Raw genomic sequence first — 115,343 nt, 5'->3', positions numbered from 1 at the left:
TCTGAAATGATTCCAAAAAGGTCCATCTGCAGCCTCCTTTCAATCCTTTCCCTTATTATAAAGGCCTCTACCTTTATTTGAAAGCTGATGACATTATATTCCTTTTTAGAAAAAGGTTTGAAATAGGCTGTTTGAGGTTATTTAACGAACTAAAAAGAGAAAAGGAAGTGCACCTATGTTTACTGGGGGAATTGCTTTCACTTTAATATCCTGCGCCTTTTTTATGGCGATCGTTGCCTGGATTTCGTATGTGAAAACGAAAGGGGCAGTCAGCGATTCTACAGGATATTTCCTGGCAGGGAGGGGACTGACAGGGGGCTTCATCGCCGGATCGCTGCTGCTGACAAATCTGTCGGCCGAGCAGCTGATCGGCCTGAATGGACAGGCCTACCGGACCAATTTGAGCAATATGGCCTGGGAAGTTACCGCTGCTTTCGCTATTATTTTCATGGCTGTTTATCTGCTGCCAAAGTATTTGGGCGGAAACTTTACCACGCTGCCTGAATTTTTAAGCAAGCGTTTTGATGAAGGGGTAAGGCGCTATACTGTTATCCTGTTCATGCTTGGCTATATTCTTGTTACCATCCCATCCATGCTGTATTCGGGTGCACTGGCTGTCCTCCAGCTGTTTGATGTGCCGTCCCTTTTAGGTATTACATATGAATCTTCTGTTTGGCTTGTCATTTGGATCATCGGCATCATCGGCGCCATTTACGCCATTTTCGGCGGACTGAAGGCTGTTGCCGTTTCTGATACATTAAACGGAATCGGCCTCCTGATCATCGGTATCCTGATTCCGGTTCTTGGCTTTTTCGCCCTTGGCGACGGCAATTTCTTCAGCGGCCTGAAGACCATTGCCACTGATCATCCTGAAAAATTGAACAGCATTGGCACAAAAGAAGACTCTGTCCCATTCGGCACCATTTTTACCGGGATGATCTTTGCCAATCTCTTCTACTGGGCATCCAATCAGTATGTTATCCAGCGTACACTGGGTGCGAAAAATCTGGCGGAAGGCCAAAAGGGCGTTATGATTTCAGGCTTTTACAAGCTGCTTGTCCCTGTTTTCATGATGATTCCCGGCGTCATTGCTTTTCATCTTTACGGCAATTCACTGAAATCAGTCGACCTTGCCTATCCAACCCTGATATCAGATGTGATGCCAGGCTATCTGTCCGGATTTTTCCTTGCGGTCCTGCTGGGAGCCGTGTTCAGCTCCTTCAATTCGCTGCTGAACAGCGCCGCTACCCTTTTTGCATTAGATATATACAAGCCAAGGATCAATCCAAATGTGAGTGATGAAAAGCTGATCAGCATCAGCAAATGGTTCGGGACTGTTCTCGCCATCGTCTCTTTATTCATCTCTCCGATGCTGATGAACGCATCTGACGGACTTTGGGACCTGATTCGCCGGTTTACCGGATTTTTCAATATCCCGATTATCGCGATTGTACTTGTGGGTATTTTCTCGAAATATATCCCGGCATTGGCTCCGAAAGTGGTCATCATTTTCCATGTGATTGCTTATTATATGCTCGTATGGGGCACTGACCATCTGTTTGGCTATTCGGTTCCGATCCACTTTATCCATATCTACGCGATCCTGTTTGCTGTCGAGATCCTGATGATGGTCATTATCGGTAAAATAAAACCGCGGGCCACTGCCTATCATTTCCGTGCAGATGCCCAGGTGAATATGGTTCCGTGGAAGGGCGTTATCCCGGTTTCCATCATTCTTCTCTCGCTCGTTGCTTTTACGTATATCGTCTTTTCAAAAATCGGCCTTGCTTATGAAGCTGCTGTCGTTTCCCCAGCCTTCTGGCCTGCCACAGTCGCCATCTTTATCATTGCCGCTATCTTCATCTATCTGTCCATGAAATTCTGGCACAGAAAATATGCTTCCTATCTGGAAGGCCAGAACACAGAAGGTGCCACGCAGGTCAAAAGATCAGGTTCAGGCTTGAACCCGCTGATTGTCAATGCCAAGCAGAGTACGGTAAAAGAGTAGGAAACGCAGCTTATATATCAAGCAAAAAGACCCGCTTTATGGAGAGCGGGTCTTTTGTTTATTGGACAGCCTCTGGTTCCTGCAGCAACCCCAATTTATATTTTTCCAATCATATTCGGGTCGCTGATCATTCCCTGCTGGCCCGGCATCCAGTTGGCAGGTGTGCCTTTGCCTGTCTGTTTTGCATATTGGAGGGCTTGAAGGATGCGGACATGCTCATGGAGATTGCGGCCGATATTGCCGGGATAAATCAGTTTGGCCTGGATGATCTGCTCCGGGTTCAGGAACACAGATGCCCGGAATGATGCGCCTGAGTTTTCATCAAGAACGCGGTATGCCTTGCTGATGCTGTGGGTCCGGTCGCTCAGGAGCGGGAAGGTCACATGCTTCAGGGAAGGCGATGTTTCTTTGAACACTTTATGCGAATACACGCTGTCCGTGCTGATGGCAAGGACTTCCACATTCATGTTCTTTACATAAGGGTAAATAGCGGCGACCGCCGCCAATTCTGTCGGTCAGACAAAGGTGAAGTCGCTGGGGTAAAAAAACAGCAGCACCCACTGGCCCTTGAAATCCTGCAGGCTGACCTTCTGGATTCCCTGATCAATGACGGCATCCGCTGTGAACAGCGGGGCAGGATCCCCTTTTGAAGCTGTAAAAGGCATAGGCTGTCTGGCCAGCTCCTCCGCCTGGAACGCTTCCCGCATACGCATCGCTCCTTTCTAATGTGCTATATATCATTATAGATATGCACTTCCTGCAAAAGCTGAACAAGTTTTGCGCACATATCCGGCGGCCGGGGCGGGAAAGCTACGGAAAGAACCGATTTCGACCTATGAAAGGAGACGATTTGCTTATGTCACGAGGAGAACATTTTAACCATAAACGCAAAGGGCATCCCGGAAAATTCCCTGAGGGGACGCTAGTGGAAAGGCACTCTAAGGACGCGATTGAGGATGAAGAATTCATCGTCGTCCAGGAAGCCTTCAAAAACCGGGTCGAAGAAGAAGATTAAGCATAAGGGGAGGCGGTCCTCCCCTTATTTCATATTTCCTTCCTTCAGCCAGGCCGCACAATTTTCAATATCCTTTGAGAAAACCCTGTCTTTTGTAATCGATGGGACGATTTCCCTTGCTTTTTCGTAAATTTTTCTTGTTTTAGGGGCCATTTTTTCAACACCCCTGAACTCGGCTGCCTGCATCGCGCAGATCAGCTCGATCGCCAGCACCCGGGTCGCATTCTGGATGATCTGCCACGCATGGCGGGATCCAATCGTTCCCATGCTCACATGATCCTCCTGGTTGGCAGAGGACGGGATAGAATCTACACTCGCCGGATGTGCCAGCGTCTTATTTTCCGAAACCAGCGACGCCGCACTATATTGCATGATCATCGCACCTGACTGCAGGCCAGGCTCCGGACTTAAGAAAGCAGGCAGGTCGCTGAGCTGCGGATTGACGAGCCGCTCGATTCTTCTTTCCGAAATATTGGCCAGCTCTGCAACAGCAATTTTCATAAAATCCATTGCAAACGCAATCGGCTGCCCATGAAAATTCCCGCCGGAAATAACCTTTTCCCCCTCATCAAAAATCAGCGGATTATCGGTCGCTGCATTCATTTCAATCTCCAATTTTTCTTTTACATAATCGAGCGCCTGCCAGCTTGCGCCGTGAACCTGGGGAATGCACCTGAGAGAATAGGCATCCTGGACGCGGAGCTCCCCCTGAACGGTCGTCAGCCTGCTTCCGGCCAGATAATCCCTCATCCTTGCTGCTGTATCGATCTGCTGCTGATAGCCGCGGGCCTGATGGATTCTTTCATCAAATGCATCTGTGATGCCGTTCAGGCCCTCCATCGTCATTGCCGCGATCATCTCACTCTGAAAAGCCAGCTGCTCGGCTTCGAGATAAGCGACCGCCCCCATACTGGTCATCGCCTGGGTGCCGTTGATAAGGGCAAGCCCCTCCTTCGCCTCCAGATGGAACGGCGGGAGTCCGGCAGATAGGATGGCCTCTGATGAAGGCATCCTCTTTCCTTTGTAAAAAACCTCCCCCTCACCGATCAGAGCAAGAGCCAGATGGGACAATGGAGCAAGATCCCCGCTTGCCCCAAGCGATCCCTGCTGCGGAATGACAGGATGGATTTCTTCATTTAAGAAAGTGAGCAGCCTTTCAACCAGCTCCGGCCTTACACCTGAAAATCCTTTCAAAAGCGCATTTGCCCTCAGCAGCAGCATCGCCCGTGAAACAGATTCAGGAAAAGGCTCCCCCACCCCGCATGCATGGGAACGGATCAGATTCAGCTGAAGCGCCTTTACATCCTTTTGATTTATGAGCACATCGCTGAACTTCCCAAAGCCGGTATTGATGCCATAAATGACCCTTTCTTCCTCAACAATCTTCCGGACCGCCTCATGGCTTTCGTTCACCCGCTCCATGCTCCCGGCTGATGCTGCCGCCTGTTCTTTTTCAAAAACAATTACCTTTACCTGTTTCAATGTCAATGTACTGCCTGTCAATTCAATCATGATTTTTCCCCCTCAGCATATTAGCGAAATAAAGAAGAGGCTGCATTCAAACCGGGGTTTGAAATACAGCCTCTTTCGAAAAATTTATAAGTTGATGTGTTTTCTTCTTCATTGCGCATCATCCAATATGATTTATTTATTCTATTCTTCATTGTATGAATAGAATTTTTATGGTGTCAACAGATTTTTACCATATTTTAACATGTTAGATTGGCAGACGATTAGCATGGTAGCGGGGTGAAGTTTTTTGGCAGCGGGCTGTTTTGTGGCTTTTCGGGTGGATGAATGATGGAGTTGGTAGATTATCCGCTCAATCGATCAAATTAATCGCTAATTCGGTAGATTAATGCTCTCAATCGGTAGAATCGTTAGCTAGTTCGGTAGATTCCGCTCTCATCTCATTAAAATAGCCGTAATGAAGGCACTCCACTCACAAAATTACCGCGAACCCTGGCAGCTCCCGCTCTCCAACTGGTTAAAAACCACGAATTTGCAGCGGATTTCGCGGAGTTGGTAGATTATCCGCTCAATTGATCAAATTAATCGCTAATTCGTAGATTAATGCTTTCAATCGGTAGAATCGTTAGCTAGTTCGGTAGATTCCGCTCTCATCTCATTAAAATAGCCGCAACGGAGGCACTCCACTCACAAAAATACCGCGAGCCTGTCAGCTCCCGCTCTCCAACTGGTTAAAAACCACGAATTTGCAGCCGATTTCGCGGAGTTGGTAGATTATCCGCTCAATTGGTTAAATCAATCGCTAATTCGGTAGATTAATGCTCTCAATCGGTAGAATCGTTAGCTAGTTCGGTAGATTCCGCTCTCATCTCATTAAAATAGACGCAATGGAGGCACCCCACTCACAAAAATATCGCGAACCTGGCAGCTCCCGCTCTCCAACTGATTAAAAACCACGAATTTGCAGCCGATTTCGCGGAGTTGGTAGATTATCCGCTCAATTGATTAAATTAATCGCTAATTCGGTAGATTAATGCTCTCAATCGGTAGAATAATTCGCTAACTCGGTAGATTCCCCGCCTCCCAGAGCTCTCTCCCTTCATCCGCACACCTCATTAACCACATTACCGGATCATCCTCCGCCTCGAAAGCTCCGCCCAATCAAAAAAACCGCTTCTCAGCGGTTTTTTCAGTCTAAATCCCTCTTATTTTTCCCTTTTACAAAGATATAGGCCAGATAGGCTATATACATGGGTGCTGCAATATAGATCAGGTAGGGAAATTGGCCGTATGTCCCTTTGTAGATCAGATACAGAAGGCAGCCAAGAAAGATAGTGACGATGGTTCCGTATTTTGGAAGCGGGACTTCCTTCAGGCTTGGGATCCTGATTTTTGAGACCATTAGAAAGCATAATGCTGTAAAAATAACGGTCGTGACGATATTCGGGATTTTGTCCCCGAACAGCGTAAGGAGTGCCATGATACCTCCTGCGGCTGTGATCGGGACGCCGACGAAATAATTCATGGACGATTTTGGGGAACTGATATTGAACCTGGCCAGCCTGAATGCTCCGAAGAGCGGGAAAAGGCCGGCGATGGCAAGGCCAAGAAGGTCGAATTGATAGAAATATGTATAATACACTAAAAAGGACGGCGCCACTCCGAAAGTGACGATGTCTGCGAGCGAGTCGAGCTCTTTTCCGAGCGCGCTGTCAGCCTTCAGCATCCGGGCAAGCCTGCCGTCCATGCTGTCGAGCATCATTCCGATCAGAATGAGGATCGCCGCATTTTTGAATTGGCCGTTCGCTGCAAACCCTATAGAGAGGAAACCGCAGTACAGGTTTCCCTGAGTGACCAGATTGGGGATAGATTTCGTAAATCGTAATCGCACAGGCTTCCATCACACTCCAGCAACATATTATGTACGCCGGTGCCGGGCACTTGTTTCGTGCCTGGCACCCGCAGCCGTTACAGCCATTATACCACTTCAATGCGGCAGGGAAGAAAAAAACTGGGGCAAAAGTTTGTCTTTCCCTTTACCCGCAGTCCTGAACGGCTAACCTCAAGCCGTTTGCAACTGGTCTATAACTGGTATAGGTGCCTGTCACCTGCCACTCCCTCTCTCCACCATCTCAAAAAATCCCGGCACTTCCTCCAGTTTGTTATCACGGAGCTTGCGGAGGACGGCTTCGCGCAGCTCCTGCTCGAGGTCTTCCCGGTTTTCCTTGCCTGTCTGGTATAAGGATTTTTTGATTTTAGGCTCGATGGCCTTCATGATTTCCTCTATTTCCTGCTGTGACAAATTCATGCTTTCACCCTTTGTCTTTTTCGATCTGTGCGATGCTTCGGGAAATGTCCTCCATTTTCATTTTCAGCTGTTCGAACCGGTTTTCATAGCGGTGCAGCAAATACATGGTGATGGCAATAGGGAATCCGAAATTGCCGATGATCTGCAAAAGATTCAGCTGTTCAAACATTGTATTTCCTCCTTATGGTTTCAATCGCTTTATTTTTGGTCTTTGATACTGCCTGCGGGCTGATGCCGAGCAATCTCGCTGTTTCGGCATCAGGGAGGCTGCGGACAAATGCGTAAAAGAGAATTTCCTGCTGCCTTCGTGTCAGTTCTTTGATGATTCTGGCGAGCCGGGGATCGGCTGTGTAATCTTCCAGCCTTCCGGAGGGGATTTCCATGAAAGGCCGGAGCGCTGTCTCATCTTCGAGGAGCTGTGTCAGCGGTTCTGCGCCGCTCTCTGCTTCTGCTGCAGGACGATCCAGTGTGAGCTGATACCTGGCGCGCAATTCCCGCGCCTTCATGTCGAACTTCCTTGACTCATAATAAATGGTCTTATTTAGATAAGAAACGAAGCGGACATGCCTGAAGTACCTTTTAAAGGCTGCTTCGAGCCGGGCTTTATTTTTCTCATGGGGATCATCCAGATATTCTTCATACAGCTTTTGATGCTCTTCCTGCCTCAAAAATTCACGAACCACCAAACTTGGCTCCCTGCCTTCCATTTTGCCACCTCCGTCTTTAGAACGTATGTTCTGTTTTTGGGTTAAAAAAATGAGAACAAGCTTGCCTGTTCTATTTTATAAAGTATAAAAATCAGGAAAAAAAACAACCTGTCCTGCATTATTTTAACATCGCTGCCCCTTTTTTATAAGGGTCTTTGGTGCCAGGCACTGATATTTAATGTATATCCTTTTTATCGGGTTCCCATTCCGTTTGTCCATTACAATTTTTCCTGCGTTTCCGTTATACTTATAGAGGAAGCACAGATTTGAAAGGAGCTTTACATGAAATCACTCGTACTTGCGGAAAAACCGAGCGTGGCCCGGGAGATTGCCCGTGTACTCGGCTGTACGCAGACACATAAATCTTATATAGAAGGAAATAAATACATTGTCACTTGGGCCCTCGGCCATCTGGTTGAGCTGAAAATGCCTGAGAATTATGATACGAAATTCAAGCATTGGAATCTGGAAGACCTGCCGATCATTCCTGACCGGATGGGGCTGAAGGTGATGAAGCAGACGAGCCACCAGTTCCGCGCCATCGATACGCTTTCCAAGCGGAAAGACATTAATGAAATCATCATCGCTACCGATGCCGGGCGTGAAGGTGAGCTGGTTGCCCGCTGGATTCTCGAAAAAATTTATTGGAAAAAGCCGGTCAAGCGCTTGTGGATTTCCTCTGTCACAGACCGTGCGATTAAAGAAGGCTTCCAAAGCCTGAAGCCCGGGGACCAGTTCCTCGCCCTTTACGATTCAGCGGTATGCCGCGCCGAAGCCGACTGGCTGATCGGCTTGAATGTGACACGCGCGCTGACCACGAAATACAATGACCCGCTTTCTGCCGGGCGTGTGCAGACACCGACGCTTGCCCTGATCATGGAAAGGGAGAAAATGATCCAATCCTTCACCCCGAAGGAATACTGGACGATTTCCGCCCAGGTCGGACCGTTTAAAGCAGATTGGGAAAAGAACGGCGAAAAAAGGACTTTTTCCAAAGATACTGCAGAAGAGATCGTTGCAAAGACGAACTCAGCAAAAGCGATGATCCAGTCCATCAGCCGCAAGGAAAAAAGCGAGCAGCAGCCGCTTCCTTATGACCTGACTGAGCTTCAGCGGGATGCCAATAAGCGCTTCGGTTTTTCGGCGAAAAAGACATCCAATGTCCTGCAGCGATTGTATGAGCAATACAAGCTCGTCACCTATCCAAGGACAGATTCCCGCTACCTGACAAAGGATATGGAAGCAACGATGCTGGACCGCCTCCATGGAATCGCGTCAGGCTACAGGGATGAAGTGAAGCCGCTCCTGGCCAAAAAAGGAAAGGTCCTTGCCAAGCGCGTGTTCAACAATGAAAAGGTGACCGATCACCATGCCATCATCCCGACCGAGGAGCGCCTTCACCTGAGCGACCTGGACAGTGATGAGAAAAAGCTGTACGACATCATTGTGCGCCGCTTCCTGGCCCTTTTCCATGAGCCGTACAAATATGAAACCATTCAAGCTTCCTTTGATCTGAACGGCGAAATCTTTTCAACAAGAGAAACCGCCGTCATTGAAGAAGGCTTCCGGCAGGTGACAGGCAAGGGAGAAGAAAAGGAATTGAAGCTGAATCTTTCTTCCCTCTCAAAAGGCCAGACGCTGACGGTAAAATCAGTTTCTTCCGAACAAAAACAGACTGAGCCGCCTGGTCGTTATACGGAGGCCGATATTTTATCCCAAATGGAAAAATACAGCCTCGGGACACCGGCAACAAGGGCAGAAATCATCGAACGCCTGCTTACGACCGAAGCAGTTGAACGCCAGAACGGCGGACGCCTCCACCCTACAGGGAAGGGCAAGCAGCTGATGGACCTTGTGAACGAAGACCTGAAGTCACCTGAACTGACAGCCAAATGGGAGCAGGAGCTTGAAGCGATCGCCCGCGGTAAAGCGAGCCCGAAGGAATTCTTGAAAAAAATCCGCCAGCAGACACAGCAGCTGGTATCTGAAATTAAGACAAGCGATAAATCGTACAGAGCCCATAATCTGACCGGCTCAAAATGCCCTGAATGCGGCTCCTTCCTGAAAGAGCGCAATACGAAAGACGGAAAAGTGCTCGTCTGCTCTGACATGGAATGCAGCTACCGGAAGCGCAAAGATCCGAAGCTCTCCAACCGCCGCTGCCCGCAGTGCCATAAAAAAATGGAGATCCACAACGGCAAGGCCGGCACCTACTTCCAATGCCGCCCGTGCAATGTGGTGGAAAAGGCGCAGGATAAAAAGAAAGCTGTCAACAAGCGGGAAGAACGCAAGCTTGTGCAGAAATACAGCAAAAACGAAGAATCCTTCGGAACCAGCCTCGGCGATCTGCTGAAAGCGGCCATGAAGGACGAAGATTGATAACAGGACCCCGGCCGGCAGCGGCTGGGGTCTTTTTATGGGCTGAAGGCTGCCGGCAGCATGTAATTCTCCCTTTTCCCCGGAACAGGCAGTTTTGGCGTCACATAAGAATTTATCATGCGCCTCCGAAGCTTTCGGAAGAAGGTTCCGAGGGTTTTTCAAATAAGCCGGCAGGTTCCGAATAGGGTTCCGAATGCTTCGGAAGGCTTTTGCCCGAAAGGCCATTCGTTCGGAGGGAGGCTGCGAAACTTTCGGAAGGCTTTTGCCCGAAAGGCCATTCGTTCGGAGGGAGGCTGCGAAACTTTCGGAAGGCTCCATAGAACTAGAGAGAGTGCCTGGCACCTTAAAAAGACACTTTCCCTCTATTTGTCCATTTGCCGTGCCTGACATACTCCTTCGCACCATATGTTGCCTGATAAAACTTTGTTATCTCTCCCCTCTCCTTCCCGTTCACACTTTTAACGAATAATTCCATCTCTTCGTCCATAGTCATCTACTAATTATGGAAGGAGTGATGAGATGCTGACAAAACTGGCAGACCGATTTTCGAGGCTGGTAGAAAGGTATTTGCCGGATGCTTTTGTCATTGCTGTGCTGATGACTTTAGCTGTTTTTGCTGCAGGTTTCCTGATGAAGCCGCAGGAGCCGATGGAGCTTGTTAAGTCTTTTGGAGATGGGTTCTGGGTGTATCTGGCGTTTACGATGCAGATGGTACTGCTGCTCATGACGGGAATGGCGCTTGCTTCGGTGCCTTTTGTACAGAGACTGCTTGCGGCACTTTCTTCAAAGGCGCAAACAGCAGGCCAGGCTTATATTCTGACTTTCCTTGTGTCTGCGGCTGCTTATTATGTGAACTGGGGACTGGCGGTTGTTGTAGGTGCCATTATGGCGAGGGAAGTCGGCAGGCGAAACCAGAATGCCCATTTTCCTTTGCTAGTTGCGGCTGCCTATGCGCCGACCGTACTGTATACAGCCGGCCTGTCCAGCTCTATCGGGCTGACTGTAGCGACGAAGGGCCACTTTCTTGAAGATTTGACTGGTGTAATCCCCACGTCAGAAACTATTTTCCACCCTGGCACCATCGCGATTTTTCTCGTGCTGCTGGCAACGATTCCGCTCTTCATTTATTTCATGGCCCCTAAGGAAGGGATTCTACCTTATAAGCCGGCAGACGAGGCAAAGACTGAAAAAAGTGCGATAGCTCCTGAAGAAAGCACCCCTGCTTCCTCTCTTGAAAAAACAAGAATATTAGGAAGTCTGATTGGAATCATCGGGCTCGGATATCTGGTTTATGAGTTTTGGAATGGCCGGGACATCGACTTGAATCTTATCAATATTGCCTTTTTATCGCTCGGGCTCCTTTTCCACGGCTCCCTTGCCAGTTATGCTGCTGCCTTCAAGGATGCGGCGGGGGCGATATCGCCCATCATCCTGCAGTTCCCATTTTATGCAGGCATCATTAGCATGCTCGGCAGCTCCGGCATTGCAGAATCCATGATTAACGGGATGGCTTCCATCGCGGGCAAAGATACCTTTGACATTTTCACCTACTGGTCAGCAGGCCTTGTGAATATTCTTGCCCCTTCAGGCGGAGGGCAATGGGCGCTTCAGGGTCCACTGCAGGTTCCGGCAGGCCTCCAGCTCGGAGTTGATCCCGCAGTCACTGCAATGGCTGTCGGCTGGGGAGATGCCTGGACTAATCTGATCCAGCCTTTCTGGGCACTTCCGATCCTGAGCGTAGTCGGCCTGCATATCCGTCATATTATGGGCTATTGCATCCTCCTCGCCATCTGGGTTGGAGCTGTTACAACCATCATGATGTTCTTTGTCTATTAAGATCTTCACCCTCTCTTCAAAAGAAAATACAGCACTCATGCACCTGTCATTTTTTTCAAAAAGGTAGTATGATAGCGATAGTGACCAGAGAAGTGAGGATTTCAGCATGAGAATCAGAGATTGGGATTTTAATCTGAAGGTGCGCCTGTTCGGCGAATCTTTGATGAATATTACGTTTTGGATGTTTTTTCCGTTTTTGACGATTTATTTTGCGGAGGCGTTCGGCAAGGATAAGGCCGGCCTCCTGCTTATTTTATCGCAGGTGTTTTCTGTATTGGCAAACCTGATGGGCGGCTATTGCGCCGACCGTTTCGGCAGGAAGACGATGATGGTGCTGTCGGCCTTCGGGCAGGGGATCTGCTTTATCCTGTTTGCCATTGCCAGCTCCCCTTCCATCGCATCCTATTGGCTTGGCTTTATCTGCTTCACCTTTGTCGGAGTGTTCGGCGCCTTCTACTGGCCGGCAAGCCAGGCGATGGTGGCCGATGTGGTCGAGGAAAAGCACCGCAGCGATGTGTTTGCGATCTTTTATACTTCCATCAATATCGCGGTGGTTGTCGGGCCGATCCTTGGGGCTCTCTTTTATGTGCAGTACCGCTCACAGCTCCTCTTGATCGCGGGCATTGTCTGCATCCTGCTCGCCCTGATCCTCGCGAAATGGACGCGCGAAACAGTACCAGAGAATACAGCTGTCGCAGGGGAAAATGATAAATGGTACAGCTTCCTTGGTGCCCAGGTGAAGGATTACGGCATCATTTTCAGGGACAGGACCTTCCTGCTTTTTATCATCGCAGGCGTCCTTGCTGCCCAGACATTCATGCAGCTGGACCTGCTGATTCCTGTTTATACAAAAGAGGCCGTCGACAACCAGTCCCTCTTCAGCATCGGCAGCTGGTCGTTCACTGTCCACGGCGAGCAGGCCTTTGGCGTCCTGCTCTCGGAAAATGGATTCCTGGTGGCATTGTTCACTGTCGCTGTCACTAGATATGTAGCCAGATTCAAAGAGCGGAATGTATTTGTCACCTCTTCCCTTTTCTACGCTGCCAGCATCATTATGTTCGGGCAGACGCAGTGGATTTGGGGCCTGATCATTGCCATGGCCGTCTTTACTTTAGGAGAGCTGATGGCGGTCGGGCTTCAGCAGAGCTTTGTGTCGCGCATCGCCCCGGAGCATATGAGGGGCCAGTATTTTGCAGCAGCCAGCCTGCGTTTTACCGTCGGGAAGACGATCGCTCCCATATCGATTCCACTGACCGTCTGGATCGGCTATGACTGGACTTTTGCTATACTCGCGGTGCTTGCAGTCATAAGCGCATTTCTTTATTGGCTCATGTTTGCATTATATGAAAAGCAGGAAAAGCACCCTGCCAGACAAAACTCGATTTAAGGCCGGCGATAAGCCGGCTTTTTCATTTTTAAAATAGCCTGATGGGATGGATCCCGGTGCCCCCATGGCCGGTGCCTATTAGAAGCCTTGCGTTTTTCCCCGTAAAAAAGGAATCAGGCCAAACTGTTTCTTTTTCCCGCAGAAACCGATAAAATGTAGAGGAAGATTCTGAAAAAGGAGATACATAATATGAGCCAATTCCAGCAAAATCTCGAAAAATATGCCGAGCTGGCAGTCAAGGTCGGCGTCAATGTCCAGGAGGGCCAGACGCTTGTAATCAATGCAGCACTTGATGCAGCAGAGTTTGTACGCCTTGCCGTGAAAAAAGCCTATGAAACAGGAGCAGCCAATGTGGTGGTCAACTGGTCTGATGATACAGTGACACGCCTGAAGTATGATCTGGCTCCTGAGGAATCTTTTACAGAGTATCCTGAATTCCGCGCCAAGGAAATGGAAGATCTCGCAGAGAAGGGCGCTGCGTTCATGTCAATCGTATCTGCAAGCCCTGACCTGCTCAAAGGGGTCAAATCCGAGCGTATCGCCAATTTCCAAAAAGCAGCCGGAAAAGCGCTGAGCAAATACCGCCGCTACGCACAGTCTGACAAGGTAAGCTGGACGGTCATCGCTGTCCCATCTGAAGGCTGGGCAGACAAAGTATTCGCAGACGAGCCTAAGGAAAGCCGCGTGGAAAAGCTTTGGGATGCCATTTTTAAAGCAACGCGCGCAGACCTTGAAGATCCTGTGCAGGCATGGAAGGATCATGACGCTTCCCTGCATGAAAAAGTCGATTACCTGAACAGCAAAGGCTTCAAAAAACTGCATTATACAGCGCCAGGCACTGATTTGACCATTGAGCTTCCTGAGAAGCATCTGTGGGTCGGGGCAGGCAGCGTCAATGAAAAAGGCCACGAGTTCATGGCAAACATGCCGACTGAGGAAGTCTTTACCGTTCCGCTTAAAACCGGTGTCAACGGGCATGTTTCCAGCACAAAGCCACTCAGCTATGGCGGCAATATCATTGATAACTTCACGATTACCTTTGAAAACGGGCGCATTGTGGATGTGAAGGCTGAAGAAGGCGAAGAGATCCTGAAGCAGCTTGTTGAGACAGATGAAGGCTCCCATTATCTTGGAGAAGTGGCCCTTGTACCGTTCAACTCACCGATCTCACAGTCCAATCTGCTTTTCTACAACACTTTGTTTGATGAAAATGCCTCTAATCACCTGGCAATCGGAAGTGCTTATGCATTCTGCATCGAGGGCGGCAAAAAAATGTCCTCTGAAGAGCTTGCTGAAAATGGCCTGAACGAAAGCCTTACACATGTCGACTTCATGATCGGCTCAGCCGAAATGGATATTGACGGCATCAAGGGAGACGGGCAGTCAGAGCCAGTTTTCCGCAAAGGCGACTGGGCATTTTAATATATATAACAAAAGGAAGCTGCGGGCCATTTAGGCCTGCAGCTTTTTATGTTAGCTCTATTCGCATATATCGCTGCGATCTTGCCATCCTTATAAGACGTGAGAAAAAGTATTCTTTCTGAAGAGGTTTTTCCTAAAGAGCGCACCTTTCCGGACCCGAATGAGTTGAAAAATAAGCGGAGAAATTCCCCCTATTTTTAAAAACACTCTAAAAATAGCTCAAATAGACGGAGAAATTCCCCTTATCGTTTTAAAAAACAGGAAAATGGGCTGCTTCGCTCCGCTTAACCGGAAATTCTCCGCTTATTTACACCCACTTTTGCCATATTCAGCAGCGTAACCGGAAAATCTCCGCTTATTTTAAGACTCAAATTAAAATACCATACTAAAAAATAACCTTGATGTTTAAAAGATCCGTTCTCGAACTATGGCCAACAGTGGCCAGTTTAACTGTTCCATTCAACAGGCCATGCACCCGCGGGATTTTTTCTGCATCCTTTAAAGCTTCCTCAGCTGAACAGACTTTATTTTTCCTGACTGGTCTGCATACACATCAATATTGTATTTTCCGGCAGCATAGATCGCCAGTACCTCTTTTCCTCTTCTGCTCTCCCTGAACGGCTCGCCGAACATTTTCTTGATGTCTGCAAGTGTTGACTGCAGGCGGATTCCGGGAATTGAAACGATCGCTACCTCTTGTGTGGCTTCATCATAAAAATACGTTACTTCCGGATATTTCAGGTACGCATATTTGCCTTTTTTCCCTGCTTCAATAGAAGGGGGGCTCGCCTTTTTGACATCATTGATATTCGTGCCGATCGGATATTGGCTTCCGGTCAGTATGCCTTGGGAGGCTTTATCGATTATGCCCTTTTCAAGCTGAATATTGTAGAACGGATGATAGTTTTCTTCGGCTGCACTCCAGATTTCAAACCATTTTTCCCCTTCGCCCAGGCCGTCTTTCATGTCAGAATCGTCGTAGGCCGTCTCGCTGACCTGTTTGATCTCCAGCTTTTGCTTGTCGAATGCCCATGTTGAAAAAAACAATCCCTCATTGTCATCAATGGACTGGACTGTCTGGATGTATTCCTGTTTGATTGCCTTGATTTCAGGTCCGAGTATGGATTGGATTCCATCACCGGAACCGGACTGGACAACTTTCAGCTCTCCATGCTGGATGCTGTACAGCTCTGCCGAGAACCGGCTGTCCCCCTCAGGCTGGACGATGGCAAGCAGGGTCTTATCACCAAGCTTAAGCGGATACGCCCCTTTTACTTCTTCATTGAAAACAAGCGGCAGGGATGAAAGAATATCCTGCTTAAAGGCAGACTTTGCCCCTTTTTTGGCCATATAGACTGAATAATTCCCTTCATGCACCGTGTCCTGCTTATCTCCTAAAACGCCTGCTTGTTCAAGCTTGATGGTTGTTTCATTTTCCGCATAAAGATAGATTTCATAAGCCAGGCCTTCATCGGCCGCTTCAATGCGGTAAAGGGACTTTTCCTTAAGCCATGAAGTATCCTTTTTATCCTTGCCTTCTGTCTGGATCGTCAGGATAGCAGTGTCATCTTTCTGTTTCTCTGTTTTGTGCGAAATTTCTTCTGCCAGTGATGTGTGGATCTGATTGCTGCACGCGGCGGTTAACATTGACAGCACCATTAGCATTGCATATATATATTTATTCATTTTATCTCCCACTCATTTAAGCTTGTTTTTGATGCCGGCTGACGCTTTTTCCCTGTCATGGCCGGTCACATCTCTAAAGTTTAACAAAGACATTTATATTCTACAAATCTGTTTTAACTGGTTTTTAAACAGTTTGTAATCTAATTGTAACATAAAATGAGAAACTTTTTTAACCCCTTCTTTTACAGGCAGGTATTTCCATCTTCTTTCTTTTTAAAGACTATCTACATCATTCGTTAGGCAGGAAGATTTTATGGGGGCCGTACTTAATTTTTTCCGTCTTCTTGAATATTGCATTAGCCCCTCTTTTATGGGACGATGTAGGTAATTATGGTGCCGGAGGAGAAGTAGATGATCCATTTGAACATTATAGTTTCCGGAAAGGTGCAGGGAGTGGGGTTCCGCTTTTTCGCACAGAGAAAAGCTGTTCAATACGGCATCAATGGCTGGGTGCGCAACCGGGATGACGGTTCTGTGGAGATCCGGGCAATGGGAGACAAAAAGCAGCTGGATTCTTTTATGAGGGATTTGAAGAGAGGGAACCCTTTCTCGGCGATCGATCAGATGCAAGTGGATGAACTGGATGGCCAGGGCGAGCAGTCTTCTTCCTTTAAGATAAAATATTAGTACATAACAAAAGACGGGACCAGCATAAGCTGTCCCGTCTTTTTTCAGGCTGTCTGCCCCATATCTTTCTGTGCTGTCCCGGCCGTCAGCATGCTGATGAGCATGTAAGCGGCAAAAGACAGGATGATCGGCATGATGACTGTGTTCATGCCAAAGGCGTTCGGATAGTATGTATAAAAAAGGATATACGAGACTACCCCGGTGATCATGGAGCTAATGGCTCCATGCTTATTTCCCCTGCTCCAGTAAAGGCCGAGGACGACCGGCCAAATGAAGGCGGCCTCAAGCCCTCCAAAGGAAAACAGGTTGAGCCAGATGATCAGATCCGGCGGACTGAGCGCCATCAGGCAGACCAGGATCCCAAGGACCGCTGTAACGGTGAGGCTCAGCTTCTTAACTCTCCCTTCACTTGCATCAGGCTTGATATAATTCAGATACACATCCTTCACGACAGCCGAGCTGACGAGGAGGAGCAGAGAATCGACAGTCGACATGATCGCTGCCATCGGAGCGGCCAATACCACCCCTGCCAGCCACGGTGGCAGGACCTCCATGGCAATGAGCGGCATCACCTTGTCCCCCACCTCGATACCAGGCAGGATCGGACGGGCGAACACGCCGATCAGATGCATGCCAAGCATGATGAAGCCGACCACAAAGGTCCCGATGATGATCGCCCTGTGCATGGCCCGGGAGTTTTTGTAGCTCATCGCCCTGACTGTCACCTGCGGCAGGCCGACCACCCCGACGCCGACAAGAATCCAAAAGGAAGAAACATAGAGCGGGGACAAGCCCCCGTCAAATCCGTATGGCGAAACAAGCCCCGGATTTTCCGTCCTTAAATCTGTGATGATATTTCCAATCCCGCCGCCGGCAATAATGACCGCAATCAGAAGGATCAGGGTCCCCGCAAACATGATGACCCCCTGGACCGCATCTGTCACAGCCACGGCCCTGAAGCCGCCGATGATGACATACACAAGGACCGATGCCGCAAAAATAAACAGGGCAGTCCCATAGGAAAGGCCTGTCAGCGATTCGATCAGGCGGGCGCCGCCGACCCACTGAGCTGCCATGGAAGCGAACAGGAAGATGATGATGCTGAGTGCTGAGAGCAGCACGACCCACTTGCTCTGATATCTTTCTTTTAAAAAGTCGATCAGTGTGACAGCCTTATATTGCCTGGCGACAATCGCAAATTTTTTCCCGAGCACCATCAGCACAAAATAGCCTGTCACAAGCTGGGACATCGCAAGCAGCACCCAGCCGAGCCCCTGGGTGTAGGCGACACCGGGTCCGCCGATGAAGCTGCTGGCGCTTCCGTAAGTGGCAATCATCGTCATGGCGAGGATGAATCCGCCCAGCTCCCTTCCGCCGAGGAAGTATTCCTGCAGAAAAGAATCACTTTTTCGGACATGCCTGCTCGCCCAGAAGCCTACCAGAAAAATCGCCACCAGGAACACAAGAAGCGGGATGATGACACTGATATTCATTCCGCCTTCCCCCCTTCTTCACTGTCATCGAAAGGAACTTCTTTAAACAGAAACTTCACGGCTGCCCAAACAAGGACAAACACAACCGCAAATCCTGCCACACAGCTATAGAAAAACCACGCTGGCAGCCCCATGATATATGTATACTCTTCAACAGGCCCTGATCCCATCCCGTAAGCAAAGCCAAACCACCATAAAAAATTAAAAAGGACAAGACCGATCCCGATCCAGGCTTCCCTCTTCGCCACCTTAAAACGGGGATCCTTCCCCCCGGCTTTATTATCCAAGTCCTTTCCCCCCCTATACCATTTATCCTTCACTGAAAAATTAAGAATTATTTCCACCTTGATTGTAAACCAAAAACACCGAACCAGAAACAAAAACTTGGTTTACGTGCCAGGCACCGCCGGTGGACACTTTTGCCTCATTTGTCTTTTTGCGGTGCCAGGTACCCTCGGTGGACACTTTGGCCACATCTGTCCTTTTATGGTACCTGGCACCAATAAATGGCACCATCAGACGGCAGCATCAAAAAACAGCCCCCGGCAAGAGGCTGTTTTCATGACGCAGATTCTGCTGTCAGCCTGCCAGCTCGGCAGGCTGCTTTTTTTCTTTCCTGGCCATGCCGACCAGCAGGTAAACCAGCGGTGTATCAATCAGCGCGACAAGGAATTTAAAGACATATTGTGTTCCGATCATCGCAAGGAGCGCCCCTGCCGGCATGGTGCCGTAAAAAGCGATCAGAATGAACACAGAAGTATCGATCAGCTGGCTTGAGACTGTGGACAGATTATTGCGGATCCACAATTTCCTGCTGCCATGCTTTTCCTTCAGCTTATGGAAGACGTACACATCCAGGTTTTGGCTGACCAAGTAAGATATAAGGCTTGCAATGGTGATGCGGAAGCTTCCGTTTAAGATCGTTTCAAATTCTGCCTGTGCCCCGAAGAAGGGCGCTGAAGGCAAATGGATCGCTGCAAAAATGAAAAATGCTGACAGGAGCTGTGTTACAAATCCGGCCAGCACGGTCTTCCTGGCAGCTTCTTTTCCATAAACTTCACCGATGATATCAGTGATCGGATACGTAAAAACATAAACAATCACAGCCGCCGGCAGCACAGCCCAGGATCCCAGGCTGAACAGTTTGACGGCAAGAATGTTAGATAATATGAGCAGGCCGGCAAATGCGGCATTCAAATATAATAGCAAGATGTATGTCTCCTTTTAGCGGTTATCAATGGTTTCAGGATACAGATCATGGTTCATCATCCTGTACTCTGCCATCTTTTCATATTTTGTCCCCGGCTTTCCGTAATTTGTATACGGATCGATGGAAATGCCGCCGCGCGGAGTGAATTTGCCCCATACTTCGATATAGCGCGGATCCATGAGCTCAATCAGATCATTCATGATGATGTTCATGCAGTCTTCATGAAAGTCGCCATGGTTGCGGAAGCTGAACAGATACAGCTTCAGTGACTTGCTCTCCACCATTCTCTGATCAGGGATGTAGCTGATATAAATGGTCGCAAAATCCGGCTGACCTGTTTTCGGGCACAGGCTTGTGAACTCAGGGCAGTTGAATTTAACAAAATAATCGCGGTTCGGGTGCTTATTATCAAAAGCCTCCAGGATGGACGGCGAGTATTCAAACAAATATTGTGTCCCCTGATTGCCAAGCAAAGTAACATCCTTCAATTCTTCATCTTTTCTTCCAGACATAGAAAAAAGCCTCCTCATATGGTACTGCGCATACAAGAGAGGCTCCTCGATATATAAAAATCAGCCCGAAAAAAATAAAAACCATATCCCCGCGGATATGGCTGATCAATTTTATCAGAACCATAGTTTTTTATAGAGGGTTTGTTGCTATGAACCTCTCCTGCATGATGCAGGAATGTCGTATATTTTTTTGTCCTCTGTAACTATAGTGAAAAAGCCGGATTCTGTCAATACCATGCGCCGAGGCTTCTCACACCTTAACAACCGGCCCTTTTGGAAGTATAATAACTTTTATCGCTATACAACTTGGATAATAACGAAAGGAATGACTTGTATGCTGAAGGAATTCAAGAAATTTGCCATCAAAGGCAATGTGGTCGATCTGGCAGTCGGTGTCATCATCGGCGGAGCCTTTGGAAAAATCGTCACTTCGCTCGTCAATGATATTGTCATGCCATTTCTCGGACTGCTCACCGGAGGGGTTGATTTTTCCGAGCGGTCTGTAAAAATCGAGGACGCTACCATCAAATATGGTGCATTCATCCAATCTATCATTGATTTTGTCATCATCGCCTTTTCCATCTTCCTCTTTGTCAGGTTCATCAACAGGCTGAAGAGCAGACATGAACAGGAGAAGCATGTAGAGGAAGCACCGACCATTGATGCGAAGGAAGAACTGCTGAAAGAGATCCGTGATCTATTAAAAGAAGAAAAAATGAATTGAAACCTTATGCAATTTTTTGCGTATAAAAGGTAAACAATTCATATGAGGTGAAACATATGTATGCACAAACTGCCAACACCGGCTATCTTCCATCTGTTTTAAGAGCCTTTGCCCTGTCACTGGCATTTGCCTTTCTCGGGACGATGGCTGGCGTCTATATTCCCCCGGCGCTGTTTCTGCCGCTCGTCATCCTTGAGCTGGCCATGCTGATCGGAGCGTTCTTCTTAAGAAAGAAAAAAGCGATTTCCTACACTTTTCTGTACAGCTTCACCTTTATTTCGGGGATTACAACCTACCCGATCATTGCGCATTATATTGCGACAGCAGGTGCTAATACCGTCCTGATGGCCGTCGGAACGACAGCTGTTGTATTTGGCGGACTTGCTTTTTATGCAACCACAACCAAGCGTGACCTTTCATTTCTCGGCGGTATGCTGATGGCTGCCCTGCTGGCTCTGATCTGCATCTCCATTTTTCATATGATCTGGCCGTTAAACTCCGCAGCATTGCTCGCTTTTTCCTTTATCGGCGTGCTTGTCTTCAGCGGCTATGTCCTGTTTGACTTTAACCGCATGAAGCAGTACGGAGTAAGCGCTGAGGAAGTGCCGCTCATGGCGCTGAATCTGTATCTTGATTTTATCAATCTGTTTATCAATATTCTTAGGATCTTCGGTATTCTGGCCAGTGATGACTAAGAAAATAGTGCGCCTTGATTCTGTAAATGAATCGGGCGCTTTTTTCCGGCAGAGAGTCCCAAAGTACGGCAGATTCGGAAACTTTGGCATTTTCCTTCAAGCACATTGCCCGATCCCCTTTTTTTGCCCATTGCCCCCTCTTCCGTTATGATAGAGCTAAATCTATTAAATTTGTTCTGAAAGAGGGATGGGTATGGATTACAAATTGGAGATCCCCGGTTCGCAGGATACAGTCACTTTGGGTGAAGCAATCAGCGGGCAGGATACGATGCTCGTTTTTGTCCGCCACCTTGGCTGACCAGTCTGCAGAGAATATCTCGCGCAGTTGCGTGAGCGCATAGCAGAAATTGAAAATAAAAAGTTTCACGTGAAAATAGTGGCGCCTTCCAAAGGGGCGTTCATTGAACAGTTCCTGGAGCATTTCGGACCTTTTCCGTTTCCGATCTACGGCGATCCGTCCAGGGCAGCCTATAAAGGAATGGGACATCAGACAATGCCGAAGTGGAAGCTTCTTGCAAAGGCCGGGTTTGGATTTGTCACCGGCCAAGTGAAAGGCTTTATCCCGGATGAAGAAAAACAGAAGCAATTTGTGATGAAATCGATGAAGACGCAGGATGTATATATCCAGGGCGGTACATGGCTTTATTCATCAAATGGCGAGCTGCTCTGGAAGCATATTGATTCTTCACCGGAAAACCATGCCAGCATTGATGAGGTTTTAGCGGTCATTGACAGGCGGGGCTGAGAGCTGCAAAATTAACGTGCCTCCACATTCGGAACGGGTTTTCTGGTGAGGTACAAAACGTTAAATCGCAGACTAATCACACAGCAAATTCCACACACAAATCACAGTATATTTGCAGTCAAAAAAGGCTTAGAGTATTTCCGGCTCTAAGCCTTTTTTGTAGTAACTTGTTACACTAAAGCACCCGTTTGTTTAAGTGCACTTATTCACAAATTCAGCTTTAATTTAGGAAGGTGCCTATTTCTAAATTAGGTTGTATATTTTTTCAAGTTAGATTCACCCTAAGAAAAAAAGGGTGTGAAACCTTGAGAAGAATCAATACTTCAATTCTGATTTTAACATTACTTCTAACATCGATTCCCATTAATGCATTTGCTGTATCTCCTGACAAGCTGCCGGTAAAGGTCACGTCCGAGCAATGGAGCTTGGAGATAGGAAAACCAGATAGCCCTGTTTCAAATAATAACAAATCAAGAGATACTAATCTCTATAATCGTTACAGGATGGATTTAAAGAACATTGGTAATAAAAACATCAAGTTAATTAGGATTGAAGCCTTTAGAGATGATCCAAAGCTTAAATCAGATATAGAATTATTTACTATCGAAAGCGATAAACTTTTAACGCCCACTTTTCATCACAACAATTTTCCTTTATTAAATGGAGCTAAATTAAAAGTAATCGTTACTTGGACCGTAGACCAAAACGGAGATTCTGAACGGAAATATCAGGATCGTTTTATCTTTGATAATTAATCCATGTGAGAGGAGATAATCCTCTCTTTTTTATGTGATCTTTGGTGTCCAATGCCTCTGGAAGTTGTATTCTCTTGCACAAACCTGCCCCTTTTGTAATATAAGAACAGCTGCTAATTCGGCAGTTGTTCTGGAACATATATGCCGTTAGTGTGAGATTTCAACTTAGTTTTTATCTCTTATTTCTTGCAGTATTTCTATTATACGATTGTTTTATTCTTCAATAGATTTTAACCTTTTTTCAATAGTGCTTGAAGAGAAAAAAACTATTAATACAATAGCTATTCCAAATATTAAATCCACTTCTACTCCCCCGTCTAAATCATGTTTATCTATGTATTTTTCCTGAATGCTGCATACGTTTCAAATAACTTTAAGTTATGCTTGTTCAACACACCTGCCCCGTTTGTTCAATAAGGTTTAGCAATAAAGTACGGAAACCTAATCCTCCCTGGATCTACGCCCCCACCAAATACCAATTAGTTATATTATTCAAGTACTAAAACTACAATAAGTTAAAATTTATAGTACCAAAAAATCCAATTTCATTTGCTGTTGGAAAGTTAGAATAAAGCATAGTATCAACTGCACCTATTACAAAGTGATTTTTGGCGTAAAAATGGCACGCTGAAACATTAATGTCTTGTGTTTCAAGCACTAGACCACTAAAGTTATTCTCCTTTGCCCACTCAATAGCTTTATTTAATAAAGCAGTTCCAACACCTTTTTTTCTATAATTTGTTGCAACAGCAATGTCCTCAATTAGTGCAAAACCATTCCAATTAGAACGAATCTTAATCCGACCGATGCAGTCGTTTTCATCATAATAGAAATATACAATTTTCCCCTGTTCTTCAATATAACTGATATCAATCTCATCATCTTCATATATCTTGAAATAAGGTTCAGAGAATATCTCCTCTGTATTTTTCCAAACATTGTTTTCAAATGTAGGTATAATTCTCCCCGAAACAACGAAACATTCGTTAGGTTTATTAAAATCCTCCATATTAAATTGAGTCATTTCAATTATCATAGCCATCTCCTTCAAAACGAGATTATATGGAATACAACTTGTATTATAGCCTTCTATTTACTTCGTCCTTTTTCAACTAAACTGCCCCGTTAGTACAAAAAAACGCTAATCCTTATTAGATTAACGCACCCTTCTGGTGAATAAATAACTTGGGACTGTTTGTTGTAATAACGCTAACCATTAATTTAGAATCAAGAATTTAATCTTCTTCTTTTTTTATATAAGAGCACGATTGCAGTAGCAAATAATAAAACAGAAATCAATAAAGTTGTTCCTGAGGCAATAGGTGTTAAAAAACTTATAATCAGAAGTATTATTCCTAATACAAATAGACCAACCACCATTAAAATTGCTCCTTCCTTCTCTAGCTTTTACTATATTTTAACTTTAACATTAATAACCGTACTTGTGGGAGGAAGTGGAAACAATAAAATTGAACTAAACTGCACCGTTAGTACATAAGCACCCTTTTCTTTAAGAAGGTACTAAACCGAATAATCCCAGGATAGAATACAACGTAAATCCGACTCCGAAGAAGATAATGATAAACCTTATCTTCCAAGGTAATTTAGGAGGAGGGAAAAATGCTATAGTACCAACTGCTAAGAATAACATCCCTATAATTAAAATGATTAAGAATTCCAATATATTCACTCCACTACACAATATTATATCTATACAAGGTTACCACTCCAAAACGTATCGTTATTAAAATAAGAGGATAAAAAATCACCAAATTTTATCGACTTTTTTATTTCCTCCAGGATTATTTGATTTTGCACCTGGCCTCACTTAACCATTAACTGTCTTTTCATTCTCACTAAAGAAACCTGCTTTAGATGGCATTAATATTGTCGTAAAAAGAACTAATGCAAGTGATGTCCCCACCAGGGCAAATGTTATACAAACTGTTTGTAGAGAGAACCATTCAGAGAAAAAGCCTAAAATAAGTGTAAACCCAATTTGAATACTTCCTTGCAACATATCAGCAATACTTCCGAACCTTCCCATTATATTTACGGGTACATTATTTTGGAAAAAAGTCGCATAACCAGCATTGGCGAATGCCATAAAGAAACCTAAAAACATAAAGGCAGCCGTTGCTGTTCCAAAACTAAATGACGAATAAAATAATAAATAACCTATCGATGTTAAGAACATCCCGGCCCCTAAATAAATTTTTAATTGTACTTTCTTCGCTACCAGTGCAGACACAAATGCTCCAGCTAATGCACCAATACCAGTTATACTTACAATAAGACCATAATCACGATCTGATAAATGAAGTTGTTTCTTTATAAATGTCACTTCTTGTGAGTCTAATGCAAATCCGATTAACATTGCTCCCTGAAATAATAAGTAAACTAATACAAAAAATTTAGCTTTCACAACAAACTTTCTAACTGCTTTCCAGTCTTCCAAAAGAGTTTGCCAGCGTATTGGATCTCTTACATTATCCAAATTCTCATCTACATTAGGAAGCAGATAAATGAAGAATGCACAAACGATAAAAGTAATAGCATTGATAATGATACACAAGTCTGTGCCTACATACATAATCAGGATTCCTGCAATTGCTGGACCTAACAGAAAAGCACCTGAACTAGTCATGCTCATAATTGAATTGAATCTCTTTCGACTTTCGGATGGGACTAATTTCGTTATATATATAGATGAGCTCGGCCCGAAGAATGCTCCTACCATATTAGCCAACAATAAAACCAAATAGATAACCCATAATGTCTCAATGAAAGGAATAAAAAGCACCAATGCCCCTCTAACAATATCAATAAGAATCATCAATTTTCTTTTGTTTACCCGATCAATAACACTACCAGACCAGGTGTTTGTAACCAAGATAGCGATAGGTCTAATAATAAATAGCCCTGCAACTGCTGCTGCAGATCCAGTTAAATTCAGAATTGAAATATTCAGTGCTATTAAGTACATCCAGTTGCCTAAATATGAGACTCCAATTCCTGATACCAAAAGGATTGGATTCTTCCATACTCCCATATACTCACCCTTTCTCTTTATGCAATAAATATACCATATATTGTAAGATGGTAAATTTTTATTTAGAACTTTCTGACACTTTATTTAAACATTGCTCTTATGTAGTAAAGTAATATTTTTCTTTTTTCACTAACCTGCCCCGTTAGCTAATTAGGAATTCAACAAAAAAGGCCGCCAATCCTTCTTGGATCACGCACCCGTTAGTGAAAGTATTATTTGTGTGGTAAAGGTTTTTCAGGGCGATTAGGGCAGCATGTACAATAAGGGTCACTGCATTTGGATTCAGTCCAGTTATTACATTGAGGGCAAAAATAAGCATCAAAATCTTCATAGTATACTAAATTAAATTTGCAATCAGAACAGCTTTGGTTTTTGTCAATATGACCAGAAAATTTAAAATCATTAATTATTACCTTGTCATCATCTTTCACTTCAATTTTCATAAATTAGCCCCCATCTTTTATTAAAGCACTTCTTGATTCAATTCAGCCCCTTAGTGAAACATCAATTGCTTATTTTTTCTTCATCCTAAAGAATAATAGTCCGATCCCAGCAAATAAGACCATACAAAGTATCCAACAACCAATGGGTCAAAATGGACAACCACTAATTGGCTATCTACTCCAACTTCTTTAAAATTCTTACTCGGCATTTATTTCCCACCTTTGAAACTTATATTTGATATATCGGAATTTCTATCCGTCTTATTGAGCTAACCTGCCCATTTTATCAAATAAGAAAAACTGCCTGGTGTAGCAGCTGATCTGGAACATAAGCACCCTTTACTTTAAGAACACTGAAATTAAATATCACTTTTATCAAGGTCAATTTCGTACTCTTTTGGAATGTAATTTAACATTTTTATTGTACTATTGATTCTATTATCATTAGTTATTACAGTGAATCCAACTTCATGTATATCAATGAATGTTGCTACCTTTTTCCAATCAAGATTAGGGAACTCTGTTGGATGAATCCATTCCACATTTGGCCATAAATCACCATAATGGATGCCATTACCTTGAAACAAAAACGAGCCAACCCCATTACAAGCAGACCACTCACAATATCCCATTATTAGTTTTAATTGAGCATTTGTTTCTACTTTGAGAGTCATCCATTCACTTTTTTTATTTATTTGATATTCAATATTAAGCAGTTTCATTTGTCCTACTTCCTCATCATCTATGAACATCATTGGTAAAACCAAGTATAAAGGAAATTTAAGTGTAGCTTTTATGAAATTGTTAGTAAAACCTTCAAAATCTCTTAACATAACTCCAATACTTAACACTGTGAAATCTTTCTTATTAAACTTAATCGAGTTAATCAGGCTTATATGACTATTTTGAATGAAGACTGACATTTATAATCACTTCCTATTGTTAACATCTTTCATAATAGAACTGTTAGTATTCAATAATCCTGCCCCGTTTATGGAATAAGAAAAGCTGCCTGCTTCTGGAACCTGATCATAAGCACCCTTTTATGGAATAAGAAAGCCGCCCAGATTTGCAGAGTTCTTAATGAATTTCTTCAATGACACTTTTTTTCGTGCTGTTCCCAATTTTGTTTGTGTATTCTCACAAGATGAGTTCATTGAAATGTACTAAATACATAAATTTTTCACTTCTGTACAACATAAATTTATGACAAAGGAGGAGAACGAGTATGTTCCCAAACTATAAAGGAAAGCTACTTTCAATTATCTGGATGGGTGTTGGAGCTGCATTACTATCTAGTTTGTTTAGTGCAATCCTTATAAAAATCGCAGTTGATACGAACAGACAAATTAAAAAACTCTCCCAATCCTAAAGTTAAAATTATCTAAAGCGCGAGGTAAGAATCAATGACACTCAAATTTGAAAAGAACATTTTAAGGATCTTCTTGATTTTTGGACTGTTTATGTTCGTTAAGCTTATATTGAAACCTCCTACAAAGGACTGGATGTTAATTTTCTTCTTTAAAGGATTTATCTCTTCAATTCTTGATAAATTAGCCGTCACAAAAGGAAAAATCATATATCCAGTAAATTTATTTAAATGGTTCGATATAAGCTTCATCTTTGATTATCTACTTTTCCCAATAGCATGTGTTTATTACAACCAAGTTAGTAAGACTTCAAATATGATTGGTATAATTACTAAATGCTTTTATTTCAGTATTCCAATGACACTATTTGAATATTTTTTTGAAACTCGTACCAGTCTAATTAAGTTCAAAAAAGGCTGGAATATCTACATAAGCTTTATAACACTGACAGCTACCTTCCTGATCTCAAGAATTTACATTATGTTGGTTCGAAAAGCAAATAATACTGAAATTCCAAGTAACTCTAATCATCAGTAAATAGTTTCAGCTGATCCCAGGTATCCAAATAGAATACCTTTTGTGTCGCTTTTTGAGTCTACTACACATTGGCAGCATTTCTTATTCCACAATACTGCCCCTTTTATGAAATAAGAAAAGCTGCCGGGTTTGGAAACTGATCTGAAACATAAGCACCCAATAGTTTAAGTACAATTTTTCACAATGAATAGATAATTAGTCTTTTATCCTAACCATTGTTTATTGTAAGCTATTATTCCAATTATCGCTCCAACTCCTGAACCAAAAAGTCCACCAGCTATTGCCCATACTACTTTTGAGACTTTTTGATTTTTATTACTTAATTCCACTATCAATTCCTCCCCATTTAGAATGACTTATTTATTTTACGAGATGTGCATATATATTTACGGAAAATCAAGGGGTGAGTTTCAAAAAAATGGTATTTTCTATTTTACTAACCTGCCCCGTTAGCTCGATAAGGACTTCAACAAAAAAGGCGGTTAATCCTTCCCGAATTAACTCACCCTTTCGTTAAACTTATTGTTCTTCAACATTAACAACAACATTCCCAAACAATTTATCATCGAAATAGGCTTCTAATCTCCATAATCCTTGGCTTGGCAGCATCATTGAGGATGGAAGATGATGATCTGCTCCAGTATTAGGAACAAGATTATTACTGGCTGGTAACTGGAAGACTGTTATTTCCTCACCTGTTTCTTTGCTGATTCCCATTACTTTAAATGGTTTAGTTAGAACTTTCTCCTCTCCCCAAAAATGCCACATATATTTTTGTGACTGACCTGCAATAAAAGGGCCATACTCTCCAAATCCTAGTTTACCGTTATCTCCGATACGAAAAACAAATTCCCCTTTTTGTCCATCGTCTGTAATAATAACTTCTCTAACTAATGTTGCACTTTCTTCCCAGTTATCTTCTTTGATTGTTTGTTTTGTATTCGAGCATCCAATTAGCAACAAACCCAGAAATAAAACGATTAGTTTTTTCAAACAGACCTCCTCCAAGTAGTTGTCTTTATTAATATATTTATGCATAGTATCCTAAATTCCTTCTTGAGCTAACCTGCCCCTTTTGTAAAATTAGAAAGGCCGCCTGAATCAGGGGGTAGTACCTTTACAGTGGACTTATTCACAAAGTACTAACTGACATTAGTTAAACTCATATCAATGAATTCTGTTATTAAAGTATAGGTGTGTGATTATATTTTACGTTCTGAAAATCTCAAAAACCGCTTAGGAGTTAAACTTTCGATTACTACAGCTTCATCTTCAAAAGTATACAAAACGTTATTGGCTAGGTCTAAAAATACCTTAAAGACATCCTCTTTCTCTTCATAATATATTCCACTAATTTCTATGGTGTTGTAAGTAGTAAAATTAGAAGCGATTTTTACTTTGTTATCTAAACAAAGGAAATGGCGTTCTTGAATTGGTATTTTTACTATCTGTGAACTATCTATGCTTGGGTAAACGGTTAAATTATCTTCAGGCGTCGCAAAAACAAGGAAACGAACATTATTCTCTGATACATTTTTATAATCGTGAATTACGTTTGACCACCCTGTAACCAATTCCCCTGCTTTTACTGTAATACATTCGTCCAAGTCTATGTAATAACTTAGGGAACCCTGAAGAACATAAGCACTATCTTCTCCTTGCGGGTGAATATGAGGAGGTATCTCTTCATTATTTTTTGAAAGGTTGAAGTAAAGGATCCTGGTATTTTTATCTTTACTTTCACATATTTTTGTTACTATTCCATCATACTTTTTCTCATCTCTATTAAGCTCCAATATATGCAACATAATCCCTCCTGTGATTTTTGAAATAGAAGGAAAGCTTTCCTTTTGGAACATATATTCAATAAAAAGAACGTCAACCCTTCTTGGATTAACGCTCTTAAAGAAGAATACTAATAAGCCAATCTCTTCAGCAGAAAATATTGTTGAAATTCTTTTACAGGGTGTTCTTCAACTATCCCAACCACTTCATAACCAAACTTTTGATAAAACTTTGGTGCTTGGAAACTAAAAGTATCTAGTTGAATTAATCTGCATTTATTAGTTATAGCAATTTCCTCGATGCTTTGTAATAACTTCTCTCCATAACCTTTACCCCTTAGAGTTTCATCCACCCATAAGAAATCTATATGTAGATGGTACCAAAATATTGTCCCTGTTATCCCGCCCAAAATATTGTCTTTTTCATCTCTAAGTATAAAACTTACTTTTTTCACTGGATGTTTTACTTTATCAGGAATATTTCTCAGATTATGCTCGATTACTTTCTTTCTTATATATTCACTATCCTGTTGGCTCCACTGCTGCACTATCTTCATGCTTTCCCCTCCCCCCAACTTAGCAATTAAAAAAGACTATCCAGTATATGCCAATGACTTCGAACCATCATAATTATTGATTAAGAGATAATTCTTATATTATACATTTGTTATACTCTGCAGCTAGCTCTTCTTTCACTTACCTGCCCCGTTTGTTATATAAGAAAAAACTGCCTGGTTTGGCAGCTGATCTTTAACATAAGCACCCTATTGTTTAAGTGCATTTCTTCACATACTATAAGAAAACACCAAAAAGCACCTAGAAAAATTCCAGGTGCTAATTTATAAGCTCCAAAGCTTTACTTATATACTTATCTTCACCACTTAATACATCTTCTATTGTTTTGCTAATAGGATAGTTCGGCTCTATACCAATTAAATGATGCTGGCTCCCATCTTTTTTAACAGTCTTAAGTCCAGTAAACTGAAATAAAAGACCTCCAGGTAATGACACTTGATTAATATCTCCATTAACTCCTGCAGATGGTTGACCTATAAATTCAGCCAACTGATTATCTTCCATCATTCCTAAAAAGGATTCTGAAGCACTTAGAGCCGATGGGTCAACAAGAATATACTTTTTCCCTTCTAAATAGGTTTTGTTAGGTTCTATTTTCCAACTGACATCATCAAAAGTAATTCCCTCTTGGTTAGGGTAAATAGTAGTTGGGATTTTATATTTTGGTCCAGTTATCGTTTCTTTAGTTAAATACGAAATCAAGGTTACTGCATCTTGAATCCTCGTGATATACCCTCTAACATCAAAAATGATAGCCTTAGCGTTCATTAATTTATTCATATTTTGATCTAAATAGGTCTTAAAATCCCCTGTTAAATTTATATAATACACACCCTGTTCTAGTTCTTTGAACGGCGGCACCAAAGTTTTAGCCTTATTTGCATAAATAGCCTCCAGATTTAATTTCTCACCTTCTCTTTTGACAACAAGCTCTGCCACTTGATTTTCTTTACCTGAAATCATTGTTTCTAACGCTCGGTATTCTTGGTATTGATGAGAACCAGAAATAAATTTACATTCATTTTCAAAGAAGGTCTGAGCATCTACTCCATCAATCGATAATAGTTCATCACCTAACTTGACCGGGGCTTCTTCGTCTAGATTGGCTACGAAAAATCTATTATCAATACGTTCAATTTGAAAAGGCAGCCTCGAGAACCAACCATTATTTTTGTTTTGATTAATGATGTTTGCGTGGCCATCTTTCAAAAGCACTGTCGTTTCCTTCAGTACATTTGTTATTTCCTCATCCTCAGAACGCTTAAGCATTGCTTCAAGCTCATTTGACCAATTCAACTCAGATTCTAAATGGTAAGGATAAAAATGTTGAATGACGTTCCAATATACTGTAATGGCAGCCATCTTAACTTCCGAGTCTTCCACGTCGTTTATAGGAGTGTTATTTATAGCCTTCAACCTCTTTTGGAATTCCTTGCTTGTTTCTGAAGTTGCTCCTAACGTTTTGTTATGTTGATAGTACAAGGAAATAGGCATATGCAGGTACACATCTTCTGTAATTGGATATGTCTTTATTTCACCAGGAGGCGGCTTTTCTTCAAATAAAAGATTATTATTGTTCTTAGAGGTAATGTCTATAGGAGTAATGATGCGTTGACTTTTATAGGATCCTTGTTGTTTAGCATACGCTGTTCCTAATCCTGAATGTTGCCAGAAGACCATATTTAGTTCAGGTTCTTTTAAATTAATTTTATTATATGGAGCTTTCAAAGGGGATGGCTTATTTGAGATTTCTATTGTCGGTGCAATAGGGATAAATAACTCATTTAGGTTCTGAATTAAATCCTTATCATTTTTGGAGCTTTTTACTTTTTCTAATCCATATACAGCAAACTTATCCCAGTCCACTTTTTCATTTTCATCACTAGGGTGATAGAATCTTATGTATCCATAAATCTTAGCGAAGGACGAAGCATTATTTAACACTCTTTCTTCAGAAACTTCTTTAATAACTACTTCATTTTCGTTTTCCTTCTGAAGAAAAACGCTTCCTGCAATAAGAGCAACGATAGCTATTAACGCTATTATGCTGAATAGGCTTTTTTTATTCATTACTCCTCCTCATTTTGGTCCGGATAATTTTAAAGTTCGAGAGACATCTTAATAATCCTTCTTCAATAAACCTGCCCCGTTTGTGGATTAACAAATGAACATTATTTTATTTCCCACTTTATGTCGATATTCCCCTTCAAGTTATCACCTGTGACAATTAACATATATACACCTGCTTTTTCTGCATTAAACTGGATTGTATTCGTATCAATGCCTCTATATTCCTCAGACGTATCTTCTAGTTCTGTCACCCCCACATACTCACCATTCTCATCTAAAATATGATATCCATATCCACCTCCATTTAGTTGCTCAAATGATATATAAAACGTTACTACCTCTCCCTTATTTAAAAATATTGGAATCTCATTTTTCCCATTAAAACGCTCAAACTCTGGGGAAAAATTTGAATTTGTTTTCTCTTCAGTCCAACCTTCTTTAATAGTAAAATCAAACAATCTTATACAGAGCATTAAAGGGAAAACTAAAAGAAAAATCCATACTAATTGTTTTCTTTTCTTTAATAGGGAGGAGCCAAAGATATAGATAAATGCACATAATGCACCAACACTTCCAGCAATCACGGAAAACAAATTAACACCCATAATTAGAAAAAACACAAGAAATCCTGCTAAACAGTGCAATAGGACTCTCATATGGTATTTGATCTCTATCCATTTAAATGTTACTAAATCAATTAGCAATGTCGTCATTAGTGCATATCCGCATGTCAAACCCCAGATCTTAATATTTAATAAATTTTCGCTAAACTCATACAAATCAAATCCAGTTGCCAAAATGATATACAAACACATAACAAATACTAGTAAACCAAGGGCTGCTAGTTTATTCAGTATGTAATCCATTAGATTTTTATTAAACTTTATTCCTAAAATCATAAATCCCCCTAAATGTTTTCTCCAGATGGCATACATTATATATTAGCGGATATTACAATATTTAACACGTTAGATATAAAGAATGAGTCTCCAGACACTTAAAAATGATCTTAGATTAGTATGCCTACTGTTTATAACTCCTCAATATTTTGAACCAGTTGTTCATGGAAGAGTATAAACAGCAGTCTTCAACAATCCTGCTCCTTTTATAGAATAACAAAAAACCGCCTAATGTTAATGACAGCTTCATTAAGACACAGGCACTCGTTAGTTTCACAAACTAAATATCACTTTAAAATGGCAAATCACCAAGAAAAGAAGTGTTCTTTTTTGGTGATTGCTATTTATAACAAAGAGGTCTTATTAGTCTAGAAAAGTTGAGTTAGCAATCGAAACTAACATTTCTGGTGGTACTTTATTGGCAATCCTCTTTGAGACCCCGAACATGTATTGCCAATTATCCCTTTCAAAGACAAGCAATGTATGGTTCCTGTCAACAATGTAAATAGCTTCTTCTCCATTTTGAAGTCTGTATATTTTTTGACCACCTTTAGTCCTGAAGTTAATCTTATTCTTTAAAGGTCTTATATCAATATTAAAATGATTCTGACCCTGGTCTTCATTTATAAACTCTATTTCTAAGCCATCATTAATGCCGTATTGTTTGTCCTCATAAAACCTTCCAAAAATGTGGGTGAAAGGTATAGGCGGCAATCTTGTTGGCAGCTTTAAGTCTTCCTTGAAATGCTCTTCAAACTCCCTTACTGCCTCCTCAACCGGTTTATACCCGAGCTGAGGGTATACTTCTTCTAAAGGTTGAGGTTTGTCTTCCTGGGCAGCATATGCAGGAGCGGTGCTCAATCCAAGGGTTAAGGCACTTATAATACAAAGTAAATGAGATCTCATTTGTATCCCCCTTAATCAATTTAGGGATATCATGTCCAGGATTGCTGATTACATCCTTTTCAACATAAAATAATTGAAAGTCTTCATTTTTTACCGTTTGAGCTGCAAGAAAGATTAGATTTATTTACATGAAAATTTACTAAAACACACTTGCCCCTTTGGATTAATATGGAATCCCACAAAAAAAAAAGCGTCAGTCCTACTTAGACTAACGCTCTTGCTTATTTTGCTTTTAATGATTATTTCATTGAACGTGCAATCTCCACCATCTTCTCCATTGGTATCCTTGAACTATGTATTTCAATATCAGTTCCTTTTTGCGACCATTGAAGTAATCCTCCAGTAATAATTTCTCCTTTACGGTCAACTTCACCGTCATTACCCCATTTAGTTAATCTGCCTAAATGTCCATTTATCGATATTGTTTTGGCATTAGGGATATACTTTTTTGTTTGTTTAGCTATACTCTTCTTTTGAGTAATGCTAACCAACATTTTTTCATCATTTCTATCCATATAATGCAGACTAAAGCTGGTGAAATCGGTCTTTGTTCCCCAAGGGTAAGTTTTGATTTCTAGTGTCCAATCGTCTGGTACATATTCAGGTACAATGACATTAAAAGGAACGTGCTTTTTAATTTCGGAAATAGTCATACTGTTATGGTTATATTTGATTTCCTCTTTATGGGGTACTTCAAGGGCTTTAGTATGATTGGCAGCAGCAAGTATCATAAAGCAAAAAACGAATAATATTCCTAGTTGTCTTTTCATATATACACCTCAATGTAAGTCTGCCCTTACCAATGTTTCTTTATTTATGACTTCTTTTTAAGCTAACCTGCCCCGTTAGTCATATAAGAATAGCTGCCTAGTTTGGAGTTTGGCAGCTATTTGGAACATAAGCATCCGTTTGTTTAAGTTCATTGGTTCACAAACTTAGCTTTATTACAGGAATGCTGTCCCTTTTAAAACAAGAAATCTGCCTTGTTTTGCAGCTTGAATCTTTATCAGCAGAAACACACAGGCCTATTGGAAAAAGTGCTATACAAGGCCAGGCATCCACCAGCCGGAAACAAAAAGCTAAGAAAACTGCTATCCTTTTATTTAAAGTATGAACTCTAATTAAATATCTTTACTTCTTAAGATTCTTTCCACTCGTATTGAAATTTTTAGTTAAATTCTTGAAATAAATCCATTCCTCAGACGTCTATAAAACAAAAGAAAGGGGGAAAGTGATGGAACACCACAAAATTATTGAAGAGTGGTATTCACTTTATGCAGACGATATTTATAATTTCCTCATTTATTATACAAATAAAAATGAAGCAGAGGATATTCTACAGGATGTATTTATTAAAGCTTATAAGAACCTGGATTATTTCAAAGGAAATGCTAATCCCAAAACATGGTTGATAAAGATTGCAAGAAATTGTGCTATTGATCTTTCTAGACGAAGGAACCTGCTTAAATCAATATTCAGCAAGTCCATTTTTCGAAATTATCACAATACTCCCGAGGAGTTACTCATTATTAATGAAGATGTTGCTGAACTTTACAGGCAGATAAATAAACTTCCCGAAAAGTACAGAGAAATAATTATTTTTAGAGGCATAATTGAGCTAAGCGTAAACGAAACAGCTTTTATTACCGGTTGGACTGAACAAAATGTGAACCTTACATTTCATAGGGCCAAAAAGAAATTAAAGGATTCCTATTTAAAAGGGAGTGAACTCGGTGAATCAATTTGAGAAAGAATTTGGTCTTTCATCAAAGTTTCCAACCCACAAATTAAAAGAGAATAAATTAAAACAAATAATTAGTGAAGCATCTGAGGCAGCTGAACCAGACTTAAAGCAGCGACAGAATAAGTGGAGATCACGAACCACCACTACGCTTGCATATGCAGCTACTTTATTACTAACCTTTAGTCTAATCTTCGGATACCTTTCTTACGAAAGAGCCTCCCTTTTTAAAGATCAAAAAATTGAGAATGATATTAGTGTCAGCATTGAAAAGGTCAGAATTTTAATTGATAAAAACCGAAGTAATACGTCTGGTGTAGATTCACCTAATGAAGTTAATGAATTATTATCGAGGTACTTTAGTTCATATGCTCTAGCCGAAATGGTAGATGCTGTAGCTTTGTTAAAAGATAAAGATATAAAGTCAGAAGAAGCTTACAATAAACTTATTGCAGGGAAACCAGTAGAAATAACTATGACAAATATTATTAAAGCAGATGGGATATCAGTTGAAAAATTAAGCAATCAAGAAATTGCAGTTTTATGGTTTGATAAGATCCTTAATAAAAGCGTTAGTGTAAAATGTAAAATTGAAGATAAAAAGTGGATTATTACCCATATAAGCATATAAGAGTTACTTTATCCATTGCAATAAAGTGCAGAGCTTTACTAAAAAGTGAAGTAGTGCACTTTTTTTAGTGGAAATATTTAAATTAACCGCTTGTCACACCAACAGTCCCACTAGCTAATGGTGGTATATCATTATTCAAGTAGATTCCAAGCTAGAATCTCAATATCCTTTACTTCAACCTCTCCTAAGCTCAATATATGAGGAATAAAATGAAAGAGACCGAACTTGTTACCCTTCTCATTTTCTTTTTTATAATAATCCAAAGTATCAGTTGGAATTTCTTGAAGCTCTTGATAAGCTTGGATATTCAGAAACTCCATTTCTTCAGCAACAATCCCTGCCGAAGGACCTTTGTATCTCTCTTTAGAATAATAATAAATAGCATTTTTGTTATGGGCTAATAACTCAATAGGAATTTTATAAAAAGTTATATTTTCTTTTGTCTTAATTCCCAGATTAGAAAGAGCGTTAAAAACAAAGTAGGGATGTAAAGGTAAGAAATGAATCACATCATTCCACAGACAGTTTAACTTAGGTATCCTTCTTTGCAGTAGTTTACTTCTTTCTGGGTGATTCAAATACTTTTCAGTGTATTTTTCATACAAATCTGGATGAGTTATTTTTAATGAGTTTAGCGGTACAAGTTTGTCTCCAACCATCTGGTTAGGTACCATATGATAAATAAATCATTTCATCCCCTCCTTCATACAAAATAAATATTTTATTTCATTCCCTTATTTTCCTGCTACTTTTCTTGAACTAACCTGACCTGTTAGTCATTTACTGCACATTAGGCAGCTGCTCTGGAAGATTAGCCTCCGCTAGTTAAACAACGTATCTACTTTATAAAATTAACGTTTTAAAACTGATGAAAACTCATAAAAAGCATTTAATACATTATCACCTAGCGGATGAGCAAATTCTTGAGTTTTTAAAGGTAATACCCCTTCTTTTTCAAGTTGTTGCAGATACTTGTGAAATTCTGTATAAATAGCTTCAATATACTCTTTTAGCTTAAAGTGATATTTAAATACTCCATCTGGATAATGGCTTATATGTTCAATAAAAAGATTTGTACCATCACTGGAAAATATATAGTAATCAAGGTTTCCATGACAATCCATTTCTATCTCACTGAGCTCTCCTTTATATAAGGAAGAGAGAGTTGATAAAAAATGTGGGATTGCTACAAAACCTATACCTGATTTAAAACTAAATATCTGTGTATCGCTCGAAACGTCAAATTGAATATCTCCACCACTAAAACGGATATCAATAAAACATTTATAGTTAGAGTCCATAAAATCCACCTTCGTTGACTTTTTACTTAAAATTAACCTGCCCCATTAGCATAAGTAAATCTTTTCACAATCGCTGATATATTTCTAATATCACTTTAACATAAATATCCAGTAATCTTCGAAATTGCACATAATTCACTCACTAAATCACAAAAAAATTTCACACATCCTCCAATAATCATTATATACAGTGATTTGATTTGTGAATTGGGAAAAAGTGAATGACTTAAACTCTCAAATATATTGATATATCAATAAAAACGCACTATAGATTATATTGTGAATTCAAGTACGTTTTCCTATGTGTTTTATAATGTTTGCACCTCTGAAGTAAACCCGTTACCACACTTGGAGGGCGTTATTTTTTTTGCCCAAAAGCAAATTTTGTGCATGACCGAACAAAACGCTTTATTTGCCTCATAGTTGGCTGTATACTTAACACAAATTATCTGTGTTAATCGTCTGCATATTTTCAGTCTGGCAAAAATCAGGGGGCTTATCATGCAAGAGGCAATTATCGGCAGCATTCTTTCTGCCATGGCAACAGGGGCCGGTGCGATTCCGATCCTTTTTTTCAAAAGCGTTACACACAAGTGGCGGGATGTCTTATTGGCCTATACGGCAGGCATCATGATGGCGGCGTCCACCTTCAGTTTGATACCGCAGGCGCTTGAATCCTCCAATATGATTGTTCTGACCATCGGTCTCCTGCTGGGGACGTTTGTGCTGAACTTTCTGGAAAAGCATACACCGCATATCGACCTGGAGCATACCAAGCTGAATATGAAACTGGAGCAAAAGGCCGTGCTGATTGTCGCGGCCATCACACTCCATAATCTTCCCGAGGGTTTGTCGGTCGGTGTCAGCTATGCATCTGACGGCGGGGAGCTTGGTCCGCTGATCGCATTTGCCATCGGCCTGCAGAATGCGCCGGAAGGATTTCTGGTTGCTCTTTTTCTCGTCAATCAGAATATTTCCAGATGGAAGGCTTTGGGCGTTGCCACACTGACCGGGATGGTAGAAATCGTGACAGCCATTATCGGCTACTTCCTCTCCCGCAATATCGAGGGCCTTGTCCCTTATGGGCTGAGCTTTGCAGCCGGGGCGATGCTGTTCATCATCTACAAAGAATTAATACCGGAAAGCCATGGGGATGGAAACGAGCGGTTCTCTACCTATTCCTTCATCCTTGGCCTTGTGACCATGCTCGTTATGATCAACAGCTTCGGCGGTTAGATTGATTTCCAGCTATTTCCGGAGTTTAAATGTTTTAATCTTGTACACCCGGGTAAATGTATAATGCAAAGCCAATAACAAAACAGAAGGGACTGGTAAACGATGAAAAAGTTAACAGCGACTTCACCGTTAGGCATTGGCGATGCAAAAGGCACGGATTTTGCAAGGAGGACAAAAGGCACTACAGTATATAACCGATATACTTAGAACCGATTTCCCCCATGTAAGTTGAAGTGCTGAGAAAAAAGGCAGGCTGGATGGCCTGCCTTTTTTATTTTGTAAAAAACCACCATAAAAGCTGGCCTCCTTCCCGGAACGCCAGCTTTTTTTCATGACAATATATTACTTTTTCTCTGCCAGCCAAGCTGCAACATTGTCTGCTTCTTCGCCTTCAATCAGGTTTGCCGGCATTCCGCCGCCGCCTTCTTCAATCTTAGTGCGGATTTCTTCTTCGCTGTGTTCACTGCCTACATTCTCCAGGGCTGGTCCCGCTCCGCCGCTTAGATCTCCGCCATGGCAGGATGCGCAGCTCTGCTGGAAGGTTTCCTCTGCAGCTGCCGTATCTACCTCACCGCCGCCTCCATTGCTTTCGCCGCTGCTTTCTTCGTCACCGCCGCCGCAGGCTGCCAAGCTGAGTACAAGACCGGAAACAACCATCGCTCTTTTTAACATTCTATCTCCCTCTTTCTTTCTGCTGATTACATATAACAGTTCCACTTTGACTTTTAAGCTAAACCTGAATTTTCAAGGTGACATTCTCTGGCTTATAAACCCACAGGACTTCTTTTTCCAAAAATGTCATCACCATTCCAGTTTACTAGGACTAAAGTATCAATTCAGAAAAGAATCCTGCAATCTATGTTTAGCAGAAAAACAAGAGTGGAAGCTTGATAGAGTATTTTCTTTCCTATTTAATATATTTTTTTCAAGAAGGAGGCACAATTATGGCTGACCAATCGACTGGTTCAAAAATGTCGAGACGTAAATTCATACGCAATTCCAGCTATGTTGCAGGTGGATTGGTTGGTGGCGGGCTGCTCGGGGGACTGATCGGGTCCAGGATGAACGGTTCTGAACAGGCGTCCAGCTCCAACACAGAAGGACACAGCTCGTCCAATTCACATCAGCAGGCACCGCTTTATTTTACGAACCCGCAGAAATTCGAAGTGCTGCAGCAGGCAGTCGAGCGTATTTATCCACAGGACGAAACCGGTCCTGGCGCAATCGAACTCGGGGTACCTTTTTTCATCGACCATCAGCTGGCAGGTGCGTGGGGCAATAATGCACGAGAGTACATGCAGGGCCCATTTTTCCCAGGCTCCAATTTCCAGGGCTATCAATCTCCTCTTAAGAGGAATGAAATGTTTGATACCGGGATTGACCGGATTGAATCTTACAGCCAGGAGAAGTTCACGAAGGGCTTCGCCGATCTGGAAGGAGATCAGCAGGATGAGATTCTGAAAGATTTTGAGGCTGATAAAGTTAAAATCCGCGGCGTGTCTTCCAAAACCTTTTTCAATCAGCTCAGGGCCGCAACGATAGAGGGAGTCTATGCGGATCCGGCTTACAGCGGAAACATCGGCATGGAAGGCTGGAAGATGAAGGACTTCCCAGGGCATCAGATGAGCTACATAGACAAAATCGAATCAGACGAATTCATGGAAATCGAACCAAAAGCACTTCACGCTTATACAAACTAGATAGAAATCGGGGGATATCATGGCAAAAACTTTACCAAAGACAGATGTAGTGGTAGTCGGAGTAGGATGGGCAGGCGGCATCATTTCTGCCGAGCTCGCCAAGCAGGGCATGAAGGTTGTCGGGCTTGAACGCGGCAAGGAAAGGGGCGTCAAGGACTATTATGTTGTCCATGATGAGCTGCGCTACGCGATCCGCTACGAATTGATGCAGGATTTATCCAAAGAAACACTCACTTTCCGGAACACGGCAAAGGAACGGGCTTTGCCGATGCGCCAGCTTGGATCGTTCCTGCTTGGAGAGGGGCTCGGCGGCTCAGGTGTCCACTGGAATGGCCATACCTACCGGTTCCTGCCTTATGATTTCGAGATTAAATCCCAAACGGTAGCAAAGTATGGCGAGAGCAAAATCAAGGGCCTCCAGGTGCAGGATTGGGGCATTACCTATGATGAACTTGAACCGTATTACGACACTTTTGAAAAAACAGCCGGCATCGGCGGCGAGGAAAATCCGTTCGGCGGCAAAAGGTCCAATCCCTATCCAAACCCGCCAATGAAGGAAACACCTCTCACCAAGCGCTTTAAAGATGCGGCGAAAAACTTAGGCATGAAGCCATATCATATGCCTTCTGCCAACATGAGCCAGGCTTATGAAAATCAGTATGGCGCCAAAATGGCAGCCTGCCAGTATTGCGCTTTCTGCGAGCGCTTCGGCTGTGAATATGGCGCAAAAGCGGATCCGACAGTTTCAGTCATCCCTTATGCAAAGGATACAGGCAACTTCGAGCTCCGCACCTATTCCAATGTAACCGAGGTCCTTCATGACGGAACGAAGGCAACCGGAGTCAGATATGTGGATGTGCTGACAAAGGAAGAATTCATCCAGCCAGCAGACATCGTCGTCCTGACAAGCTATGTGATGAATAATGCACGCCTGCTGCTGTCATCCAACCTTGGCAGGCCTTATAATCCTGAAACCGGCCAGGGCGTCATCGGGAAAAATTACTGCTATCAGATCCTGCCGGGCTCAACCGGATTCTTTGATGAAGAGCAGTTCAATACATTCATGGGAGCAGGCGCACTCGGTGCCTCTGTCGATGATTATAACGGAGATAATTTTGACCATTCTGAAGTCGACTTTATCCATGGCGGCTCCATTTCCCTGAACCAGTCCGGGAAGCGGCCGATCCAGACAAACCCGGTGCCGCAGGATACGCCAAGATGGGGTAAAGAATTCAAGAAGCAGTCTGTTAAATATTATACACGCCACCTGAATATCGGGACCCAGGGTGCATCCATGCCGACACAGTACAATTATCTTGATCTTGATCCATCCTATAAAGATGCATTCGGCCTGCCGCTATTGAGGCTGACCTATGACTTCACCCAGCAGGACAAGAATCTGTATAACTATATCGGCAAAATCACCGACAATATCATGAAAGAAATGGGCGCAAACCTGGTCAATGACCGCAGCCCGCTTGAGCATTATGATATCGTCCCTTACCAGACCACACATAACACGGGCGGTGTCATCATGGGGGCTGAACCGGAAACATCAGCTGTGAACAATTATCTGCAGATGTGGGATGCAGAGAATGTATTTGTAGTCGGCGCATCCGCATTCGCCCATAATGGCGGCTACAACCCAACCGGCACTGTCGGCGCATTTGCCTACCGTGCAGCAGAAGGCATCATCAAATACAGCAAACAAGGCGGAGCCCTTGTATAAATCAAAGGAGTGAAAAGAAATGGGATTCACTAATATCGGCATTCCCGGCTTAATTATCATTCTCGTCATCACCCTGATCATCTTTGGTCCGAAAAAACTGCCTGAAATCGGTTCAGCCTTCGGGAAGACTTTATCCGAGTTCAAAAAATCAGCCAACAGCCTGATGAATGATGATGATGAAGAAGACACAGCAAAAAAAGCGGATCTGTCCAAGGACAAGAACCAGCAGATCTAAAAGCAGGGAGGGATTACAATGAAAACCGATGAGCAAACACTTGTTGAACATATAACCGATCTCAGGAAAGCAATCATCCGGTCACTGATCTTTTTCCTATCCTGCTTTATCTTATCGTTTGTGTTCATTAACAAGCTGCTCCCCCTCCTTTCCCAGGAATATAAGCTGGTCATGCTGGGGCCGCTGGATGTGGTGAGGCTGTACACCGGGATTGCCGGCTGCATCAGCCTCGGCCTCTCCCTCCCTTTCATCGCTTACCAGCTGTGGATCTTTGTGAAGCCGGCATTGACGGAAAAAGAAAGCAAAACCACCGTCATGTACCTCCCGGCCATCTTTTTAAGCTTCGCCGGAGGCATTGCATTCGGGTTTTACATCATCTTCCCGACCGTCTACCGGTTTCTGATCAATTTGGGCAATCATCATTTTGACATGATGATTACAGCGAGGGAATATTTTTCTTTCATGATGATGTCCACCATTCCATTCGGCTTCCTGTTCGAGGTGCCGCTGATGCTGATGTTCCTGACCACCATCAATATCGTCACACCAAAACAGTTAAGCTCCATGCGCAAGTATGCCTATCTCGTACTGGCAGTCGTTTCCGCCTTGATCACGCCGCCGGATCTGTTTTCGCAGATGATTGTCCTCATCCCGCTGATCGGATTATATGAAGTCGGCATCCTGCTGTCAAAGCTGTCATTCCGCAAGATTCTCAGGCAGGAAGCAGCACTGCAGGCAACAGAGGTTTAATGCCTGCTAGTTTAAAAGACGCCTGTGAGAGGTAATGAGAATCATAGACTTCATCATACGGAGGGATCAGGAATGTCCGAACAAAACCATATGGTAAATGAGCAGGGCGAACTTAATGAAAATAATATTGAGGACACTGTCAGCAGGATCTCAGAAGACAAGGCAGCGGATATCTTAAGCAGCTTTGACGAGTTCCGAGGCTATCTGGCGGAGCGGATCGAGCTTGGCAAGAAAATTGGTTTAAATGAAGAACAGCTTGCCGCTACAGCAAAAAAGATCGCAGAATATCTTGCACAGAATGTCGACCCGCAAAACCGCGAGGAAAAACTGCTGAAGGAATTATGGAAGGTTGGAAACGAGGAAGAAAAAGAGAAACTGTCACATCTGCTTTTGAAGTTTGCGGATGGGGCTGCTTGATAGACCAGGAAATTGATGGGACTGCTTAAGATTAGGATAATATTATGGATAGGGCTGTTGATTTCCGTTCCAGGCACTTCGCTTTCCGCGGGGCGGAGTTGAGCCTCCTCGGAGCAAGCTCCTGCGGGGTCTCAACTCTTCCGCTATCTCCCGCAGGAGTCTACATGCCTTGCACTGCAATCAACAGGTCTTTGAACTTTTTTTGCAAATTCCCATTACAAAAATTTACTTTTCAATACAAAAAGGAGATACGGAAGAATTCCGTACCTCCTTTTTCACGTTGCCTTAAATTAGTCTTTCTCCTTTAAGACGATAAAAAAGAGACAGTCTAAACTGCCCCTTCCTCCCCTTAATTAGGTTCCACATGAACATGGACATCATAAACCCCGTGATCCTTCATCAGCACTTTTTCCACATGTGTGGCGATATCATGCGCTTGCCTGATATCCAGGGTTGAATTGACCAGGATGACTACATCCAATACTTCATTATTGCCGTAATTCCTTCCCTTGATTGCTTTAATGCCCTTTACGCCGGACACCTTCAGGATTTCGTCGCTGTATTTGAGGAGCAAATTTTCATCAAATCCGTCGGAAAGGTCATGTGAGGCCTGTATGAATATATCCCAGGCAGTCTTGCAGATCAGCAGCCCGACAATGATGGCTGTTACGGTATCAAGCCAGGGCATTTTCAATTGCGAACCAAAGATACCGATGGCCGTACCGATACTCACCCAGGCATCGGATAGATTATCCTTCGCCGCAGCCATGACGGCTTTGCTTTTAATTTTATCAGCCAGCCGCTTATTATACCGGTAGACAAAATACATGGCTAGCGCTGAAAAGATGCCTGTATAGGCCGCGATGATATCAGGCGGCGTTTCCTTCCCCCCATCAAAAATGGAAGCTGCTCCTTCTATTAACACCTGCAGTCCGACAGCAGCCATGATGAACGAAGCAACCATGGAGGCGATCGTCTCGCTCTTCCAATGGCCATAGCCATGATTCTGGTCAGGCGGCCGCTGCGATATCTTCAGTCCGATCAATACTGCGATAGATGCGATAATATCCGTTGTATTATTTAAACCGTCTGCCTTCAGGGCAGCCGAGTCACTTATATATCCTACTGCGAGCTTAAGGACCGAAAGGCATATGTAAGCGATGATGCTTATGATGGCCCCGCGCTCCCCAAGCTTCAGATCCTTATACTTTTGTTCTTCCATCCCGGACCTCCTTTTTAGCACTTGACTATAATAGCAGGCAGGAATCGGGTGGGTCTAGAGCAATCTTATTGTGTCCCCTTAACTAATTAAGAAGCAAGCAAGTAAGTTGGCTGGAGGAAAATTAACTGCGTGCAGAAAAAAAGCCGCCCAGTATACTGGGAGCTCCAGAAAACACACAAAGCCTTGCAGCCGCCTTGTGTGAGGTTAGTGTCTCTATCCTAACATCATCTTTACAAAAACATCTCGGAATTTTTAGAGCAGCAGCTCCAATTCTCCTTTATTTCCAGTGAAGCCAGCTTTTCTGTAGAGCGGCTCGCCGTCCTGGGAAGCATGGAGCCAAACCCTCTTGACTCCCCTGGCCCTGCATTCATCCAAACATTCCTGCAAAAGCCTCTTCCCAATGCCAAGTCCGCGGAATTCCGGCAGTGTATACATGTTCAGAATATAAGCTTCCACTCCTTTAATGTTCCCCGGATAAGGAGGCCTTCGGAAAATAGCAATCCCGCTGGAGGCTGCCATTTTTCCATCTCTCTCCGCGAGATAAGAGATAAATTCCCCGTTAGCTAAAGCTACTTGAAGATAATCCCTTGTTGCCGCGGAAAGTATGTCTTCTTCTTTAGGCGATGCCAGCTCACCCAGCTCTTTTAAGAGAAGAATCCTTAAATTTAAGATACTCTCAATATGCTCAGTTGAAGCCTTTATGATAACTTCCAATTCAACCCCTCCGCTTAACCAGCTTCCTAAATTTATCTTAATAAAAAGACTCTGCCATCTTGATCATCTGGGTTCGGCTGACTTCGCCAGGCGTCAATAATGGTATATATGTAATTTGATAGTGGATGCCTTCATCCTCCCAGTACAGAATCCTTTTATCGCCATCATCTGGAATAAATAAGCCTTCCAGGTCTCCGATTCGGACCTCTTCCTGCTTTAACCCTTCCTGGTACTCAAATTCTTCTTTTTTAATGACCAGCTCCACGGTGTTTTTGTTTTTATTCATAAAAGTCATTTCCACCTGGCCAACACCGTCTGAATAGGTTTCCCATACTTTCATGTCAGGGAAAGGCATTCTTTCCGGCAGCTTGATTGCCATCGGCAGCTTATCCCTTTTTAGCTGCTTGGTTTCCTGTGTGTAGTCGTATTCATGCATATTTCCCCTTGCATACGTCCAGCCGCCGCCCGCTGCTGCCAATAAAATAACAACAAGAACTAAAATTCCCCGTTTATTCAAGCTCCTATTCTCTCCTTCAATATAGACTTTTCCTATATTCTACCATTTACTTTCATCCTTTTGCTCTAATCTCTGCAAAAAAAAGAAGCAGCTCTTCCAGCTGCTCCTTCGTGTGCCGGTCATCCCCTGTCCCGCTGCCACGGAAGGTCTGCACCATATTTATTTGCACACGCTTCGCTGTCTTTCCGGCGTTTTTTGCGGATTTCGAGTCGCTCCTTGGCTGATTCATGAAGGCTTTTCTCTTCTTCTGTTTCCGGGACAACCTGCGGCACTGCAGTCGGCTTGCCCTGATCATCTATTGCGACAAAAGTCAGGAATGAGACGGCGCAGACATTCCTCTCTCCTGTAATCAGATCTTCGGCAATGACCTTGACGAAGATTTCCATTGAAGATCTTCCTGTATAAGTGACGAAAGATTCCAGACAGACAGAATTGCTTTCATAGATCGGGTGGAGGAAATCAACAGAGTCAGTTGAAGCTGTCAGGACATTCATCCTGGCGTGGCGCATGGCCGAAATGGCTGCAACGTCATCAATATAGGCCATCAGCCTGCCGCCAAATAAAGTTCCATAATTATTTGTATCCGGCGGGAGCACAATGCTCGTTTTTACGACAAAAGACTCCCGGCAAAATTTTTTATTTTCCATGATAGTACCCCTTTGCAGAAATAAACTTATGTATCCATCTTATCAGATTCCCTCTTTAGCGGCCCGGGAATCCTTTTCTTAGCGTGAAGTTTTAATAAAAGCTGGCTGCTTTTTTATTAATATGGTTGAAAATTCCTTTGGGAATGCATATAATTTAATTAACCACTGTTCAATAAAATATATTCAGCAAAGGTGATCATCATGTCTCCAAGAAAATCTGCCCAGTCTGAGCTGACAAAAGAAGCGATCCTGGACGCCGCAAGAGAACTATTTGTATCACAAGGCTACAGCTCCGCCTCTATGAGGAAAGTGGCCCAGGCCCTGAACTGCAGCCATGGCGCCCTTTATTATCATTTTAAAAATAAAGCTGAGCTTTTCTACGGCATTGCGGAGCAGGGGTTCGGAAAATTAAATGCTCTGCTGAAGGAAATCATGGGCCGCACCGGGTTGTCCGATGAAGAAAAGCTGTTTGAGATCCTTCTCGGCTATATCCGTTTCGGATTGACCCATCAAAAGCATTATGAAGTGATGTTTCTGATCCGTGATGAAGAACTGGACTGCTATATGCAGGAAGCTCCCTATGAAAGCTACCGGCACTTTGCCGAAGCGGTTGCCGCCCTTCTTTCACAGCCGCCTGCAGCACAGCAAATCTGGTCCGCTTTTATCAGCCTGCACGGATTTGTCACCCACTTCAGCCGCTCAGAGGCTGAGTTTGAGGAAACACAAAATCTTGCCCGCACACATGCGCGCTTTATCATAGGCGGATTAGAGGCTGCAGCTAAATCATAAAAAAGAAATGGAATCCATTTCTTTTTTTAAAACGAATAATTGAACACCGGTCAATAAATTAAAGGGAGAGAATTATTATGAAAACTGCATTAGTATTAGGCGCTGCCGGCGGAATGGGCTATTCCCTCACGGAAGCGCTGCTTAACAAGGGCTTTCATGTCATTGCTGCTTCAAGATCGATTGAAAATCTGGAAAAACTGCGCAGGATTCCGGGGATGCTGCCTGATATCATCGCATGCGATGCCATGGACAGGGCTCAGGTAAAGAAGGCTGTTTCCCAGGCAGATCTTGTTTTTCACAGCATCAATATCCCTTATCAGGAATGGGGCAGCCTGTCTATCATCATGGCGAACATCCTCGAAGAATGCCGCATCCAGAACAAGCCTTTCATCTACACAGACAATATTTATGCTTACGGCAGGCAAGCATCCCCTGTCAATGAAAGTGCGGTTAAGAATCCGCATACAAAAAAAGGCAAAATCCGCCTGGAGCTGCTTGAACAGATCCGTGAGTCCGGTACGCGCTATATCATTGCCCACTTCCCTGACTTCTATGGCCCTGACACAAGCAATACCCTGCTTGACTACACACTGAAGCAGGCTATGTCCAAGAACAAGGCAGGCTTTCTCGGAAAAACTGATCTGGAACGGGAATTCATTTTTATTAAAGATGCAGCTGAAGCACTGGCAGAGCTTGCGCTGCATGAGGAAGCATACGGCGAAGACTGGAATATTCCGGGATCCGGCACCATTACGGGCAAGGAGATCGAAGCGGTATTGACCGGATACTTTGGCAGGCAGATCAAGCTGTGGCCCATTTCACGCTGGATGATCCAGTCCATCGGCCTCTTTGATCCCTTCATGAGAGAATACGCCGAAATGATGTATCTGAACGAAACGCCCGTTATTCTGGATGGCTCGAAATACGAAAGGCTGATTGCTCCTATTCCAAGGACCCCTTATAGCGAGGGCATAACCGCAGCACTGCGGCAGCTCGAGTCCCAGCCCGCTGCACGTTAATATGGAGATGGCTGCTCTTGGCTGGCAGACTATTGGTTTTGCAGGGTGAACTGAGGACTTCTTATGATAGATCATGAGATTTAGAGGGTTCGAGTGTGGATCTGAGGCTCTCTATTTTAGAAAATGTGATTCAGAAGGTTCTAGTCAAGCCAACTAAGACCCTCTATCCTACAAAATGTGATTCAGAGGGGGTCTAGTCGAGCGAACTAAGACCCTCTATCCTACAAAATGTGATTCAGAGGGTTCTAGTCAAGCGGACTATGACCCTCTATCCTACAAAATGTGATTCAGAGGGTTCTAGTCGAGCGGACTATGACCCTCTATCCTACAAAATGTGATTCAGAGGGTTCTAGTCAAGCCAACTATGACCCTCTATCCTACAAAATGTGATTCAGAGGGTTCTAGTCAAGCGGACTATGACCCTCTATCCTACAAAATGTGATTCAGAGGGTTCTAGTCGAGCGGACTATGACCCTCTATCCTCCGAAATGTGATTCAGAGGGTTCTAGTCACGCGAACTAAGACCCTCTATCCTACAAAATGTGATTCAGAGGGTTCTAGTCGAGCGGACTAAGACCCTCTATCCTCCAAAATGTAATTCAGAGGGTTCTAGTCAAGCCAACTAAGACCCTCTCCCCCCAAAAAGACATTCAGAGCCCCCAACCCTTCATCAAAGACCCTCCATTTCCCAAAAGAAATCACCAATAAAAAAAATCCCTCCAGGCAGACATTTTCCTGCTGTCTCCTGAAAGGGATTACACCTCCATCCAAAGGCGCATCTTATTTGAAAAACGAATTCTTTTTCCTGCCTTTAAGAATATCGCCCATCCAGCCTTTGCTGCGCAGTATCATATAGATGCCGATGGTGGAGACAATCATGAGGACGATGGCGAATAGATAACCCCATTTCCACTCCAGTTCCGGCATCAGCTTAAAGTTCATTCCCCAGATTGCACCGAGAGCGGTTATTGGTGTAAAGAGGGTTGTGAGCACGGTGAGTGTCTTCATGATCTCATTTCCCCTGTGGGCAGAAACGACTTCTTCGATACTGACTAGCGTTGAGATTTCCTGCTGGTATTCCCTGATCAGCATCAGGGCCCGGTCCGTCCTCATGGTGGTCCGCTGATATTGCCTTCCTTCTGCTGCAAAATCGCCAAATGCCTCTTCTGCCGCAATTTTCAGCTCCTGGAAAGGCACCGTCAGGTTTTTCCAGACAAGAAGTTCATGGCGGGATTCATAGATTTCCTCAAAGGTGCTGAGGCTGTTTCTTTGCTTGACCTTCCATAGAAGATCGTTCAGTTTTTTCTCATATCCATCTATCTTCGTTAAATTGGAGTCCAGTATCTGCCCCAAAAAGACAAAAAAACCTTCAATAGCGTTATCCGCAGCGTCCATCTGCTTCAGGAGCAAATCCTCACGGACAGATTCAATCGCATCAAATTTAAAATTCACGGTAATTAAGAATTCACGTGTTAGAAAGAAATGAAAAAAATTATAATCCTGCTGATCCTCCAGCGTCTGCTGATAAATCAGCGAGCCGCGGATATGCTCCCTGCCAGGGATCAGTGTATCCATCTGGAGGCAGTTCGTATCATTATCGCTCGACGAGTCCCTCCACTCCTTGATTGCTTTTTCAAAGTGTAACTCTTCCAAACTCTTCGATTCATCTATTGTATGAAAATTGTGCCAGGTCCATTTATTATCATTCAATTTATACTTCATGTTATCCCCCGCCTTTCTTTTCCTGTTTCCCTGTACTCCGGCTTCCTTAAACCAATTTAGCAAGGAAGCAGATAAAGGTTTTGCCAGTTCCTCCATATACTGCTGCCGCGGGCCAGGTTTGAGCAGGATTCAAAAGGGTACATATAAAGCAAGTCAAATCAAATCATTTTTTAAGGAGGAGCTTTTAACCATGAATACTCGTCCATTGAATTCTTATATCCTTGCCGGAGTCGGCATCAGCAGTATCCTTCTGCTGGCTTTGAAGAGCAGAAAGAGAATCCAGACATTCACTGTGAATGTGACAAACAAAGTACTTCCTTCCAAATCGAAAAATCATCGGGTGGTACCGGTTGAAAAAGGCGGGCATCCAGATCCATATGATGTCCAGGATAATAAAATGGTAGATGAAGGATCCATGTACGCTGTGAATTATTACAACGAGAAGGAACAGGCCTGAAGCGATTTTTATCCTTCAGGCTTATTTTTGTCCAAAGGGAATTAGGGGGATATTATGGCTTTTCTGTTTATTTTTTCGTATATCATCATTATTCTGGCAGTCATTGAAATCAGTGCCCTTCTGTTTATCTATACGGGGCTGGATAAGCAGATTGCCCGTTTTCAGGTTATTTCCATGATGACCGGAACCGGATTCACAACTGGAGAGTCCGAGCTGATCCTTGAGCATCCATTAAGGAGAAAAATCAGCGCCTTTCTGATTTTATTCGGTGCTTTTTCCCTTGCTGTCATCATCTCCACTATCAGCAGCATTCTGTCCGAAAATTTATACACAAAAGAGATAGGATATGTCGTCATCATTCTTTTTCTGATGATCCTGCTGCTGAAGCTGCCTTTTGTGCGGAATAAGCTGGTCAACTGGCTGAAGCATAACGCCGAAGAACATTATGACTTCACTGACCTTCCGATAAAAGATGTCCTGCTGACGGATGATGACGATTATATTTCAGAATATCCTGTTCTGGAGGATTCTCCGTTTGCAGGAAAGAAATTGAGTGAAATCATTGATCCAGAGAAGGATGATGTGGTTGTCCTGTATGTCAAGAGGGGCGAAATTACAATAAGGAAGGAATGCCTGTCCACTGAAATACAGGAGGGGGACGATATCTTTGTTTATGGAGACAAAGATACGATTAAAAAGATATTCGGAGAGGATACAGAGGGCAAGGAGGTCAAGAAGGAGGGCTGACATCTACTCGCCGCCCAGCCTGACTTTAAGCCTTTCTTTCCCTCTTTTCATTCTCGTTTTAACAGTGGACATCGGCGCACCTACTTCATCGCTGATTTCCATCAAGGTCCGGTTATGATAGTAGAACAGCAGAAGCGGATCCCGGTACATATCAGGCAACGAGCTTATCGTTTCCACCATTTCCTCACGGTGTGATTTATGGAGGAATTCCTCCTCGGGCTCCGGGCTTTTTTCTGCTTCCATGGAATATTTATAAGCTTCTTCTTCCCAGAATCTCTTTTCCTTTTTCTCTTTTCTCCAGAAATCCCTGCACTTATTGATGGCAATCCTGTACAGCCAGCTCCTGAATTTAGCTTCTTCCTTGAAGGCCGGAAAAGCGAGGAAGGCAGAGATCAGCACCTCCTGATAAAGGTCTTCTGCCTGCTCTTTGTGCCGGATCAGCGAATAAATATATTTATAGATAGAGAGTCCGTTTTCCTTGATCAGCTGGTCAAAACGGCTTTGGCCGTTTGTGTTTTCATGATATTGGGGCAGCATGCTTTCTTCTCCTTTCCCCATTTGCGTTTTCATTTAATAAACGCATAAAAGGAATGCCTCCCCTACAGTTTTGAAAAAAAAATTATGTCATTGACTCATGCCTGTACTTTTCCCCCAAGCGGCCGATTCCCTCCTTGCATACCCCATAGGGAAGCCATGAGCAGCCTTCACATAAATAATCCAGGTCATCCGGATGGACCTTGGCAGCTGTCAGGCTGAGCAGCAGATGCTTATCATACTCCCTGTTTTTCTCTATGCCAAGATGCTCAATCACCTTTGCATCCATGGACAGCACATGTGCATTTGATCCCTCGCTTGCCTCGCAAATCACCTTTCCCTTGTGCGGGCATGCCTGGCATGCGTGGTCGAAATCAGCCACTGCCTTGATGCGGAATTGCTTGCGGTCATTCCGGATATCCTCCACAATTTCTGCCATATTTTCCACAAATCCCGGGCTGTAGCCCATCCCCCGGAAACCATGTACACATAATAAATGGTGGCCTCTGAGCGTTCTATCCATAAGCTTCTCTCCCTTCCATCTATCAATTCTCCATTGTACTGGAAAATCCTTTTAGAGAATCCCCGGCCTGTCAGCCTTAAGGGTCCAGAAGGTGATGCCGATTCTTTTGCATATGGTCAGGTAATGCATAAATGTCAGAAGCATAATCCCTGTATTCATGCCGATGATAATTCCGTCCATCCCAAGCCTCCCGCCGAGAAAATACATGATCGAAAACGAAACGAGCGTGGACCAGACGGTATGGACAAAAGCATCCTTCATCAGACCGAGTCCGATCAGATAAGCCTGCATGGGAATGACAAAATAATGGAGCAGGAAATAAGGGCACAGCAGCATCAGATATACAGCGGCATCCGAGGAATGGAAAAACGTTTCTGTCAGTGGCTCCGCAAAGAAATAGATGGCAGCAGCTGCAGGAATGCCATAGATGGCCGTAATCAGCATCACCTGCTTCAGCAGCCCGATGAGCACATCCGTTTCGCTGCGTGCCTGGGCCTTGGACACTGCCGGAATCAGCATGATCAAAAACGAATGGGCGATAAAAGCAGGAAAAAAGCCGATGGCCATGGCGATTCCCGTCAGCATCCCAAATTGCCCGAGTGCCATTTCCTGGCTGAGGCCGGCCTGCACAAGCGCGGCTTTTATCAAAAAAGGCTGTATGGCATGTGTAATAGAATGGAATACACGCAAAGCAGTCGTCGGGATGGACACAGCCATCAGATTCTTCCTCACCGCCGCCCCCTTCAGGCTTTCCGAAGGGCGTCCATTCAGCTGATGATACTGAATAAAAAACACATGCAGCAGGTACAGGAAAATGACGATTTCACTGCCGATGAACGTACAGATGGCGACCAGCATCGCTGTTTCTGTATTAAAGTCAAAAAGCTGATACAGAAAAACAAGCAGCAGCAGCTGGACCAGCTTCCGCACCAGGCTGGTGTAAGCAATTTTCCCCATCTCGTTCTTACCCATAAAAAATCCGCGGGCAATCGATGAAAAAGAAATGATCGGGATCAGCAGGATGACCAGCCATCTGAGCAGCGGAGAGAAGTGCTGGAAAACCGGGACAAAAGGCAAAATGATGATCGCTGCAAGAAATAGCACAGCCGAAAAAACGATGGTCAGCCTGATGGCATGCCCCAGCATGCTCCGATGGTATTTTTCTTCTTTTTCCGCGACGAATTTGGAAACGGAAATAGGAAGCTCAAAGCTGGCAAGCAGCATCACAAGGAATATCGTCGGAAGAATCGACATATACATCCCAAGCCCCTGTTCGCCCAATTCCCGCGCCAGCACCATATTGACCAGAAATTCTATGCACTCCCCCAAAAAAGAGGCAATCACCAACACGAGTGTTCCCTTTAAAAACGAATTCATTGTTCAGATTCTCCTTGTCTCTCGATCTTTGGCCGGCAGCCATACTTTTAAAAGATATGAGACAAGTCTATGAATTATTATCCTCATGCAGGATTACGCTGGTGATTCCGCTTTTTAAAAGGAAGGAGCCTGCCTTCCCATTCGCATCAGTTATATCCTCCCATTTTTCGCATAAGATGAAATGACGAGTTTTATCCTGAAGGAGGTTAAAGGCTTGAACTATCAGAATGAAGTGCATTTCACCCCCATGAAAGCCTATAGTCCCTACCACAGCCCTTATGATCCGTGTCCGCCTTTGAAAATCAAATACTACAGCACACCGCCGCACTTATATATGCATTTTCAGCCGCCGAATCTTGAGCAATTCCCGCCCCACGAAGCCCTGATGAGGGGAACGCTCTGGAAGCCTCTCTATGATTATTATGATAATCCTTATAAGAAAGGAATCCATGGCCATGGCTAAACAGATGGGCAGTGATTATTACCAGCTGATGCATGAAATCCAGGCGGCTGATTTTGTACTTGTGGAGCTGACATTATATCTTGATACCCATCCCGGCGACGGGCAGGCTCTGCAGCAGTTCCAGCAGTTCTCCGACTATTCACGGAAACTGAAGAAGCGATACGAAAAAGAATTCGGGCCGCTCCTGCAATTCGGAGTCAGCAACAACCCCGGCGACACCTGGAAATGGAGCCAGGGCCCGTGGCCTTGGCAAGTATAAGGAGGATCTTTCATGTGGGTTTATGAAAAGAAGCTGCAATACCCGGTTAAAGTAAGCACATGCAATCCGACATTGGCAAAGTACTTAATCGAGCAGTACGGCGGAGCCGACGGTGAGCTCGCGGCTGCCCTCCGCTACTTGAATCAGCGCTACACCATTCCGGAAAAAGTCATCGGCCTCCTCACAGACATCGGAACAGAGGAATTTGCCCATCTTGAGATGATTGCTACTATGATTTACAAGCTGACTAAGGACGCCACCCCTGAACAGCTGAAGGAAGCTGGCCTTGGAGAGCACTATGTTAATCACGACAGTGCGCTCTTTTATCATAATGCCGCCGGTGTCCCGTGGACCGCCTCCTACATACAGGCGAAAGGGGACCCGATTGCCGACCTGTACGAGGATATCGCGGCAGAGGAAAAAGCACGGGCCACCTATCAATGGCTGATTGACATTTCTGATGACCCGGATATCAATGACAGCCTCCGCTTCCTGAGGGAAAGGGAAATCGTCCACAGCATGCGCTTCCGTGAAGCGGTGGAAATCCTGAAAGATGAACGTGATAAAAAGAAGATATTCTAATAGATCCAAAAATGAAGAAGCCGGATCCTCATCCGGCTTCTGTCTGTTAAGAAAGGCATTCTTCCAGTTTTCTATACAGTTCTTCTCTTCTTTGTTCAAGCTCTTCTTTCTCCCTGAACATATTTTGCAGAGCAGATAAATCCTTTTCAGCCCCCAGCCTGCTGTCCAGTGCAGAGATTTCCGCTTCAATCAGCATAATGTCTTTTTCCGTCTGCTCAGGATTCACACTGCTCACCTTTTGGTCTTCACGTCGCACTGCCGGCTTCTTTTTTGCGGGCTTTTCTTCTGTAGCGGCCGCCTGCTTTTTTTCTGCTCTCTTCCCTTTTGCCCAGTCATAGCTGCCAGCAAAGGTAAGCAGCTGCCGGTTTTCAATCCAGCCTATCCTGGTGAACAGCTTATTCAGGAAATAGCGGTCATGCGAGACTGCGAGAATGGTCCCTTTATAGTCCTGCAGCGCCTCCTCCAGGACCTCCCGGGATTCGATGTCAAGATGGTTTGTCGGCTCATCCAGAATCAGAAAGTTGATATCCTGGTACATAAGCTGGGCGAGGCGCAGGCGCATTTTTTCACCACCGCTCAATTTGGATACCCTGCGGAAAACCGCATGCCCATAGAACAGGAAGCCTGCCAGGATATTACGCGCCTCCCCTTCTGCCACAGAAACCTCATTCCGGAATGCTTCAAGGACGGTTTCATCTTCCGAGCCCGGCTGGATATGCTGCGAAAGATAGCCTATTTTCACATTGCTCCCAATCCGCACCTCGCCTGCATCTGCGGGCACCTCGCCGAGGATCATTTTCAAGAGTGTCGACTTGCCGCTGCCATTGCTGCCGACAATCGCTGTCCTTTCCTGAAACTGGATATGGAGGTCAGCATCTTCAAAAAGCGTCTGACTGCCAAAATGCTTGGAAGCCCCTTTCACCACCACTACATCCTTGCCGCTCCGCTGAGCAGAATCAAGTTCCATATTCATTTTCTTCCGGTTCAGGATGGGACGGTCCAGCTTTTCCATCCTTTCAAGCGCTCTTTCCATGCTTCTTGCCCTTTTGTGCAGCCCCTCATTCGGCGGGTTGGCCTGATTGGCCCATTCACGCAGGCGTTTGATGGCTTCCTTCATTTTCTTGATTTTCTTCTGCTGCTCTTCGTACTGCTGGAATTCCCTCAAAAGCCTTTCTTCTTTTTCTTTTACAAATCCGCTGTAGCCGGTCTGATAAGGAGTGAGCTCCCCATCTTCAAGATCAAAAATCCTGTTGGCGATTTCATCCAGGAAATAGCGGTCATGGGATACAACAATCACCGTTCCTGCGTATTCTTTTAAAAATAGCCCCAGCCACTCTACCGCATCGATATCCAGATGATTGGTCGGCTCATCAAGCAGGAGGAAATCCGGATTTTGCAGCAGTGTGAATCCTAGAGAAACTTTTGTTTTCTCCCCGCCGCTCAAGGACGAAAAGCTTTTGTTCAGCAAATCCTCAATTTTCAGGCCTGATGCCACCCTGGCCAGACCTGCCTCCATTTCATAGCCGCCGCCATGGGCAAATTGTTCCTGAAGCACACCATACTCTGCGATATACCGCTCCAGAATGCCTGCATCTTTTTCTTCAGCCATTGCCTGCTCGCATTCTTTCATCTTCCTTTCCATTGCTGTCAGCTCTTTGAAAGCCTGAAGCAGTACATCCCTGCCTGAAAAATGCTCGTGATATTCAGGGATCTGCGAGAGATAGCCAATCCTTGTGCCTTTTTTCCAATGGACCTGGCCTTTATCAGGTGTTTCAATGCCGGACAGCAGTTTGAATAAAGTTGTCTTGCCGCTGCCATTCCTCCCTACAAGGCCGACGCGGTCCCCTTCATGAATCTCAAAGGCCACTTCCTCAAAAATTATTGTCCCTGCGTACATTTTTGCTATATCATTTCCGCTGCATGCGATCATGTTCTTTTCCTCCAGATAATAAATATTTTTTTGCATAGTAAAAAGCCATGGGGAAAAATTCACCCATGGCCCTGTTTTTATGACAGACCCGTCCTGAGAGCAGGACGAAGCCAAAAAAAGGGGAGCATCCATAAGAAGCTCCCCTTTTGCCCGTTCATAAATAAGCGGATCAGAGATGTTTCTCACCGTTTTGTTTTCCATATGAAGCTGCTGAAAATGGACAGACTTGTCCCGTTGGCAGCAGCTTCATGAAAAATTGCACGGCAGATCGACAGGTATGACATCCAGTCTCCGCGCAGCAAAACAGCGTTATTCATCTCTTCTCCACCTCCCTTTATTATAGTTAGCTATATTCTAACGTTGTCAGAATAATTTTGCAAGCCTGTTTTTTAGAAGATACATTCCCCTGCGCAGCAGTAGCTGACCGGCCACACCCGGCTCCAGCATGATATTGAGAGCTTTTTCAATCTTTTGCATAAATCAGCGCTCTCTCCAGTGGTTATCTTCTCCCTCTTTGAGGAATAAGGTAAATAGGCAGCCCGTGCCTGGCACCCTGCCCTACCATATAGAGAGAGGAGACAATTAGATGCTTCGCGCCATACTTCATGCTATTTTTTATTTACTTGTTGTGGGAGTTAATATACTGGCAAATGCCCTTCCTTTAAACGGGCAGACAACCGGGGAAATCTCTGGCCGGCTCGATGTGCTGTTCACCCCTGCAGGCTATGTATTTTCAATATGGGGACTTATTTATCTGCTGCTGGGGATCTGGGTACTGAGGGAATTTCCAAAGGACCGGCGGAATCTTCCGCTTTACGAGAATACAAGCTTGTTCTTTATCCTCAGCTGCCTGCTGAACAGCGCGTGGATCTTTGCCTGGCATTATGAATTCTTCCTTGTATCAGTTCTGCTGCTGATTGGACTTCTGCTGGCTTTGATCTTTCTTTATGTCCGTCTGCAGGCTGCCAGCCCATCATTCTTCGACAGGCTGCCCTTCTCCGTTTATCTCGGCTGGGTCAGCGTCGCAGTGATTGCAAATATCAGCTATTATCTCGAGTATATCGGCTGGGACGGCTTCGGCCTGCCGGATGCCGCCTGGACGATCATCATGCTCTGCGTGGCTTCAGCCCTTGCCATCATATTCCGGATCAAAAACAGCGACCGCGTATATCCGCTTGTCTTCGTCTGGGCCTTCATCGGCATCGCCGTCCGAAACTGGGGTGAGCATGCTGCCGTATCTTATACAGCGCTGGGATTGGCAGCGGTTATCTTGGTTTTTGCAGTCATTCCTTTTAAGAGGGATTGATGAAAACTCCTGCCCGGTGGTGGGCAGGAGTTTTGTTTGGCTTATATATGAGGCCGCTGATTTCCGTTCCAGGCACTTCGCTTTCCGCGGGGCGGCGCTGAGCCTCCTCACGCTGGCGCGCTGCGGGGTCTCAGCCCTGCCGCTATCTCCCACAGGAGTCTGCGTGCCTTCCACTGCAATCATCGGGCTTTTATCACCTTTTCAGCAATACAACCTAGGCAGACAGAACTAATCTCCAATCAATTCGCCAGCGAATGCTTAAACGCATAAATCACAGCCTGCGTCCGGTCCTGGACCTGAAGCTTGCTGAGGATATTGCTTACATGTGTCTTCACTGTCTTTAAGGCAATAAAAAGCTCATCAGCAATTTCCTGGTTCGTCTTCCCTTCTGTCATCAGCAGCAGGATTTCCATCTCCCTTGCGGTGAGCTCTTCATGAGGAAGCACAGTCTGCTTCTGCCGCATCTTCACCATCATTTTTCCTGTGACCTCAGGCTCAAGCACCGATTGGCCATGGAAAGTCGCACGGACCGCATCGGCAATCTCGCTTGCCTTCGAGGTTTTCAGCATATAGCTGGATGCACCTGCTTCAAGGGCCGGATAGACCTTTTCATCATCCAGGAAGCTTGTGACGATAATCACCTTCGCTTCCGGCCACGCTTCAATGATTCCACGTGTCGCCTCGATTCCGTCCATTTCCTTCATCACCAGATCCATCAGGATGATATCCGGCCGGAGCTCAAGGGCCAGATCAATTGCTGTCCTGCCGTTATCCGCTTCCCCGATCACCTCGATATCTGGCTGGGCGGAAAGATAGGATGATACACCGATCCTTACCATTTCATGGTCATCAACAAATAATACTTTAATCACTCTCTTCACCCTCACTCTTCATCATTGGCACCTTCACTTCAAGGCGTGTTCCTTTATTCTTGAGGCTGATGATTTTCAGGGAGCCGCCGATCTCCACCGCACGCTCATACATATTTTGCATCCCATATGAACCTGCCTTCGTTTCCTCGACGTCAAATCCGATTCCGTCATCGGCAATCCGCATGATGATCAGCCCGTCCCGCTGGATCAGCAGCACTTCAAGCTGGGTCGACTTGGCATGGCGCAGCGTATTGGAGACAGATTCCTGGAGGATCCGGAACAGATGGTCCTCGACTCCTTTATCCATCAAAAACTCTTCAACCTTCCACTGGATTTTCATGGTGACTTTCTGGGAGAGCTCAAGCAGCAGCTCTTCTATGCCCTCCTGCAGTGTTTTTCCCTTCAGGGCGGCCGGACGCAAATGGAGGAGCAGGGCACGCATCTCGAGCTGGGATTGGTGGATCATCTCTTCGACCATCTTTAGCTGCTTTGTCTCCCTGTCTTCCTGGCTCCGTGTTTCATTGATGGCAGACATCAGCATGGAAGCCGCGAACAGCTGCTGGCTCACAGAGTCATGAAGCTCGCGCGCCAGCCGGTTGCGCTCCTGGGAAATGATTTCCTGGATCCGGCTTTCCAGATCCTCTGCCTTTTCGGTCGCAAGCTTTTGGGAAATCTTCGCCTGCTCTGAGATTTGCCGCTGAATTTTGCCTACCCTCATCCATAGGGGCTGAAGCTCTGAAGGGGTGTTATCATCATGTAGGCTGATGGCCCTGCCTTCCTCCAGCTGGTAAAGCCAGTCGTCAACCGTCTGGAGCTGTTTTTTCCTGTAGATGCCGGATACAAGCCCAGAGAGAATGCCGATTGCCGCACAGATGCTTGCTGCAAACAGGATAAAGGGAATATCCATAATCTCCCTTTCCCAAAGCCCGCTCCAATCGGCCAGCGGAAAGACGGTAAAATAGGAAACGCCAAGAAAGATGGCCACAAGGAGAGCAACCGATAGTCCCAATGCAATCTGCCGCTGGATTGTCTTCATACACGCTTCACCTCGATATCCCCGACAAGGAGCGAAGTAAAGATCTTAATCTTCTGCTCTGCTTCTTCATAGCCTGGTGTTTTAAACTGCAGTGTTTGATTGAACATCTGCGGCTCGCGCTTATCAAAAATACCGGCAGATCCGGCTATCACAGAATGATAGACATTCACTTCTAGATCATACGGAACAAGAATCTGGATATTGCCGATAAAATTGCGGATGAATATGACCGTCTCTCCTTTTGGGAGAACCGTATAGCTCAAATCGATGATCGTATCGCCGATGCCGGCCTGGATATTGATGTCGCTCCACTCGTATACATGCTCAGGCGTCTTCTGCCGCCCGAACAGAATGTTTTCAAAAAGCGGGCGCCCTTTGATGATTTCTTCACTCGGCTTTGAATCAAAAGGATCTGCTTCCTTGATGACTGGCCTTATGCGGTCGGCGTCCCGCTTGGACTGCGCATATTGGATGACAAAATGGATCAGGATGGCCAGCAGGAAAAATTTGAAGGTCATCATATTGAAGACACTGATGGCAAAAAAGGCAAGTCCTGCCCAAAAGAGGATTTTTCCGGAGCTGTGAGGAAGGCGTTTCCTGCCGAAATACACCATCCCAATCGAAACCAGAAGGGAGAAAATCAGCCCGTGATTAAAAAAAGATACCTCTAGAAAAAGGACAAGGGCACCAAGCAATAGAATCCAGCTGATATATTCGCTTTTAATTTTTTTAAGCATTGATATTTTCCTCCCTTCTTGATGACTGGCATATGATGTACGCGTTTCTATATTGTAAGCTGTTTCAGCATAATGGCGAAAAAAGGCGCAGGAACTCTACGCCTCTTTAGAATACCAGTTTGTTTTATGAAATAGAATGAGTTTCTTTCTTTTTCATATCTTTTTCAAGCTGGGCGATTTTTGAATCGATTGTGCTCTGATAGTAGGCATCGTTCACTTTCTGCTCAAGCCGGTCAAGATATGACTCGATATTTTCAAACCTGGATTCAGCTTTGCCTGATTGGGAGCTGCTGTCAATCACCTGGTCCATCTTGCGGTTAGCCCTGGTCACATTTTCCCTTCCCATCAGCTCAAGGCGGCGGATATGCATATCTTTAAGCTTATGCTTCATATCTTCATATTTTCTTTCCAGCTCAACCAGCTGCTGGGAAGCCTGCTCGAGGGCCTGCTTCAGCCTGACAGCCCGCTCTTCATATTGAAGCTGTTCCTGGACTGCAAATTGGGATAATTCTGTTTCCCCTGCCTCTGAAGCAACTTCTGCCTGACGCTTGCGCTTTTCAGCCAATTCAGCCGCTCCTTTATATTCTTTTGCAAATTCCTCTTTCAGAGAATATTGGCGTTCAAGGAGCTTGCGGACTTTCTCTGTTTCCTGCTCGCATTGGCGAAGGTACTGGTTCAGCAGTGAGACCGGGTTTTTCTGCTCTTTCTGGTCCATTGCCTCGTGCAGGTCTGCCATGATGGTATTTTTCAGTCTGGTAAATAAGTTTGCCATGATAATCTCCCTTTCGTTTTCAGATTAATATTGATTGATTTTTGACCATTCTTTTTCAAAGTTCGTGAATGGGTCCTGGTCTTCTTTTACAAAGGTTTTCTTGTCATTCCACTTTTTATAGATCACATAAAGGATGTAAGCAGCGGCAATTCCGAGGATGGCCGGAATATTGGAGGCAGCTGCGGTGAGGGCGAACACCCCGACGATGCCCCAGCCTATTTTTGCGCCTGTTGAATCAGCCTTCAGGAACTGCTTGAATACGAAGTATAGAATCAGCAATGAGATGGCCAGGCCGATCATCGGCCCCAAATTGGATAGAAGCACCAGCCCCGCGATTCCTCCTGCTAAAAGTAAGCCAAATTTTTTCATGTACGTTTCCTCCTTTCATGTTTCCATCTTACCTTTCCTGCCAAAACCCTATAACGAGCCTGAGCTTTATTTTCATATAGGACCTGGGGCTTAGAAGCTGGTCAGACTTTACGGAAGGCGCAAATATTGGCAGGGGAAAACCTGTTATTGTGCCGGCGGGAAGGGTAGATAAAGGAGGAATTATAATCAGGATAACCAGGGAGGACACCAATGTGTTTGGCTTTGATGATTTTGTAAAGTTTATGCAGGCATTTTTTATTGTTCTTCCTATTGTGACACTCATCCATGTGGCCGGACATGTCTTTTTCGCCGGAATCTTTGGGGGGAAGGGCCTTAAAGTCATTATCGGCTGCGGTAAAAGTTTATTTTCTTTCAAATACTTTGAGGTAAAGCGGTTCTACTTCTGGTATAGCGGCTGTGAATTCCAAAGCCTGAAGTACGAAAATAAAATCAGTCTCTCTTTCATATATCTTGGCGGAACCCTCTTTAACCTGATCAGTATCTTTCTTATCAATCACCTGATCGGCTCCGGCGTACTTGAAGCATCATTGCTTTGGTACCAATTTATCTATTTCTCTTTTTATTTTGTGTTCTTCGCTCTTTTCCCGATGGATTTCCCTGACGGCAATCCAAGTGACGGCAAAGCTTTTTACCGGATCATCAGAGACAAAAAGGTTGATTCTACTGATGATTGCCAATGGAAGGTTGAATGAACAAAAGCGCAAGCGCCTTGATCACCCCCGACAAGCACAAGACGAACCTCCCGGAAAGGCGTTCTTTGCCTTTTTGGGAGGTTTGGCTTGTGACCTCGAGGGGGTAGGCGCTGGAGCTGGACGTAGATCAAGAATTGATAATGATCCACAAGACTTACAATTTCTAAATTCCTAAACATTGATAAAGCCCCGGTTTTCAAACCAGGGCTTCACTTTTTTCTATATAATGGCTCAAGGCCAGGAGCGGCCATATAGAGCGGTAGCTGTGGTAATGAATATAAAAGAAATTGGCCATCCCCTGACCCATTGGATAATCGGCAGTCCAATCCTTACGCTTGCCTTCCCTCACCAGGAAGGCAGCCCCTTTCCTTGCTGGCGTGCTATCCGCCATGCCGGCAGCAGCAAGGGCATCAACGGCCCATGCGGTCTGGGTGAGGGTGCTTTCCTTCAGCGGGATATACTTTTTCTCCATATCGCTCCGGCAGGATTCTCCCCAGCCGCCATCTTCATTCTGGATGGACACCAGCCAGTCGATCCCTTTTTTCATGCTTTTATCCTCCAGAGTGACACCAACAGCCGCCATTCCGGTCACCGCCGCCCATGTTCCGTATATATAGCAGATTCCCCAGCGGCCATACCAGGATCCATTGGGTTCCTGATGCTTTCTGAGCCATTTGACCGCTTTTTTAATAGGCGGAAGGGAAGAATCCGAATAACCGGCCTTTCCAAGGAATTCAAGTGTCCTCCCTGTCAGGTCGGCAGTTGAGGGATCGGTCAGGATAAATTCTGCGCCCTGGATGGGAAGGAGATGCAGCAGCTTCTTATCGACATTCCTTTCAAACGCAGGCCATCCCCCGTCCCTGTTCTGCATTGACAGTGTCCAAAGAAGTCCTTTTTTCCATATTTCCTCATAATGCGCCTTTTCACGGGCAGGCTGGTGAAGGCTTCTCAGGGCAGCGGTTGTATCATCCACATCAGGATTGATTGTATTAAAACGCGAAAATCCCCAGCCGCCAGGCTCTGCCTTCGAATTATGGACAATCCAGTCCCCAAACCGGCGATGCTGCTGGCCCGCCAGATACTGATTGGCTTTTTGGATTGCATCCTCTTTCGGAGGGACGCCTGCTTCCTGAAGGGCATGGCTGATCAGCGCTGTATTCCAGACAGCAGCCGTCGTATATTGAATATGCGTACGGCCATCGGTTTTTACAGTCATCCGCTTCAAGCCGGCAACAGCATTTTTGATCGCGGGTTCCTCCGGGCCGCCTCCCAATGCCAGAAGAGCAAAAATCATATAAAATGTGCTGCTGAAATAATTATAAAGCGTCCCGTCCGGCTCTGTATGCGACTGCATATATTCCCTCGCTTTTTCTATCGACCATGCCCGGATCTGACGCGGAATGCCCACCAGCGCCTTAACCCCGGCGGCAAGAAAAGAAGTCAAACTCCTCCATTCCGCACTCCTCAGCTCCGGCCACGGATCATCATCGTCCCTGACGGACAAATCGCCAAGGTCCGGGCTCAAGGCCGTCTTTCTGCTGAATTTCTTATTGCCCAGAAGGATGACCGGAATCAGATTGGAGCGGCCAAAAACCGAAATATCGTACATATTGAGCGGAAAGCTTCCCGGCAGGAGGATCACTTCCATCGGGACCGGAAAAAGAAGGGGCCATGGATACTGCCCTGTCAAGGCAAGCATGATTTTCGTATACATCCCTGCCTTTTTCAGGCCCCCGCCTTTAGTAATAAACCTTCTTGCCCTCACCAGAGCAGGATGATTTTTCTCATAATACCCTGAGTAGAGGAGCGCATAATAGGCCTCAATCGTTAGTGAAAGGCTCCCTTCATGATGGTCATGGAAAAGCCGCCATGCCCCGTCCTTTCCCTGCCGGCTCAGGATTCCTTTTGCCAGCTCTTTGATCAGCTCTTCCTCATCCTCTTCCTCAAGCGTCCGCAAAAGGACAATCATATAAATATCGGTCATGCACCCTGTATCAAAAGGATGATTCCAGGAACCGTCCGGTGTCTGCTCACTTAAAAGCTGCTGCTTTAACCGTTCGATTTCGCTTTTCACCAGCTGCATGCAGCCCGCCCCCTTATTTCTATTCTTCATAAATATGTATTCAGGAGAAGCCTGTCAGATTCTGAAGCAGCTTATGGCCGATAGGCAATATCTTTCATGCCCCTGCATATAGTTCAGTGAGGACAACTATAAGAAAGGGGGAGGACATATGCTTCTTTCATGGATCATTACTGCCGGCTTTATCCTTTGCCTGGGGCTAGTTGGCGGCATGTTCATCCATTATCTGCGTGCCGCCATGCACACCCATGATTCTGTAACGGTCGATCCTGCGCCGGAGGAAAATAGTGAGGAAGTCCATTAAGAGGGCAGCTTGACATATGGTCCAGCGCCTGCGCCGGGCTGGATGATGCAAGTCTTTGGGGCTGCGAAATAGGCTGTAGGCTGGACTTTGCAGATTATCTTTTCATTTGATTAAAAAAGAAGGAAATTCGGTAGATTATTCCGCGAATTGATCGAAAAAATCTTTAAGCTGGTAAATTAACCGGCTCATCAATTAGAAAACGCCAGCCTGCCTTAAAAATCGGGCCGCCAATTCATGTAAATAACAAAAAAAGCCCAAGGACCTCCTCCCTGGGCTATTTTTACGCATATAAAAAAGAATTCACGACTGGCAGCCTGGACAATAAAAGGATTTCCGTGATGAAATTTCTTCCTTTACGATCCGTGAGCCGCAGCGGAGGCAGCTTTCTCCTTCTCTGTCATATACCATGCAGCGTTCATTATAGCCGCCGGTTATCAGATCGCCTTTAGAAAGCGGCTCATCCATATAGCCCCCGCTCTGGATCGCGTTTGCAAACACTGTTTTCATTGCCGGATATAGTCTGCTTTTCTCCATTTCGCTGAGCTCCTCGATTGTCCTCATCGGCAACAGCCCGGCCTGGTGGCAGATTTCATCTGAATAGCAGTTGCCGATTCCTGCAATGAAATGCTGATTTACCAGCGAAGTCTTAAGCATTCCCCGCTTTTTCTCCAATAACCGGGCAAATGAGGCTGCCGTAAATCCAGGATCCAGCGGCTCGGGTCCCAGCTCTTCAAATTCTTTCTCCAGCTCCTCTGAAGTCAGCAGGTGAAGATAGCCGAGCCGCAGGCCGATGAAGTACAGCTTCCTGCTGCCAAATGACAGGATCACCTGATTTGTCCTGTCAGGATTATCTTCGTCATTGCCTAGGTACATCCATCCTCCAAGCATCAGATGGAGGAGAAGATTTTTTCCGGAGCTGAGCCGGAAAATCAGATGCTTTGCACGCCTATCGATGCTAGTGATCGTGCTAGTCTGCACCTGCCTGATAAATTCTGCCGGCGGGACATTTATAGATTTTTCCCTGTTGATTTCGGCCTCTGTGATCACAAGCCCCGTCAGCTGACGGCCCAGCAGCTGGCGGTAGGTTTCCATTTCAGGTAGCTCGGGCATAAGAAGGCCCCCTTTCATATAACTAGTATGAAATGAATAGGGGATCTTCATGTACCCGTTCAGTCACCCAGCGCCAGGGCTAGGCTTTCACTTGCAGCGCCAACTAGAACTGCATTCCCGCGGTCATGGGCATATACCGCAAGCAGCAGGGCTGTATAGATGCTTTTGAATCTTGCGAGATTTCTTGCTTCAGGGCCAGGTTCTCCATATGCCCAAAAAAACTCTTCCCTGGCATCCGGCCGCAGATAGCTGTACGCAATAGAAAGGTCAATGCTGGGACTGCCGAGATGAACATCGCCCCAGTCAATTATTCCGCTGATTTCCCCTTCAGGATCGGCCAGGATATTTCTTATATGCAGATCGCCGTGCACAAGAACTGGATCACATTCCACTTTTATGGGCATGGCTTTTTTGATATAAGAAAAAAGGCTTTCTTCCTCCTTAAGGATTCCAGCCGCTTTCCCTTTTTCGGCGTACTCTTCCATTTTCACAAGCCTTGTTTCCATATCAAGCCTGTTGTATGTATCAAACGGGACGCCAAGTTCCTTAGCTTTTTCAATAGGAAAGGAGTGGTGCTGCTTCAGGAATTCAGCCAGCCTGCTGGCAGACTCTTTCCCGCCCGGGCCTGCTGGAGCTGATCCGCTGATCTTTCTGTAGCCGGAAAAAAACCACGGATAGCCTTTATCAGGTTTTCCGCTATATACCGGCACAGGATAAAGGATACCGGCAGAAATGCAGAGCTCAGGCAGAATCCGGCTTTCTGTCTTCAGCAGCTCTTCTGCTGCAGCTTTCCGCGGAAATCGGAATACATATTCATCATTGACTAAAAACACTCTGTTATCAAAGCCTTCCCCAAAATGCTCCACTTCAGCAGGCGCCAATTCAGGAAACTGGCTTAACAGGAGTTCCCTTGCCTCAAGGGGAGCAATAGACACTTCTCCATTCCATGGCTGATTCATAAACATCCCCTGCCTTTTTTCTTATTTATACTATTGGTCCCTCCTTTTTTCAACATAAGAAAAAGGCACCCATCACAGCGGGTGCCCTTTCTTTAGTACATTTTATTATTGTCAGCCTTCATTCTGTCTTTGACAACTTCCGGGTCATCTGAGACGGGCGACCTTGTCCCTTGAGGGGGAACATAGACGTTGTCGACCGGCATAACCGGTTCATTGTCCGGCATGCCAGCTTCACCAGGATTCATTTTCTGCTCACGCAGCTTGTCCGATCTGTCGTCTACGAACACCAGGATTTTGCCTTCCTTGATTTGGCCGCTGTAATGCTCGGCATCGTCTTCCGGAATCCCCATACCGACGAGGGCTCCTGTAAGCCCTCCAAGTCCGGCTCCGGCAGCTGCTCCTGTGAGTGCTCCTGCAAGCGGACCCGCTGCGAGCACCGGACCGATGCCCGGGATGGCGAGGGCTCCGGCACCTGCCAGCAGTCCTGCAAGTCCGCCGAGCGTACCTCCGGCAGCAGCTCCGGCAGCAAGGCCTTCTTCTGCTTTCGTCCCTGTCTGCTCTGTTACTGCTTCCACGTCATCATCGTTTTTCCCTACCACCGAAATATCCTTTGTGTCATAGCCTTGGGCCCTTAATTCCTCTACAGCTTCAATAGCTTCACTTTGTGTATCATAAACGCCTACTATATGCTTCTGTTCTTCTGCCATTATCTTTTGCCTCCTTAATAAGCTAAGATAAATAGACAAGCTTTTCAGGCGAGCCTATAGAGTGATTTTACCCGCAGGCGCATCCTGTAAACATTAGCTAGTTGGTCTCTGATAAGAATGATTTGGTTCTGATCCCTGACCTTCTCATTTTAATGAGAGCGGTCACCTCGACATCCGCCTCAGAAAAGTATTGGTCCCAATCGGCTTCTATCCCGTGGAAATGTTTATAATCCTTTCTTCTGACCACATCGCCGAATCCGAAAATATCTACTTTGTCTTCATTTTGCACTCTTTTAATAGTATCCGCAACGATTCTTTCAATGTGCTTTTCTGTCTTTTCTTCATAATCTTCATAAGTAGATACGGAGTCGACTGAATCAGCGCATTGGGTGCCCTCCAAATAACTCTCCCCTCTTATGTCTATCTTAACTTTCGCCTTGCCGTCCTCAATCCTTGCTTTCGTCTTTGTTGTTGTATTATAGATTCTGATGTCGATGTAGCGGTTTTCCCCGCAGCTTATTGTTAGGCTTGTACTCTTAATCTTGTCCTGTGTCCAGAGGTAATTCCGCGCTTCCTCAAGACTTAGAAAACCCTCCAGTCTGCCGCCTTCAAAAATTGCAAGCGAATCCAGCACAACCAGCGCATCCGGTGTTACTTTCTTCATATTATCAACACTCGATCCTTTATCCGGATCCCCTTTAATGGCCACAGCAGCCATGACCGGCTGGCGGCCGGGTGATGTCCAGGCACTGATCACATCATTCAGCCTCACGCCGGGGTCCCCTCCCCAGGTCTCTTCCATCGTGTCCAGCTGTGTATGGAGCTTAAGGGAAGTGGACTTCTGGAACTGGTACGTCACCTTCAGCACATCTTCGGCCCTTACCCCTCTTGAAATAACAATATTAAAATCATCCCGCATCTCCCTGTTGCGCTCAAGATAATCCAGAAACTCCAGCATCCCGTCCTCTGCCACTTCTTCACTGATGATCAAAGTCCTCATATGCGAATAGACAAGGTTTCGCGAAATGCCCTCACTCATCTGGTTCGTCAATTCGGACAGTGAATTCCCTTCCTTCCCATACACGATCGAAGGTGCATTCCCCCCGGCAGTCCGATTATTCAGCTCCGCAGCATTAATGCCTTCTACAGACAGGTAGTATTTATCATCTTTCCCCTTGTCCACAGCCATCCCGGTAATAACGGTAACTTCTGCCAGCTCCTTTTGATCCCAGCATCCAGTCAGCAGACAGCATAGTGCAATAACAAGCATGATCTTTTTCATTTCCCCTGGCCCCCATTCATCGGAGGCGGCGAAGGGGAGCCGGTCTTAGGCTGCTTCTCTTCTTTTTGCGGCTTTAGATAGCTGGGCCTTTTATTCATGCTCCAGAAAGGAAAGCGGAAGAACACATCCTTCTGGCTTTCAATGATAAACGGGGCTACCGGAGCCAGATATGGAACTCCAAAGGAACGGAGAGCGCTTAAGTGAGCCACCATCAGAACAAGCACAAGCAGGACACCATACAGGCCAAGGAAGGCAGCTGTGATGATCAGCAGAAATCTCAGCAGCCTCGAAGCATTGGCGAAGCTGTATGTGGGTGAAACAAAATTGGCAATGGCCGTGATGGCGACAATAATGACCATAATATTGGATATGATCCCCGCCTCGGCTGCAGCCTGGCCGATGACGAGCGCTCCGACGATCGATACAGTCTGCCCGACAGCACGCGGCATTCTGACGCCTGCCTCGCGCAGGATTTCAAAGGTGATTTCCATCAGCAGAACTTCAATCACGGCCGGGAACGGCACCCCTTCACGCTGTGCGATTACACTTAAAAGCAGCGTAGTCGGAAGCAGTTCATGGTGAAAGGTAAGAATACCGACATACAGGGAAGGCGTGATGAGTGCAATCATAAACGAAATATAGCGGATAAAACGGATGAATGTGCCCATCAGGAAGTTTTGGTAATAGTCTTCTGAAACGGAAAAAAAGTCGACCAGCACGGCAGGCACAAGCAGTACAAACGGCGTACCGTCAACAAGGATGGCCACCTTTCCCTCCAGCAGATTGGCCGCTACCGAATCAGGCCTCTCGGTGTTGAGGGCCAACGGAAAAAGAGTGGCCGTTTTATCTGCAATCAATTCCTCGATATTCCCTGACTCAAAGACTGCGCCAGTATTTATATTTTTCAAGCGCTTGCGGACCTCTTCAACAATCCCGCTGTCGGCAATGTCCTTCATATAACTGATAAAAACCGTCGTCCTTGTATCATTCCCGATGGTAAATTCCTCAAATTGCAGCTTGGGGTTCTTGATCCTCCTGCGGATAAGACTCACATTTACTGCCAGCGTTTCAACAAACCCATCCTTCGGCCCCCTGATGACGGTTTGGGTGCTTGGTTCTGTTATCGACCGGCTATCGGCAGTCGGAATAGGAATCGAGATGGCCATAGAGACGCCCTTACATGCCAGGATGATACTCCCAGAAAGCATAGAGTCAATCATTTGGGATACTGAATCCACCAGATTATAGCCTGCTCCCCCGAAATGTGCTTTGCCAAAACCCTTTACGTCATCAGCCGATTTCACCCTTAGATCTGGTGATTCAGCAGCCATTGAATGTATGACTTTTTTGAGCACATTGCTGTCGACCAACGTCTCCAGATAGAAAAGAAGGGCATCAGTCCCCCCAGTCTTGAGTTCTTCGATCTTTAAATCGGCAGAAGCGCCAAACCGGCTGGATAATTCCTCCTTTAGCTCCTCAAGCTCATAGCAGTCCAGGCTTGCACCGCTGGTTTCCTGTGGTCCTTGCTCTGGCTTCTCTTTGTCAGCAGCTCTTTTTATGCGTTTGAGTGATTTAAGGCGGTTCAACACTTCACCCCATTTTTTCCAAAACGCTTCCGGCTCCGTTTCTTCCATAGCAGTACGGCCAAAAGGACAGATGGAATGCCGAATTGCATTGGCATATGAACAAAATAAGGGACTATAACAAGCCCTTCCTTCAGATGGTCGGCAAAATTGACTGAGATCAGCACAGAAAACAGGGACACGACCGCAGACATCGGAAGGGCAAAGTATCGATAGGGCAGCCTGAAAATATACTCCAGCCCTTTCAAGGCTCCAAAAAGAAAAACCGATCCTTTTATGAGGATGCCAAGCATCATGATGAATACGACGAGTGCATCGATCCGCTCAATGAAATTGCCGATGGAAACCTGCCTAGCCGCACTGAGCATCGGAAAATTGGAACGGACCATCGCATCCGAACCAAGCGTCATGACCATCAGGACGGTTGCATGGGTCAGCAGCAGCCCGGCAATGGCTGTTCCCATTAAGGAAACTCTTTTCACATATTTAAATCGGGTTACTTTTCCCATGATAACTGTAAAGGCTATAAGCTCGCCAAACGGAAAGACAAACAGCGAAGGAAAAACAGCTTTGGCCACAGGTATAATGCCCTCGCCAAGGACCGGCTCGATCCGGCTGAATTCCAGGTTTCCGCTTGCCAGCAGGAAAATCGTCAGCAATAGCACGAACAGCACCACATATGGCGAAAAAATTTCAGAAGTCCGCCCAAGCACTTCAATGCCAAGGTAAAGGATATAGCCCATTGTCATGGCGATGGTAAAGGAAATCATTTCAATTGGCGTATTGGGAAGAATGGCAGACGCAATCAGCTCGCCAAAGTCCCTCACCACCCTGCTGGATATGTAGAGAAAATAAATGATATATAAGAATGCCACAGGAATCACGAGGTACCTCTTAAAGCAGTGCTCCATGATTTCATAGAGATTTTTTCCGGGAAGGCGGCTGATCAGGAAATAATAAAAGTACATGATAGCAAGCCCGAGTACTGTAGAAATGATCATCGCCATCCAGGCATCCTGCTCGGCACCCTTGCCGACCCCGATGATAATCGCACTGCCGAGAAGGAAATTGATGACCAGCGTCATCAGCTGGCTGAGCGAAATATTTTCTTCTAACATCAGCTTCCACTTCCCTTCGACTGTGCTTTTTCAGCTTTTTTGTTTTTATACAGCCTTATGTCGATAAACAGGCTGGAACCCAGGCCCAGAAAAAAGACAAATAATGCAATGACCCTTCCTGCCGCAATTTCGGCGTAAAAAATGTTAAGAGCTGCTTCATAAACTGTACTTTTAAAAACAAATAAATCAAAGAGAAGCGTCAGCACAAACAAGCTTGCGGAAACCAGTATAAACGAAAGAGTGACCATCATATCTTCCCATCCATTTTAAAGTTGCATTTCTAGTATTTAAGTTTGCTGCTTATTTTATCCAATAATTCCGCCCCTCCCACAACTCTTTTTCCTGCGATTATCTTCCGGTCCAAAAGGGTATGAAATTTACAGCAGCTATGCAGAAGAACGAATATGCCCCCCTTGGAAAGGAAAGATTATCTACTAGAAGAAAAACCTGAGGAGGAAAAATATGAACCATTCACAAATGCCGCAATATCCGGAGCCATACTGGAGGGAAACGCCGCTCTCATCCTATGAGGCGCTCAAGGAAAATATCGAGGCTGATGTGGCAATTGTCGGCGGAGGGATTACAGGAGTTACTGCGGCCTATCTTCTTGCTAAACAAGGCCTTAAGGTCGTGATTCTGGAGGCCGGGAACATACTGAACGGGACTACCGGCCATACGACCGCAAAGCTGACCGCCCAGCACGGAGTCATCTATGATGAGCTGATCAGCCACTTTGGTGAAGACAAAACGAAGCTTTATTATCAGGCGAATGCAGAAGCAATCACTTTTGTAAAAAACCTTGTCGAGGAAAAAAAGATCGACTGTGACTTCAGCATGGAGGACGCTTATATCTATGCGGTTTCCGACCAGGCTGCCGGCAAGGTGCAAAAGGAGTATGAAGCCTACCAGAAGCTTGGAATCGACAGCGGCTTTGCTGATAGCATCCCATTTAACATAGACATCAAAGGGGCAGCAGTCATGAAGGGGCAGGCACAATTTCACCCTTTGAAATTCCTGAAGGTGCTTCTTGAGGAATTTACAGCAGCAGGCGGCAAAGTGTATGAAAATACAACAGCTGTCGATATTGAGGAAGGACAGCCTGCCTCAGTTAAAACAAGGAATGGCCAAACCGTTACAGCCAAGCATGTAATTGTCGCCTCACACTTCCCATTCTATGATGGCAAGGGCTTTTATTTTGCGAGAATGGAGCCGGAAAGATCCTATATTGTCGCTGTGAAGACCCGTGAGGAATACCCGGGCGGGATGTACTACAGTGCCGATCAGCCGACACGCTCCCTGCGTTATACACCGGTAAATGGCGAGAAGCTGGTCCTTATCAGCGGTGACAGCCACAAAACCGGGCACGAATCGGATACTCTTAAGCATTATGAGGCTTTGGAGGAATTCGCAGAGGAGGTTATGGGCATAGAGGAGTATCCATACAGATGGTCTGCACAGGATTTAATCACATTGGATAAGATCCCATATGTTGGCCCAATCACTGAAAATGCCTCGAACATTTATGTTGCCACCGGCTACCGTAAATGGGGGATGACGAACGGAATTGCGGCTGCCCATTTGCTGAATGATTTTATTGCCAAAAAGGAAAGTCCTTATAAGGAAGTATTCACCCCTTCCCGATTTAAAGCCGATCCAAGCATCAAGGAATTCATTAAATTCAATACCGATGTTGCAGGCCAGCTGATTAAAGGGAAGCTCGAATATATCCCTGCCGAGCTCGATGATATTGAACCGGACCACGGTGCACCTGTCATCGTTAATGGCAAAAGGGCCGGGGCCTACCGGGATAAAGAAGGAGCCCTTCATATCGTCGACACCACCTGTACACATATGGGCTGCGAATGTGAATGGAATAATGGCGAACGGACCTGGGACTGCCCGTGCCACGGCTCGCGCTTTTCTTACACAGGAGAAGTTGTCGAAGGACCGGCAGAAATTCCGCTTAAAAAAATCCAAGGTGAATGATTTGGGAAGCTCCTGCGGCTGGCTGCTGCGGGAGCTTTTCATTTGAGCCGTTCGCCGTTCCAGCATGCAACAAAAAAGAGCTGCCATTGGACAAGGACAGCTCACTCCTATTAATTTAAATTAAAATCCCCGGACGCAGTATGAACCTTTACCACATGCTCGCCTGAACCAATTTTGCCGAGAATCCTGTCTTCTTCTTTTTCTTCAAAAAGAAATCCATCAAGCTGGACATTGCCCTCCCCGGAGGTTGCCTTAAAATCAACCATCATATCGCTTGGCTCCTCTTTGAATGAAATATTGACATCCCCGCTTGCCGTTTCGGCAGTAATGCTGGCTGCCAGCTGATCATTGCTGATGTTCAGGTCGCCCGAAGTAATTTTTGCAGCGATATCCCCGGAAAGTTCGCTGATTTTTATATCCCCTGAAGCTGTATATAAATCTGCTGACTCTGCGGCTGACCCATCGATTTGCATGTCCCCGCTTGCTGCCTTAACCTTCAATTCCTTCGCCTTTGAATCTTCTACCCTTACATCGCCGCTCGCCACCTGGATTTCCATTTGGCCTCCGGCTTCCATTCTCTTCAGCGCAACATCACCGCTCTTTGTCTCAAAAATGCTGTCCTTGCTTTGAATGTTTTCCGCTTTGATATCGCCGGATAATACCTGTACTGCCAGTTCCTCATATTCCTTTTTCGGAAGAAGCACCTCGATTTTCACATCACGGATGATAACCACTCCCATGCGGAACATATTCTTCACATCAAGGTCGACATTCAGGGTGCCATCATCTTCGCTGACCTTCAGTTTATAATCATCTTTGAGCTTTTTGCTGACTTTCCCCGTTAGTGCCACCTTTATATCTTTCTCGCTGCCAGCTTCCCTGATGACCACATCTGTCGAAGCGCTATTTACTGAGATATGCTGGATGGAATCTGCTTTTATCGTCTCGCTTTGATTAATCTCAACCGTGTTAAAATTCAGACCTCCCGAAGCGCTGAGTGTAATGGCTGAACCGCCGACACCGATCAGGAATAAAACGACCAAACCCGCCACCAGTTTCTTCATGCTGCCTTCTCTCCTTTTCCTTTGACTAGCCTGACATTGAATTTGATATAGCCGAGAAGTACCCGGTAGAAAAATTTGCCGACATAAATCATTCCGATGCTAAGCAGCAGGCCCAGGCTGAACAGTGCCAGCGAAGCAAAGAAATTCAGGGTCATATCCTCAAAGCCCGTAAAAAACGAAGACCCCAGCAAGGCAAATGGCGACAATGTCAAAACGAGCGCCACCGCACATAGTGAAATATAGACGCCTGCGAGGCCGATCAGCGGCCCAAGTATAAAGACCAGATTGAAAAAGCTGAGGCTGACCGCCGCTGTCGCAGCTTGAAAAATATTGGTGACCGACTGCGTTTTCTCCGCTTTGACAATCCTGTAGTCTGCAAGCAGGTCGCGCGCAATGACATGCGGGTCACCGAGCTCCTCCATGATTTCCCTTTCCGTCCTGCCGTTTGCAAGCCCGATTTCAAAATGCTCCTCATAATCGTACAGCATTTCCCGCCGGTCATATTCCGGCACCTTACCAAGCAGCTTTTCCAGCCTTGCTAAAAACTCATTCCCTGCCACTGGACTTTCCCTCCTCAACAAATTGATTAACCGCCAATGAAAACTGCTGCCATTCCTCGATCAGCATATTCATATAATCCCTGCCCTTTTCTGTCAGTGAATAGTATTTTCTGGGAGGCCCTTCCGTTGATTCTGCCAGATAGGTTGTTAAATACTCTTCTTTTGTCAGTCTTCTGAGCAAAGGATAGAGCGTCCCTTCAGCCACCTCGATTTTATCCGAGATGTTTTGCGCGAGCTCGTAGCCATACTGATCTTTCTTAGAAATCAGCAGCAGCACGCACAGCTCAAGAACACCCTTCTTGAATTGAACATTCAATCCTTGCACCTCCACCGGTAGTGAACATTATTCAGTAGTCATGTAAATCCTTCCATTCATTCACAAACCCATCATACAATACACTATTGAACATTACAAGGTACTGAACGTAAAAAAATACCTATTTTTTAAAAATAGGCATTTTCCAAAGATGATTATGGCCTCAAATCCATCCAGCTTTGAAGATGATGGACAGCGAATCCCACATGGGAATCTGAGGAATAAGCGTCACGGACAAGTGAAAGCTGTTCTTCCATTCTTAGTGTGCCTTCCTCATAAAAAGTGATATACGCCGCTTCAGAAGAAGCCCCTGTTTCTGCGGCAATTTCTATCTTTTTCCCATATTGTGCCGCAAGCTCAACCTCGTTCCTGGACAGCTCAATCATCCCATTAGGGCCTGCTGCTGTATCTCTGTAGGCCATGATCGTCACACTGTCAGTATTCTTTATGACCCAGCCTGCGAGGGAATCTTTGCCGAATTTATTGCTGAACATCATTTCATCAAACCAGAAAGGCATATCTGCCCCCAACGGAAGACTGAGCTCTGCGGACAAGGAAGCAGCCTGAAGCATCCGGGTCTGATAATTCACCACAGTGCTTTTATAATTGCTTTCCCAGCCTGGCAGAAGATAGGGCTCGATATCCAGGTGGATGCCTGAAAACTGCTGGGCAGGGCTTGCCTGCTCCTGATAAGCAGCTACCCAGAAGAAGAAGCTGCGCATGGCTGCTTCACCTTTTGCCGTGGCCCATTTAGGTGCTCCATCCAATGCATGGACACTGATTCCGCCGGCATTTGCTTTTTCTATAAAAGATTGGTAGACAGCGGCCGGCAGGCTCTGGTCAATCTGCAGATACAGCTGATCTGCCTGCCTGTCCGCCAGGAATTGAATGATTTCATCAGACCTGTCCTTTATGGCTGCTGTATCCCACAGCCAGGTTGAGCGGTTCATATCAGCAGCCTCTCCTTTCACGGGGCAGGCTGCAAACACGAGCAGTACAGCCAAAAGAGCTGTCTTAAAAAATTTGATAGTCATTGTATACTCTCCTTTGTATGATGCCATGACATCCATAAAAAGGAGCCCGGCAGCCTGGCAGCCAGCCGCATATCCGCGGGAAGGCCCATAGCTTTGCGTCCCTGCCTTTCGACAGGTTTGCCTTTATCAGTAAGTTGTTAATTTGATTATAATCACTTTTCAGGAAAAATAAAGATATTTTTTACGCAAAAAGGCCCCCTGATGACGGGGGCCTTCTTCTTAGTCTTTAGGCTGATTTTCTTTCTTGCTTTTCGTGCCGGTGTTGAATTCCACCAGCTCTTCGCTTGTCCAGCCTTCTCTTTTTTTATTATTGTTGCGCTGTGCATTTGCATTTCCAAGCTTTGTCCTGCCCATGCTGCCTCGCTCCTTTACTAGCGTGTTCTCTGGTAGTATGGGCCTTTTCACTATGTGTTATTCTGCTTTGGCGGCCTTACAGGAGAGGGGATTTCCTCACTTTTGTCCCCTGCTCGAAAGCATAGGCCATGCTGATCAGACCGGCTTCTGAAAAAGCAGTGCCGGTAAACGTAATGCCCACAGGCTCATTCTCTAAAGAATAGCCTGCCGGTACTGTGATGGAAGGATAGCCTGCCTTTGCCGGAATGCCCGCTCCAAAATTGTTCGGCGTCACGATTGCATCAAGATGATGCTCTTTCAGGACATGATCAATTCCCTGCTCAGTCGAAAAGTAGACATCCTCCTCAAGCGAGCTGATATAAGCCTCTTCAGTCAGAGTCCCGCTTGTTCTTTCGGCTTCCTCCAGGATGGTCTGCCCGTACTTAAGGGCTGCATCACTGTTTTCGAGGTTAAAGGCAATCACATCGGCAAGAGATTTCACTTTTATATGAGGAGCAACGCCGCGCAGGTAGGCGTTAAGATCTGCTTTGAATTCGTATGTGAGCACATCATACTTCCAATTATTTTTTGCAGAAGGGATTTCTACAGGGTCAACCACCTCGGCGCCAAGAGCCTTCAGCTGTTCAACCGCATGGTTCATCACTTCAAGCTTGTCCCCGCTCAAATAATCAAAATACACTTCACGTGCAATGCCGATCCTTTTGCCCTTCAGCCCGTTTTCATCAAGAAAACCTGCAAACTCGGTATAATCTGACTCCGGATTGTTCTGCACGGCAGGATCTCTGTCATCATTGCCGGCAAGCACGTCCAGAAGATAAACGGCATCCCTGACCGTTCTTGCCATCGGGCCAGCGGTATCCTGGGAATGCGAAATCGGGATGATCCCCCTTCTGCTGATCAGGCCGACCGTCGGCTTAATGCCGACAAGCGAGTTTTGGCTTGCCGGGCTGAGAATCGAGCCTGACGTCTCCGTTCCGACAGCCACTGCCGCAAAGTTCGAAGCGATGGCTGCACCTGAACCCGAACTGGAGCCGCCGACATCAAAATTACCCGGCCCATAAGGATTCAGCACCTGCCCGCCCCTTGAGCTGTAGCCGCTCGGCATGCCCTCTGTCATAAAATTGGCCCATTCCGTCATATTCGTTTTTCCGAGAATAACAGCTCCGGCCTTTCTTAAAGCTTCGGCCACATAGGAATCCTCTTTTGCAACCGACTCCTTCAGTGCGAGAGATCCGGCACTGGTGTGCATTTTATCAGCAGTATCAATATTATCCTTGATCAGTACAGGAATGCCATGCAGCGGCCCGCGGCTGCCCTTCAGCTTACGTTCGGCATCCAGTGCCGCCGCAATCTGGACAGCATCCGGATTGACCTCAAGCACAGAATTGATGGCCGGTCCGTTCTTATCCTTCTGCGCAATCCTGTGCAGATACATCAGCACAAGCTCTTTCGAAGAAACCTCGCCCTTCTCCAATTTCTCCTGCATCTCATCTATAGTGGCTTCAAGGAGCCATTCTTCCTGAAGCTTTTTCAGCCTTGGATTTTTCATATAGGAATCGATTCCTTTCACATTGGGTTTACTTTCATATTTTAGCATATTTTCTGAATCCTTTACTATATTAAAGATTGGTTTGAAGGCTGCTGGGGTATTCTTGCATAATGTGGGGTATTTTTTTGAGGAAATGTTTTTTTCATCATGGATTTTGTTCAAGTCTACCTATTTTCATTGTAATTCTGCCCCAATTTAGCGTTGACTCTGCCCAATTTCAGTTTTTTCACCCTGCTTTTCCGTTTTTTCTACCTACATTTCCGGTTATTCTCCCCAAAACAGCTGATAATCTTTCCTTCTTACATTTTTTTACAAATTCCAAATAAAAAAAGCTGACAACCCCAAACCAGATTGTCAGCTCCCCCTTATCTTCTTCTATCAGCGTCCACGATATCACCAGAATAAAACACTTTCTTCTCCGGCGTGATGCCAAGCTCCTGGCAGAACTTCTTCAGTTCGCGTTCTTCCCTTTCGGTGACGAGCGAGATGACGGTCCCGCTTGCGCCGAAACGGCCCGTGCGCCCTGAGCGGTGGACATATTGCTTGATGTCCCTTGGAAAATCGTAGTGCACAACATGGGTGACACCCTGGATGTCAAGGCCCCTTGCGGCCACATCTGTTGCGAAAAGCAGGCTGCTTTTTCCTTCGCGGAAGTTTTTCAGATGCTTCTGCCTGTCCATTTTGTCCAGATCGCTATGCAGGATTCCGGCCTCCACGCCTTTAAAATCAAGCTTTTCGGAAAGAACAGCCAGATTGCCGATATCCTTTACAAAGGCAAGCCCCTTGATATCCTTCACACGGGAGATCTTTTCAAGCAGTTTGATTTTATCCCGCTGCTCACAGGCAAAATAAAAATGGTCCACATCTGACGGGATTGCTTCTTCCTTCCCTACGCGGATGAGCTCGGCGTCAGCGGAGAGCTGCTGTGCAACCTTCGCGGTGCTTTCAGGAAGTGTTGCTGAAAAGAAAGCAAGCTGCCTGTCAGCAAGGGTTGATTTTAAAATGGTTTTTACAGTCTCAAGATGTTCAGGGACAAGCAGCTGGTCTCCTTCATCGAGCACAACCGTTTTGACTTCATGCATCTTCAGCTTTTTCTGTTTGATCAGCTCGAGCATCCGTCCAGGCGTGCCCAAAGCGATCTGCGGGTGCTTCTTCAGCTTTTCAAGCTGTCTTTTCGTATTGGCGCCGCCGATGAAAGTAGCTCCTTTTATGCCGCTTCCCTCTGCCCACTTTTGGACCTCCGAGAAGATTTGCATAACAAGCTCCTGTGAAGGGGCCACAATAACGGCTTGAACCGCTTTTTTGCCGGGATCGATTAGATCAAGAAGCGGGAGCAGGTACGCAAGCGTCTTGCCAGTCCCAGTCGGCGATTCGGCGATCACGTCCCTGCCCTCCTGGATAAGGGGGATGCTCTTCGATTGAACGGCGGTCGGCTCATTAAAGCCGGATTTCTCCCAGACTTCCTGGATAAAAGGCTTCAGGCCGGCAACTACAGATTGATTTTCAGTCATAACTATCTCCTTCTTCTGCAAAAAAATCTCATCTATTCCAGAGCTGTTTTTTTAAAGCATGCCCAGTTTCACAAAAAGTTGTGTACCGTTCTGATACTAGCTTATGATGTTCCAGATGTCCAGCCTTCATGCCAGCTGAGCTGGGTCCCACAGTAAAAAATCCCCCTAACTGCCTCTCAATATTTCCTTAGCCAATGAGGCGTCTGTTCCAGTTCAAATGCAAGCCGGAACAAAAGATCCTCCCGCCCTTTGGCTGCCATAAACTGAACACCGCATGGCAAGCCCTCTGCTGTACTGTGCAGGGGTACGCTCATCGCCGGCTGCCCTGTCAGGTTGGCGAGCTGGGTGAACGGCGTCCGCTTCAGGCTGTTTTCAGCGAGCTGGCCGGCCAGCCCGGCCTTTTGGGCAAGCTTCCCGAGCTTCAGCATGCTGATCAGCTGGACAGCCGTTTTTTCTGCATTTTTAAGGCTGAGCTCGCCGATCCTTGCCGGCGGAAATGCGGTGGCAGGAGTCAAATAAAAGTCATAGGTCTCATGAAAAGAATCCATTATATAGGCCGCTTTGTCCCATTCCCTCATGCTCAGGACGAAGTCCCCGGCAGAAATTGTTTTTCCAAGGATGCCGAGGAGCCATGTGGATGCTTCCACATCCGCCCTGGACACCTTCCGCCCGAGTGTTGCCTCCATCCCAGTAAGCGCAGCCGCCACCTCTCCGAAGTACATGGTGATATAGCTTTGGGCAAGCTTCTTTCCGTCTATATCCGGTTCAGCTTCTTCGGTCCGGTAGCCCATATCTTCGAGGATAGCCGCCGTGCGGAGCACAGCGTCCCTGCAGTCGGGATGGACATCGGTTCCAAGCGGGGAAGCTGTGGTATAAGCAATTTTCATGGTTTTGGGGAGCGGCTTTTTCAGACAGCCCAGATACGATTCTGCTGGTGGGATAGCGTGAAAGGCTCCGCCTTTTTCCGGTCCATGCAGCTCATCTAGCATGGCAGCGCTGTCCCTGACCGAACGGGTGAGCACATGATCAGACGAAGCCCCCTGCCAGTGCCGGCCAATCCCAGGGCCGGCCGGCGTCCTGCCCCTGCCCGGCTTCAGGCCAAATAATCCGCAATAAGCAGCAGGGATGCGGATCGAGCCGCCGCCGTCATTGGCCCCTGCAATCGGCACCATCCCGCTCGCCACGGCTGCAGCGGAACCGCCGCTTGAGCCGCCCGGAGTGTAATCAGGGTTCCATGGATTTCTGGCCGGACCGTAAAATTCAGGCTCTGTTACGCCCATCAAGGCGAGCTCCGGGACATTCGTCTGCCCGATGAAAATGGCGCCTGTCCGCCGGAGCCTGGCCACGAATTCAGAATCGTTCTTTGCACGGTAATTCTGCAGCGCCTTTGAGCCGGAAGTGATTCTTTCTCCGGCCATCTCCTGTGTAATATCTTTCAGCAGCATCGGCACTCCTGCAAAACTTCCCTCCAGATCTGCGGACAAAGCAGCCGCTTTTGCCTGCTCATACATTTTGTTGATGACCGCATTAAGCCCCGGGTTCAAGGCTTCAATATTCTCAATGGCTGCTTCGGCCAGCTCAATCGGCGCAGCTTCTTTCTTTTTGACCAGCTCTGCCAGGGCAAGAGCGTCATTTTCCAAAAACAGCTTGTTCACTTTTCCACCTGCTTTAAAAGAAATAGTACCCTTACATTTCTCTGAGATCAGGGGGATATCCTGCAAAATGCCAAAAGGAAAGGCAGGCCCGGAAAGGACCTGCCTGCTGTTTATGGCTTCAATACAACCTTTGTGCAATCGTCTTCATGTTCATTGAACAAATGATAGCCGCGTGCTGCATCTGCGAGCGGCAGCTTATGGCTGACGATATGTGTCGGGTCAATCTTTTTCTCTTCGATCATATTATAAATTTCCGGCATCAGATGGATGACTGGTGCCTGTCCTGTTTTAATGGTTACGTTCCTGGAGAAGAAGGCTTCAAGCGGGAACATATTATAGGTTGCCCCGTAAACGCCGGTCAGCTGGACTGTTCCAAATTTCTTGACAGCTTTCGTTGCCATCTGGATAGGCCCGAGGGTACCTCCCTGAAGCTTCAGTTTCTGCTCAATTTTTTCAATGGCCGATTTTTTACCGTCCATGCCGACGCAGTCAATGACAACCTCGGCACCGCCGCTTGTGATTTCCTTCAGGTATTCGCCCATGTCGTCATGTTCACTGAAGTTAAAGGTTTCCACCTTATTGACGAGCTTGGCATGCTGCAGGCGGTAATCAAGATGGTCGACTGCAATCACTCGGGAGGCTCCTTTCATCCAGGCGAATTTCTGGGCCATCAAGCCGATCGGACCGCAGCCCAGAACGACAACCGTGTCACCCTTTTTGACGCCGGAATGAAGGACGCTCCAATAGGCTGTCGGGAGAACATCGGAAAGGAACAGCAGCTCCTCGTCTTCCATTTCATTGGATTCTGGTACGACAAACGGTACAAAGTTTCCGTAAGGCACGCGCAAATACTCTGCCTGGCCGCCAGGGTAGTTTCCGTATCTTTCTGTATAGCCAAAGTAAGCGCCTGTATCCTGATGAGGATTGGAATTATCGCATTGGCTTTCCATATCATGCTGGCAGAAGAAGCATTGCCCGCAGGAAACGTTAAAAGGAATGACAACCCTGTCCCCTTTTTTCACCTTCGTAACCTCAGGGCCAACCTCTTCGACAATGCCCATCGGTTCATGTCCGATAATATAGCCTTCCCTCAGGGGCATATTTCCCTGGTAGATGTGCAGGTCTGATCCGCAAATCGCTGTGGACGTAATTTTTACAATAACATCATCCTTTTTCTCAATCCTTGGATCATCGACTTCCTTGACTTGAATATCTTTGGAACCTTGGTAAGTTACGGCTTTCATCTCTCACACTCCTATCCAGAATTTATTTGGATATACCCTATTACCTGTGAAAGGGAACATGTTTTTTCAGAAAAGTATTTCAAATTTTTTTTAGCAGAAATATTTTATTTCATTTACCAGTTTCCAAATATGCCCATAGTCCCAGTCCCTTACTCCTAAAAGGATTTTCTAAAAAACTTCTAAATTTTTTTATTAAAAAGTGATCCAAAACGAATTCTTTTTCGTTAGTTCAGCAGAACACCGAAAAGTTTATAAGCATTTCCGCCGGGTACAAATGGATGGAATAAGTTCCAATTCAGGCGGAATTTTGAAAGGAGGTGAGCGATTCGAGTGTCAACCAGATTCGTACAAGCCTTGGTTCTTGCGGCTTTCTGCTTCATCCCTTCGACCGCACTGGCGGACGGGCTGCTGGGCTCTGTGACAGAAAAAGTCACAAGCACCGTTAAAGAAACGGTTCCCCTGCAGCGAACCGAAAAAAGCCAGGATCAAAGCGGACAACAGAATAATGACAAAGCCGAGCCAAAAGATGCCTCTCTTCTTGGCACAGTGACCGGTGCAGTAAAAGAAACTGTCAAGACGGTGACAAAGCCAATCATCACTGTGGAAAAGGACAAAAACGCGGAAGAAAAATCCCTGGTGAATATCAACCTTTCCGAGGATCCTTCCTTAAAAGTGGACGCAAAGATAGCCGAAGCCAGCGTTTCCGATTCCATTTCCGTCAAAACGCCAGTGGCCGATGCCAAGGTGGGTGACTCCATCAAGGTAAAAACACCGGTCGCAGATGTAGATGTGTCTGATTCTATTTCTGTTAAAACTCCGGTTGTCGATGCCGAAGTGGGCGATTCCATCAAGGTGAACACGCCGGTCGCAGATGTAGATGTGTCTGATTCTATTTCTGTTAAAACTCCGGTTGTTGATGCTGAAGTGGGCGACTCCATCAAGGTGAAGACTCCGGCAGCTGATATTGGAGCGGGCGACCCTATTAAGGTGAATACGCCGACTGCCGATAATGGCAGGACTGATTCTATCAGCACTACAACACGTGCTGATACAAACATCCCGGATGGTATGGCGGCAGCAGACACACCGGCCAATCAAACAGAGCCAGATTCAGATTTTGAAAAGAAATCTGTCATGTCTGATGTGGTAACTGATGGATTGTCTCAGCCAGAACCTCTGGCAGCAGACGCTTCCCAACAGTTCTTTGGCCCTTCAGCCATTACTGAAGCAGCAACTTCTGCTGAAATCGGAAACAAGTCTAACAATGATGCTGCTGAAAAGGCACCAGCTGAAAAGCCGGTACAAGCGGCAATTTCCTACGTACCTGCAAACAGCGGGACAAATGGTTCCAGTACAACGGCAAGCGGAGGACAATCTGCCGCAGGCGGAGCAGCACTCCCTTTCATGTATTTTTCCGGTGCCCCATTGCTTGATGCAATGTCTGAAAAAGCGGCCAGATATGGCGCAGTTGCTTTTTTCCATGATCAATGGTTAAATGCTCCTCCTTCCCAGCCGCCGCAAAAATCCTTCTTCTTACACGTTTTTATATAAAAAACTAAAAAGAAGAAGGAGAGAATTCAAGTGAAAAACAAACACTTATTGAAAACATTAGCGATCACAGGTTTTGCTGCAGCAGGTCTTTTTGCAGGAGGCTCCTACACCCTTGCAGATGAAGAGACTAATCATAATTCACTTGGACTTTCAACCAATCTGTTAGCTAGCTTGAATTCAAGCGAGGAGAATGACAGCTCCTCACTCACTTCAAACTTAAAGGCCAACCTGAATCTTAAGTCTAAATCAACTGATTCAAACAATGGAGAAAGTTCATCTGAAAACGGTGAAACAGCTGCCAAAACAGCTAATGGACAAGAAAGTGTGAATTCCAATGGACAAGAACAATCCGAAGACTCAAGCAGCCTGGATACCAATCTCGGCCTGGGTCTGGGACTCGAAAGCTCTGAAGAAGGTTCTTCTTTAGATGCAAACACAAACGCAGATGTACAAGCATTTTCAAGTGAAGACAACGGCGAAGAGCAATCTTCTGCAAATCTTGGAACCAATCTTGATCTTGGTGCTTCCACTTCAGACGATGAATCTTCTCTTATGGCAGGAGCCGATGTCGATGCTTCTGCTATGAACAAAGATGAGGATGAAGAATCTTCTGCTGATCTGAACACTGGACTGGATCTTGGTGCGATGACTTCTGACGATGAGTCTTCACTTATGGCAGGTGCTGATGTCGATGCTTCTGCTATGAACAAAGATGAGGATGAAGAATCTTCTGTTGATCTGAACACTGGATTGGATCTTGGTGCGATGACTTCTGATGATGAGTCTTCTCTTATGGCAGGTGCTGATGTTGATGCTTCTGCTATGAACAAAGACGAGGACGAAGAGTCTTCTGCGGATTTGAACACTGGATTGGATCTTGGTGCGGTGACTTCTGACGATGAGTCTTCTCTTATGGCAGGTGCCGATGTTGATGCTTCTGCTATGAACAAAGACGAGGACGAAGAGTCTTCTGCGGATCTGAACACTGGACTGGATCTTGGTGCGATGACTTCTGATGATGAGTCTTCTCTTATGGCAGGTGCTGATGTTGATGCTTCTGCTATGAACAAAGATGAAGACGAAGAGTCTTCTGCGGATCTGAACACTGGATTAGATCTTGGTGCGATGACTTCTGAAGATGAAGAATCTTCTCTTTGGGCAGATACTGATGTCGATGCTTCTGTTATGAACAAAGATGAAGACGAAGAGTCTTCTGCGGATCTGAATACTGGATTAGATCTTGGTACGATGACTTCTGAAGATAACGATGAATCTTCTGCCAATCTTGATGCAATGAACAAACTAGGTCTAGTTTCTAAAGACGAAGATGAAATGACTTCTTTTTGGAATAACACTGGTTTGAACGCTTTTGCGATGAATAAGGATGACGAAGAATCTTCTGCCAATCTTGATGCAATGAACAAGCTTGGTTTTGTTTCTGAAGACGAAGATGAAATGACTTCTTTTTGGAATAACACTGGTTTGAACGCTTTTGCGATGAACAAGGATGATGAAGAATCTTCTGCTAACCTTGATGCAATGAATAAGCTAGGCTTTGTTTCTGAAGACGAAGATGAAATGACTTCTTTTTGGAACAAAACAGGCTTGAATGCTTCTGCTATGAACAATGACGAAAATGATGAGTCTTCTGCCCGTTTTGATCTGATGAACGATCTTGGATTATTTACACAAGATGATGAAGACTATTCTGGTCTTTGGAGCAAGCTTGGACTTTCAGCTTCTGCCATGAATAATGATGACGAAGATTATTCTGCTTCCCGCCTGGATGCAATGACTGATTTGGGACTTGCCTCTTTAAGCGATGAAGAAGAAGCTATTTTATGGGCAAAGCTTGGCCTTCACCTTGCAGGCATGTCCAGCGAATATGAAGAGGAAGATTTCTCTTCATTAGGTTTAGATCTTGACCTTGGTCTTGAACTCGAAAACCTGATGTAAGCTTACAAACTTCCAGCGCTGTACCTGCTGAAACTCGCGACTTCAGAAGAGACTGGCGCAGGAATCTGGTTAACTTACGAAAAGAAAGGAGCTCTGCGACGGCAGGGCTCCTTTTGATTTGCTGTTTGAGGGGCGAGTTGCTAATAAAATGGGAAAGTTGCTAGTATATTGCGAAAGTTGCTAGTAAAATTGAAAACTTGCTAATAAACTCAAAAAGTTGCTAATAAAATCCAAAAGTTGCTAATAACCGGTTTGCCGCATAAATCCGCGATTTGGAAGAGTCGCAAATATATCCTGAAACTCGCAAATATAATTTAAAAGTCGCAAATAAACTCCAAAACTCGCAAATATATTCAAATTCCCGCAAATAAAATCCAGAACTCGCAAATATCCCCACCTGAGTTCCCTCAGCTAACCCCATTCTCTTAGAAAAAGCAGCCAAAAACCATTAAATCCACCATTCAGCACACCAAACTACCCCAAATACCGATGATAAACCCGCTTCGCCTCCTGGATATCCTTCGTTCCGTGAACCAGCGCCCGTCCGTCTTTGAAAAGAACAAGCCGCTGCCCGTCTTTTTCAAAAGAAAGCAGGAATGGGTTTCTTTCTACGATCCCGCCTGCAAGCCGAAGCTGCTCTGCTGCAGCATCGAGGCTAAGCACGACTCCAGCTCCCGGCCGGATTTGAACGGTATTCCTCCCGCACAAAACTGCTGTCTTCATCCTGTTTTCGTAAGCAAGATAAGGATACGCAGCATTCACCCCGCATGAAGGGCAGTCTTCTTTTATCAAAGCGCTAGTAGACACCGAAGAAAACTGGTTTTCCCATAAATCAAAGGTAACTAGCTTCCGCCTCACCGACTTAAAATCTCCAACCAATATTTTCAGAGCTTCAGCCGTCTGATAGGCGACGGTCATCCCGACTGCGGGAGCAATGATCCCCGCTGTATCACAGGTTGCCCCGCCGATCGGCACCTGCTCGAGCAGGCAGCTGAGGCAGGGTGTTTCTCCGGGCAGGAAGGCTGTGCTGATGCCATAGCTTCCTACACAGGCTCCGTAGATCCAGGGGACTGCGTGCTTGGCCGCAATGTCATTGATGACCATCCTCGTGTCAAAATTATCGGTGCTGTCCATGATCAGATCTACGCCTTCAGCAAGCTGCTCCAGCTCCACAGGCCCTGCATCACCTACGATACTCTCAACCTGAACCGATGAATTGACAGCTTGAAGACGGCGGCCTGCAGCTATTGCCTTCGGGACCCTCCCCGCCGCATCTTCTTCTGTATAAAGCTGCTGCCTCTGCAGATTGCTCCACTCTACATAATCGCGGTCGATGATCGTGATTTTACCAACTCCAGCCCTCACAAGCACTTCGGCATTGCCGCTCCCGAGCGCCCCGGCGCCGATGATCAGAACATGTTTGCTGCTTAATTTCTCTTGCCCCTCTTCGCCGATCGGGGCAAACAGCTCCTGCCTGGAATATCTGCCGTTCAAACGGTGCTCAATCCTTCCATCGGACTGCTTGCAGAAGCATACCTTTTCTTTGGCATGCGTCCGGCTTCATAGCCAAGCCGCCCCGCCTCCACGGCAAGCTTCATTGCTTCGGCCATCTTGACCGGATCCTTGGCGGCCGAAACAGCCGTGTTCAGCAGGACGCCGTCCGCTCCGAGCTCCATCGCCAGGGCCGCGTCTGCAGGGGAGCCGATCCCGGCATCGACTATGACAGGGACTTCCGCTTGTTCGATGATAAAGCTGAGATTGAGGGGATTGATGATTCCCTGGCCTGAGCCGATTGGCGATGCCCCCGGCATGATGGCATGCACGCCCATTTCCTGCAGCCTTTTCGCCAGCATCACATCATCTGAAATATACGGAAGGACAATGAAGCCTTCCTTTAAGAGCTCCTCGGACGCCTTCAAGGTTTCAATCGGATCCGGCAGCAGTGTTTTCATATCGCCGATCACCTCGACTTTGATCATGTCGCAAAGGCCTGAAGCCCTGGCCAGTTTTGCCGTACGGACTGCTTCCTCTGCTGTCTTTGCACCCGCCGTATTGGGGAGCAGCCTGTAGTTTTCCACATCCAGCTCCTCCAGCAGATTCGGCTGTTCCGGGTCAAAAATATCCATGCGGCGTACTGAAAAAGTCAGCACCTCTGTATGTGATGCTTTGACCGCCATTTTCTGCGTTTCATAATCCGGATACTTCCCTGTCCCGAGCAATAGCCTTGAGTTAAATTCATATGTTCCGATTTTCAGCATTTCATCCGCCTCCTACAAAATGTACGATTTCTATGCGATCACCTTCTGCAAGCTCTGTTTCAGCATGCTGGCTTTTTTCCAAAATAGCGGCGTTCAGTTCTACAATCGCCGCCTTTTGATTCAGTTTCAAATGTTCCAGTAAATCCCCTACCGACTTGACGGTGCCAGGCACCAGGATATCACTGCTATTCACATGAAGCTTCAATGAATCCACCCCTCCTGCACTTTTTTCAATACTCTCTCAATCTCAAAATCTCTGTAAAGCTCCTTATCTTCTGCGGCTGCGATTCCTTCAATAGAATCAGAAACCATCTTTCCTGTGATGGGGCTGAGCAGGATGCCGTTCCGGTAATGCCCGGCAGCGATGAACAGGCCTTTATAGGCGGGGTGCCGGCCGATATAGGGAAGGCCGTCCCCTGTCTGCGGCCGAATCCCTGCCCAAGCCTTTTCCCACCGTGCCGATGCGAGCTGGGGCAGCAGCTTATAGGCCCGTTCGGCCAGCATCCTGACTCCGCCAAACGAAACGGAAGGATTGAAATCATTTTCATAGCTTGTTGCACCTATGATCAGGCGGCCATCCTTCTTGGGCACAAGATACCCGCCAGAATCGGAAAAGATCGTCGACCGTATCAAAGGCCCTTCAGGAATGACCGAGAGGCATTCCCCTTTTACAGGAAAAATAGGAAGCTCAAGATCTGCCTTTTTCAGCAGCTTCCCCGTCCAGGCACCTGCGGCAGCAATCACGGTTTCTCCATAAAAACTTCCTTTGCTGGTCATCACACCCTCGACGGATTCTTTATCAAATATGAAGTCTTCGATCTCCGTCCCTTCCAGCACAACTGCACCTCGGGCCATTGCCCCCACCGCAAATGCACGCGCCAGGTTCGGTGCGATCAGCTGGCCGTCATTCGGAATCAGCATACCCCCTGCGAGCCCCCGGGAGAGATGGGGCTCCCTTTCGCAGATTTCTGCCTGGTCCATCCACCTTACCTGTCCGTCCCACTCTTTATGGAATCTGACCTGCTTTTTAAGGACCTCTGCCTCTACATCATCCCAAGCAATTTTTATCATCCCTTCATTAACAAGGCCGATGCTGATTCCTGTAAGATCCTCAAGCTCCCGAATCATGTCAGGGAACATGGCCCTGCTTTTCAGGGCAAGCTTCAGCATCGATAGATTCTCATCTATTTCTGCCTGGGCGCCGAGCATTCCGGCTGCGGCAGAAGAAGCTTCAGAACACAGCTCCCTTTTTTCCAGAATGAGCACCTGCTTGCCAAGCCTTGCCTGCTGATAGGCGATAGAGCACCCTATAATGCCGCCCCCGGCAATGATCACATCATAAACTTTCTTCATATATGCCTCCTCCCCGGTTTAGTGCAACCCTATATGCGCCAGCTGCTTCCTCCGGACTGACGGCTTTAAAAATTCCCGAGAGTACAGCAGCACCTGAAGCTCCGGCCCTTATCACCTGTTCCATATTGTCAGGAGAAATTCCCCCGAGTGCTATCACCGGAATAGAAAGCCTTCCTGTCATTTCCTCAAGGCTGGAGAGGCCCCTTGGCTCCATACCTGGCTTGGAACTGGTCGGAAAACAGTGGCCATATATGACATAATCTGCACCATCCTCTTCTGCCTGAACAGCTTCTTCAATGGAGTGGACAGATTTTCCGATGAGCAGGCCAGGGAATGTTCTCCGCACTTCCCGTACCGGAAGACTGTGATAGCCGAGCTGGACCCCCTTCACCCCCAATGCCGCCGCTGCATCCACTCTGTTATTAATGATGATCTGCTCCCCCGGGACTCCCTTTTCCAGCAGAATTCTCCCCATCTCGTAGATGTCAGCCGCTGTCCGGTGATGCTCCCTGATATGAATATAGTCCACATTCCGAGAGATGCTTGAAGCTATCCTGATAAACTCCTCCGCCGGCTGTCCTGCAGAAATAGCGTGGAGCTGCAGTTTATCCCTGCTCGGCCAACCTTGTAAACGACGCAAAAAAACCACTCCCAATTGCGCAGGAAAGTGGCTGATTAATGATCTATGGCTAAAAAAGTATGTACTTTTTATAACCGTTCGGCACACTTCCCTACGCTAGTATGAACTAGATCAGGTTCAAAGGGTCTCAAATGCTTGATCTCAGCCTCTTGCAGGCTCCCCTAGTGATAATTCTATTATTCAATTGTTCTCTTACATTTTAGCATAGACATTCAGCCTGCAGAACCCGCAATTTGAATCAGACTGATGTTTCCCCTCCAGGCAGAATCGGCAGTACCGTTGAATATTTGACTTCCCTCAAGGATAGGCTTGTCTGTATCTTCGTGATACCGAGCTGATTCAGCTTCCTGATGAACCGTTCCAGCCCTTTCCGGTCTTTGATGGCCACTTTTAAGATATAATCATATTCTCCTGTCAGGCAGTGGCATTCCAGTACCTCCGCCATATCCACCAGCGTCCCCTCCAGTGCCTCCAGCTTTTCCGCCTGATGGATGTTAGTGCTGATGAAAATAAAGCAGAGCAGATCAAAGCCCAGTTTTTCCTGATTCAGAATTGCCACCTGCTTCTCGATATAACCTTCATGTTCGAGCCGCTTCACCCTTCCGTGAATGGCTGGTGCTGACAGGCTGACCCGCCTGGCAAGCTCGGCATTGCTCATTTGGCTATCCTTCTGGAGCAAATCCAGGATTTTCAAGTCCACGTCATCCAGCACCTTGTTCACAATCGATTCCATCTTACAGCCTCCTTACGATTATTCCGCAAACTCCGTTTAAGTCCATTCTCAATTTATTATAATTCACTAAAATCATTATTAATCTTAATTAAATTTCTTATTTATCACATTGTACAAAATAATCATTAAAATTCAAAGCTGAAATGTTAAAATAAATCTACCAACTATTCGAAGGAGCTGCTTTTATGCCAGCTTTATATGTATGCCTGATGCTTCTTACCTCCCTGCTGTGGGGCGGGAATTTCGTTGTGGGCAAGTCGCTTGTGGAGCATGCTTCCCCAGTGGCCTTGACTGCATTTAGATGGATCATTGCTGTGATCTGCCTGTTGCCTATCGTGCTGCGGAAGGAAAAAAAGCTCCTGCCTCCTGCAAAATCACTTGTCCCGCTGGTTCTAATGGGCATCACAGGTGTAGTGCTGTTCAATATCTTTCAATTTTGGGCACTGGAAGAAACCACGGCCACAAATGTCGGGCTGATTTCAACGCTTAACGCTATTTCAATCGCCGTTTTTTCAGCACTCTTTTTAAAAGACAGAATTAACCTGCCGCAGATTCTGACCATGATGTTTTCACTCTTCGGTGTCCTGCTTGTCCTTACCAAAGGCCATCTGGAGATGCTGCTGTCTTTGACATTTAATAAAGGAGATTTATGGATGATGGCAGCGGTGTGCATTTGGGGAATCTATTCCGTCCTCAGCAAATGGGCCGGCAAATATACTACTCCGATCATGTCGACCTTTTATTCTGGCGTTTTCGGACTGGCCATCCTGCTTCCATTCAGCTATTCAGATCTCCATATCAAAAATCCTGATCTGTCCTTTGCAGGATCCATGCTTTATACCGGGCTCATTTCAACCGTTGTATGCATGGTGCTCTGGAATAAAGGGGTCCAGAAAATCGGGGCTGTCACCGCAGGGGTTTTTCTGAATTTCAACCCTGTATTCACTGCTATCCTGGCTTTTCTGCTGCTGGGAGAAAAGCTTGAAGCAATCCAGTTTCTCGGAGGCATGATCGTCATCCTTGGCTGCTATCTGTTTACCCGCCTTCAGGCACAGCGGCAAAGGAAGAGCCTGCGCGGCCAACCGGAAGCTTCAATTACGGCTATAGACTAGAAAAGGGAGTCCATGAAGGTTAGTAGTTCCGATACTGTTTAGATAAGCTAAAATAGCAGGTCAAATAAACACTAAGCTTGTTCAGCACTATAAATATCGATAAAAAGCATAGAAAAACGCTTGGACTTTTGAAGTTCCAAGCGTTCTTATTTTAGATATTAATTCAGCTAAAGCACCCAAACGCTACTCAATGGCGAATTCCATCCTTTGAAGTCCTAAGTCATATCTATCTACTGCTGGAGATAGAGTAATTTCATATTTCCCCTCTGGATAACACTACTAATAACTTTTTCAACATATCCTCCCCTTTAACCAACTTCATTTAACAAAAAGCCAATTCCCTTATAATCACTACTGCCCCTGTACCTACACAAGGAAAAATTTTACTTTTATCTAAGGAAAGCCACTAACACTAATTTTAAAGTGTTAGTGGCTTTTAGTACGTGTCCAGCTTTTCTTCACGTTTCATTTAAAGACGAATAGAGCCATAATGATGTCGACTCTCAAAAAGAAATGCAATGATACTCTCATAATAAGGTATAAATTGTTTTAGTTCGATTAGCTTAAGGATTTCCTCTTTAGAAGCCCATTTGGCTGCTTGCACCTCTTCAGTCTGTAACGTCAAATCATTCAAATCAAAGTCATATTCAATAAAATAATAATCATCAAAGCCGCGTTCAAAGTTAATAGTAAATTGTGGTCGAACCTTTTCAAAGTTATAATGAATCCCCAACTCCTCGAATAACTCTCTTGAAGCAGCCTGCTGACTTGTATCGCCTGCAATTGCACTACCACCACAGGTGAGATCCCAAAGGTTTGACCATCCTTGCTTAAAGGGCTGCCGCTGCTGAATAAGCATTTCTCCTTTTGAATTAAATATACATACGTGTACTACTAAATGAAACTCGTCTGATGTCATTTCATCTCCACGGGTTATTCTTTTCTCAATTTTATTACGATGCTTATCATATAAATCCCACTGTTCCATTGCTAAGCTCCTTACATATATATTTATAACAAGATTATACTGATGGCACTCCTTATAAAGCTAAACTGCCCTATGGTCATATATAAAAGCTGCCTGATCTGGCAGATAATCTGGCAGATAATCTGGCAGATAAGCAACCGTCAGTTATACATAAAGACTTACACAACAAGTCATTATTTTTTACGTTTTTGTTCTAAAAATATAGGTGCTAAATTCAGCAAGATAGAAACAATTGTCAAAATCCAAAATGCCCTTGCCATACCAGGTATTACATCCGATAAAGCCGCCCAATCTTCCGCTTTTACCCACCTAGTTAAATAACTGTAATCTGCACAAATTGTTAATGCTGTAAATGATAATGCCATCGCCATAGCAAGCTTATAATCCTTTCCTGCTGCATACAAAGAAAGATTTATAACAGTTAACACTATTGCAATAACCCCTAATATTAACCACATAACTATACCCCCATTTATTTTTATTTTTGTCATGTAATAATACTAATCTGCATCATCTCAATTTTTTTGCATTACTTTTTATTAGACACCTTATTTCGAAGTAAAGTTTCAACTTTAAGAAATTTTTCCATATTAATTAAAAAAAACCATTTTTTCTAATTCGACAAACCTGCCCCGTTTGTTTTATAAGAAAAGCTGCCTGGTTTGGCAGCTGATCTATAACATAAACACCTATTAGTTCAAGAAGAAATTATAATAATGGAAGAATATTAGACAAATCGATAAATTCTAGTTCAGTTTCTGCTTCTGCTTTCGAACGATAAACGGTAATTTTATCATAGGGTTTCATGTTGTCTTGCCATGTTCCTATATTACTCAGAAAATCTTCTACGTTTTCAGAAATTATAAAGCACTCTAAATCCCTATTGATATAACAAATGGGTGCGTCATTTTCCGAATCACACTGCTGATAAACAGTTCCGATAAATCCTCCTTTACTATCTTTTGCCATAATATCTACATGTGGAACCGTAAAAAACTCTAAATGCGGAATATCATCGTCAAAGATAAATTGAATAGCATAATCTTTAGCGTATCTTTGATACTCCTCATTTCTATCATGAACACCCATTGAATAAATGGATGTACCTGCTGATATAATCTCAGTATCTTCTAAATTAACACCTAAGGCTCCAGAGAATGCTGTTCTATCTAGATAAATTTTTCGCATATAACCCCCCATATAATCTTATCTTAAAGTAAAATGCTCATTACTTTTGTGATTGCTTATTCAACTAACGCTCCGTTTGTTTAATAAGGAATTCAATAAAAAGGTGCTCCAATCCTTCCTGGATCAAGGCACCCTATAGTTGAATATGGAGAAAAACATTTTATTCCAGTATCATTTCAGAGGAAGAATGCTTTAGGTATTAATATCAGATATATGAAATGGTATTAATTTTTTGTATCCGTGAATTTTCAAAGTGATATCATCATTTGATACATTTTCATTAATTAAAACAGACTGATCAGCTTGAACAGTTCTCTGTGTATCAAAAATGTTAAAAAGGCTAAACGACCAATTTGTTTGTAATGCTAAATTCCCATTATCATTGAATACTAATAAATCCTCCGATACAGGTTTAAAGAACACATTTTTTGATTTCAAATCTAAATTAATTGTTGTGTTCCAATCTCTGTCTGGATTTTCTCCGTTGTAACTTAAATCCCGAATCACACTTACGTTACTTATCTCCAAACTCTTTGGATTAGCTTGAAACGATGCAGAGCTTACTACTGTATTAATTAACAATACTGTAAAAATAACCACTAACCCTATCAACAGTCTTTTTTGCTTGATTCCAAAATTTAATTTCTTCACCATTTTTTCATCCTCTCTTAGTAGGAAATCTAAAGAAACATTAAAACTGTCGCAAATTCCGATAACCATTTCTAAATCAGGGTAACTTCTCCCAGTTTCCCAACTTGATATAGTCGATCTTGATACTTGCAATTTTTCAGCTAATTGTTCTTGTGTTAAATTATTTTCTGCTCTTAGCTTTTTGATTTTTAAAGATAAATCCATAATTTGTCCCCTTTCTAAAGAAAGAATATGTTAGTTTCCTTTAAATGACTAGATAAGCTTTTTCACATCTTAATTTTCTAGTGACAAGAATCTTGTCATTGCTGATATATCAACGTTTCCTTAGTTTTTAAAAATAAAATTAATGATTTCCAGGAAATTAAATTTAATCTATCTTCATTATGTTCGTTATACAAAATTAAAGAGCACCATCCTTAAATATGAATAGTGCTCTTCTAAAAACCCAAAACTTATTGTAAGTTCACTTTGATTATTATAAACCTGTTTTAAGAACGAAAATAAGTCTAATTCTATATCATTTTTGCTCAATCTTATTCAATTAACCTCCCCCTAATCTTTTTGAATTAGTGCTCATTATAGTTTAAGAAGTACTTTGTTTTGAACAATATCCTTAATAACATTTATAATAATTTCAGGCTGTTCTAAATGTATGTAATGTGGTGAGTCTTCAATCACTTGATGATATTTACCTCCATTAGTAGTAGTAAGAATATCTTCATGAAGTTGTTTCCATATTGGAAATACTTCTTTTATTGGCTGAATACCCGCAGTAAATATGTATATAGGAAAAGAGTAATTATCTCCTTCAAACCTTACTTTTTTCATTATTTCATCACTAAGTAAACAATCATCGTAAGAACCCTCTATTTCATACCAAGTTTCCATTATCTCTCTATCTGGCAAGAAATCTTTCATTTTATCTTCTTGTTCTTCGTGGGAGGGGTCTATTAGTATTAAACCTTTCACCATGCTCGGATGAAGATAAGCAAATAATCTTGCAATATGAGACCCAAATGAGTGAGCCACTATATAAATTGGTTCTTTTAATGACATACTTGCTATCAATTCTGTAAGTTCTCTTGCTTGATTATCAATAGTTCTTCTTGATTTTGTCTGTGAACTCTTACCCAATCCCGCTCTGTCGTAAGCTATTGCACGTGAAAATAAACTTACTTGTTCATATATTGAATTCCAAACATTTGAATCATTCCCGTACCCTGATTCAAAGAGTATTATTGAACCGTTTCCATTGTCCTTAACAAAAAATTCAATTCCTCCAATATCCTTTATGCATTCCAACTATAATCATCCTCCTAAAAGCATAACTTCTTCTACTTCTTGAAAATTCCATATCCTTGTTTTTCCGAAACCGTAATGAGCACATTGCCAATAGCAATTTTCACTATGAAGCTGTAATTCCGTATGTGGATTCAAGTGTTACTATTCAAAAACATCAATATACAAGAAAAAACAACAGACCAAATCATATGCAATTTGGCCTGTTCTTTAATGTGCTATTTTAAATGTTTCTCCACCAAGATGGGACTGCTCACCATCAAGTGCATCACTCACTCATTTTATGAAACTTTTTCATCCTGCTGCACATATTCCTCTTCCCAGTACTCTGCATTTTTGATGCCGAGCTTCTTGGAGTTGAAGACCGGATCAAGTCCCTGCTTCTTCTGGGCTTCATAGTCCTTCAGGGCAATGAGTGCCGGTTTGGCCAGGATCAGGATGGCAATCAGGTTGAGCCATACCATCAGGCCGAGCCCGACATCTCCAAGCGCCCAGGCAAGTTCGGCTGTATTGACTGCCCCGTAAAGAGTGGATCCCAGCAATACGATCTTCAGAAGGAAGATCATGAATCTGCCGTCCTTATTGCGCATGAGATAGGTCATATTCGTTTCGGCAATATAGTAGTAAGCCATGATGGTCGTAAAGGCAAAGAAGAATAGAGATATCGCGACAAATCCTGCCCCGAATCCAGGGAGTGCAGAATCGACTGCAGCCTGGGTGAATGCCGGGCCTGCTTCTGCTCCCGGAAGTCCGTTAAAAATCATCGTTTTGCCATCCTCACCGACTGTGTTGAACATTCCTGTGAAGAGAATCATAAAGGCTGTTGCAGAACATACGAAAAGCGTATCGATATAAACAGAGAATGCCTGTACAAGCCCCTGCTTTGCCGGATGTGATACCTCGGCAGCTGCGGCTGCATGCGGCCCTGTTCCCTGGCCGGCTTCGTTGGAATAGATTCCCCGTTTAACCCCCCAGGCAATCGCACTGCCGACAATTCCGCCAAACATGGAATCTGCGGCAAACGCACTGCTGAAAATAAGGGAGAATACGCCTGGAAGCTCGCCGATATTCATGCCGATGATGACCAGAGCAACCAGCATATATCCTACTGCCATGAATGGAACGGCATATTGGGCAACCGTTGCAATCCTTTTGATCCCTCCGAAGATGATTAAGGCAAGAAGGCCGATAATGACAAAGCCAGTGATATATACGTTAACGCCAAATGCATTTTCCATGCCCAAAGCAATGGAATTTGACTGGATTCCCGGCATTAGCACTGACATGGCCAGCAGGGCAGCAACTGCGAACAAAGCGGCGAACCACTTGATTCCGATGCCTTTTTCAATATAATAAGCAGGACCCCCGCGGTATAAGCCATCCTGTTTTACTTTGTAGATCTGTGCAAGCGTCGACTCCACGAAGGCGCTTCCTGCACCAATGAATGCAATGGCCCACATCCAGAAGACAGCACCGGGTCCGCCCATAGCAATGGCTGTAGCGGTACCAGCGATGTTACCAGTTCCCACGCGGCCGGAAAGAGCAATAGATAAGGCCTGGAAAGAAGATACGCCCGCATCGGAACTTTTGCCTTTGAACATGAGCAGCACCATGTCTTTAATGTGCCTGATCTGCAGGAAACGGGTTAAGACGGAAAACAGCAGCCCCACTGCCAAACAAATATAAATGACAGGCGTGCTCCAAAGTATTCCGTTTAATTGGCTAACAAAACCTTCCAAACAAATTCCCCCTTATTATTATTAATTCTGAATCTTTTTCCTATTAAGAATTATATGTGAAATGGTACTAGAGTACAATGCTTTTTTTATCCCGCATCCCACAGACATTAATGAAGGAACTCGACCCTGGCCATGCGCCTGCCGTGACACATAGAAAAGGCGCACAGCCCAAACGGCCGTGCACCTTTTTTCCTATATGGCCTCTTCCTTCAGCTGGCTGTGGTAAAGCCCATGGTAGAATCCTTCCTGTTCAAGAAGTTCTTCATGGGAGCCTTTCTCGATGATGCTGCCCTCATCAAGGACAAGGATCTGGTCGGCCTGCTGGATGGTGTTCAGCCTGTGGGCCACCACAAAGCTTGTTCTTCCTTCCATCAAGGTCTGGAGGGCTTCCTGGATTTTCATTTCTGTAATTGTATCGATGCTGCTTGTTGCTTCGTCAAGAATCAATATGGAAGGATCGGCGAGAAAAGCCCTGGCAATGGATAAAAGCTGGCGCTGTCCCTGGCTGATTCCGCTGGCGTCCCCTTTCAGGACGGTATCATACTGCTGCGGCAGCTTCATGATGAACGAGTGTGCATTAGCCATTTTTGCTGCTCTTTCTACTTCACCGTCTGTGGCATCCAGCTTTCCGTAGCGGATATTTTCCCTGACCGTCCCCTCGAAAAGGAGTGAATCCTGGAGGACGAATGCCATATGCTTCCTTAGGCTTTCCCGCTTGATTTTTTTCAGCTCACGGCCATCAATCGTGATGCTTCCGCTGTCATAATTATAGAACCGGGAGATCAGGTTGATGATCGTAGACTTCCCGGCGCCGGTCGGGCCGACAAGGGCCACCGTCTGCCCGGTGTTTGCCTTGAAATTGATGCCTGTTACTGTATTTTCTCCCTTTTCATAAGAAAAAGAGACATCCCTGAACACGACTTCCCCCTTGATGAAGCTGATTTCTTCTGCATCCTCTTCATCCTCGAATTCTTCTTTCTGGTCCATGATCTCAAACACCCGTTCAGCACCGGCGATAGCCGACAGGAGCGTATTGAACTGGTTGGCCAGGTCATTCAGGGGGCGGGTGAACTGGCGGGCATACTCCGCAAAAATGACGATGACGCCGATCGATATCATCCCTCTGAGGACAAATATGCCGCCGACTCCTGCGATGATGGCAAAGCTCATATTATTCAGCATGTTCATCAGCTTGGGGATGAAGCCTGAATAAGTCTGGGCCCAGAAGCCCGCTGCCCGAAGCTTTTCACCTTTGCCGATGAATTCTTCAATCACTCTGTCTTCCTGGGAAAAAGTCTTGACGATCCGCTGGCCGGAAATCGTCTCCTGGACAAATCCATTCAGTTCGCCCAAGTTCCGCTGCTGCTCCTTGAAAAGCCGGCCCGTCCGATTGGTGATCCACTTCATCCCATAAAACATGACCGGAACAATGATCATGGTGATCAGAGTAAGCAGCGGACTCAGCCACAGCATGACCCCTACGGTCCCGACAAGGGTGAGCACACTGGAAAAAACCTGTATGACCGAGCTGTTCAGCGTGGAGCTGACATTTTCGATATCATTTGTCACCCGGCTCATCAGCTCTCCATGCTGCCTTTTATCAAAGAACGGAATCGGCAGTTTGTGAAGGTGGCGGAAAAGCTGGGTCCTCATTTTAAAGACTGTGTTCTGGGCAATCCCGATCATCCAATAGTTCTGGAACCAAAGGGACGCAGAATAGACAATATATATAACAGCAAGCCCGGCAAGCAGGGCAGCAAAGCCGCTGTTGCTTCTTTCTACGATATACTGGTCAATCCCCCTCCCAAGGAGGAACGGACCCAGCAGCCCCAGTACACTGCTGAGGATGACCATCAGCAGGACGAGGAAGAGGAGCGCTTTTTCCTCGGCGAGATAGTTCCAGATCCTGCGGAGAGTCCCTGCCCAGTTCTTCGATTTTACTTTTGGTTTCTTTGCATCATCGGCTGTCTTTTTGAGATTCTCTTTCTCCAGGACAGCAATCTTTTTGTAGCGGAATGGTTCAGTCAGCTCCCTGAACATGCTCCAGCGCCTCCTCTCCGAACTGCGACCTGAAGATCTTTTGATACAGCTCCGATTCCCTCAGAAGTGTTTCGTGGTCTCCCTCGGCAATCAGCCTGCCGTCTTCAAGCAGCAGAATATGATCCGATTCGATCGCCGTACTGATTTTCTGTGTAATGATCAGCGTTGTCGCGGTATAAGTCCGCAATGCCTGAAGCAGCTTTGCCTCTGTTTTTAAATCCAGGGCACTTGTGCTGTCATCCAGCAGCAGGATCTTCGGCTTGCGGACAAGGGCCCTGGCGATGGAGAGGCGCTGCTTCTGGCCTCCTGAAAGGTTGACGCCCTTTTGCCCGATCTTCGTGTCATATTTAGCGGAGAGCCTTTCAATGGAAGAATGGATCTGGGCCTTCTTCGCCGCTTCCTCCACCTCTGCTAGGGTCGCATCTTCTTTTCCCCAGCGGATATTTTCCTGGACGCTTCCTGTAAAGAGCAGGGCCTCCTGGGGGACAAAACCGATCTGCTTGCGCAAATCATCCAGTTTGACCCGGCCGATATCCTGGCCGTCAATCCGGACGGTTCCGCCTGTCACGTCATACAGCCGGGGAATCAGCTGGAATAATGATGACTTTCCGGCCCCTGTGGCACCGAGGATGGCTGCTGTCTCGCCGGCCTTTATTTTGAAGGATACACCGTCAAGCACCACTGTGTCTGTGCCAGGATAGCGGAAGCTCACAGAATCGAACTCGATTTCCCCTCCCTCTATTTCAAATCCGGCCAGGGCCTGATCAGAATCCTTCAGATCCACTTCTGTATTCAGGACATCGGCAATCCTGCCGGCCGAGGCTTTCGCCCTTGAAAAGGCCATGATGATAAAAGAAAGCATTGAAAGGGCACCCGTAATTCTTGTGGCATAGTTGATGACAGCAACTACTTCCCCGACTTTGGCGCTTCCATCATCCACCTGGATGCTTCCAAACCAGAGGACGCCGATGATGCTTATATTCATAATCAGAAGAAGCACCGGCATCGTCACTTCCATCAGCCGCAGAGCAAAAACAGTCTGATCCTTCAGATCCCCTGTTACCTCTGTGAACCTTTCGCTTTCATGATTCCTGCGCAGAAACGCTTTGATGAGCCTGATGCCGGCCAGATTTTCCTGCATGACATTATTGACATCATCCAGCTTTTCCTGAACTTTTTTAAACAAGGCCCCGCCTTTATTCATGATAAAAATGAGGAAAATAAATAAAAATGGGACAACCGCACTCAGAATCAAAGCGAGCTTCACATTGACAACAAACGCCATGATCAGGCCTCCAATGACCAGGAGCGGGGCACGCATCATGATGCGCAGGCTCATGAAGACGATATTCTGCAGCAATGTGACATCATTGGTCATCCTCGTAATAAGTGAAGAACCCGGAAACATGGCAAAGTTGGCAAACGAGAAGGACTGCACTTTCCTGAACACACTCTTCCTGATATCAAAGCCGAAGCTCTGGCTGACATGCGCAGCATAGAAAGAATTGATAATGCCTGCAGCAAACGCAATCAGCGAGATGCCAACCATGACCCCTCCCCAAATCAGGACCTCATCCATATCCTTCTTCATGATTCCTTCATCAATGATCTTGGCCATCAAAAGCGGCTGAAGCAGCTCAACCGCAAGCTCTGTCAGCATCAATGAAAGAGCAACAATGACGGCAACCTTGTATATTTTTAAAAATCCAAACACCTTTCCCATAAATATTCCTCCAAGTCTGATTCCTGCTGAATTGCTTTTCCTTTACCCGCCTTTCGAGGAAAAAGTTCAGAATCTTAATCTTTCGTTTAACTAAATATATACACTATCATACGACTTTTTACGGAATTTTGAAATTATTTATCCTCTAATTCTTCTTACTGTATGCAAAAAGGCATGCGGATACATGCCTTCCCTTGTTTTATCTGCTGGAAATCCTTCAGCTCTGGACCCTTCTCGCATTCTTGATAATCTGGTTGATGACCTCTGAGAATACAAGCCCAATGGCGATCGCCCCGGAAATCATGAAGGCCCGGGCAGCAAGGCTGATGGCTGTGTTGTAGTCGTTCTCAACAAAATTCCTCATTGCATCATACGCAAGCCCGCCTGGAACAAGCGGAATGATTCCGGCTACGCTGAAAATGATGATTGGCGTCTTATAGGCCCTTGCAAAAAACTGGCTTGTGAATGCCACGAAAAAAGCGGCGCTAATGGTGGCACCAACCGCATCCATACCTGATGATTCCATCCAGAAGTAGACAAGCCAGCCAATCATGCCGACCGTGCCGCATTTGATCAATGACTTTTTCGGGGCATTGAATAGAATCCCGAATGCCGCCGATGCTATAAAGCTTGTTGCAAGCTGTTCAATCGTTTCCATGCAATGCCTCCTTAAAATGAAATGAAAGATAATACGACCGCGATGCCTGATCCGATGGCAAAGGCAGTCAGAAATGCTTCCGCGCCTTTAGACAATCCGGAAACCAGATGCCCTGCAATAAGATCTCTTACAGCATTTGTAATCAAAAGGCCTGGCACAAGCGGCATTACCGATCCGATGATAATTTTATCAAGCTCATTGCCTGCACCTGAAAAAACAAAAGCATAAGATGAAAGGCCAATAACAAATGCCGCCACAAACTCAGCAAAGAACTTGATCGGCACCCATTTATGAAAATAGATAAAAGAAATGAAACCAAGCCCGCCGCATACTACCGCTGGCAAAAAGTCTTCCCAGCTGCCCTTGAACATGATCAGGAAACAGCCGCTGGAAATGGCAGCCGCCAGTATCTGAAGCAGCAGCGAATACGCCATTGGGGCAGCCTCCACTTCCCGCAATGACTGCAGGGCTTCCTTCACTGTCAGCTCCCCGCTGCTGATATTGCGCGAGATGCTGTTGACGATGGTGACTTTATCAAGATCAGTTCCCCGTTCGGAAATCCTGATTAGCTTCGTTTTGGTCGGTTCATTGCCTTCTATGGAAAAAATGATGCCTGTCGGCGTGACATAGCTGTGTGACTGGTCAACCCCGAAGGAAGCAGCAATCCGCATCATCGTATCCTCGACCCGGTATGTTTCAGCACCGCTTTGGAGCATGATTTTTCCGGCAAGAAGGCAGACCTCCATGATTTCATATGTATCGTTCTTGAACTCCTCCATTGGCTCTCCCTCCATGCACAAATCACTTGGCTGAGGTCCCGGTCAGACAAAGCTGGAGCAATCCCGCCTTTGTTTTTCCCGGAATTTTGCCCTGCCTGGATGTATATTCCCCCATGCACTTTTTACAGTGTAAAGCATGAAGGATGGCAGAGGCAATTTTAATTTCCTTTCCTTATAAAAGAAAGATAAATCGCATAACTTCCAGACCTTTTTAAAGATCCATCGGTATTCCTTCACCAGCCAAAAAATCCATCCAGCATGCTGAATGGATTTCAGGTCAATGTTTATCATCATCAGGGACAGCCTTTATCCCGAGCTTCTGAATAATCGGCTTAATCGTGAGCCCCTGGACGATCAGAGAGAACAGAACCACACTGAAAGCAAGGAGCAGGACTGTATCCCTGCCTGCAAAAGAAGGCGGAAGGCTCAATGCAAGGGCAATCGACAGGCTTCCCTTCAGCCCTCCCCAGTTCAGCAGGATTTTATATTTTCCGGAGAAGTCCTTCACAAAAGCAAGGCTGCTGTACAGGGCAATTGTTCGGCCTGCCAGTACAATGACAATGGCGAGGACAATCGTCCACCAGTTATTGATAAAGCTGATATTTTTGATTTCCAGGCCGATCATCAGGAAAATCAGAGAATTCGCGATCAGGGTGATCACATCCCAGAAAGAGCTGATATTAGTCTTCGTTGTCTCGGACATGCCGATCCTTGCGCCATAATTCCCGAAAATGACCCCTCCGACCACTACAGCGATAACACCTGATACCTCCAGATGCTCTGCGATAAAATAGCTGCCGAAGAACAGCAGGATCGAAAACGCAATTTCGAGCGGGTAGTCATCATAAATGCGGATGATCTGTGAGAAAATATAGCCCAGCAAGGTCCCAAGCAGGGCTCCGCCTATACTGAATTTGATGAACAGCCAAACGCCGCTTGCAATCCCGGCCCAGCCCATTTCTATGTACGTAAGCAGGTAGATGGAGGATATCTGGAACAATACCACGGCCACACCATCATTGAGGAGAGACTCCCCTTCTATAATCGTGACCAGTTTTTTGGGCACGCCCAATGTTTTGAATATTGATATAACACTGATCGGGTCTGTTGCGCTCATCAGGGAAGCAAACGTAAAGGATAAAACCAGCGGAAGATCCAGCAGATAATAGGAGCCCAGGCCTATAATAATGAATGACAGAAAGGTTCCCCCAAAGGCAAGCGCCAAAATCGGCCTCCTCACCTGCTTTACATGGGAAAACGGCATTTTTATGGAAGCATCGCCCAGCAGGATGGGAAGAAATAAAGAAATGATGATGGCCTGAAAAATATGCGATTGTGTTATGAATTGCTCTGCTTCTTCAAGAAGCGGTATATGGGTAAGCCCCAGAATCAGCCCCACCAGTACAAGTGCGATAGAATAAGGCTGTTTTGCCAGTTTGGCAATAGCGATGACTGTTACAGAAATAGCAAGCAAGAATAAGATTTGTATAAATACCTCGTCAAAATGATGCACAGAAAAATTCCCCTTTCTGACCTTGCAGCGGCAAGCATTTGGCAGATGCCCTGCCATTAGCCTTTACCTCAATATGGCAGCAGAAAACCACCTATTGAAAAAGGATGCCGCTATAGCCCAAGTATCCCTTCCGGGAGCGGTTTTCATGCACAGGGAAGAGCACACATTATACGTTATAAAGGATTTTCAGCTTTTACCGCACGTACAATTAAAAAATTTTGGATGTCACCTCTTTTTTCAGGAATAGGGTATTTTAAAAATGCCGCCTAGACAGCCTTTTCCTCCTTAAATAGAAAAACCCGCCCTAAAGCGGGTATTCCCACAAGCCCAGCCGGCCTTTGGCAGGGATAGCCTCTTTCAGGATTTCCATGCTGCTGACCTGCCAGGCATAGCAGCCGATCCGGTAATCGCCCAGATAGAGCTCCTGCCCGGATATAATCAGCCCATTTTCAAGCACGGCCCCTGACTCGGAGTGATCTATGACTTTAAAGCAATCCACCAGGGTGCAGACTGCTATGATCTGCCCGGCAGGGAGATTTTCTTCTGAATACCCATGCCTGCCCAGAAGCTCCGACACATTCTTTCGCCGGCAAGCTTTCACATCGATTTTCTGGCTGGTATGGATGGCTAATGCTCCTCTGTAGGCGGTTTTCCATGTTCTCGTTTCATATTCTGCCTCCCGCAGGGCAAACAGGCTGGCCCAGGGCTGCTTCATCGTTAATACCTTCACTCTCAATCCTCCCCTCATGCTATCTATCTATAGTCTGCTATCTCGGGAGAATTTATGTTTTGAGGAGCGGACCGGTCTGCTACATCAAATCAAGCCGCTGCGAGATGCCTTTAATGACTTCCTGGTAGTAAGATCGGTCATGCGGTACGAAATCTCCGATTGCTGCTTCCTTCTCCAAATAAACTTTCTCGCCGGCACTGCCGATCTCAAAGCCTTCCATCTGCACCTTGCCGTCCTCGCCTTCCCAAAGCTTCTTAAAGCTGTCCCATTCGATCCGGTAAATACCGGCTACTTCCTCCTGCTGCAGCTCATACTCGCTGAATGGCTGGGTGCATTCGTAGAGGAAGACATTTGCCATTTCTTTATCAATGAAGTTCTCTTTTTCAATGATATATCTAATGATTCCGAGCGGAGAAAGCTCTTCTATATCGACATCGATCCCGATTTCCTCCTTGATCTCCCTCACGCCATCCTCAACGGTTTCCTCAGCCAGCAGATGCCCGGCTGCCGTAATATCCAGAAGGTCCGGATAATCTTTTTTCTCTTTGCTTCTCAGCTGTACATATATATAAACCTTGTCCTCTTCCCGCTGAATGAACCAGCAGTGAAAAGCTTCATGCCAAAAGCCCTGCCGGTGCACATCCTTCCTGGTGGCCGTCCCGATCTGCTTTCCTTCCTCATCGAATATTTTCAAAAGCTCCTGCTCCATATGATCTCTCCTCTGCTTGTTAAATTGCAGTCCTTAGAGTTATTCTCCCACAAGCAGGAAAATCCTGCATGGCAAAAAGCCCCGGAAGGTTTGCCTCCCAGGGCTTTTCACTATTGAGCATTAGCCAGCCTTTCTCTGTCTTCTTTAGCCTTCTTCGTCTTAGGTCTCCCGGATAAGGAAAAATAGGTCCACATCCGCATGATTTTTTCAAACGGGCCGGTACGGAACAGCTTTAGATAGAAATAGCTTCCTGCAAGCTGGACGCTGTAGATCGCCACGGTCAGCAGGATGCCTGCCAGTACGCCCAGCTTGCCGAACATTCCCAGGCCATAGCCATAGAAAACAGTGGTGCAGATAACAGACTGCAATAGATAATTGCTCAGTGAAAGCCGTCCTACACTTTCAAAAGCCCTGAACAGGACGGCGCTTCCTTTCACCGCGTACAGCCAGGCAAAAAGGAAGATATAGCCGAGTGATAAAATATTTCCTCCAAACATATACAGAACACCGGTCCAGCCTGTTCCCGGCATCATGAGCGGCGAAGCCTTCAGCAGGATTCCAGCTCCGGTAAGGATGCCTCCCCAAAGCATGTATCTGCTCTTATTCCGGCCGATTTCATGGAAAGAGCGGCGCCTGGCAGCATACATGCCAAACAGGAATAATGGCGCTGTGATGAATGGCATGGCCAGCATCATGAAAAGGTAAAAAGAGTCCGGCATCCCGAACGGATCGGCATTGTTGCGATGATTGGAAATTTCGCTGTAGGTTCCTGTCCCATATATTTTAATAGTATCTGCGACATACTCATCCATCCTCTTTGCCTCATCCGCCGGGACGGCAGAGTCCATGCCATAGCCCATAAAGGAAGCAAGAATCAGCAGCACCATTCCCCATACAAGGAGGGTTTTCTTTTTCCGGTTCAGGAAGAGCAGCAGAAAGAAGCCCATGATTCCATAAGAAAAAAGAATATCGCCCTCCCATAGAAGACCGCTGTGCATGCCTCCCAACACGAGGAGAAGGAAAAACCTCCGCACCAGATGCCTTCTATATTTCAAACCTTTTTCTTCAAGCCCCTCTTTCAGCTTGATCAATGAATAGCCGAATAAAAAAGTGAAAATCGGCATGAAGCTGCTCTCAACAAAAACCTTCAAAAACTCATGCAGGAAGCTATCCAGCCCTGAATGTGAAAATGCCTCCATCTCATCTTTCCCAAACATTCCGTATTGAAAAATCAGCATATTAGCTGCCAGGATACCCAACAGGCTAAAGCCCCTCATTCCATCAATTACGTGAATCCGCTTATTTTCCCCGTCCATTTTCATACTCCCTTATCTGCTTCCCTTTCAATAGGAAGCTCATATTCTACCCCCCAGTATAATCCGCCTCTATTTCCCTGGGAGAAACAGAAGTTTACTTTCTGATAAACTTTTGGAAAAGTTGTTAATATGCTCGTAAGGTTTCTGTGCTACGATAATGACCGAGGTGGGCAAAAGTGGAAAATGCAGAAATTTTATTAGTAGATGATGAGAAATCAATTGTTAAATTAATGGAGACTGTTCTGAGAAAAGAAGGATTCAGCTCTATACATACAGCTTATACAGCAGAAGAGGCGCTTGAGTGTGTTTCCCGGCACCCCATTGATATCGTCGTGCTTGATGTCATGCTTCCCGGACAGAGCGGCTTCGATATCTGCCCGAAAATCAGGGAAATCTCTAATGCTTATATTCTTTTTTTAACAGCGCGTGTCTCTGACCTTGATGTGCTGACTGGATTTGCGATCGGGGGGGACGATTATATTACCAAGCCCTTCAACCCGCTTGAAATCGCGGCGAGGATCAAGGCAAGGCTCCGGCGGGATCAGGCTCCTTCCCCTGCTTTAAAAGAGGCTGGCAGAAAACATGATTTCGGGCGTTTTATCCTGGACGAAGAGGCAGGGGACCTGATTGTCGAGGGAAAGGCCGTACAGACGCCTGCCCAGGTATTTCTCCTTCTGCAGTATTTGTGCCAGCATCCGAACACCGTCATCTCAAAAACGCAGATGCTGGAAGCCGTGTGGGGCTTTGACAGCTTTGTCGATGACAATACCGTTACTGTACATATCCGGAGAATCCGGGAAAGAATCGAGAAAGATCCGAGCCATCCGGAACTGCTTGTGACCGTGCGCGGGCTGGGGTACAAGCTGGTGAAGGGGAAAAAAGGATGAAGTCGCTCAGGCGCAGGCTGGCCCTTCACTTCTCTCTTCAGTTCATCTCCATCATGGTGTTTGTCGCGATTTTTTCTCTGGTGCTTCTATTTGTGCTGCTGATGCATTTAAACAGAGAAGAAATGAAGCAAAATTGGCCCGCCGGTGCCCTGGAAGGCATTACGATCGATACGCTGATTGAGGAGAACAAGGCCACCATCAGTGATGCCTGGAAACATCAGCTCGAAGAACGGAATCTCTGGGTGCAGGTTGTTGATATGGAAGGAGAGGTCATCGGGTCTGAAAATACGCCTGAACTCCTGCCTGACTCCTACTCGGTCAGCGAGATTCTCCAGATTGAAAAAACGAACCAATATGAAGGGTTTTATGTATATTCCGAGGTCGACACCACTTTTAAAGATCCTTATTTTTATATGCTCGGCTATGAAAACAATGAGCTGGAAAGCCTCCAGCGCTGGTTTTCACAGTATTCCAGCAGCGGCAGGCTCTCTGATGAAAACCTGAAGAAGCTGGAAAGTGAATTAGAACCATTGGAAGGCTCCATCCATGTGGTAAACCAGGAAGGGAAAATTGTCCAATCCGCCGGGTCTGAAATAATAAAAGAAGACTATAAGCCGCTCGATGTGCTTGTCAGGACAAAATCACCGGGAAAATTTGAAACCCATACAACGATCTTCAATGATCCGGAATCGGATTTCACTTGGATCATGCATACCCCCAGGCAAGAGGCAGAGCCTGAAGGCTTTGCGTTTCTTACAGAGGTAATGAGGGTCATCGTTATCCTCGCAGCTGTCCTGCTTGCCTTGACCATAGGCATTTCGTTCTGGCATGGCTTCCGGTATGGCCAGCCTCTCCTTCTGTTCACCGGCTGGCTGGAAAGGATGGGCTACGGAAATTACGAGGAAGTGCTGACAGAAAAAGAGCGCAAAAAAGTCTTCCGGAAAAATGGGAAGGTTCGGCTGAGATACAAGCTTTATAAAGAAGTGATTGGGGCCTTTTATGAAATGGCCGAAAAGCTTTCTGCCTCAGACAAGGAAAGGGACCGGCTTGAAAAAACACGTGAAGAATGGATGACCGGCATTTCCCATGATCTCCGGACACCCCTTTCCACGATCCAGGGCTATGCCCATTTGCTTGAAAGCGGACAGTACCGCTGGACCGAAGAAGAGCTTCTGGACATGGGCAAAATGATCAGGGAAAAAGGAGATTATATGACGGCCCTGATCGAGGACTTCTCCCTGGCCTTCCAGCTCAAAAACCAGTCGCTCCCCCATCAGCTGAAGCCTGCCGATCTGAATGAACTTGTGCGCGGCATCATGCTGAAATTTGTCAACGACCGCACCCTTGAGGATATTCCCTTTAACTTTGAAGGTGCCAGTACAGATCTATTTATACATGCAGATTTACGCTGGTTTGAGCGGATGCTCGATAACCTTATCTATAACTGCATCAAGCACAATCCAAAGGGCACAAGCATTACCGCCTCAGTCAGCAGACAGGGCGAATCGGCCATTGTCACCATCTCTGACAACGGTACAGGTATGGACGAAGAAACAGTACGGCACCTTTTTGACCGCTACTTCCGCGGCACAAGCACCGATGAACAGACAGAAGGCGCCGGCCTCGGCATGAGCATCGCCCGTGCCATCGCCGAGCTGCATGGGGGCAGTATTCAAGTCTCTTCTATCAAACATCGGGGGACTGTTTTCAGGCTGAAGTTTCCTTTGGCAGAGGGGCCTGAGCAAGAAGGCTGGCTGGAGGGGCTGGCATAGACCAGTAAAGTGGCTGGGGCATGATCTAAGCATTTTGAAAGATTGTGAGAATGCAAAACAGGAAATTGTATTATAATAAAAAAAACACGGTTGGCTTTACGCCCGGCCGTGTTTTTTGTTAATGGGTTGTTTGACTTATGCATCCGATGTTTCCCCGCCCAGGCATAAAAGAGCGGACCTTCCCAATCCTGAATGAGGGAATCAGTGACAGGTTGAAAAATAAGCGGAGGAATTCCCTCTAATTTCAAAAAACCTCTAAAAATAGCTCAAATAGACGGAGAAATTCCGTCTATCGACTCAAAAAACAGGAAAATGAACAACTTTGCTCCTCTTAACCGGAAATTTTCCGCTTATTTACATCCCCCCATGCCATATTCAGCAGCCTAACGGGAGAATCTCCTCTTATTTTAAGGCTTGCTGGTCACTCAAATAAGGATAGGACTTCCTGTTCGTTTTTTACATACTGTTTATACCATTGATTATTACCTTTCTTGTCTTAGATAAGCCAACTTCATCTACTGCAACTTCTTCAGTTTTTTCTGAATAAAAGTTAGCGAAGTTTTGTCCTTCATATCTCGGTACAATGTGCATATGAAAGTGAGTCAGTTCGTCAAAACTGCCTCCATTTTGACAAACGGTAATACCATCAGGATTAAACACTTCCTTAATTACCTTTGAAAGAAGCCCTGCAGCCTTCATAATTGAAGTGGCAGTGTTTTCATCGAGTTCATCAAAATACCTTACATGTTTTCTAGGTAATATTAAGATATGCCCTTCGTTAAATGGGTCATGGTCCAAGAAGCAGCAAACATAGTCATCCTCCCAAACTACATTAACTGGTTCCATTTTATTTGCTAACTTACAACCGAAACATTTCACATTAAACACTGCCTTTTGTTTATTTACTTTTGTGTTATTCAGCTAAATTCCCCGATTATTTTATAAGCAGTTCAACAAAAAAGCGGTTAATTCTGCCTGGTTCAACGCACAAGATAGTTTAATAAAAACCTCTTAAGATTATTTAAAATCAGCCGGGATTTTAACGAGAACATAATTCCCAGTCCACATTTGAGTGGTGGCAATCAATCTCCTTCCGTCTTTCTCAAAAAACAGACCAGCACCATCTTTTTCTTTAAATTCCCATCCATTTGAACGAATCATTTGTTTTATATTTTCATCAGCAATCGATTTACCTCTGTTCTTACTGCTTGTGATATACCAAGCAGAATCGCCTTCTACTGCAATTTCAGCTATTTTATTTTCCGATTCTTTTAATTTTTCAATTGCTTCTTTTGCCGATACATTCTTAATTGGAAGAGAGGGATAGTGCAATTTATTTACGAAGAAGAACACAGCTATAATAATTATCGCTATACCAAATATTAATCCAGCCTTTTTCATCTAATTTCCACCTTATTGGGTTCAATTCAAGATATTTTATAGACTGTTAGTACTTAACTCCGAGATGCAGCCCAAGAATAAAGTTATTCCCAAATGCTTTTTTTACTTTTATTTCTAAATAAAAACATGAGAATGCCACCTATTGTGAAATAGATGAAAGCCAAAAATCCGTTAACTAATTCGTATCCAATTAAAAGAACTGTACTTGTAGTCATAAGCACACCAATCCATCTAAATATAAATCTAATCATTTTTTACCACGACTCCATTTCCTCCACCAAATTAAATAATAGATAAGAAAAGATTAGAATCACGATAAAATATAAAGGTATTCTCCATCGCATTCATCCCCGTCCACTTCTATTTATAGTAATCCTATTTATGAGTTCGATTTTAAGGCTAAACTCTCCTGCCCTGTGTTTGTAAAATAAAAAGGCCCCCGGGACAGACCCCATGGCCCACAACCTCAAAACGTGCCAAGGGACCTGTCCCCTTGGCTTACTCATCAAGCTGATAACATAGTTGAACTACCCCGGAAGAAAACTTTTTCGTTTCAGCAAGTTTTAGATTTACCCGTTGCTTAATGTCAGTAAAAAGGGTTTTTCCTTCTCCCAGAACAACAGGATGAACAGACAATCTAAATTTATCTACAAGCTTTAGGTTTATAAAGGTTGTTATTAGACTTGCCCCGCCATAGAGCCAAATGTCTTTCCCAGGCTCGTTCTTTAATTTGATTATTTCTTCCTTAATATCTTCATTTATAAATATAACGTTATTTTCGGAATTATTTAGTGCTCTTGAAAACACGTATTTCTTTTTACTGTGGATTAATTCCCAAGCTTCTTTTTCAGTATCAGATACTTCAGTATCGGGTATATACTGACCCCATAAATCATAACTTTTTCTTCCATATAAGATAGTATCGATTTCATTTAAGAAGTTATTGAAGTCCATATCAGGATCCATTATGCACCAGTCCACTTCTCCTTTTGGCCCTTCAATAAATCCATCTAAAGTAACTGCCAAATCTAATATTATTTTTCTTGGCCTTTGGTATAAAACCATCATTTATCCTCCTTTTGATAACCAGCATAAAAACTATCCTTCTTCAGCCATCCTTTGGCAATTATTAACCTTTATTTAGGATTCTTCAAGTCGATTAAGACGCTGCTTACACCCCTGCATCAGTACCTGCCATGCTTATTTTTCCATTACCAGCCCTCACGATTACACAAAGACGTAATATGTGCAAGATGGTGGCGCCCGTGCCAAGCGTATATTCCTATATTTTTACCTACTGTAACTTCACCAGAGTCTGGGTGGATAAACGTCTTTTCTAAATCAGCTGGACTTAGGCTCCGCAAAAGGTCTGTCCAACGTTTGTGCAGTGCTTCGAGCAAAGTTAATGACATATCAATTGGCAGATTATAATCAGACAGTTCCGCCCACTTCGTTTCATCATATGGTTTAATGATAGGTGTTTTTTCTGTAAGAGCCAATTTAAAGCGCACGCAGGCATTCATATGACTATCTGCAAGGTGATGTATGACTTGCCGAACAGTCCACCCGCCTGAACGATAAGGTGTATCAAGCTGTTCATCATCTAAGTCCTTTACAGCATCCCGCAGCAATCTTGGTAAAATTTCAATTTCATATATCCAATCCCTTGTAACGCTGTTAGTAATCTCACCATCGTAATGAAAATTGCCAATTGGATATTTCAAATCCATCAGCTATTCCCTCCTCTTATAGTCCCTTGATTTTTTAGACTAACTAAATAGTTCAGTTTAAAATATGTAGTTCTACATCAATTCATATAATTCCTTGCATCTATTTGTTATTCAACTAACCAGCTCTATAGCCAAATAAGAAAAGCTGCCTGGTTTGGCAGCTAGCTCAAGCTCTGGTGATTTTTTTGTTAGCAACTATGCGAGAAAGTCGAGAACCCTCTTGATCACAAGTTTCGTCGCGACAGCATCGTAAGACGGTAAGCTGCTGTCGGTGAATAGATGTTCCCTTCCTTCGTACAGAAAAAGTTCAGCATGATCAGCCGAAGCCACAAGCTCACGGGCCGCGTCGATGTCACCGTCTTCAACGAAGAAAGGATCTGCACTCATGGCGTGAACTTGCACAGGCAAGCCGGACGGCCACCCTGATTCGAACACTGAGGTCGGAAGGCATGCATGAAAAAACAGTGCCCCTCTAGCACCTTCACGAGTTTGAGCGAGCTGCTGTGCTGCCGGGACACCGAGTGAAAAACCGGCATAG

At 45.1% G+C, this 115,343-nt stretch carries 119 protein-coding genes, 1 pseudogene and 2 riboswitches (2 of these 122 cut by a window edge); of the genes and pseudogenes, 36 read left to right on the top strand and 84 right to left on the bottom strand.

Going from position 1 to position 115,343, the window contains the following annotated elements:
* A protein-coding gene (locus FZD51_RS03260; RefSeq protein ID WP_148973460.1) for a DnaJ family domain-containing protein crosses the window boundary here: on the bottom strand, nt 1-26 show its 5' portion. The gene continues 352 nt to the left of window position 1, outside the view; the window shows 26 of its 378 coding nt (coding positions 1-26); the start codon lies at nt 24-26; its stop codon lies beyond the left edge, outside the window.
* A gap of 149 nt (nt 27-175) precedes the next feature.
* Between FZD51_RS03260 and FZD51_RS03255 the strand changes: the two genes are divergently transcribed.
* Complete coding sequence (locus FZD51_RS03255) at nt 176-2,008, top strand: solute:sodium symporter family transporter (RefSeq protein WP_148973459.1); 1,833 nt, start codon at nt 176-178, stop codon at nt 2,006-2,008.
* 95 nt (nt 2,009-2,103) lie between these two features.
* Here FZD51_RS03255 and FZD51_RS03250 read toward each other — a convergent pair whose 3' ends face one another.
* On the bottom strand, nt 2,104-2,673 hold the full coding sequence (locus tag FZD51_RS03250) for a peroxiredoxin (protein ID WP_262380695.1): 570 nt from the start codon (nt 2,671-2,673) through the stop codon (nt 2,104-2,106).
* Nucleotides 2,674-2,864: 191 nt separating this feature from the next.
* Here FZD51_RS03250 and FZD51_RS26025 point away from each other — a divergent pair, with 191 nt between their 5' ends.
* On the top strand, nt 2,865-3,023 hold the full coding sequence (locus tag FZD51_RS26025; protein ID WP_187445612.1) for a hypothetical protein: 159 nt from the start codon (nt 2,865-2,867) through the stop codon (nt 3,021-3,023).
* A gap of 24 nt (nt 3,024-3,047) precedes the next feature.
* Here the strand turns inward: FZD51_RS26025 and hutH are convergent, their stop codons facing one another.
* The 5 genes from hutH to FZD51_RS03220 form a co-directional block, all read right to left on the bottom strand.
* Entirely contained in the window at nt 3,048-4,535 is a 1,488-nt protein-coding gene (gene hutH / locus FZD51_RS03240) for a histidine ammonia-lyase (protein ID WP_148973457.1), read from the bottom strand.
* A 1,147-nt stretch (nt 4,536-5,682) separates the two neighbouring features.
* On the bottom strand, nt 5,683-6,384 hold the full coding sequence (gene pssA, locus FZD51_RS03235; protein ID WP_148973456.1) for a CDP-diacylglycerol--serine O-phosphatidyltransferase: 702 nt from the start codon (nt 6,382-6,384) through the stop codon (nt 5,683-5,685).
* Between the two features lie 213 nt (nt 6,385-6,597).
* Nucleotides 6,598-6,801: a hypothetical protein gene (locus FZD51_RS03230; protein WP_148973455.1), complete on the bottom strand. Its 204-nt coding sequence runs from the start codon at nt 6,799-6,801 to the stop codon at nt 6,598-6,600.
* Nucleotides 6,802-6,805: 4 nt separating this feature from the next.
* Nucleotides 6,806-6,970: a YvrJ family protein gene (locus FZD51_RS03225; protein WP_009792171.1), complete on the bottom strand. Its 165-nt coding sequence runs from the start codon at nt 6,968-6,970 to the stop codon at nt 6,806-6,808.
* Nucleotides 6,963-7,508 (bottom strand): sigma factor-like helix-turn-helix DNA-binding protein, encoded by a 546-nt coding sequence (locus FZD51_RS03220; protein WP_148973454.1) that lies wholly within the window; start codon nt 7,506-7,508, stop codon nt 6,963-6,965. Before FZD51_RS03220 ends, FZD51_RS03225 begins: the two co-directional genes overlap by 8 nt.
* A gap of 282 nt (nt 7,509-7,790) precedes the next feature.
* Here FZD51_RS03220 and FZD51_RS03215 point away from each other — a divergent pair, with 282 nt between their 5' ends.
* From FZD51_RS03215 to FZD51_RS03200, 4 genes are all read left to right on the top strand, one after another.
* On the top strand, nt 7,791-9,887 hold the full coding sequence (locus tag FZD51_RS03215) for a DNA topoisomerase III (RefSeq protein ID WP_148973453.1): 2,097 nt from the start codon (nt 7,791-7,793) through the stop codon (nt 9,885-9,887).
* Nucleotides 9,888-10,406: 519 nt separating this feature from the next.
* On the top strand, nt 10,407-11,723 hold the full coding sequence (locus tag FZD51_RS03210) for a short-chain fatty acid transporter (protein WP_148973452.1): 1,317 nt from the start codon (nt 10,407-10,409) through the stop codon (nt 11,721-11,723).
* 106 nt (nt 11,724-11,829) lie between these two features.
* Entirely contained in the window at nt 11,830-13,110 is a 1,281-nt protein-coding gene (locus FZD51_RS03205) for an MDR family MFS transporter (RefSeq protein WP_148973451.1), read from the top strand.
* A 189-nt stretch (nt 13,111-13,299) separates the two neighbouring features.
* Entirely contained in the window at nt 13,300-14,532 is a 1,233-nt protein-coding gene (locus tag FZD51_RS03200; RefSeq protein ID WP_148973450.1) for an aminopeptidase, read from the top strand.
* 498 nt (nt 14,533-15,030) lie between these two features.
* Here FZD51_RS03200 and FZD51_RS03195 read toward each other — a convergent pair whose 3' ends face one another.
* Nucleotides 15,031-16,218: a DUF4309 domain-containing protein gene (locus FZD51_RS03195; RefSeq protein WP_148973449.1), complete on the bottom strand. Its 1,188-nt coding sequence runs from the start codon at nt 16,216-16,218 to the stop codon at nt 15,031-15,033.
* 351 nt (nt 16,219-16,569) lie between these two features.
* Between FZD51_RS03195 and FZD51_RS03190 the strand changes: the two genes are divergently transcribed.
* Entirely contained in the window at nt 16,570-16,845 is a 276-nt protein-coding gene (locus FZD51_RS03190) for an acylphosphatase (protein ID WP_148973448.1), read from the top strand.
* 44 nt (nt 16,846-16,889) lie between these two features.
* Here the strand turns inward: FZD51_RS03190 and panF are convergent, their stop codons facing one another.
* The 4 genes from panF to queF all read right to left on the bottom strand — a co-directional run bounded on the left by panF (nt 16,890) and on the right by queF (nt 20,060).
* On the bottom strand, nt 16,890-18,338 hold the full coding sequence (panF, locus tag FZD51_RS03185) for a sodium/pantothenate symporter (RefSeq protein ID WP_148973447.1): 1,449 nt from the start codon (nt 18,336-18,338) through the stop codon (nt 16,890-16,892).
* Entirely contained in the window at nt 18,335-18,625 is a 291-nt protein-coding gene (locus FZD51_RS03180; protein ID WP_094769790.1) for a YhdT family protein, read from the bottom strand. The genes panF and FZD51_RS03180 overlap by 4 nt, the downstream gene beginning before the upstream one ends.
* A 292-nt stretch (nt 18,626-18,917) precedes the next feature.
* Complete coding sequence (locus FZD51_RS03175) at nt 18,918-19,547, bottom strand: queuosine precursor transporter (RefSeq protein WP_148973446.1); 630 nt, start codon at nt 19,545-19,547, stop codon at nt 18,918-18,920.
* Nucleotides 19,548-19,562: 15 nt separating this feature from the next.
* Nucleotides 19,563-20,060 carry a preQ(1) synthase gene (gene queF, locus FZD51_RS03170; RefSeq protein ID WP_009792185.1) on the bottom strand — a complete coding sequence of 166 codons (498 nt, stop codon included), beginning with the start codon at nt 20,058-20,060 and terminating at the stop codon, nt 19,563-19,565.
* Nucleotides 20,061-20,394: 334 nt separating this feature from the next.
* Here queF and mscL point away from each other — a divergent pair, with 334 nt between their 5' ends.
* The 4 genes from mscL to FZD51_RS03150 all read left to right on the top strand — a co-directional run bounded on the left by mscL (nt 20,395) and on the right by FZD51_RS03150 (nt 22,979).
* Nucleotides 20,395-20,784 (top strand): large conductance mechanosensitive channel protein MscL, encoded by a 390-nt coding sequence (gene mscL / locus FZD51_RS03165; protein WP_129613992.1) that lies wholly within the window; start codon nt 20,395-20,397, stop codon nt 20,782-20,784.
* A gap of 56 nt (nt 20,785-20,840) precedes the next feature.
* Nucleotides 20,841-21,479, top strand: coding sequence for a Bax inhibitor-1/YccA family protein (locus FZD51_RS03160; RefSeq protein ID WP_148973445.1), 639 nt, complete (start codon nt 20,841-20,843; stop codon nt 21,477-21,479).
* Nucleotides 21,480-21,804: 325 nt separating this feature from the next.
* Nucleotides 21,805-22,224, top strand: a complete 420-nt coding sequence (locus tag FZD51_RS03155) for an AhpC/TSA family protein (protein ID WP_148973444.1) — start codon at nt 21,805-21,807, stop codon at nt 22,222-22,224.
* Between the two features lie 305 nt (nt 22,225-22,529).
* Nucleotides 22,530-22,979 carry a hypothetical protein gene (locus tag FZD51_RS03150; RefSeq protein WP_148973443.1) on the top strand — a complete coding sequence of 150 codons (450 nt, stop codon included), beginning with the start codon at nt 22,530-22,532 and terminating at the stop codon, nt 22,977-22,979.
* Nucleotides 22,980-23,494: 515 nt separating this feature from the next.
* Here the strand turns inward: FZD51_RS03150 and satA are convergent.
* The 4 genes and pseudogenes from satA to FZD51_RS03130 form a co-directional block, all read right to left on the bottom strand.
* Nucleotides 23,495-24,015 (bottom strand): annotated as a pseudogene (gene satA, locus FZD51_RS03145) (streptothricin N-acetyltransferase SatA).
* Between the two features lie 792 nt (nt 24,016-24,807).
* Nucleotides 24,808-26,031, bottom strand: a complete 1,224-nt coding sequence (locus FZD51_RS03140; RefSeq protein WP_148973441.1) for an MFS transporter — start codon at nt 26,029-26,031, stop codon at nt 24,808-24,810.
* Between the two features lie 212 nt (nt 26,032-26,243).
* Complete coding sequence (locus FZD51_RS03135; protein ID WP_148973440.1) at nt 26,244-26,474, bottom strand: hypothetical protein; 231 nt, start codon at nt 26,472-26,474, stop codon at nt 26,244-26,246.
* Between the two features lie 359 nt (nt 26,475-26,833).
* Nucleotides 26,834-27,397, bottom strand: coding sequence for a hypothetical protein (locus FZD51_RS03130; RefSeq protein WP_148973439.1), 564 nt, complete (start codon nt 27,395-27,397; stop codon nt 26,834-26,836).
* 483 nt (nt 27,398-27,880) lie between these two features.
* On the opposite strand from FZD51_RS03130, the gene FZD51_RS26820 reads away from it, so the two are divergent.
* On the top strand, nt 27,881-28,381 hold the full coding sequence (locus tag FZD51_RS26820; RefSeq protein WP_420886208.1) for a CBO0543 family protein: 501 nt from the start codon (nt 27,881-27,883) through the stop codon (nt 28,379-28,381).
* Between the two features lie 203 nt (nt 28,382-28,584).
* Here the strand turns inward: FZD51_RS26820 and FZD51_RS26485 are convergent, their stop codons facing one another.
* The 8 genes from FZD51_RS26485 to FZD51_RS03095 form a co-directional block, all read right to left on the bottom strand.
* Complete coding sequence (locus FZD51_RS26485) at nt 28,585-28,710, bottom strand: hypothetical protein (RefSeq protein WP_262380675.1); 126 nt, start codon at nt 28,708-28,710, stop codon at nt 28,585-28,587.
* Between the two features lie 190 nt (nt 28,711-28,900).
* Nucleotides 28,901-29,374 carry a DUF4871 domain-containing protein gene (locus tag FZD51_RS03125; protein ID WP_148973438.1) on the bottom strand — a complete coding sequence of 158 codons (474 nt, stop codon included), beginning with the start codon at nt 29,372-29,374 and terminating at the stop codon, nt 28,901-28,903.
* Between the two features lie 209 nt (nt 29,375-29,583).
* Complete coding sequence (locus tag FZD51_RS03120) at nt 29,584-30,189, bottom strand: cupin domain-containing protein (RefSeq protein WP_187445611.1); 606 nt, start codon at nt 30,187-30,189, stop codon at nt 29,584-29,586.
* A gap of 107 nt (nt 30,190-30,296) precedes the next feature.
* Nucleotides 30,297-30,722, bottom strand: a complete 426-nt coding sequence (locus FZD51_RS03115; protein WP_148973436.1) for a GNAT family N-acetyltransferase — start codon at nt 30,720-30,722, stop codon at nt 30,297-30,299.
* Nucleotides 30,723-30,999: 277 nt separating this feature from the next.
* On the bottom strand, nt 31,000-32,811 hold the full coding sequence (locus FZD51_RS03110) for a S41 family peptidase (protein ID WP_148973435.1): 1,812 nt from the start codon (nt 32,809-32,811) through the stop codon (nt 31,000-31,002).
* A gap of 101 nt (nt 32,812-32,912) precedes the next feature.
* The gene (locus tag FZD51_RS03105; RefSeq protein WP_148973434.1) at nt 32,913-33,710 is read right to left on the bottom strand and encodes a hypothetical protein; all 798 of its coding nucleotides are present in this window, start codon (nt 33,708-33,710) and stop codon (nt 32,913-32,915) included.
* Between the two features lie 363 nt (nt 33,711-34,073).
* The gene (locus tag FZD51_RS03100) at nt 34,074-34,616 is read right to left on the bottom strand and encodes a hypothetical protein (RefSeq protein ID WP_148973433.1); all 543 of its coding nucleotides are present in this window, start codon (nt 34,614-34,616) and stop codon (nt 34,074-34,076) included.
* Between the two features lie 239 nt (nt 34,617-34,855).
* Complete coding sequence (locus tag FZD51_RS03095; RefSeq protein WP_262380674.1) at nt 34,856-35,386, bottom strand: DUF4367 domain-containing protein; 531 nt, start codon at nt 35,384-35,386, stop codon at nt 34,856-34,858.
* A gap of 464 nt (nt 35,387-35,850) precedes the next feature.
* Here FZD51_RS03095 and FZD51_RS03090 point away from each other — a divergent pair, with 464 nt between their 5' ends.
* Together FZD51_RS03090 and FZD51_RS03085 are read left to right on the top strand one after the other, a co-directional pair.
* Complete coding sequence (locus FZD51_RS03090; protein WP_148973432.1) at nt 35,851-36,363, top strand: RNA polymerase sigma factor; 513 nt, start codon at nt 35,851-35,853, stop codon at nt 36,361-36,363.
* On the top strand, nt 36,350-36,988 hold the full coding sequence (locus FZD51_RS03085) for a hypothetical protein (RefSeq protein WP_148973431.1): 639 nt from the start codon (nt 36,350-36,352) through the stop codon (nt 36,986-36,988). Before FZD51_RS03090 ends, FZD51_RS03085 begins: the two co-directional genes overlap by 14 nt.
* Before the next feature lie 131 nt (nt 36,989-37,119).
* Here the strand turns inward: FZD51_RS03085 and FZD51_RS03080 are convergent, their stop codons facing one another.
* Complete coding sequence (locus FZD51_RS03080) at nt 37,120-37,647, bottom strand: group-specific protein (protein WP_262380672.1); 528 nt, start codon at nt 37,645-37,647, stop codon at nt 37,120-37,122.
* A 192-nt stretch (nt 37,648-37,839) separates the two neighbouring features.
* Nucleotides 37,840-38,289, bottom strand: coding sequence for a hypothetical protein (locus tag FZD51_RS03075; protein ID WP_148973430.1), 450 nt, complete (start codon nt 38,287-38,289; stop codon nt 37,840-37,842).
* A 501-nt stretch (nt 38,290-38,790) separates the two neighbouring features.
* On the opposite strand from FZD51_RS03075, the gene FZD51_RS03070 reads away from it, so the two are divergent.
* The gene (locus FZD51_RS03070) at nt 38,791-39,525 is read left to right on the top strand and encodes a ZIP family metal transporter (protein WP_148973429.1); all 735 of its coding nucleotides are present in this window, start codon (nt 38,791-38,793) and stop codon (nt 39,523-39,525) included.
* A gap of 342 nt (nt 39,526-39,867) precedes the next feature.
* Here FZD51_RS03070 and cccB read toward each other — a convergent pair whose 3' ends face one another.
* Nucleotides 39,868-40,197: a cytochrome c551 gene (cccB, locus tag FZD51_RS03065; RefSeq protein ID WP_148973428.1), complete on the bottom strand. Its 330-nt coding sequence runs from the start codon at nt 40,195-40,197 to the stop codon at nt 39,868-39,870.
* Nucleotides 40,198-40,469: 272 nt separating this feature from the next.
* On the opposite strand from cccB, the gene FZD51_RS03060 reads away from it, so the two are divergent.
* The 5 genes from FZD51_RS03060 (at nt 40,470) to FZD51_RS03040 (ending at nt 44,356) form a co-directional block, all read left to right on the top strand.
* The gene (locus FZD51_RS03060; RefSeq protein WP_148973427.1) at nt 40,470-41,225 is read left to right on the top strand and encodes a gluconate 2-dehydrogenase subunit 3 family protein; all 756 of its coding nucleotides are present in this window, start codon (nt 40,470-40,472) and stop codon (nt 41,223-41,225) included.
* A 19-nt stretch (nt 41,226-41,244) separates the two neighbouring features.
* Nucleotides 41,245-42,954, top strand: a complete 1,710-nt coding sequence (locus FZD51_RS03055) for a GMC family oxidoreductase (RefSeq protein WP_148973426.1) — start codon at nt 41,245-41,247, stop codon at nt 42,952-42,954.
* Nucleotides 42,955-42,973: 19 nt separating this feature from the next.
* Entirely contained in the window at nt 42,974-43,189 is a 216-nt protein-coding gene (gene tatA, locus FZD51_RS03050) for a twin-arginine translocase TatA/TatE family subunit (RefSeq protein WP_009792201.1), read from the top strand.
* Between the two features lie 18 nt (nt 43,190-43,207).
* Nucleotides 43,208-43,939 carry a twin-arginine translocase subunit TatC gene (gene tatC / locus FZD51_RS03045; RefSeq protein ID WP_148973425.1) on the top strand — a complete coding sequence of 244 codons (732 nt, stop codon included), beginning with the start codon at nt 43,208-43,210 and terminating at the stop codon, nt 43,937-43,939.
* A 72-nt stretch (nt 43,940-44,011) separates the two neighbouring features.
* The gene (locus FZD51_RS03040; RefSeq protein WP_148973424.1) at nt 44,012-44,356 is read left to right on the top strand and encodes a DUF3243 domain-containing protein; all 345 of its coding nucleotides are present in this window, start codon (nt 44,012-44,014) and stop codon (nt 44,354-44,356) included.
* A gap of 349 nt (nt 44,357-44,705) precedes the next feature.
* Here the strand turns inward: FZD51_RS03040 and FZD51_RS03035 are convergent, their stop codons facing one another.
* The 4 genes from FZD51_RS03035 to FZD51_RS03020 all read right to left on the bottom strand — a co-directional run bounded on the left by FZD51_RS03035 (nt 44,706) and on the right by FZD51_RS03020 (nt 47,456).
* Nucleotides 44,706-45,578, bottom strand: coding sequence for a cation diffusion facilitator family transporter (locus FZD51_RS03035; protein WP_148973423.1), 873 nt, complete (start codon nt 45,576-45,578; stop codon nt 44,706-44,708).
* Between the two features lie 252 nt (nt 45,579-45,830).
* Nucleotides 45,831-46,292, bottom strand: a complete 462-nt coding sequence (locus FZD51_RS03030) for a GNAT family N-acetyltransferase (protein ID WP_009792205.1) — start codon at nt 46,290-46,292, stop codon at nt 45,831-45,833.
* A gap of 37 nt (nt 46,293-46,329) precedes the next feature.
* Nucleotides 46,330-46,809, bottom strand: coding sequence for a DUF4367 domain-containing protein (locus tag FZD51_RS03025; protein ID WP_148973422.1), 480 nt, complete (start codon nt 46,807-46,809; stop codon nt 46,330-46,332).
* Between the two features lie 119 nt (nt 46,810-46,928).
* On the bottom strand, nt 46,929-47,456 hold the full coding sequence (locus FZD51_RS03020) for an acyl-CoA thioesterase (protein WP_148973421.1): 528 nt from the start codon (nt 47,454-47,456) through the stop codon (nt 46,929-46,931).
* Nucleotides 47,457-47,657: 201 nt separating this feature from the next.
* Between FZD51_RS03020 and FZD51_RS03015 the strand changes: the two genes are divergently transcribed.
* Together FZD51_RS03015 and FZD51_RS03010 are read left to right on the top strand one after the other, a co-directional pair.
* Complete coding sequence (locus tag FZD51_RS03015; protein ID WP_148973420.1) at nt 47,658-48,245, top strand: TetR/AcrR family transcriptional regulator; 588 nt, start codon at nt 47,658-47,660, stop codon at nt 48,243-48,245.
* Nucleotides 48,246-48,322: 77 nt separating this feature from the next.
* Nucleotides 48,323-49,264 (top strand): SDR family NAD(P)-dependent oxidoreductase, encoded by a 942-nt coding sequence (locus tag FZD51_RS03010; RefSeq protein ID WP_187445609.1) that lies wholly within the window; start codon nt 48,323-48,325, stop codon nt 49,262-49,264.
* Between the two features lie 780 nt (nt 49,265-50,044).
* Here the strand turns inward: FZD51_RS03010 and FZD51_RS03005 are convergent.
* Nucleotides 50,045-50,986, bottom strand: coding sequence for a magnesium transporter CorA family protein (locus tag FZD51_RS03005; RefSeq protein ID WP_262380670.1), 942 nt, complete (start codon nt 50,984-50,986; stop codon nt 50,045-50,047).
* 190 nt (nt 50,987-51,176) lie between these two features.
* Here FZD51_RS03005 and FZD51_RS03000 point away from each other — a divergent pair, with 190 nt between their 5' ends.
* Complete coding sequence (locus FZD51_RS03000) at nt 51,177-51,443, top strand: hypothetical protein (protein ID WP_148973417.1); 267 nt, start codon at nt 51,177-51,179, stop codon at nt 51,441-51,443.
* Between the two features lie 54 nt (nt 51,444-51,497).
* On the top strand, nt 51,498-52,190 hold the full coding sequence (locus FZD51_RS02995; protein ID WP_148973416.1) for a TrkA C-terminal domain-containing protein: 693 nt from the start codon (nt 51,498-51,500) through the stop codon (nt 52,188-52,190).
* A gap of 3 nt (nt 52,191-52,193) precedes the next feature.
* On the opposite strand, the gene FZD51_RS02990 is transcribed toward FZD51_RS02995, so the two are convergent.
* The 3 genes from FZD51_RS02990 to FZD51_RS02980 all read right to left on the bottom strand — a co-directional run bounded on the left by FZD51_RS02990 (nt 52,194) and on the right by FZD51_RS02980 (nt 54,624).
* Nucleotides 52,194-52,727 (bottom strand): RNA polymerase sigma factor, encoded by a 534-nt coding sequence (locus tag FZD51_RS02990; RefSeq protein WP_262380669.1) that lies wholly within the window; start codon nt 52,725-52,727, stop codon nt 52,194-52,196.
* Between the two features lie 82 nt (nt 52,728-52,809).
* Nucleotides 52,810-53,247, bottom strand: coding sequence for a DUF1284 domain-containing protein (locus tag FZD51_RS02985; protein ID WP_148973414.1), 438 nt, complete (start codon nt 53,245-53,247; stop codon nt 52,810-52,812).
* A gap of 51 nt (nt 53,248-53,298) precedes the next feature.
* On the bottom strand, nt 53,299-54,624 hold the full coding sequence (locus tag FZD51_RS02980) for a polysaccharide biosynthesis protein (RefSeq protein ID WP_148973413.1): 1,326 nt from the start codon (nt 54,622-54,624) through the stop codon (nt 53,299-53,301).
* 247 nt (nt 54,625-54,871) lie between these two features.
* On the opposite strand from FZD51_RS02980, the gene FZD51_RS02975 reads away from it, so the two are divergent.
* Genes FZD51_RS02975 through cotJC form a run of 3 tightly spaced genes read left to right on the top strand, consistent with a single transcriptional unit; the run spans nt 54,872 to nt 55,928 of the window.
* Nucleotides 54,872-55,087 carry a spore coat associated protein CotJA gene (locus FZD51_RS02975; protein WP_148973691.1) on the top strand — a complete coding sequence of 72 codons (216 nt, stop codon included), beginning with the start codon at nt 54,872-54,874 and terminating at the stop codon, nt 55,085-55,087.
* On the top strand, nt 55,080-55,346 hold the full coding sequence (locus FZD51_RS02970; protein ID WP_187445608.1) for a spore coat protein CotJB: 267 nt from the start codon (nt 55,080-55,082) through the stop codon (nt 55,344-55,346). Before FZD51_RS02975 ends, FZD51_RS02970 begins: the two co-directional genes overlap by 8 nt.
* Before the next feature lie 12 nt (nt 55,347-55,358).
* The gene (gene cotJC / locus FZD51_RS02965) at nt 55,359-55,928 is read left to right on the top strand and encodes a spore coat protein CotJC (protein WP_148973411.1); all 570 of its coding nucleotides are present in this window, start codon (nt 55,359-55,361) and stop codon (nt 55,926-55,928) included.
* A gap of 46 nt (nt 55,929-55,974) precedes the next feature.
* Here cotJC and abc-f read toward each other — a convergent pair whose 3' ends face one another.
* On the bottom strand, nt 55,975-57,858 hold the full coding sequence (abc-f, locus tag FZD51_RS02960; protein WP_148973410.1) for a ribosomal protection-like ABC-F family protein: 1,884 nt from the start codon (nt 57,856-57,858) through the stop codon (nt 55,975-55,977).
* A gap of 182 nt (nt 57,859-58,040) precedes the next feature.
* Nucleotides 58,041-58,175 (bottom strand): RAxF-45 family protein, encoded by a 135-nt coding sequence (locus tag FZD51_RS26480; protein ID WP_262380667.1) that lies wholly within the window; start codon nt 58,173-58,175, stop codon nt 58,041-58,043.
* Between the two features lie 269 nt (nt 58,176-58,444).
* Between FZD51_RS26480 and FZD51_RS02955 the strand changes: the two genes are divergently transcribed.
* The gene (locus tag FZD51_RS02955) at nt 58,445-59,164 is read left to right on the top strand and encodes a tryptophan-rich sensory protein (RefSeq protein WP_148973409.1); all 720 of its coding nucleotides are present in this window, start codon (nt 58,445-58,447) and stop codon (nt 59,162-59,164) included.
* 239 nt (nt 59,165-59,403) lie between these two features.
* Here the strand turns inward: FZD51_RS02955 and FZD51_RS02950 are convergent, their stop codons facing one another.
* The 5 genes from FZD51_RS02950 to FZD51_RS02930 form a co-directional block, all read right to left on the bottom strand.
* Nucleotides 59,404-60,036 (bottom strand): response regulator transcription factor, encoded by a 633-nt coding sequence (locus FZD51_RS02950; protein WP_148973408.1) that lies wholly within the window; start codon nt 60,034-60,036, stop codon nt 59,404-59,406.
* On the bottom strand, nt 60,029-61,072 hold the full coding sequence (locus FZD51_RS02945; RefSeq protein ID WP_148973407.1) for a sensor histidine kinase: 1,044 nt from the start codon (nt 61,070-61,072) through the stop codon (nt 60,029-60,031). Before FZD51_RS02945 ends, FZD51_RS02950 begins: the two co-directional genes overlap by 8 nt.
* Nucleotides 61,069-61,809, bottom strand: a complete 741-nt coding sequence (gene liaF / locus FZD51_RS02940; RefSeq protein ID WP_148973406.1) for a cell wall-active antibiotics response protein LiaF — start codon at nt 61,807-61,809, stop codon at nt 61,069-61,071. The genes FZD51_RS02945 and liaF overlap by 4 nt, the downstream gene beginning before the upstream one ends.
* A 124-nt stretch (nt 61,810-61,933) precedes the next feature.
* Nucleotides 61,934-62,581 (bottom strand): PspA/IM30 family protein, encoded by a 648-nt coding sequence (locus tag FZD51_RS02935; RefSeq protein WP_148973405.1) that lies wholly within the window; start codon nt 62,579-62,581, stop codon nt 61,934-61,936.
* A 24-nt stretch (nt 62,582-62,605) separates the two neighbouring features.
* Nucleotides 62,606-62,950 (bottom strand): lmo0954 family membrane protein, encoded by a 345-nt coding sequence (locus FZD51_RS02930; RefSeq protein WP_009792231.1) that lies wholly within the window; start codon nt 62,948-62,950, stop codon nt 62,606-62,608.
* Between the two features lie 212 nt (nt 62,951-63,162).
* On the opposite strand from FZD51_RS02930, the gene FZD51_RS02925 reads away from it, so the two are divergent.
* Nucleotides 63,163-63,663 carry a hypothetical protein gene (locus FZD51_RS02925; RefSeq protein WP_148973404.1) on the top strand — a complete coding sequence of 167 codons (501 nt, stop codon included), beginning with the start codon at nt 63,163-63,165 and terminating at the stop codon, nt 63,661-63,663.
* Between the two features lie 196 nt (nt 63,664-63,859).
* Here FZD51_RS02925 and shc read toward each other — a convergent pair whose 3' ends face one another.
* A complete protein-coding gene (shc, locus tag FZD51_RS02920; RefSeq protein WP_262380665.1) occupies nt 63,860-65,746 on the bottom strand; it encodes a squalene--hopene cyclase in 1,887 nt (628 codons plus the stop codon).
* A 148-nt stretch (nt 65,747-65,894) separates the two neighbouring features.
* Here shc and FZD51_RS26020 point away from each other — a divergent pair, with 148 nt between their 5' ends.
* Nucleotides 65,895-66,047 carry a hypothetical protein gene (locus FZD51_RS26020; protein WP_187445607.1) on the top strand — a complete coding sequence of 51 codons (153 nt, stop codon included), beginning with the start codon at nt 65,895-65,897 and terminating at the stop codon, nt 66,045-66,047.
* A gap of 300 nt (nt 66,048-66,347) precedes the next feature.
* Here FZD51_RS26020 and FZD51_RS02915 read toward each other — a convergent pair whose 3' ends face one another.
* The 7 genes from FZD51_RS02915 to FZD51_RS02885 form a co-directional block, all read right to left on the bottom strand.
* A complete protein-coding gene (locus FZD51_RS02915; RefSeq protein ID WP_148973402.1) occupies nt 66,348-67,157 on the bottom strand; it encodes an Fpg/Nei family DNA glycosylase in 810 nt (269 codons plus the stop codon).
* A gap of 59 nt (nt 67,158-67,216) precedes the next feature.
* Entirely contained in the window at nt 67,217-68,116 is a 900-nt protein-coding gene (locus tag FZD51_RS02910) for a phosphotransferase (RefSeq protein WP_187445606.1), read from the bottom strand.
* A 92-nt stretch (nt 68,117-68,208) separates the two neighbouring features.
* A complete protein-coding gene (locus FZD51_RS02905) occupies nt 68,209-68,823 on the bottom strand; it encodes a YflT domain-containing protein (RefSeq protein ID WP_148973400.1) in 615 nt (204 codons plus the stop codon).
* A 97-nt stretch (nt 68,824-68,920) separates the two neighbouring features.
* A complete protein-coding gene (locus FZD51_RS02900) occupies nt 68,921-70,105 on the bottom strand; it encodes a Ger(x)C family spore germination protein (RefSeq protein WP_148973399.1) in 1,185 nt (394 codons plus the stop codon).
* Nucleotides 70,102-71,694, bottom strand: coding sequence for a spore germination protein (locus FZD51_RS02895; protein WP_262380694.1), 1,593 nt, complete (start codon nt 71,692-71,694; stop codon nt 70,102-70,104). Before FZD51_RS02895 ends, FZD51_RS02900 begins: the two co-directional genes overlap by 4 nt.
* Nucleotides 71,688-72,806 carry a GerAB/ArcD/ProY family transporter gene (locus FZD51_RS02890; RefSeq protein WP_148973397.1) on the bottom strand — a complete coding sequence of 373 codons (1,119 nt, stop codon included), beginning with the start codon at nt 72,804-72,806 and terminating at the stop codon, nt 71,688-71,690. Before FZD51_RS02890 ends, FZD51_RS02895 begins: the two co-directional genes overlap by 7 nt.
* Nucleotides 72,806-73,057 (bottom strand): hypothetical protein, encoded by a 252-nt coding sequence (locus tag FZD51_RS02885; protein ID WP_148973396.1) that lies wholly within the window; start codon nt 73,055-73,057, stop codon nt 72,806-72,808. The genes FZD51_RS02890 and FZD51_RS02885 overlap by 1 nt, the downstream gene beginning before the upstream one ends.
* 211 nt (nt 73,058-73,268) lie before the next feature.
* Here FZD51_RS02885 and FZD51_RS02880 point away from each other — a divergent pair, with 211 nt between their 5' ends.
* Entirely contained in the window at nt 73,269-74,792 is a 1,524-nt protein-coding gene (locus FZD51_RS02880; RefSeq protein ID WP_148973395.1) for an FAD-dependent oxidoreductase, read from the top strand.
* Nucleotides 74,793-74,902: 110 nt separating this feature from the next.
* On the opposite strand, the gene FZD51_RS02875 is transcribed toward FZD51_RS02880, so the two are convergent.
* The 9 genes from FZD51_RS02875 to FZD51_RS02840 all read right to left on the bottom strand — a co-directional run bounded on the left by FZD51_RS02875 (nt 74,903) and on the right by FZD51_RS02840 (nt 84,079).
* Entirely contained in the window at nt 74,903-75,856 is a 954-nt protein-coding gene (locus FZD51_RS02875; RefSeq protein ID WP_094768139.1) for a DUF4097 domain-containing protein, read from the bottom strand.
* On the bottom strand, nt 75,853-76,416 hold the full coding sequence (locus FZD51_RS02870; protein ID WP_170939476.1) for a DUF1700 domain-containing protein: 564 nt from the start codon (nt 76,414-76,416) through the stop codon (nt 75,853-75,855). Before FZD51_RS02870 ends, FZD51_RS02875 begins: the two co-directional genes overlap by 4 nt.
* Nucleotides 76,403-76,732, bottom strand: a complete 330-nt coding sequence (locus tag FZD51_RS02865; RefSeq protein ID WP_022543345.1) for a PadR family transcriptional regulator — start codon at nt 76,730-76,732, stop codon at nt 76,403-76,405. Before FZD51_RS02865 ends, FZD51_RS02870 begins: the two co-directional genes overlap by 14 nt.
* Before the next feature lie 155 nt (nt 76,733-76,887).
* Nucleotides 76,888-77,766, bottom strand: a complete 879-nt coding sequence (locus tag FZD51_RS02860) for an amidase (protein WP_148973394.1) — start codon at nt 77,764-77,766, stop codon at nt 76,888-76,890.
* Nucleotides 77,767-77,811: 45 nt separating this feature from the next.
* A riboswitch (cyclic di-GMP riboswitch) is annotated at nt 77,812-77,898 on the bottom strand.
* Nucleotides 77,899-77,985: 87 nt separating this feature from the next.
* Nucleotides 77,986-78,120: a hypothetical protein gene (locus FZD51_RS26475; protein WP_009792252.1), complete on the bottom strand. Its 135-nt coding sequence runs from the start codon at nt 78,118-78,120 to the stop codon at nt 77,986-77,988.
* A gap of 76 nt (nt 78,121-78,196) precedes the next feature.
* Nucleotides 78,197-79,669: an amidase gene (locus FZD51_RS02855; RefSeq protein ID WP_094768181.1), complete on the bottom strand. Its 1,473-nt coding sequence runs from the start codon at nt 79,667-79,669 to the stop codon at nt 78,197-78,199.
* Between the two features lie 365 nt (nt 79,670-80,034).
* Nucleotides 80,035-81,180, bottom strand: coding sequence for a DEAD/DEAH box helicase (locus tag FZD51_RS02850; RefSeq protein WP_148973393.1), 1,146 nt, complete (start codon nt 81,178-81,180; stop codon nt 80,035-80,037).
* A gap of 176 nt (nt 81,181-81,356) precedes the next feature.
* Complete coding sequence (locus FZD51_RS02845) at nt 81,357-82,835, bottom strand: amidase (RefSeq protein ID WP_148973392.1); 1,479 nt, start codon at nt 82,833-82,835, stop codon at nt 81,357-81,359.
* Between the two features lie 110 nt (nt 82,836-82,945).
* Nucleotides 82,946-84,079 carry a zinc-dependent alcohol dehydrogenase gene (locus tag FZD51_RS02840; protein ID WP_148973391.1) on the bottom strand — a complete coding sequence of 378 codons (1,134 nt, stop codon included), beginning with the start codon at nt 84,077-84,079 and terminating at the stop codon, nt 82,946-82,948.
* A gap of 330 nt (nt 84,080-84,409) precedes the next feature.
* Here FZD51_RS02840 and FZD51_RS02835 point away from each other — a divergent pair, with 330 nt between their 5' ends.
* Entirely contained in the window at nt 84,410-85,630 is a 1,221-nt protein-coding gene (locus FZD51_RS02835) for a hypothetical protein (RefSeq protein WP_148973390.1), read from the top strand.
* 30 nt (nt 85,631-85,660) lie between these two features.
* Nucleotides 85,661-87,586, top strand: coding sequence for a midas domain-containing protein (locus FZD51_RS02830; RefSeq protein ID WP_148973389.1), 1,926 nt, complete (start codon nt 85,661-85,663; stop codon nt 87,584-87,586).
* Between the two features lie 474 nt (nt 87,587-88,060).
* On the opposite strand, the gene FZD51_RS02825 is transcribed toward FZD51_RS02830, so the two are convergent.
* The 6 genes from FZD51_RS02825 to FZD51_RS02800 form a co-directional block, all read right to left on the bottom strand.
* The gene (locus FZD51_RS02825; RefSeq protein ID WP_148973388.1) at nt 88,061-89,080 is read right to left on the bottom strand and encodes a thiazole biosynthesis adenylyltransferase ThiF; all 1,020 of its coding nucleotides are present in this window, start codon (nt 89,078-89,080) and stop codon (nt 88,061-88,063) included.
* Complete coding sequence (locus FZD51_RS02820) at nt 89,077-89,844, bottom strand: thiazole synthase (RefSeq protein ID WP_101551819.1); 768 nt, start codon at nt 89,842-89,844, stop codon at nt 89,077-89,079. The genes FZD51_RS02825 and FZD51_RS02820 overlap by 4 nt, the downstream gene beginning before the upstream one ends.
* Before the next feature lies 1 nt (nt 89,845).
* On the bottom strand, nt 89,846-90,049 hold the full coding sequence (thiS, locus tag FZD51_RS02815; protein WP_009792264.1) for a sulfur carrier protein ThiS: 204 nt from the start codon (nt 90,047-90,049) through the stop codon (nt 89,846-89,848).
* Nucleotides 90,046-91,197: a glycine oxidase ThiO gene (gene thiO / locus FZD51_RS02810; protein WP_148973387.1), complete on the bottom strand. Its 1,152-nt coding sequence runs from the start codon at nt 91,195-91,197 to the stop codon at nt 90,046-90,048. Before thiO ends, thiS begins: the two co-directional genes overlap by 4 nt.
* The gene (gene tenI, locus FZD51_RS02805) at nt 91,181-91,846 is read right to left on the bottom strand and encodes a thiazole tautomerase TenI (RefSeq protein WP_148973386.1); all 666 of its coding nucleotides are present in this window, start codon (nt 91,844-91,846) and stop codon (nt 91,181-91,183) included. Before tenI ends, thiO begins: the two co-directional genes overlap by 17 nt.
* A 62-nt stretch (nt 91,847-91,908) precedes the next feature.
* Nucleotides 91,909-92,010: riboswitch (TPP riboswitch) on the bottom strand.
* A 65-nt stretch (nt 92,011-92,075) separates the two neighbouring features.
* The gene (locus FZD51_RS02800) at nt 92,076-92,570 is read right to left on the bottom strand and encodes an Lrp/AsnC family transcriptional regulator (protein WP_148973385.1); all 495 of its coding nucleotides are present in this window, start codon (nt 92,568-92,570) and stop codon (nt 92,076-92,078) included.
* Between the two features lie 185 nt (nt 92,571-92,755).
* Between FZD51_RS02800 and FZD51_RS02795 the strand changes: the two genes are divergently transcribed.
* Complete coding sequence (locus FZD51_RS02795) at nt 92,756-93,682, top strand: DMT family transporter (protein WP_148973384.1); 927 nt, start codon at nt 92,756-92,758, stop codon at nt 93,680-93,682.
* A 469-nt stretch (nt 93,683-94,151) separates the two neighbouring features.
* Here the strand turns inward: FZD51_RS02795 and FZD51_RS02790 are convergent, their stop codons facing one another.
* The 14 genes from FZD51_RS02790 to FZD51_RS02725 form a co-directional block, all read right to left on the bottom strand.
* A complete protein-coding gene (locus FZD51_RS02790) occupies nt 94,152-94,670 on the bottom strand; it encodes an NUDIX hydrolase (protein ID WP_148973383.1) in 519 nt (172 codons plus the stop codon).
* 173 nt (nt 94,671-94,843) lie between these two features.
* Nucleotides 94,844-95,128 (bottom strand): hypothetical protein, encoded by a 285-nt coding sequence (locus FZD51_RS02785; RefSeq protein WP_148973382.1) that lies wholly within the window; start codon nt 95,126-95,128, stop codon nt 94,844-94,846.
* A gap of 250 nt (nt 95,129-95,378) precedes the next feature.
* The gene (locus tag FZD51_RS02780) at nt 95,379-95,858 is read right to left on the bottom strand and encodes a hypothetical protein (protein WP_148973381.1); all 480 of its coding nucleotides are present in this window, start codon (nt 95,856-95,858) and stop codon (nt 95,379-95,381) included.
* Nucleotides 95,859-96,050: 192 nt separating this feature from the next.
* Nucleotides 96,051-96,713: a helix-turn-helix transcriptional regulator gene (locus FZD51_RS02775; protein WP_148973380.1), complete on the bottom strand. Its 663-nt coding sequence runs from the start codon at nt 96,711-96,713 to the stop codon at nt 96,051-96,053.
* A 372-nt stretch (nt 96,714-97,085) separates the two neighbouring features.
* The gene (locus FZD51_RS02770; protein WP_148973379.1) at nt 97,086-97,811 is read right to left on the bottom strand and encodes an alpha/beta fold hydrolase; all 726 of its coding nucleotides are present in this window, start codon (nt 97,809-97,811) and stop codon (nt 97,086-97,088) included.
* A gap of 278 nt (nt 97,812-98,089) precedes the next feature.
* Nucleotides 98,090-99,547 (bottom strand): alanine/glycine:cation symporter family protein, encoded by a 1,458-nt coding sequence (locus FZD51_RS02765; RefSeq protein WP_148973378.1) that lies wholly within the window; start codon nt 99,545-99,547, stop codon nt 98,090-98,092.
* Between the two features lie 192 nt (nt 99,548-99,739).
* Nucleotides 99,740-101,587, bottom strand: a complete 1,848-nt coding sequence (locus tag FZD51_RS02760; protein ID WP_148973377.1) for an ABC transporter ATP-binding protein — start codon at nt 101,585-101,587, stop codon at nt 99,740-99,742.
* Nucleotides 101,568-103,310, bottom strand: a complete 1,743-nt coding sequence (locus FZD51_RS02755) for an ABC transporter ATP-binding protein (RefSeq protein WP_148973376.1) — start codon at nt 103,308-103,310, stop codon at nt 101,568-101,570. Before FZD51_RS02755 ends, FZD51_RS02760 begins: the two co-directional genes overlap by 20 nt.
* A gap of 217 nt (nt 103,311-103,527) precedes the next feature.
* Nucleotides 103,528-103,968 carry a threonine/serine exporter family protein gene (locus FZD51_RS02750; protein ID WP_148973375.1) on the bottom strand — a complete coding sequence of 147 codons (441 nt, stop codon included), beginning with the start codon at nt 103,966-103,968 and terminating at the stop codon, nt 103,528-103,530.
* An 11-nt stretch (nt 103,969-103,979) separates the two neighbouring features.
* Nucleotides 103,980-104,747 (bottom strand): threonine/serine exporter family protein, encoded by a 768-nt coding sequence (locus FZD51_RS02745; RefSeq protein ID WP_148973374.1) that lies wholly within the window; start codon nt 104,745-104,747, stop codon nt 103,980-103,982.
* Nucleotides 104,748-105,024: 277 nt separating this feature from the next.
* Nucleotides 105,025-106,260 (bottom strand): cation:proton antiporter, encoded by a 1,236-nt coding sequence (locus FZD51_RS02740; RefSeq protein WP_148973373.1) that lies wholly within the window; start codon nt 106,258-106,260, stop codon nt 105,025-105,027.
* Between the two features lie 304 nt (nt 106,261-106,564).
* Nucleotides 106,565-106,990, bottom strand: coding sequence for an ASCH domain-containing protein (locus FZD51_RS02735; RefSeq protein WP_148973372.1), 426 nt, complete (start codon nt 106,988-106,990; stop codon nt 106,565-106,567).
* A gap of 79 nt (nt 106,991-107,069) precedes the next feature.
* On the bottom strand, nt 107,070-107,699 hold the full coding sequence (locus tag FZD51_RS02730; RefSeq protein WP_148973371.1) for an NUDIX hydrolase: 630 nt from the start codon (nt 107,697-107,699) through the stop codon (nt 107,070-107,072).
* A 110-nt stretch (nt 107,700-107,809) separates the two neighbouring features.
* Complete coding sequence (locus FZD51_RS02725; RefSeq protein ID WP_148973370.1) at nt 107,810-109,015, bottom strand: DUF418 domain-containing protein; 1,206 nt, start codon at nt 109,013-109,015, stop codon at nt 107,810-107,812.
* Between the two features lie 176 nt (nt 109,016-109,191).
* Between FZD51_RS02725 and FZD51_RS02720 the strand changes: the two genes are divergently transcribed.
* Both FZD51_RS02720 and FZD51_RS02715 read left to right on the top strand, forming a co-directional pair.
* A complete protein-coding gene (locus FZD51_RS02720; RefSeq protein ID WP_148973369.1) occupies nt 109,192-109,902 on the top strand; it encodes a response regulator transcription factor in 711 nt (236 codons plus the stop codon).
* Nucleotides 109,899-111,674 carry a sensor histidine kinase gene (locus FZD51_RS02715; protein WP_148973368.1) on the top strand — a complete coding sequence of 592 codons (1,776 nt, stop codon included), beginning with the start codon at nt 109,899-109,901 and terminating at the stop codon, nt 111,672-111,674. Before FZD51_RS02720 ends, FZD51_RS02715 begins: the two co-directional genes overlap by 4 nt.
* 456 nt (nt 111,675-112,130) lie before the next feature.
* On the opposite strand, the gene FZD51_RS02710 is transcribed toward FZD51_RS02715, so the two are convergent.
* From FZD51_RS02710 to FZD51_RS02690, 5 genes are all read right to left on the bottom strand, one after another.
* Nucleotides 112,131-112,520, bottom strand: a complete 390-nt coding sequence (locus FZD51_RS02710) for an HIT family protein (protein ID WP_420886207.1) — start codon at nt 112,518-112,520, stop codon at nt 112,131-112,133.
* Between the two features lie 171 nt (nt 112,521-112,691).
* The gene (locus FZD51_RS02705) at nt 112,692-113,075 is read right to left on the bottom strand and encodes a hypothetical protein (RefSeq protein WP_148973366.1); all 384 of its coding nucleotides are present in this window, start codon (nt 113,073-113,075) and stop codon (nt 112,692-112,694) included.
* A gap of 498 nt (nt 113,076-113,573) precedes the next feature.
* Complete coding sequence (locus FZD51_RS02700) at nt 113,574-114,140, bottom strand: dihydrofolate reductase family protein (protein WP_148973690.1); 567 nt, start codon at nt 114,138-114,140, stop codon at nt 113,574-113,576.
* A 146-nt stretch (nt 114,141-114,286) separates the two neighbouring features.
* Nucleotides 114,287-114,808, bottom strand: a complete 522-nt coding sequence (locus FZD51_RS02695; RefSeq protein ID WP_187445627.1) for a YfiT family bacillithiol transferase — start codon at nt 114,806-114,808, stop codon at nt 114,287-114,289.
* A gap of 192 nt (nt 114,809-115,000) precedes the next feature.
* Nucleotides 115,001-115,343, bottom strand: the 3' portion of a protein-coding gene (locus tag FZD51_RS02690) for a dienelactone hydrolase family protein (RefSeq protein WP_148973364.1). The gene runs 227 nt beyond the window's last position; only the last 343 of its 570 coding nucleotides appear in the window; the start codon falls outside the window, past its right edge; its stop codon occupies nt 115,001-115,003.

Source organism: Bacillus infantis (genome assembly GCF_008180445.1).
Lineage (GTDB): Bacteria > Bacillota > Bacilli > Bacillales > Cytobacillaceae > Bacillus_AB > Bacillus_AB infantis_B.
This window is presented reverse-complemented; position numbering and strand designations above follow the sequence as displayed.

Excerpts from the sequence above, each read along its gene's own strand:
- FZD51_RS03255 (WP_148973459.1), top strand. The coding sequence starts at position 176 with ATGTTTACTGGGGGAATTGCTTTCACTTTAATATCCTGCGCCTTTTTT.
- FZD51_RS26025 (WP_187445612.1), top strand. The coding sequence starts at position 2,865 with ATGTCACGAGGAGAACATTTTAACCATAAACGCAAAGGGCATCCCGGA.
- hutH (WP_148973457.1), bottom strand. The coding sequence starts at position 4,535 with ATGATTGAATTGACAGGCAGTACATTGACATTGAAACAGGTAAAGGTA.
- FZD51_RS03230 (WP_148973455.1), bottom strand. The coding sequence starts at position 6,801 with ATGAATTTGTCACAGCAGGAAATAGAGGAAATCATGAAGGCCATCGAG.
- FZD51_RS03225 (WP_009792171.1), bottom strand. The coding sequence starts at position 6,970 with ATGTTTGAACAGCTGAATCTTTTGCAGATCATCGGCAATTTCGGATTC.
- FZD51_RS03220 (WP_148973454.1), bottom strand. The coding sequence starts at position 7,508 with ATGGAAGGCAGGGAGCCAAGTTTGGTGGTTCGTGAATTTTTGAGGCAG.
- FZD51_RS03215 (WP_148973453.1), top strand. The coding sequence starts at position 7,791 with ATGAAATCACTCGTACTTGCGGAAAAACCGAGCGTGGCCCGGGAGATT.
- FZD51_RS03210 (WP_148973452.1), top strand. The coding sequence starts at position 10,407 with ATGCTGACAAAACTGGCAGACCGATTTTCGAGGCTGGTAGAAAGGTAT.
- FZD51_RS03205 (WP_148973451.1), top strand. The coding sequence starts at position 11,830 with ATGAGAATCAGAGATTGGGATTTTAATCTGAAGGTGCGCCTGTTCGGC.
- FZD51_RS03200 (WP_148973450.1), top strand. The coding sequence starts at position 13,300 with ATGAGCCAATTCCAGCAAAATCTCGAAAAATATGCCGAGCTGGCAGTC.
- FZD51_RS03195 (WP_148973449.1), bottom strand. The coding sequence starts at position 16,218 with ATGAATAAATATATATATGCAATGCTAATGGTGCTGTCAATGTTAACC.
- FZD51_RS03190 (WP_148973448.1), top strand. The coding sequence starts at position 16,570 with ATGATCCATTTGAACATTATAGTTTCCGGAAAGGTGCAGGGAGTGGGG.
- panF (WP_148973447.1), bottom strand. The coding sequence starts at position 18,338 with ATGAATATCAGTGTCATCATCCCGCTTCTTGTGTTCCTGGTGGCGATT.
- queF (WP_009792185.1), bottom strand. The coding sequence starts at position 20,060 with ATGTCTGGAAGAAAAGATGAAGAATTGAAGGATGTTACTTTGCTTGGC.
- mscL (WP_129613992.1), top strand. The coding sequence starts at position 20,395 with ATGCTGAAGGAATTCAAGAAATTTGCCATCAAAGGCAATGTGGTCGAT.
- FZD51_RS03160 (WP_148973445.1), top strand. The coding sequence starts at position 20,841 with ATGTATGCACAAACTGCCAACACCGGCTATCTTCCATCTGTTTTAAGA.
- FZD51_RS03140 (WP_148973441.1), bottom strand. The coding sequence starts at position 26,031 with ATGGGAGTATGGAAGAATCCAATCCTTTTGGTATCAGGAATTGGAGTC.
- FZD51_RS03135 (WP_148973440.1), bottom strand. The coding sequence starts at position 26,474 with ATGAAAATTGAAGTGAAAGATGATGACAAGGTAATAATTAATGATTTT.
- FZD51_RS03130 (WP_148973439.1), bottom strand. The coding sequence starts at position 27,397 with ATGTCAGTCTTCATTCAAAATAGTCATATAAGCCTGATTAACTCGATT.
- FZD51_RS26820 (WP_420886208.1), top strand. The coding sequence starts at position 27,881 with ATGACACTCAAATTTGAAAAGAACATTTTAAGGATCTTCTTGATTTTT.
- FZD51_RS03120 (WP_187445611.1), bottom strand. The coding sequence starts at position 30,189 with ATGTTGCATATATTGGAGCTTAATAGAGATGAGAAAAAGTATGATGGA.
- FZD51_RS03115 (WP_148973436.1), bottom strand. The coding sequence starts at position 30,722 with ATGAAGATAGTGCAGCAGTGGAGCCAACAGGATAGTGAATATATAAGA.
- FZD51_RS03110 (WP_148973435.1), bottom strand. The coding sequence starts at position 32,811 with ATGAATAAAAAAAGCCTATTCAGCATAATAGCGTTAATAGCTATCGTT.
- FZD51_RS03105 (WP_148973434.1), bottom strand. The coding sequence starts at position 33,710 with ATGATTTTAGGAATAAAGTTTAATAAAAATCTAATGGATTACATACTG.
- FZD51_RS03100 (WP_148973433.1), bottom strand. The coding sequence starts at position 34,616 with ATGAGATCTCATTTACTTTGTATTATAAGTGCCTTAACCCTTGGATTG.
- FZD51_RS03095 (WP_262380674.1), bottom strand. The coding sequence starts at position 35,386 with ATGAAAAGACAACTAGGAATATTATTCGTTTTTTGCTTTATGATACTT.
- FZD51_RS03090 (WP_148973432.1), top strand. The coding sequence starts at position 35,851 with ATGGAACACCACAAAATTATTGAAGAGTGGTATTCACTTTATGCAGAC.
- FZD51_RS03080 (WP_262380672.1), bottom strand. The coding sequence starts at position 37,647 with ATGGTTGGAGACAAACTTGTACCGCTAAACTCATTAAAAATAACTCAT.
- FZD51_RS03075 (WP_148973430.1), bottom strand. The coding sequence starts at position 38,289 with ATGGACTCTAACTATAAATGTTTTATTGATATCCGTTTTAGTGGTGGA.
- FZD51_RS03070 (WP_148973429.1), top strand. The coding sequence starts at position 38,791 with ATGCAAGAGGCAATTATCGGCAGCATTCTTTCTGCCATGGCAACAGGG.
- cccB (WP_148973428.1), bottom strand. The coding sequence starts at position 40,197 with ATGTTAAAAAGAGCGATGGTTGTTTCCGGTCTTGTACTCAGCTTGGCA.
- FZD51_RS03060 (WP_148973427.1), top strand. The coding sequence starts at position 40,470 with ATGGCTGACCAATCGACTGGTTCAAAAATGTCGAGACGTAAATTCATA.
- FZD51_RS03055 (WP_148973426.1), top strand. The coding sequence starts at position 41,245 with ATGGCAAAAACTTTACCAAAGACAGATGTAGTGGTAGTCGGAGTAGGA.
- tatA (WP_009792201.1), top strand. The coding sequence starts at position 42,974 with ATGGGATTCACTAATATCGGCATTCCCGGCTTAATTATCATTCTCGTC.
- tatC (WP_148973425.1), top strand. The coding sequence starts at position 43,208 with ATGAAAACCGATGAGCAAACACTTGTTGAACATATAACCGATCTCAGG.
- FZD51_RS03040 (WP_148973424.1), top strand. The coding sequence starts at position 44,012 with ATGTCCGAACAAAACCATATGGTAAATGAGCAGGGCGAACTTAATGAA.
- FZD51_RS03035 (WP_148973423.1), bottom strand. The coding sequence starts at position 45,578 with ATGGAAGAACAAAAGTATAAGGATCTGAAGCTTGGGGAGCGCGGGGCC.
- FZD51_RS03020 (WP_148973421.1), bottom strand. The coding sequence starts at position 47,456 with ATGGAAAATAAAAAATTTTGCCGGGAGTCTTTTGTCGTAAAAACGAGC.
- FZD51_RS03015 (WP_148973420.1), top strand. The coding sequence starts at position 47,658 with ATGTCTCCAAGAAAATCTGCCCAGTCTGAGCTGACAAAAGAAGCGATC.
- FZD51_RS03010 (WP_187445609.1), top strand. The coding sequence starts at position 48,323 with ATGAAAACTGCATTAGTATTAGGCGCTGCCGGCGGAATGGGCTATTCC.
- FZD51_RS03005 (WP_262380670.1), bottom strand. The coding sequence starts at position 50,986 with ATGAAGTATAAATTGAATGATAATAAATGGACCTGGCACAATTTTCAT.
- FZD51_RS03000 (WP_148973417.1), top strand. The coding sequence starts at position 51,177 with ATGAATACTCGTCCATTGAATTCTTATATCCTTGCCGGAGTCGGCATC.
- FZD51_RS02995 (WP_148973416.1), top strand. The coding sequence starts at position 51,498 with ATGGCTTTTCTGTTTATTTTTTCGTATATCATCATTATTCTGGCAGTC.
- FZD51_RS02990 (WP_262380669.1), bottom strand. The coding sequence starts at position 52,727 with ATGCTGCCCCAATATCATGAAAACACAAACGGCCAAAGCCGTTTTGAC.
- FZD51_RS02985 (WP_148973414.1), bottom strand. The coding sequence starts at position 53,247 with ATGGATAGAACGCTCAGAGGCCACCATTTATTATGTGTACATGGTTTC.
- FZD51_RS02980 (WP_148973413.1), bottom strand. The coding sequence starts at position 54,624 with ATGAATTCGTTTTTAAAGGGAACACTCGTGTTGGTGATTGCCTCTTTT.
- FZD51_RS02975 (WP_148973691.1), top strand. The coding sequence starts at position 54,872 with ATGAAAGCCTATAGTCCCTACCACAGCCCTTATGATCCGTGTCCGCCT.
- FZD51_RS02970 (WP_187445608.1), top strand. The coding sequence starts at position 55,080 with ATGGCTAAACAGATGGGCAGTGATTATTACCAGCTGATGCATGAAATC.
- cotJC (WP_148973411.1), top strand. The coding sequence starts at position 55,359 with ATGTGGGTTTATGAAAAGAAGCTGCAATACCCGGTTAAAGTAAGCACA.
- abc-f (WP_148973410.1), bottom strand. The coding sequence starts at position 57,858 with ATGATCGCATGCAGCGGAAATGATATAGCAAAAATGTACGCAGGGACA.
- FZD51_RS26480 (WP_262380667.1), bottom strand. The coding sequence starts at position 58,175 with ATGAATAACGCTGTTTTGCTGCGCGGAGACTGGATGTCATACCTGTCG.
- FZD51_RS02955 (WP_148973409.1), top strand. The coding sequence starts at position 58,445 with ATGCTTCGCGCCATACTTCATGCTATTTTTTATTTACTTGTTGTGGGA.
- FZD51_RS02945 (WP_148973407.1), bottom strand. The coding sequence starts at position 61,072 with ATGAAGACAATCCAGCGGCAGATTGCATTGGGACTATCGGTTGCTCTC.
- liaF (WP_148973406.1), bottom strand. The coding sequence starts at position 61,809 with ATGCTTAAAAAAATTAAAAGCGAATATATCAGCTGGATTCTATTGCTT.
- FZD51_RS02935 (WP_148973405.1), bottom strand. The coding sequence starts at position 62,581 with ATGGCAAACTTATTTACCAGACTGAAAAATACCATCATGGCAGACCTG.
- FZD51_RS02930 (WP_009792231.1), bottom strand. The coding sequence starts at position 62,950 with ATGAAAAAATTTGGCTTACTTTTAGCAGGAGGAATCGCGGGGCTGGTG.
- shc (WP_262380665.1), bottom strand. The coding sequence starts at position 65,746 with ATGCAGCTGGTGAAAAGCGAAATCGAACGGTTAAAGCAGCAGCTTTTA.
- FZD51_RS26020 (WP_187445607.1), top strand. The coding sequence starts at position 65,895 with ATGCTTCTTTCATGGATCATTACTGCCGGCTTTATCCTTTGCCTGGGG.
- FZD51_RS02915 (WP_148973402.1), bottom strand. The coding sequence starts at position 67,157 with ATGCCCGAGCTACCTGAAATGGAAACCTACCGCCAGCTGCTGGGCCGT.
- FZD51_RS02910 (WP_187445606.1), bottom strand. The coding sequence starts at position 68,116 with ATGAATCAGCCATGGAATGGAGAAGTGTCTATTGCTCCCCTTGAGGCA.
- FZD51_RS02905 (WP_148973400.1), bottom strand. The coding sequence starts at position 68,823 with ATGGCAGAAGAACAGAAGCATATAGTAGGCGTTTATGATACACAAAGT.
- FZD51_RS02900 (WP_148973399.1), bottom strand. The coding sequence starts at position 70,105 with ATGAAAAAGATCATGCTTGTTATTGCACTATGCTGTCTGCTGACTGGA.
- FZD51_RS02890 (WP_148973397.1), bottom strand. The coding sequence starts at position 72,806 with ATGTTAGAAGAAAATATTTCGCTCAGCCAGCTGATGACGCTGGTCATC.
- FZD51_RS02885 (WP_148973396.1), bottom strand. The coding sequence starts at position 73,057 with ATGATGGTCACTCTTTCGTTTATACTGGTTTCCGCAAGCTTGTTTGTG.
- FZD51_RS02880 (WP_148973395.1), top strand. The coding sequence starts at position 73,269 with ATGAACCATTCACAAATGCCGCAATATCCGGAGCCATACTGGAGGGAA.
- FZD51_RS02875 (WP_094768139.1), bottom strand. The coding sequence starts at position 75,856 with ATGAAGAAACTGGTGGCGGGTTTGGTCGTTTTATTCCTGATCGGTGTC.
- FZD51_RS02860 (WP_148973394.1), bottom strand. The coding sequence starts at position 77,766 with ATGACTATCAAATTTTTTAAGACAGCTCTTTTGGCTGTACTGCTCGTG.
- FZD51_RS26475 (WP_009792252.1), bottom strand. The coding sequence starts at position 78,120 with ATGGGCAGGACAAAGCTTGGAAATGCAAATGCACAGCGCAACAATAAT.
- FZD51_RS02855 (WP_094768181.1), bottom strand. The coding sequence starts at position 79,669 with ATGAAAAATCCAAGGCTGAAAAAGCTTCAGGAAGAATGGCTCCTTGAA.
- FZD51_RS02850 (WP_148973393.1), bottom strand. The coding sequence starts at position 81,180 with ATGACTGAAAATCAATCTGTAGTTGCCGGCCTGAAGCCTTTTATCCAG.
- FZD51_RS02840 (WP_148973391.1), bottom strand. The coding sequence starts at position 84,079 with ATGAAAGCCGTAACTTACCAAGGTTCCAAAGATATTCAAGTCAAGGAA.
- FZD51_RS02820 (WP_101551819.1), bottom strand. The coding sequence starts at position 89,844 with ATGCTGAAAATCGGAACATATGAATTTAACTCAAGGCTATTGCTCGGG.
- thiO (WP_148973387.1), bottom strand. The coding sequence starts at position 91,197 with ATGAAGAAAGTTTATGATGTGATCATTGCCGGGGGCGGCATTATAGGG.
- FZD51_RS02800 (WP_148973385.1), bottom strand. The coding sequence starts at position 92,570 with ATGGAATCGATTGTGAACAAGGTGCTGGATGACGTGGACTTGAAAATC.
- FZD51_RS02795 (WP_148973384.1), top strand. The coding sequence starts at position 92,756 with ATGCCAGCTTTATATGTATGCCTGATGCTTCTTACCTCCCTGCTGTGG.
- FZD51_RS02790 (WP_148973383.1), bottom strand. The coding sequence starts at position 94,670 with ATGGAACAGTGGGATTTATATGATAAGCATCGTAATAAAATTGAGAAA.
- FZD51_RS02785 (WP_148973382.1), bottom strand. The coding sequence starts at position 95,128 with ATGTGGTTAATATTAGGGGTTATTGCAATAGTGTTAACTGTTATAAAT.
- FZD51_RS02780 (WP_148973381.1), bottom strand. The coding sequence starts at position 95,858 with ATGCGAAAAATTTATCTAGATAGAACAGCATTCTCTGGAGCCTTAGGT.
- FZD51_RS02775 (WP_148973380.1), bottom strand. The coding sequence starts at position 96,713 with ATGGATTTATCTTTAAAAATCAAAAAGCTAAGAGCAGAAAATAATTTA.
- FZD51_RS02760 (WP_148973377.1), bottom strand. The coding sequence starts at position 101,587 with ATGTTCAGGGAGCTGACTGAACCATTCCGCTACAAAAAGATTGCTGTC.
- FZD51_RS02755 (WP_148973376.1), bottom strand. The coding sequence starts at position 103,310 with ATGGGAAAGGTGTTTGGATTTTTAAAAATATACAAGGTTGCCGTCATT.
- FZD51_RS02750 (WP_148973375.1), bottom strand. The coding sequence starts at position 103,968 with ATGGAAACGATTGAACAGCTTGCAACAAGCTTTATAGCATCGGCGGCA.
- FZD51_RS02745 (WP_148973374.1), bottom strand. The coding sequence starts at position 104,747 with ATGGAGGAGTTCAAGAACGATACATATGAAATCATGGAGGTCTGCCTT.
- FZD51_RS02730 (WP_148973371.1), bottom strand. The coding sequence starts at position 107,699 with ATGGAGCAGGAGCTTTTGAAAATATTCGATGAGGAAGGAAAGCAGATC.
- FZD51_RS02725 (WP_148973370.1), bottom strand. The coding sequence starts at position 109,015 with ATGGACGGGGAAAATAAGCGGATTCACGTAATTGATGGAATGAGGGGC.
- FZD51_RS02715 (WP_148973368.1), top strand. The coding sequence starts at position 109,899 with ATGAAGTCGCTCAGGCGCAGGCTGGCCCTTCACTTCTCTCTTCAGTTC.
- FZD51_RS02710 (WP_420886207.1), bottom strand. The coding sequence starts at position 112,520 with ATGGAACCAGTTAATGTAGTTTGGGAGGATGACTATGTTTGCTGCTTC.
- FZD51_RS02705 (WP_148973366.1), bottom strand. The coding sequence starts at position 113,075 with ATGAAAAAGGCTGGATTAATATTTGGTATAGCGATAATTATTATAGCT.
- FZD51_RS02700 (WP_148973690.1), bottom strand. The coding sequence starts at position 114,140 with ATGGTTTTATACCAAAGGCCAAGAAAAATAATATTAGATTTGGCAGTT.